Origin of the sequence: Enterobacter cloacae complex sp. FDA-CDC-AR_0164 (genome assembly GCF_003071645.1) — a bacterium.
Taxonomy (GTDB): domain Bacteria; phylum Pseudomonadota; class Gammaproteobacteria; order Enterobacterales; family Enterobacteriaceae; genus Enterobacter; species Enterobacter ludwigii.
In genome coordinates this window covers 3,391,518-3,506,860 of sequence record NZ_CP028950.1, presented here as the reverse complement: position 1 = coordinate 3,506,860, position 115,343 = coordinate 3,391,518, and the positions used below count along the sequence as shown (strand labels likewise).

Annotated in this window: 107 protein-coding genes and 1 riboswitch (2 of these 108 cut by a window edge); of the genes, 38 read left to right on the top strand and 69 right to left on the bottom strand. The window is 55.0% G+C overall.

The window, feature by feature from the left end; genetic code table 11:
* The 27 genes from AM410_RS17305 to AM410_RS17175 all read right to left on the bottom strand — a co-directional run.
* A protein-coding gene (locus AM410_RS17305; RefSeq protein WP_108648174.1) for a type VI secretion system Vgr family protein crosses the window boundary here: on the bottom strand, window positions 1–1,393 show its 5' portion. 536 nt of this gene lie to the left of the window's left edge; 1,393 of the gene's 1,929 nt are visible here — the first part of the coding sequence; the start codon lies at window positions 1,391–1,393; its stop codon lies off the left edge, out of view.
* Window positions 1,394–1,475: 82 nt separating this feature from the next.
* The gene (locus tag AM410_RS17300; protein ID WP_108648606.1) at window positions 1,476–1,922 is read right to left on the bottom strand and encodes a hypothetical protein; all 447 of its coding nucleotides are present in this window, start codon (window positions 1,920–1,922) and stop codon (window positions 1,476–1,478) included.
* A 14-nt stretch (window positions 1,923–1,936) separates the two neighbouring features.
* Window positions 1,937–2,659, bottom strand: a complete 723-nt coding sequence (locus AM410_RS17295) for an ankyrin repeat domain-containing protein (protein WP_198922454.1) — start codon at window positions 2,657–2,659, stop codon at window positions 1,937–1,939.
* A 35-nt stretch (window positions 2,660–2,694) separates the two neighbouring features.
* Complete coding sequence (locus tag AM410_RS17290) at window positions 2,695–4,113, bottom strand: phospholipase (RefSeq protein ID WP_108648173.1); 1,419 nt, start codon at window positions 4,111–4,113, stop codon at window positions 2,695–2,697.
* A gap of 36 nt (window positions 4,114–4,149) precedes the next feature.
* A complete protein-coding gene (locus AM410_RS17285) occupies window positions 4,150–5,586 on the bottom strand; it encodes a serine/threonine protein kinase (RefSeq protein WP_025203896.1) in 1,437 nt (478 codons plus the stop codon).
* A gap of 24 nt (window positions 5,587–5,610) precedes the next feature.
* Window positions 5,611–8,226, bottom strand: coding sequence for a type VI secretion system ATPase TssH (gene tssH / locus AM410_RS17280; RefSeq protein ID WP_047356830.1), 2,616 nt, complete (start codon window positions 8,224–8,226; stop codon window positions 5,611–5,613).
* 34 nt (window positions 8,227–8,260) lie between these two features.
* Window positions 8,261–9,304 (bottom strand): type VI secretion system baseplate subunit TssG, encoded by a 1,044-nt coding sequence (tssG, locus tag AM410_RS17275; RefSeq protein ID WP_108648172.1) that lies wholly within the window; start codon window positions 9,302–9,304, stop codon window positions 8,261–8,263.
* Entirely contained in the window at window positions 9,301–11,172 is a 1,872-nt protein-coding gene (gene tssF / locus AM410_RS17270) for a type VI secretion system baseplate subunit TssF (RefSeq protein ID WP_047744816.1), read from the bottom strand. The genes tssG and tssF overlap by 4 nt, the downstream gene beginning before the upstream one ends.
* 2 nt (window positions 11,173–11,174) lie before the next feature.
* On the bottom strand, window positions 11,175–11,738 hold the full coding sequence (gene tssE / locus AM410_RS17265; protein ID WP_010432861.1) for a type VI secretion system baseplate subunit TssE: 564 nt from the start codon (window positions 11,736–11,738) through the stop codon (window positions 11,175–11,177).
* Window positions 11,731–12,543, bottom strand: coding sequence for a type VI secretion system accessory protein TagJ (locus AM410_RS17260; protein WP_108648171.1), 813 nt, complete (start codon window positions 12,541–12,543; stop codon window positions 11,731–11,733). Before AM410_RS17260 ends, tssE begins: the two co-directional genes overlap by 8 nt.
* Window positions 12,544–12,552: 9 nt before the next feature.
* Window positions 12,553–13,539: a hypothetical protein gene (locus tag AM410_RS17255; protein ID WP_020883465.1), complete on the bottom strand. Its 987-nt coding sequence runs from the start codon at window positions 13,537–13,539 to the stop codon at window positions 12,553–12,555.
* 16 nt (window positions 13,540–13,555) lie between these two features.
* Window positions 13,556–14,353 carry a PP2C family protein-serine/threonine phosphatase gene (locus tag AM410_RS17250; protein WP_014170545.1) on the bottom strand — a complete coding sequence of 266 codons (798 nt, stop codon included), beginning with the start codon at window positions 14,351–14,353 and terminating at the stop codon, window positions 13,556–13,558.
* On the bottom strand, window positions 14,350–16,134 hold the full coding sequence (gene tagH, locus AM410_RS17245) for a type VI secretion system-associated FHA domain protein TagH (protein WP_108648170.1): 1,785 nt from the start codon (window positions 16,132–16,134) through the stop codon (window positions 14,350–14,352). The genes AM410_RS17250 and tagH overlap by 4 nt, the downstream gene beginning before the upstream one ends.
* 89 nt (window positions 16,135–16,223) lie before the next feature.
* Complete coding sequence (locus tag AM410_RS17240; protein WP_032680802.1) at window positions 16,224–16,640, bottom strand: hypothetical protein; 417 nt, start codon at window positions 16,638–16,640, stop codon at window positions 16,224–16,226.
* Complete coding sequence (locus AM410_RS17235; protein WP_108648169.1) at window positions 16,634–17,623, bottom strand: hypothetical protein; 990 nt, start codon at window positions 17,621–17,623, stop codon at window positions 16,634–16,636. The genes AM410_RS17240 and AM410_RS17235 overlap by 7 nt, the downstream gene beginning before the upstream one ends.
* Window positions 17,624–17,694: 71 nt before the next feature.
* Entirely contained in the window at window positions 17,695–18,177 is a 483-nt protein-coding gene (locus tag AM410_RS17230) for an Hcp family type VI secretion system effector (RefSeq protein WP_014884229.1), read from the bottom strand.
* Between the two features lie 180 nt (window positions 18,178–18,357).
* The gene (locus AM410_RS17225) at window positions 18,358–18,783 is read right to left on the bottom strand and encodes a T6SS amidase immunity protein Tai4 family protein (RefSeq protein WP_044868590.1); all 426 of its coding nucleotides are present in this window, start codon (window positions 18,781–18,783) and stop codon (window positions 18,358–18,360) included.
* Window positions 18,780–19,286, bottom strand: a complete 507-nt coding sequence (locus AM410_RS17220; protein WP_063858476.1) for a type VI secretion system amidase effector protein Tae4 — start codon at window positions 19,284–19,286, stop codon at window positions 18,780–18,782. The genes AM410_RS17225 and AM410_RS17220 overlap by 4 nt, the downstream gene beginning before the upstream one ends.
* Before the next feature lie 65 nt (window positions 19,287–19,351).
* Window positions 19,352–20,851 (bottom strand): type VI secretion system contractile sheath large subunit, encoded by a 1,500-nt coding sequence (gene tssC / locus AM410_RS17215; protein ID WP_014170549.1) that lies wholly within the window; start codon window positions 20,849–20,851, stop codon window positions 19,352–19,354.
* A 3-nt stretch (window positions 20,852–20,854) separates the two neighbouring features.
* Complete coding sequence (gene tssB / locus AM410_RS17210; protein ID WP_008502644.1) at window positions 20,855–21,379, bottom strand: type VI secretion system contractile sheath small subunit; 525 nt, start codon at window positions 21,377–21,379, stop codon at window positions 20,855–20,857.
* Window positions 21,380–21,454: 75 nt separating this feature from the next.
* Entirely contained in the window at window positions 21,455–22,471 is a 1,017-nt protein-coding gene (gene tssA, locus AM410_RS17205) for a type VI secretion system protein TssA (protein ID WP_020883458.1), read from the bottom strand.
* Between the two features lie 11 nt (window positions 22,472–22,482).
* Entirely contained in the window at window positions 22,483–23,199 is a 717-nt protein-coding gene (tagF, locus tag AM410_RS17200; protein ID WP_020883457.1) for a type VI secretion system-associated protein TagF, read from the bottom strand.
* Window positions 23,200–23,215: 16 nt separating this feature from the next.
* Entirely contained in the window at window positions 23,216–26,836 is a 3,621-nt protein-coding gene (tssM, locus tag AM410_RS17195; protein WP_108648168.1) for a type VI secretion system membrane subunit TssM, read from the bottom strand.
* 2 nt (window positions 26,837–26,838) lie between these two features.
* On the bottom strand, window positions 26,839–28,077 hold the full coding sequence (locus AM410_RS17190) for a DotU family type VI secretion system protein (RefSeq protein ID WP_020883455.1): 1,239 nt from the start codon (window positions 28,075–28,077) through the stop codon (window positions 26,839–26,841).
* A 17-nt stretch (window positions 28,078–28,094) separates the two neighbouring features.
* The gene (gene tssK / locus AM410_RS17185) at window positions 28,095–29,438 is read right to left on the bottom strand and encodes a type VI secretion system baseplate subunit TssK (protein ID WP_020883454.1); all 1,344 of its coding nucleotides are present in this window, start codon (window positions 29,436–29,438) and stop codon (window positions 28,095–28,097) included.
* A 28-nt stretch (window positions 29,439–29,466) separates the two neighbouring features.
* Window positions 29,467–29,970 carry a type VI secretion system lipoprotein TssJ gene (gene tssJ, locus AM410_RS17180; protein ID WP_014170556.1) on the bottom strand — a complete coding sequence of 168 codons (504 nt, stop codon included), beginning with the start codon at window positions 29,968–29,970 and terminating at the stop codon, window positions 29,467–29,469.
* Between the two features lie 23 nt (window positions 29,971–29,993).
* Window positions 29,994–30,488, bottom strand: a complete 495-nt coding sequence (locus AM410_RS17175) for a hypothetical protein (RefSeq protein WP_014170557.1) — start codon at window positions 30,486–30,488, stop codon at window positions 29,994–29,996.
* 1,002 nt (window positions 30,489–31,490) lie between these two features.
* On the opposite strand from AM410_RS17175, the gene AM410_RS17170 reads away from it, so the two are divergent.
* Window positions 31,491–33,779 carry an FdhF/YdeP family oxidoreductase gene (locus AM410_RS17170; RefSeq protein WP_079230865.1) on the top strand — a complete coding sequence of 763 codons (2,289 nt, stop codon included), beginning with the start codon at window positions 31,491–31,493 and terminating at the stop codon, window positions 33,777–33,779.
* A gap of 23 nt (window positions 33,780–33,802) precedes the next feature.
* A complete protein-coding gene (locus tag AM410_RS17165) occupies window positions 33,803–34,705 on the top strand; it encodes a LysR family transcriptional regulator (protein ID WP_044857110.1) in 903 nt (300 codons plus the stop codon).
* A 17-nt stretch (window positions 34,706–34,722) separates the two neighbouring features.
* Here the strand turns inward: AM410_RS17165 and AM410_RS17160 are convergent, their stop codons facing one another.
* Together AM410_RS17160 and AM410_RS17155 are read right to left on the bottom strand one after the other, a co-directional pair.
* Entirely contained in the window at window positions 34,723–35,475 is a 753-nt protein-coding gene (locus tag AM410_RS17160; protein ID WP_108648167.1) for a phosphate/phosphite/phosphonate ABC transporter substrate-binding protein, read from the bottom strand.
* Window positions 35,468–36,439, bottom strand: coding sequence for a fatty acid desaturase (locus AM410_RS17155; RefSeq protein WP_108648166.1), 972 nt, complete (start codon window positions 36,437–36,439; stop codon window positions 35,468–35,470). Before AM410_RS17155 ends, AM410_RS17160 begins: the two co-directional genes overlap by 8 nt.
* Window positions 36,440–36,604: 165 nt before the next feature.
* On the opposite strand from AM410_RS17155, the gene AM410_RS17150 reads away from it, so the two are divergent.
* Together AM410_RS17150 and gap are read left to right on the top strand one after the other, a co-directional pair.
* Window positions 36,605–37,585, top strand: coding sequence for a GlxA family transcriptional regulator (locus tag AM410_RS17150; RefSeq protein ID WP_047356840.1), 981 nt, complete (start codon window positions 36,605–36,607; stop codon window positions 37,583–37,585).
* Window positions 37,586–37,663: 78 nt separating this feature from the next.
* Window positions 37,664–38,674, top strand: a complete 1,011-nt coding sequence (gene gap / locus AM410_RS17145) for a type I glyceraldehyde-3-phosphate dehydrogenase (protein ID WP_040017756.1) — start codon at window positions 37,664–37,666, stop codon at window positions 38,672–38,674.
* 70 nt (window positions 38,675–38,744) lie between these two features.
* On the opposite strand, the gene AM410_RS17140 is transcribed toward gap, so the two are convergent.
* Complete coding sequence (locus AM410_RS17140; RefSeq protein WP_108648165.1) at window positions 38,745–39,932, bottom strand: MFS transporter; 1,188 nt, start codon at window positions 39,930–39,932, stop codon at window positions 38,745–38,747.
* A gap of 115 nt (window positions 39,933–40,047) precedes the next feature.
* Between AM410_RS17140 and AM410_RS17135 the strand changes: the two genes are divergently transcribed.
* The gene (locus AM410_RS17135) at window positions 40,048–41,004 is read left to right on the top strand and encodes an AraC family transcriptional regulator (protein ID WP_108648164.1); all 957 of its coding nucleotides are present in this window, start codon (window positions 40,048–40,050) and stop codon (window positions 41,002–41,004) included.
* 362 nt (window positions 41,005–41,366) lie between these two features.
* Window positions 41,367–43,052, top strand: a complete 1,686-nt coding sequence (locus AM410_RS17130) for an alpha,alpha-trehalase (protein WP_108648163.1) — start codon at window positions 41,367–41,369, stop codon at window positions 43,050–43,052.
* Window positions 43,053–43,124: 72 nt separating this feature from the next.
* Here the strand turns inward: AM410_RS17130 and AM410_RS17125 are convergent, their stop codons facing one another.
* Both AM410_RS17125 and AM410_RS17120 read right to left on the bottom strand, forming a co-directional pair.
* Entirely contained in the window at window positions 43,125–45,227 is a 2,103-nt protein-coding gene (locus tag AM410_RS17125; protein ID WP_108648162.1) for a TonB-dependent siderophore receptor, read from the bottom strand.
* Window positions 45,228–45,338: 111 nt separating this feature from the next.
* Window positions 45,339–45,593: a GlsB/YeaQ/YmgE family stress response membrane protein gene (locus tag AM410_RS17120; protein ID WP_010432765.1), complete on the bottom strand. Its 255-nt coding sequence runs from the start codon at window positions 45,591–45,593 to the stop codon at window positions 45,339–45,341.
* A 207-nt stretch (window positions 45,594–45,800) separates the two neighbouring features.
* Here AM410_RS17120 and ycgR point away from each other — a divergent pair, with 207 nt between their 5' ends.
* Window positions 45,801–46,532: a flagellar brake protein YcgR gene (gene ycgR, locus AM410_RS17115; protein WP_020883443.1), complete on the top strand. Its 732-nt coding sequence runs from the start codon at window positions 45,801–45,803 to the stop codon at window positions 46,530–46,532.
* Window positions 46,533–46,569: 37 nt separating this feature from the next.
* On the opposite strand, the gene emtA is transcribed toward ycgR, so the two are convergent.
* Window positions 46,570–47,181, bottom strand: a complete 612-nt coding sequence (gene emtA / locus AM410_RS17110) for a membrane-bound lytic murein transglycosylase EmtA (RefSeq protein ID WP_014170571.1) — start codon at window positions 47,179–47,181, stop codon at window positions 46,570–46,572.
* Window positions 47,182–47,288: 107 nt separating this feature from the next.
* Here emtA and ldcA point away from each other — a divergent pair, with 107 nt between their 5' ends.
* Together ldcA and AM410_RS17100 are read left to right on the top strand one after the other, a co-directional pair.
* Entirely contained in the window at window positions 47,289–48,203 is a 915-nt protein-coding gene (gene ldcA / locus AM410_RS17105) for a muramoyltetrapeptide carboxypeptidase (RefSeq protein ID WP_014170572.1), read from the top strand.
* Between the two features lie 96 nt (window positions 48,204–48,299).
* Window positions 48,300–50,033 (top strand): potassium/proton antiporter, encoded by a 1,734-nt coding sequence (locus AM410_RS17100; RefSeq protein ID WP_014170573.1) that lies wholly within the window; start codon window positions 48,300–48,302, stop codon window positions 50,031–50,033.
* Window positions 50,034–50,093: 60 nt separating this feature from the next.
* On the opposite strand, the gene dadX is transcribed toward AM410_RS17100, so the two are convergent.
* On the bottom strand, window positions 50,094–51,164 hold the full coding sequence (gene dadX, locus AM410_RS17095) for a catabolic alanine racemase DadX (RefSeq protein ID WP_040017760.1): 1,071 nt from the start codon (window positions 51,162–51,164) through the stop codon (window positions 50,094–50,096).
* 9 nt (window positions 51,165–51,173) lie between these two features.
* On the bottom strand, window positions 51,174–52,472 hold the full coding sequence (locus AM410_RS17090) for a D-amino acid dehydrogenase (protein ID WP_020883441.1): 1,299 nt from the start codon (window positions 52,470–52,472) through the stop codon (window positions 51,174–51,176).
* 321 nt (window positions 52,473–52,793) lie between these two features.
* Here AM410_RS17090 and AM410_RS17085 point away from each other — a divergent pair, with 321 nt between their 5' ends.
* On the top strand, window positions 52,794–54,326 hold the full coding sequence (locus tag AM410_RS17085) for a SpoVR family protein (RefSeq protein WP_020883440.1): 1,533 nt from the start codon (window positions 52,794–52,796) through the stop codon (window positions 54,324–54,326).
* Between the two features lie 67 nt (window positions 54,327–54,393).
* Here the strand turns inward: AM410_RS17085 and fadR are convergent, their stop codons facing one another.
* Window positions 54,394–55,113 (bottom strand): fatty acid metabolism transcriptional regulator FadR, encoded by a 720-nt coding sequence (gene fadR, locus AM410_RS17080; RefSeq protein WP_025203875.1) that lies wholly within the window; start codon window positions 55,111–55,113, stop codon window positions 54,394–54,396.
* A 201-nt stretch (window positions 55,114–55,314) separates the two neighbouring features.
* Between fadR and nhaB the strand changes: the two genes are divergently transcribed.
* Both nhaB and dsbB read left to right on the top strand, forming a co-directional pair.
* Window positions 55,315–56,853 carry a Na(+)/H(+) antiporter NhaB gene (gene nhaB, locus AM410_RS17075; protein WP_108648161.1) on the top strand — a complete coding sequence of 513 codons (1,539 nt, stop codon included), beginning with the start codon at window positions 55,315–55,317 and terminating at the stop codon, window positions 56,851–56,853.
* A gap of 143 nt (window positions 56,854–56,996) precedes the next feature.
* Entirely contained in the window at window positions 56,997–57,527 is a 531-nt protein-coding gene (dsbB, locus tag AM410_RS17070) for a disulfide bond formation protein DsbB (protein ID WP_020883437.1), read from the top strand.
* A gap of 28 nt (window positions 57,528–57,555) precedes the next feature.
* Here dsbB and AM410_RS17065 read toward each other — a convergent pair whose 3' ends face one another.
* The 3 genes from AM410_RS17065 to AM410_RS17055 all read right to left on the bottom strand — a co-directional run bounded on the left by AM410_RS17065 (window position 57,556) and on the right by AM410_RS17055 (window position 59,075).
* Complete coding sequence (locus AM410_RS17065) at window positions 57,556–57,999, bottom strand: YcgN family cysteine cluster protein (RefSeq protein ID WP_020883436.1); 444 nt, start codon at window positions 57,997–57,999, stop codon at window positions 57,556–57,558.
* Between the two features lie 93 nt (window positions 58,000–58,092).
* Complete coding sequence (locus AM410_RS17060) at window positions 58,093–58,752, bottom strand: fumarylacetoacetate hydrolase family protein (protein ID WP_108648160.1); 660 nt, start codon at window positions 58,750–58,752, stop codon at window positions 58,093–58,095.
* A gap of 47 nt (window positions 58,753–58,799) precedes the next feature.
* Window positions 58,800–59,075, bottom strand: a complete 276-nt coding sequence (locus tag AM410_RS17055) for a YcgL domain-containing protein (protein WP_020883434.1) — start codon at window positions 59,073–59,075, stop codon at window positions 58,800–58,802.
* Between the two features lie 124 nt (window positions 59,076–59,199).
* Between AM410_RS17055 and minC the strand changes: the two genes are divergently transcribed.
* Genes minC through minE form a run of 3 tightly spaced genes read left to right on the top strand, consistent with a single transcriptional unit; the run spans window position 59,200 to window position 61,016 of the window.
* Window positions 59,200–59,907, top strand: coding sequence for a septum site-determining protein MinC (gene minC / locus AM410_RS17050; protein ID WP_020883433.1), 708 nt, complete (start codon window positions 59,200–59,202; stop codon window positions 59,905–59,907).
* A gap of 23 nt (window positions 59,908–59,930) precedes the next feature.
* The gene (gene minD, locus AM410_RS17045) at window positions 59,931–60,743 is read left to right on the top strand and encodes a septum site-determining protein MinD (protein WP_014170584.1); all 813 of its coding nucleotides are present in this window, start codon (window positions 59,931–59,933) and stop codon (window positions 60,741–60,743) included.
* A gap of 3 nt (window positions 60,744–60,746) precedes the next feature.
* Window positions 60,747–61,016, top strand: coding sequence for a cell division topological specificity factor MinE (minE, locus tag AM410_RS17040; RefSeq protein ID WP_008500504.1), 270 nt, complete (start codon window positions 60,747–60,749; stop codon window positions 61,014–61,016).
* A gap of 78 nt (window positions 61,017–61,094) precedes the next feature.
* Here minE and rnd read toward each other — a convergent pair whose 3' ends face one another.
* The 5 genes from rnd to AM410_RS17015 form a co-directional block, all read right to left on the bottom strand.
* The gene (gene rnd, locus AM410_RS17035) at window positions 61,095–62,210 is read right to left on the bottom strand and encodes a ribonuclease D (protein WP_123266851.1); all 1,116 of its coding nucleotides are present in this window, start codon (window positions 62,208–62,210) and stop codon (window positions 61,095–61,097) included.
* A gap of 83 nt (window positions 62,211–62,293) precedes the next feature.
* Window positions 62,294–63,979, bottom strand: a complete 1,686-nt coding sequence (gene fadD, locus AM410_RS17030; protein ID WP_025203871.1) for a long-chain-fatty-acid--CoA ligase FadD — start codon at window positions 63,977–63,979, stop codon at window positions 62,294–62,296.
* A 202-nt stretch (window positions 63,980–64,181) separates the two neighbouring features.
* Window positions 64,182–64,763 (bottom strand): Slp family lipoprotein, encoded by a 582-nt coding sequence (locus AM410_RS17025; RefSeq protein WP_014170588.1) that lies wholly within the window; start codon window positions 64,761–64,763, stop codon window positions 64,182–64,184.
* 37 nt (window positions 64,764–64,800) lie between these two features.
* Window positions 64,801–65,496 (bottom strand): tRNA (adenosine(37)-N6)-threonylcarbamoyltransferase complex dimerization subunit type 1 TsaB, encoded by a 696-nt coding sequence (gene tsaB, locus AM410_RS17020; RefSeq protein ID WP_014170589.1) that lies wholly within the window; start codon window positions 65,494–65,496, stop codon window positions 64,801–64,803.
* A gap of 66 nt (window positions 65,497–65,562) precedes the next feature.
* On the bottom strand, window positions 65,563–67,473 hold the full coding sequence (locus AM410_RS17015; RefSeq protein ID WP_014170590.1) for an ATP-dependent DNA helicase: 1,911 nt from the start codon (window positions 67,471–67,473) through the stop codon (window positions 65,563–65,565).
* 131 nt (window positions 67,474–67,604) lie between these two features.
* On the opposite strand from AM410_RS17015, the gene AM410_RS17010 reads away from it, so the two are divergent.
* The gene (locus AM410_RS17010) at window positions 67,605–67,949 is read left to right on the top strand and encodes a RidA family protein (RefSeq protein WP_014170591.1); all 345 of its coding nucleotides are present in this window, start codon (window positions 67,605–67,607) and stop codon (window positions 67,947–67,949) included.
* A 6-nt stretch (window positions 67,950–67,955) separates the two neighbouring features.
* Here the strand turns inward: AM410_RS17010 and AM410_RS17005 are convergent, their stop codons facing one another.
* Entirely contained in the window at window positions 67,956–68,138 is a 183-nt protein-coding gene (locus AM410_RS17005; protein ID WP_020883426.1) for a YoaH family protein, read from the bottom strand.
* A gap of 61 nt (window positions 68,139–68,199) precedes the next feature.
* Here AM410_RS17005 and pabB point away from each other — a divergent pair, with 61 nt between their 5' ends.
* The 4 genes from pabB (at window position 68,200) to AM410_RS16985 (ending at window position 73,420) form a co-directional block, all read left to right on the top strand.
* Window positions 68,200–69,546 carry an aminodeoxychorismate synthase component 1 gene (pabB, locus tag AM410_RS17000; protein ID WP_032680790.1) on the top strand — a complete coding sequence of 449 codons (1,347 nt, stop codon included), beginning with the start codon at window positions 68,200–68,202 and terminating at the stop codon, window positions 69,544–69,546.
* A 6-nt stretch (window positions 69,547–69,552) separates the two neighbouring features.
* Window positions 69,553–70,131, top strand: a complete 579-nt coding sequence (locus tag AM410_RS16995; protein WP_014170594.1) for a CoA pyrophosphatase — start codon at window positions 69,553–69,555, stop codon at window positions 70,129–70,131.
* 184 nt (window positions 70,132–70,315) lie between these two features.
* Window positions 70,316–71,680 (top strand): L-serine ammonia-lyase, encoded by a 1,365-nt coding sequence (sdaA, locus tag AM410_RS16990; protein ID WP_032680789.1) that lies wholly within the window; start codon window positions 70,316–70,318, stop codon window positions 71,678–71,680.
* Window positions 71,681–71,821: 141 nt separating this feature from the next.
* Entirely contained in the window at window positions 71,822–73,420 is a 1,599-nt protein-coding gene (locus tag AM410_RS16985; RefSeq protein WP_020883423.1) for an EAL domain-containing protein, read from the top strand.
* A 6-nt stretch (window positions 73,421–73,426) separates the two neighbouring features.
* Here the strand turns inward: AM410_RS16985 and yoaE are convergent, their stop codons facing one another.
* Complete coding sequence (gene yoaE / locus AM410_RS16980) at window positions 73,427–74,986, bottom strand: CNNM family cation transport protein YoaE (RefSeq protein ID WP_014170597.1); 1,560 nt, start codon at window positions 74,984–74,986, stop codon at window positions 73,427–73,429.
* On the bottom strand, window positions 74,974–75,132 hold the full coding sequence (locus AM410_RS24375; protein ID WP_370874538.1) for a protein YoaL: 159 nt from the start codon (window positions 75,130–75,132) through the stop codon (window positions 74,974–74,976). The genes yoaE and AM410_RS24375 overlap by 13 nt, the downstream gene beginning before the upstream one ends.
* 317 nt (window positions 75,133–75,449) lie before the next feature.
* On the opposite strand from AM410_RS24375, the gene manX reads away from it, so the two are divergent.
* From manX to mntP, 5 genes are all read left to right on the top strand, one after another.
* Entirely contained in the window at window positions 75,450–76,412 is a 963-nt protein-coding gene (gene manX, locus AM410_RS16970) for a PTS mannose transporter subunit IIAB (RefSeq protein ID WP_108648159.1), read from the top strand.
* Between the two features lie 47 nt (window positions 76,413–76,459).
* Entirely contained in the window at window positions 76,460–77,260 is an 801-nt protein-coding gene (gene manY / locus AM410_RS16965; protein ID WP_014170599.1) for a PTS mannose transporter subunit IIC, read from the top strand.
* 12 nt (window positions 77,261–77,272) lie between these two features.
* On the top strand, window positions 77,273–78,124 hold the full coding sequence (locus AM410_RS16960; RefSeq protein ID WP_006810994.1) for a PTS mannose transporter subunit IID: 852 nt from the start codon (window positions 77,273–77,275) through the stop codon (window positions 78,122–78,124).
* Window positions 78,125–78,178: 54 nt separating this feature from the next.
* Window positions 78,179–78,637, top strand: coding sequence for a DUF986 family protein (locus AM410_RS16955; RefSeq protein WP_108648158.1), 459 nt, complete (start codon window positions 78,179–78,181; stop codon window positions 78,635–78,637).
* Window positions 78,638–78,835: 198 nt separating this feature from the next.
* Window positions 78,836–79,025, top strand: a riboswitch (yybP-ykoY riboswitch).
* Window positions 79,026–79,035: 10 nt separating this feature from the next.
* Window positions 79,036–79,602: a manganese efflux pump MntP gene (gene mntP / locus AM410_RS16945; RefSeq protein WP_014170601.1), complete on the top strand. Its 567-nt coding sequence runs from the start codon at window positions 79,036–79,038 to the stop codon at window positions 79,600–79,602.
* Here the strand turns inward: mntP and rlmA are convergent.
* The 7 genes from rlmA to mgrB form a co-directional block, all read right to left on the bottom strand.
* Window positions 79,599–80,414, bottom strand: a complete 816-nt coding sequence (gene rlmA, locus AM410_RS16940) for a 23S rRNA (guanine(745)-N(1))-methyltransferase (protein WP_049023018.1) — start codon at window positions 80,412–80,414, stop codon at window positions 79,599–79,601. The genes mntP and rlmA overlap by 4 nt on opposite strands.
* Before the next feature lie 67 nt (window positions 80,415–80,481).
* The gene (gene ftsI, locus AM410_RS16935; RefSeq protein ID WP_074172492.1) at window positions 80,482–82,188 is read right to left on the bottom strand and encodes a peptidoglycan glycosyltransferase FtsI; all 1,707 of its coding nucleotides are present in this window, start codon (window positions 82,186–82,188) and stop codon (window positions 80,482–80,484) included.
* 231 nt (window positions 82,189–82,419) lie between these two features.
* Window positions 82,420–82,629, bottom strand: coding sequence for a transcription antiterminator/RNA stability regulator CspE (gene cspE / locus AM410_RS16930; protein ID WP_001062678.1), 210 nt, complete (start codon window positions 82,627–82,629; stop codon window positions 82,420–82,422).
* A gap of 39 nt (window positions 82,630–82,668) precedes the next feature.
* Window positions 82,669–82,785: a DUF2627 domain-containing protein gene (locus AM410_RS16925; RefSeq protein ID WP_032611517.1), complete on the bottom strand. Its 117-nt coding sequence runs from the start codon at window positions 82,783–82,785 to the stop codon at window positions 82,669–82,671.
* A gap of 525 nt (window positions 82,786–83,310) precedes the next feature.
* Entirely contained in the window at window positions 83,311–84,300 is a 990-nt protein-coding gene (locus AM410_RS16920; protein ID WP_025203863.1) for an MBL fold metallo-hydrolase, read from the bottom strand.
* A gap of 23 nt (window positions 84,301–84,323) precedes the next feature.
* On the bottom strand, window positions 84,324–84,614 hold the full coding sequence (locus tag AM410_RS16915) for a YebO family protein (RefSeq protein WP_020883419.1): 291 nt from the start codon (window positions 84,612–84,614) through the stop codon (window positions 84,324–84,326).
* 74 nt (window positions 84,615–84,688) lie between these two features.
* A complete protein-coding gene (gene mgrB, locus AM410_RS16910) occupies window positions 84,689–84,832 on the bottom strand; it encodes a PhoP/PhoQ regulator MgrB (RefSeq protein ID WP_014170606.1) in 144 nt (47 codons plus the stop codon).
* Window positions 84,833–84,991: 159 nt separating this feature from the next.
* Between mgrB and AM410_RS16905 the strand changes: the two genes are divergently transcribed.
* Window positions 84,992–85,231, top strand: a complete 240-nt coding sequence (locus tag AM410_RS16905) for a YobH family protein (RefSeq protein ID WP_020883418.1) — start codon at window positions 84,992–84,994, stop codon at window positions 85,229–85,231.
* A gap of 64 nt (window positions 85,232–85,295) precedes the next feature.
* Here AM410_RS16905 and kdgR read toward each other — a convergent pair whose 3' ends face one another.
* A complete protein-coding gene (gene kdgR / locus AM410_RS16900; protein ID WP_014170608.1) occupies window positions 85,296–86,087 on the bottom strand; it encodes a DNA-binding transcriptional regulator KdgR in 792 nt (263 codons plus the stop codon).
* Window positions 86,088–86,265: 178 nt separating this feature from the next.
* On the opposite strand from kdgR, the gene AM410_RS16895 reads away from it, so the two are divergent.
* Window positions 86,266–87,639, top strand: coding sequence for an MFS transporter (locus AM410_RS16895; RefSeq protein WP_063858486.1), 1,374 nt, complete (start codon window positions 86,266–86,268; stop codon window positions 87,637–87,639).
* 48 nt (window positions 87,640–87,687) lie between these two features.
* Here AM410_RS16895 and htpX read toward each other — a convergent pair whose 3' ends face one another.
* The 4 genes from htpX to AM410_RS16875 all read right to left on the bottom strand — a co-directional run bounded on the left by htpX (window position 87,688) and on the right by AM410_RS16875 (window position 92,111).
* Entirely contained in the window at window positions 87,688–88,569 is an 882-nt protein-coding gene (gene htpX / locus AM410_RS16890) for a protease HtpX (RefSeq protein ID WP_014170610.1), read from the bottom strand.
* 193 nt (window positions 88,570–88,762) lie between these two features.
* On the bottom strand, window positions 88,763–90,811 hold the full coding sequence (gene prc / locus AM410_RS16885; protein WP_020883416.1) for a carboxy terminal-processing peptidase: 2,049 nt from the start codon (window positions 90,809–90,811) through the stop codon (window positions 88,763–88,765).
* A gap of 19 nt (window positions 90,812–90,830) precedes the next feature.
* Entirely contained in the window at window positions 90,831–91,517 is a 687-nt protein-coding gene (proQ, locus tag AM410_RS16880; protein ID WP_014170612.1) for an RNA chaperone ProQ, read from the bottom strand.
* 96 nt (window positions 91,518–91,613) lie between these two features.
* A complete protein-coding gene (locus AM410_RS16875) occupies window positions 91,614–92,111 on the bottom strand; it encodes a GAF domain-containing protein (protein WP_014170613.1) in 498 nt (165 codons plus the stop codon).
* A 132-nt stretch (window positions 92,112–92,243) separates the two neighbouring features.
* Here AM410_RS16875 and yebS point away from each other — a divergent pair, with 132 nt between their 5' ends.
* The 4 genes from yebS to AM410_RS16855 all read left to right on the top strand — a co-directional run bounded on the left by yebS (window position 92,244) and on the right by AM410_RS16855 (window position 97,993).
* Complete coding sequence (yebS, locus tag AM410_RS16870; RefSeq protein WP_020883415.1) at window positions 92,244–93,527, top strand: membrane integrity lipid transport subunit YebS; 1,284 nt, start codon at window positions 92,244–92,246, stop codon at window positions 93,525–93,527.
* The gene (locus AM410_RS16865) at window positions 93,496–96,129 is read left to right on the top strand and encodes a PqiB family protein (protein ID WP_159082272.1); all 2,634 of its coding nucleotides are present in this window, start codon (window positions 93,496–93,498) and stop codon (window positions 96,127–96,129) included. The genes yebS and AM410_RS16865 overlap by 32 nt, the downstream gene beginning before the upstream one ends.
* Window positions 96,130–96,205: 76 nt before the next feature.
* On the top strand, window positions 96,206–97,648 hold the full coding sequence (gene rsmF, locus AM410_RS16860) for a 16S rRNA (cytosine(1407)-C(5))-methyltransferase RsmF (RefSeq protein WP_108648156.1): 1,443 nt from the start codon (window positions 96,206–96,208) through the stop codon (window positions 97,646–97,648).
* Window positions 97,649–97,753: 105 nt separating this feature from the next.
* Window positions 97,754–97,993: a YebV family protein gene (locus AM410_RS16855; protein WP_020883412.1), complete on the top strand. Its 240-nt coding sequence runs from the start codon at window positions 97,754–97,756 to the stop codon at window positions 97,991–97,993.
* A gap of 34 nt (window positions 97,994–98,027) precedes the next feature.
* On the opposite strand, the gene pphA is transcribed toward AM410_RS16855, so the two are convergent.
* Complete coding sequence (pphA, locus tag AM410_RS16850; RefSeq protein WP_108648155.1) at window positions 98,028–98,672, bottom strand: protein-serine/threonine phosphatase; 645 nt, start codon at window positions 98,670–98,672, stop codon at window positions 98,028–98,030.
* 167 nt (window positions 98,673–98,839) lie between these two features.
* Here pphA and AM410_RS16845 point away from each other — a divergent pair, with 167 nt between their 5' ends.
* Entirely contained in the window at window positions 98,840–99,781 is a 942-nt protein-coding gene (locus AM410_RS16845) for a VirK/YbjX family protein (RefSeq protein WP_014170619.1), read from the top strand.
* A gap of 406 nt (window positions 99,782–100,187) precedes the next feature.
* Here the strand turns inward: AM410_RS16845 and AM410_RS16840 are convergent, their stop codons facing one another.
* From AM410_RS16840 to yobA, 3 genes are read right to left on the bottom strand one after another with little or no spacing between them, the layout of a single operon-like run.
* Complete coding sequence (locus tag AM410_RS16840) at window positions 100,188–100,526, bottom strand: YebY family protein (protein WP_014170622.1); 339 nt, start codon at window positions 100,524–100,526, stop codon at window positions 100,188–100,190.
* Between the two features lie 16 nt (window positions 100,527–100,542).
* Window positions 100,543–101,412, bottom strand: a complete 870-nt coding sequence (copD, locus tag AM410_RS16835; RefSeq protein ID WP_108648154.1) for a copper homeostasis membrane protein CopD — start codon at window positions 101,410–101,412, stop codon at window positions 100,543–100,545.
* 1 nt (window position 101,413) lies between these two features.
* Window positions 101,414–101,785: a CopC domain-containing protein YobA gene (gene yobA, locus AM410_RS16830; RefSeq protein ID WP_108648153.1), complete on the bottom strand. Its 372-nt coding sequence runs from the start codon at window positions 101,783–101,785 to the stop codon at window positions 101,414–101,416.
* Window positions 101,786–101,922: 137 nt separating this feature from the next.
* On the opposite strand from yobA, the gene AM410_RS16825 reads away from it, so the two are divergent.
* From AM410_RS16825 to exoX, 3 genes are all read left to right on the top strand, one after another.
* The gene (locus AM410_RS16825) at window positions 101,923–102,153 is read left to right on the top strand and encodes a DNA polymerase III subunit theta (RefSeq protein ID WP_013096102.1); all 231 of its coding nucleotides are present in this window, start codon (window positions 101,923–101,925) and stop codon (window positions 102,151–102,153) included.
* 109 nt (window positions 102,154–102,262) lie between these two features.
* On the top strand, window positions 102,263–102,913 hold the full coding sequence (locus AM410_RS16820; RefSeq protein WP_108648152.1) for a carbon-nitrogen hydrolase family protein: 651 nt from the start codon (window positions 102,263–102,265) through the stop codon (window positions 102,911–102,913).
* Window positions 102,914–102,937: 24 nt separating this feature from the next.
* Complete coding sequence (gene exoX / locus AM410_RS16815; RefSeq protein ID WP_014170626.1) at window positions 102,938–103,600, top strand: exodeoxyribonuclease X; 663 nt, start codon at window positions 102,938–102,940, stop codon at window positions 103,598–103,600.
* Here the strand turns inward: exoX and ptrB are convergent.
* Window positions 103,597–105,657, bottom strand: coding sequence for an oligopeptidase B (ptrB, locus tag AM410_RS16810; protein ID WP_108648151.1), 2,061 nt, complete (start codon window positions 105,655–105,657; stop codon window positions 103,597–103,599). The two genes, exoX and ptrB, sit on opposite strands and share 4 nt — an antisense overlap.
* 85 nt (window positions 105,658–105,742) lie before the next feature.
* On the bottom strand, window positions 105,743–106,393 hold the full coding sequence (locus tag AM410_RS16805) for a tellurite resistance TerB family protein (RefSeq protein WP_014170628.1): 651 nt from the start codon (window positions 106,391–106,393) through the stop codon (window positions 105,743–105,745).
* A gap of 170 nt (window positions 106,394–106,563) precedes the next feature.
* Between AM410_RS16805 and purT the strand changes: the two genes are divergently transcribed.
* Complete coding sequence (purT, locus tag AM410_RS16800) at window positions 106,564–107,742, top strand: formate-dependent phosphoribosylglycinamide formyltransferase (RefSeq protein ID WP_108648150.1); 1,179 nt, start codon at window positions 106,564–106,566, stop codon at window positions 107,740–107,742.
* Between the two features lie 40 nt (window positions 107,743–107,782).
* Here the strand turns inward: purT and kdgA are convergent, their stop codons facing one another.
* From kdgA to zwf, 3 genes are all read right to left on the bottom strand, one after another.
* On the bottom strand, window positions 107,783–108,424 hold the full coding sequence (kdgA, locus tag AM410_RS16795) for a bifunctional 4-hydroxy-2-oxoglutarate aldolase/2-dehydro-3-deoxy-phosphogluconate aldolase (protein WP_108648149.1): 642 nt from the start codon (window positions 108,422–108,424) through the stop codon (window positions 107,783–107,785).
* A 39-nt stretch (window positions 108,425–108,463) separates the two neighbouring features.
* Window positions 108,464–110,275 carry a phosphogluconate dehydratase gene (edd, locus tag AM410_RS16790; protein ID WP_014170631.1) on the bottom strand — a complete coding sequence of 604 codons (1,812 nt, stop codon included), beginning with the start codon at window positions 110,273–110,275 and terminating at the stop codon, window positions 108,464–108,466.
* A 234-nt stretch (window positions 110,276–110,509) separates the two neighbouring features.
* Window positions 110,510–111,985: a glucose-6-phosphate dehydrogenase gene (zwf, locus tag AM410_RS16785; RefSeq protein ID WP_020883401.1), complete on the bottom strand. Its 1,476-nt coding sequence runs from the start codon at window positions 111,983–111,985 to the stop codon at window positions 110,510–110,512.
* A 357-nt stretch (window positions 111,986–112,342) separates the two neighbouring features.
* On the opposite strand from zwf, the gene AM410_RS16780 reads away from it, so the two are divergent.
* Entirely contained in the window at window positions 112,343–113,212 is an 870-nt protein-coding gene (locus AM410_RS16780; protein ID WP_025203851.1) for a MurR/RpiR family transcriptional regulator, read from the top strand.
* A gap of 124 nt (window positions 113,213–113,336) precedes the next feature.
* Window positions 113,337–114,779: a pyruvate kinase gene (gene pyk / locus AM410_RS16775; RefSeq protein WP_020883399.1), complete on the top strand. Its 1,443-nt coding sequence runs from the start codon at window positions 113,337–113,339 to the stop codon at window positions 114,777–114,779.
* A 55-nt stretch (window positions 114,780–114,834) separates the two neighbouring features.
* Here the strand turns inward: pyk and lpxM are convergent, their stop codons facing one another.
* Window positions 114,835–115,343, bottom strand: the 3' portion of a protein-coding gene (lpxM, locus tag AM410_RS16770; protein WP_079230847.1) for a lauroyl-Kdo(2)-lipid IV(A) myristoyltransferase. The gene runs 463 nt beyond the window's last position; 509 of the gene's 972 nt are visible here — the last part of the coding sequence; its start codon lies off the right edge, out of view; it ends in the stop codon at window positions 114,835–114,837.

Below are 115,343 nucleotides of genomic sequence, written 5' to 3'. Positions count from 1 at the left end.
TCTGCGTGGCCGCCGCCGGCAGCGCCCACGGCGGCATGCTCGCCTCGTTGTACACGCGACCAGTAATAATCGGACGGTCCGGATCGCCGTTGATAAAGTCCACCACCACCTCATCGCCGACCCGCGGAATTTGCACCCCGCCGTACCCCTGACCCGCCCAGGCGCTCGACACACGCACCCAGCAGGAGCTGGTGTCATCCCCCTTCGCCAGACGGTCCCAGTGGAATTTCACCTTCACGCGGCCATATTTGTCCGTCCAGATACTCTCCCCATTTGGCCCCACAACTTTTGCCGTCTGCGGGCCGTAGGTGCGCGGCCACGCCGTGCTCTGCGCCGGACGGTATGACACCGACGCCGGGATGACCGCGAAATCAGTGCGGTGAAGGGTTTCCCCCTCGCCGCTCGCGTAGCGGTTCTCCTCGAAATGGTAACCCGCCGCCGTGACCAGATAGTCACCGTTATCACTGAAGAACGGGGCGTTAGTCAGGGTGAAGGTGTGTCCCGGTGCAATACCCGCGGCCGTGGCCGTCGCCTGAATCTGCTGGTGCTCCACCTGCCAGCGCTCCTGACGGATACGGGCGTAGAACTCCGCATGCCCGGTCTCAACAAACCGTCCCGGCCAGTCGTACACGTCGATGCTGCCCGGCTTCGGTGACGCCGGGTTCTGCTGCGCCTGGAACAGCCACGCGTTCGGCTTGCGGAAGTCGTAGTCATCGAGGCTGTAAATCCCCGGGGTGACGCTGTCCTCCAGCGCCCACTGGCTGATACCTTCTTCATCCGTACTGCCGCCGGACGGCGTCTGGTGGTAAGGAATGACTTCGTAGCCGCTGAACGGCTGATGCTGCGTCGCGGCGTTGGTGAGCACCAGGGTGTGCTTGTCCGCCTCGTGGCTGAAGTGATACGCAATCCCCTCCAGCTCCATCAGGCGGCTGATAAAGTCCAGGCTTGACTCCTGATACTGCACGCAGTAGTCCCACACCCGGTAGCTCCCGGTGAGCTTATCCTCCACGTTAACCTGATGTTCACCCAGCAGGGTTTTCACAATCTGCGGCACCGTCTGACCCTGGAAGATACGCAGATTACGGTCGCGCTTCATCGGCCACAGGTCCGGCTCCACCGTCAGCTGGTACACCGCATAGCGGGTGCCCGTCAGCTCGACGGCACTCACCGCCACGCGGGTGATTTTTCCATTGATATAGCGGGGCGTCAGCAGGCTCTGCGTCGGGATGGTCACCGTGACCGGCTGACCCAGCAGTTTGCTGCGGTCAATGCGCGCATCCGTGCCAAGCAGGGTCAGCGTCAGGGCGAACGACTCGGACATCGCCTCGCGGCCCGTCAGTTTCCAGAACAGAAGCCCCTCCACCGGGAGCTGAACGGTAATTCGGTTGAGCATAACTTTATTCCATATGGCTTATGCGATGCAAAGACTCACGGCACTAAATGTGTCATGGTAATACTATGCAGTGTCAGATTGGTTATTTAGCGCGAAGTGTTTTGATTATATATATGAGAGAGCCAATCTTTAATATTTCCGATAATATAAATAAAGCAATATTAATGGAAATAACGCTCAATCCTAAACCAGCGATCGCCATAGGGAAAAGTGTCACTGAGCAACTGAAGATGATAACGCGCAGCACTTCTTGTATAAGAGCAAAACCGACCGCATATCGATGTTTTGTGAAAAAAAACCAGGCAGAAAAAAGCAAGGAAACTGGCATGAGGAGATAAACAAGATAAAAAGCACCTGTCACTATTCCGTTTACGCCACCTGCTATCAGCATAAAGATAATTACACCCGGATTTCCTCCGGTGGAAACCCACCATGACTCAAGTAAATGGTATGGACCAATCGAATAAAACACAATCCCGATGACATCCATAACACCCCAGAAATAGAAAATTTTATTTTTCGCGGTCATGTTCGCCCTAACCTTTACTTGACTGGTGCTGGCGGCCATTTACCACCATGTTGAATAAGCGTCTCTTTGATTTCAGTTAGTTTTTTATATTCTTCACTGCCTTCTTCTGTTCTGTTCAGATAACGTTGCAGTTGATTACCCATCGTCCAGCCATTGATAGTCTTAATTTCAGGGTCAGTACCGCGTTTCAGCAAAAGGAGCACGTGATCGTAAGCGTGGTAATCCAGCGCGGCTACTAACAATGTACTACCCAGTGAGTCGGTAATATTAATATCCGCTCCGCCGTCAAGCATCGCCTTGAGTGTCTCGGTATTTTTCGCTTCGATACTTTCGAATATTATAGGCTCACCAAACGTTTTGTCTTTTGCATCTGGAGATAATCCGCCGTCCAGCATCGCCTTTATCCACACGTCGCTGTCCGCTTTTAATACTAATTCTGCAGGCGAACTTTTTCCCTGCGGCCTCGGCTGCAGCGGATCTGCGCCAGCCTTAATCAGAGTAGTGATAATTTTTAAATGTTCAGGCGTTTTTTTATCGTTAAGTGAATTCATCACCGCCCAAAACAACAGGGTCATGTCCTCTTTACCAGGTTTGTTTAAATCAGTTTTCGAAGCTAACTTTTTCACCTCATCGCCGTCACCATTCTCAATTGCGCGCGCTAATGTGAGCTGGTCACCATTAAAGTAATTATCTGGTTGTAAATCCATATTTTGCTTGCACCCCTGAACCATAAACATTAAACAAAGCGCTACCCAGCCAATAATTAGTGATTTCACGCGCGGCTCCTGATAATAGAGATATCCTCATCCTTCTGTTGTTCAATACAGTTTATCGCTTGATCTATTCCATGTCGGTCAAATGCACTCCCCATTCCACCAGGAAGGTCGTGAGCTATTCCGGCAGCATTGGGCATAATGGCAGAAATCTCTTCTTTCGCTATAAGTGCTGGCACGTGCCCTTTTACCATTTTAAAATCTTCCCAAACATTTACTTCCTGAGCCCTGGTCAGCAGTTCACCCTCGACGCGGTAAGCCTGAATGTTATCCGTGCTGCCCAATATGCTTCCGCCATATTTCTCGACGGTACCGGAATTTAGGCCAGAAGCATTAAACGTCCATCCCGCCATACCGCTTGCCATAGAGGTGGCTGATGCTAAACCTCCCCCAAGAGAGTGCCCCGCAATGTCTATTTTTTGACCTGATTTGGCGAGCTGCTCGCCCATACTTACGGCTCTTCGGTAATAATCCGACTCCAACCCAAGCCCCTGCGCACCGTTATTTTTCCAGTCAGTCATGTTCTTCATGGGGAAAAACTCTGGTTGCCTCGACCCTCTGAACACCAGCGTAGGATTCATATCGCCACCAAAAACGTCAGGGTCAGGCTGATAGACGCGTGCCAGAAAATCAGGATCCTCACTCTTGTCATAAAGTGTTTTACTTTTAAGACCTAACTTCTTTAGCACCGATGCATCGTTGCTTATATCCTTCCAGCCCTCTGGCACCCCCGGCGTTGTCTCCAGCGGATTCACTGTCTTATAAACATTCTCAGCAAGCTTCGCTTTCTCCACAGCAATATTATTCGCCGCCAGTCGTTTAGCGGCGATCTGCGCATCCGGGTAAAGGCTGTTGCTGCCCTTCGCGATCAGATCCTTACGCGCCTGCCAGCGTTCCGCCTTGGTCATCTGCTGTAGCTGAGAAGCATAGGTTTTACCGTCTTTGCCCGGCGTGGCCTCATCCGGCACCTGTGCCGCTTTGGATTTCACCACCTGCTTCGGCAGTACCGTCGGCGCAGGACGGGCACCGTAGGTTCGCACCATGGTTTCGTAGCGATCGACGATTGTGCTTACCGGGTACCAGCCCAGACCGGTAAGCGAGGCCGCCTGCAGTCGGCCATCGGCATTGATATAAAATATCTCCGTTACCGATGACCAGTTACGGAAACTCTCGTCGATGGCAACGATCCTGCCGATATCGAGATCCTGCACGATCAGCTTACGGGTATCGCGTCCTGACTGATAGGGATTCGCCCCGGTGATGGAATGCAGCAAATCGTAACGCGTAAACAGCGAGCGCAGCGAATTGTCGGGAACTGACATTATCCACTGCCCGGCTACGGACGGGCGGATAATTTTCGCGAAAAGCGCTGGCGAGACATTCTCGCTGAAAAGATAGACAAACTTGAGGTTATACATTCGCTCCGTCCTGTTACCAGTCCCTGCTTACCTTACTTACGGATTCACCAGCCAGGTGCCAGGCTTCGCGATATCCAGCGTCTGGGTACGCGTTTTCCCGTTGCCCTGCAGTTCAATTCTGGCCTCGCCCGCAGGTAGCTTAAGCGATGCATAACCGTTATTTGCCGGACGCAGTGTTTTTGGCTCACCGTTCACTTTCAGGGTCTCACCGTCAAGAATACGGATATAGACCAGTGCAACCGGGCTGGCATCCACCGGCGGGGTGGCCGGTTGCGCTGTCGCAGTCGGTGCAGCCTGTTCACTGGCTTTCGCCGTTTCCGGTTTCACTTCCGGCGCGTTCGATGCGGTTTCAACGGGGCGCGTCTCAGCGGGGGCCTGCGCCGCCTGCTCTGGCGCATCATGGTCGCCACCGCTAAACAGCATCGCTCCGGCGACGACGCCAACCAGCACGCCCGCAGCAACCATTGCCGGGATTTTGTACCGGTGCCAGTCCAGTGCAGAAGCCGGTGCCTCTTCCTCTACCGGTACCAGCATCGTGCCCGGTTTTTTCGCGCTCAGTACATCGTCGATACCCGCTACCGGCATCTCAATCAGCGCCGCGAATTCATCGATGGACTGCGGTCGGTCTTCCATGTGCAACGCCAGCGCCCGGTCGATGGCCTGCAGCAGCGAGAGGGAATAGCCCTGTGGCTGCAGTTCCACCAGCGGTTTGCAGGTGTCCTGGATTGAGCGCACCACGCTGACCGGCGGCGGTGAGCCGACAATCAGGGTACGCAGCACGGCACCGAGAGCGTAAATATCCGTCCACGGGCCCTGCTCGCTTTCGTTGTCGTCAGTGTACTGCTCGATCGGCGCAAAGCCCGGGCGCAGCATGGTTTCCGTCTCGTCAGAGAGATTACCAATGGTGCGGCGCGCTGAGCCGAAATCGAGCAGAACCGGCAGGCCGTTGTCCTGAATCTGGATGTTATCCAGAGAGATGTCGCGGTGCAGATAGCCTTCGTCATGAATTGTCTTAATGGCACCGAACAGCATGGGCAGCATACGACGGATCCAGGCTTCGTTAATCAGCTCCGGTTTTTGTTCTCGCAGGCGGGAGAGCGTGGTACCGCTATAGAACAGCGTTCCCATATAGGCCGTATCGTTTTGCACCCAGAAACGCAGCACGTGAAGCAGGTTTGGGTGGTTGAAGCGCGCCAGCAGGCGGGCTTCCTGAATGAAGCTGTTCAGGCCGGCGGAAAACGCTTTGCCAAAACGTTCGCTGCGCAGTACCAGCGTCATATCGTCGCCGCGCACGGCGAGCGAGGCAGGCATGAATTCTTTGATAGCGATAGTGCGTTCGAGCTGATGATCCCACGCGCGATAGACGATGCCGAACCCGCCGCCACCGATCACCTCTTTAATTTCAAACTCGTTGAAGCGATACCCGACCGGGAGCGCGTTTGGGACAGTCCGATTGTTATCATTATCCGTCATCTTTTACAGTTCTCTTGATGATTATTACGCGGCAAACTGACAGTGAAACTCGCCCTGCTCACAGGTGACGTGCAGACGTCGGTACTGCTCATCGCTGCGGCTGGCGGTAAGTAATATCTGGCTCATCTGAGGCAGCAAGGTGTTTGTCAGAATAGCGTCCACCATGCGGCCGCCAGACTCCACCTCGGTACAGCGCTGAACAATTTGTTCCACCACGCTGTCATCAAACTCGGAAATAATATTGTGATTCTCTTGCAGACGACGCTGAATGCGTTTGAGCTGCAGGCGGACAATCTGCCCCAGCATCTCGTCGCTCAGTGGATAATACGGCACCACCAGCAGACGGCCCAGCAGCGCCGGCGGGAAGACCTCCAACAGCGGCTGACGCAACGCGCCGCTTAACGCCTCAGGCTCAGGCATCAGTTCCGGATCGGCACACATGGCGCTGATCAGATCGGTGCCGACGTTGGACGTCAGAATAATGATGGTGTTACGGAAATCAATATGGCGGCCCTCGCCATCTTCCATCCAGCCTTTATCGAAGACCTGGAAGAAGATTTCATGTACATCCGGGTGCGCTTTTTCAATTTCGTCCAGCAAGACCACGCTGTACGGGCGACGGCGAACGGCCTCGGTTAACACCCCGCCTTCACCATAACCCACGTATCCTGGAGGCGCACCTTTTAAGGTCGAAACGGTGTGGGCTTCCTGGAATTCACTCATGTTGATGGTGATAACGTTCTGCTCACCACCATAAAGCGACTCCGCCAGCGCCAGTGCGGTTTCCGTTTTCCCCACGCCGGACGGGCCACAGAGCATAAATACGCCAACAGGTTTGTTCGGATCGTCGAGTTTTGCCCGCGAGGTTTTCACGCGACGGGCAATCAGATCCAGGCCGTGACGCTGGCCGATGACGCGCTGGTTGAGGGTATCAGCCAGGTTGAGCACCGCATCAATCTCGTTTTTCACCATCCGGCCCAGCGGGATACCGGTCCAGTCAGAGACCACCGCCGCCACCACGTTTTCATCCACCGCCGCAAACAGCAGCGGCTCGTCGCCCTGTAAAGCGTTGAGCGCCTGCTGCTGCGCGTTAAGCGCGCTGCGCAGTTCGCCGGTCTCGTCATCACCCGCGGCAAACAGCGCGGCACGCAGGCGGATGATTTCAGTCACAAGAGCACGTTCCTCTTCCCAGCGCTGGGTCAGGGCTTCGCGCTTTGTTTCGTATGTATCGCGCTCGGCGGTCAAGGCTGCGACGCGCTCCGGATCGCCGGCGCCCACGCGCGCTTCGCGTCCGGCAATCTCGATCTCCACATCCAGGGCCGCGAGATGGCGCAGGCAATCTTCCAGCTGTGCCGGTGGCGCGCTCTGGCTGACCGCCACGCGGGCACAGGCAGTATCAAGCAGCGCAACGGCTTTATCCGGCAACTGGCGTGCCGGAATATAACGATGTGAAAGCTTGACCGCCGCGCTGACCGCTTCGTCGAGAAGCAGTACCTGGTGATGCGTCTCCAGCGGTGACACGGTGCTGCGCAGCATCAGAATGGCTTTGGCTTCGTCCGGCTCGTGAACCTGTACCGTCTGGAAACGACGGGTCAGCGCCGGGTCTTTCTCGATGTATTTTTTGTATTCCGCCCACGTGGTGGCACCGATGGTGCGCAGTTGCCCGCGCGCCAGAGCCGGCTTGAGCAGGTTAGCGGCATCACCGGTACCCTGCTGGCCGCCTGCGCCAATCAGGGTGTGGATCTCATCGATAAACAGAATGACTGGCGTAGCGCTGGACTGCACTTCATTAATCAGGGCCTGTAGACGCGCCTCGAACTCGCCTTTCATGCCTGCGCCGGCCTGCAGCATGCCGATATCCAGCAGCCAAAGCTGAATATTCTGCAGCGGTGCCGGCACGTCGCCTTCGGCGATACGCAGCGCCAGCCCTTCCACCACCGCCGTTTTGCCAACGCCAGCTTCCCCGGTCAGCAGCGGGTTATTCTGGCGACGGCGCATCAGAATATCGACCATCTGGCGGATCTCTTCATCGCGCCCGACAACCGGGTCAATCTTCCCTTCACGGGCGCGCGCGGTCAGGTCCTGACCATACTGGGCCAACGTACCCTGTGCGGCAGGCACCGTACCGGCTGGCGTATCCGCGGCAGCGGCCGCCTGCTGCGTCTCTTTGCTCTGAGCGCAAATCGCATCAAACTGCTCGATCAGCACGTCGACGTTTAGGCGGGTGAACTGCGCCGAGATGCTTTTCAGCACGTTAGCCAGATTCCAGGTTTTCAGGATGCCAATCAGCAAATGTCCGCCGCGAATACGGCTGACGCCATACTTCAGCGAGCCAAACACCCACGCGCGCTCCACGGCGCTGTCGATATGTTCTGACAGATCGGAAACAGAACTCGCGCCACGTGGCAGCGCATCCAGTGCGGCCACGATATCGCGCGTCAGCTGCTGTTCATCGAGGGCAAAATGACGAATCACCTGTTGCAGATCGCCATCCTGCTGCTGCATCAGCTGATGCAGCCAGTGCACCAGCTCAACATAGGGGTTGCCGCGCAGCTTGCAGAACGCGGTGGCGCTTTCCAGTGAGGTAAATAACAGCGTATCCAGTTTGCCGAAAAGCACGGCACGGCTGATTTCTGACATGTTCGGTTCCGTTGATAACAATGCGTTAGAAAAATTATCGCTCTGCGCGATACACCAGATCGCCACGTGGGACAGGCTGAGGCTGAAGGCCCAGCCAGGTGTTGTAACCTAACCGCCCGGCGCTACCGAGCGAGGCACCCTGCACCGCGTCGGCGCGCAGAATAACCCGAGTTTCCCATTCAAATTCCACCCCTGCGTACTGGCGTACCCAGTCGCGCAGTTCAGTGACCCACGCTTCGCCTGGCAGGAAGCGGTTGTACTCTTCCGCGCTCAGTGGGCCGATTTCGATACGAAACTTGTGCTGGACGTCGCGCACCGCAACGCCGAGAAAAGCGGATTCTCCCATCCGCGGCAGTCGACGCCCTTCACCCAACTGCGCCTGTTCCCGCGGCGAAAGCGGCATCCACTGCGCCACGTTCGCGACCAGTTTTACCGGGGCGTTAAAATAGTTGCGCAGGATCTTCTCCAGCCCTTCCGGATCCCGGGCGTGACGGGTCAGGTGTCCGGCATGAGTAAAACGGGCATGTGCGCTCAGGCTGCCTTTGGTCATCTGCCCCGGCTGGCCCATGCCGATCAAGGATGCCAGATACCCCTCAAAGCGTTTATTGTCCGCGCGGTCAAGAGAGACGGCGGGCTGCGCATCAGCCCAGGCACGGTAAAACAACAGCGTCAGGCGATGATGGAACAGGTCGGCAAACGCGCTCAGGCTGGTATCCTGATGATGATGAATACGCTCGCGGGCGTACTCTGTCATATGGACGGGCAGCGGGCCATTTGGACCAAACAGACCAAAGCTGAGGATAGACACCTCGTGCAGCCCGTTCTCTTCACGCTGGCGCACCTGCGCGAGGGTTGACGGCGCAAAGCTCATCGATGGCTGCTGACCGATACGTAACGGTTCAAATTTCGGCAGCGGCGCGCGCCCCAGCGGATAACGTTCACCGCCCTGGGCATCAATGCGTCTTAATAGCTGGAACAGATCGTAGCGCCACGGCGTCTCACGAACGCCGCGCCAGAAAGCGTCCGGCAACGGCGTCAGGCGATGGACACGCAGCGGCGCGGAGGCGACTTCGCTCATAGTAGTGCCCTTTTCCCCATGCGCGGTGCCCAATAGCCAATCTCACCGCGCTGCTGACTCTTCAGCGTGAATTCAGTAAAGCTGTTGATGGACACCAGACGGGCAAACAGGCGTTCCAGCACGCTGCCGAAAAGCCAGGGGCTGGCGCCGGAAAACGCACGCTCATCCACCGTCAGAGTAATGCCGATCCCGCGCGCAAAGACCACCGGACCCGGCTCCGGGACGCGACGGTGAACTGGCACCAGCACGCAGTGGCGAACGCCCTCAACCTGACGCGCAACCGGCGTCTCCGCCAGGTTAGCATACAGCCCTAACAGCTGACGCAGGGCGGCGGCACCCTCTTCGTTTTCGCTGTCCATCAGGCTGAGATAGTTCATCTGCAGCTGGCTGATCAATCGCCAGGTGCTAAACCCTTCGGCCAGAGCCGGGCGTGGCGGCGTTGGGCCTTTTCGCAGGGTCAGGGATTTCACCGGCATGGAATCGGCCATGATGAACTGTCCGAGCTCCTGCTGAAGCATCAGCGGCAGGTCGCGGCTGGTGCACAATACTTCCGCGGAGATATAGCGCAGATTTTCCTGCCAGGGTGCATGCTGTTCATCCACCAGCGAAACAAAGACTTCGGAGCCGATATAACCGGTGCGGGTGCCGTAGCGCAGGGCATGTTCAGACAGCACTCGCTGCTCGCGGCGCAGGGAAAAATAGGCGCCGTAGTTGCCCGCATCACCGCTCCAGGTGCTCCAGAAAGGACGGAATGTCTGGTCATCACGCTGGCCGTCGGCACTGCCGAAGATTTTGTTTACCGCATAAATTTCATAATCCAGGGGACGGATGTTATCCACCACCAGATGATATTCATGCTGGCTCTCGCTCAGCTTCTGCCGCGCCGCCACTTTCGGGAAAAGGTTGATCACCGGCGTGCAATGCATCGCCAGATGGCTGGCATCAACCACCCGCTCCAGCTGCTCATCGCTTTTATCCAGCAGGATGAAAATATCGAACGCTTTTTCATTTTCACAGCGCTGGATAAGCTTGCCCAGACCGCTGAGGCTGATAAAGCGGAACCGTGCCGGAAACGCAAAGTATTCCTGCAGCAGACGATAGCCGTCAAAGTTGCGCAGGTCGTCCGGAAGCAGCGCCTGGTCCGGCTCAAACCCTTCCTGTCGCAAGGCATCCGCAGAGAGCAGCTGTCGCTGCGGGTGCTTGCTGACGGTCTGGCAGACAATCCCGGCGTGGTGCTCCATGACCAGCTCAAGCAGCTTGAGCGCTTCAATATCCGGGCCGCTAAGGAAAAACTCCAGACGGTCAAAATCCAGATGCCCAAGATGCTGCGGGCCATCACAGGCAATGCGGATCCGTAACGCGCTGTTGATCCCCCGCTGGCTCAGGCCCAGCTGCGCCAGCGGCAGATCGGCAGGCACACCGCCCAGCTCGACCTTATCGATTTTCAGCGGCAGCAGATTAACTTCATGCGCCGTGGTGTAGCTGCAGGTGACCCCGGTTTTTTTCAGCGCCAGGCTGTCCATCATGGTGCCGCGCGGCACCTTAAAACCGTTGCTCAGATCGCCACGCGTGCTGTCGGGCTGGATTTCAGCAATCGCCATTGAGGGGGTTGGCGCGAGATAGTTTGGCGCAATCATTTCCAGCAAACGCTGGGAGAAGCGCGGGAACTCCGCATCCATTTTCATTTGCACGCGGGAGGTCAGGAACGCGAACCCCTCCATCAGGCGTTCTGTATACGGATCCGCCACTTCGATGCCGCGCATGCCCAGTCGACCCGCAACTTTGGGATAGCGCTCGGCAAATTCAGCGCCCATTTCACGCAGATAGGCCAGTTCACGGTTGTAATATTCGAGCAGTTTACTTTCCATGATCACCCCGCATCTTTCAGTTCAAAATGGCCGTTTTCCAGATCGACATCGGTGCGAAACAGAAACTCCAGCGGGTACGGCACACACCACAGACGCCCTTTTATCTCAATGGACAACACGTTGTGCAGATCCAGTGACGAGGTGTCTGACACGCAGCGGACCTGCAGTCCCTGCGGCAAAATACGCGGTTCGAAGTTAATGATGGCCTCGGTAAGCTTGCGCTGAATGTCGTGCCATTCAATGTCTGACATTCTTTTCCCGGCCAGCGGCGCGACGCCAAAATTAACCACCGAGCGGTTCACATGCGGCAACGCGCTCAGGTCACCGGATGCGTCATGGTTGATGGTGTTAAACAACCACTGCAGATCCCGCAGGACGTTGCGGCGCAGGGCGGCGTGGGTAATCAGATTACTGTTGGCGGACTCGCGTTTTTTTTCCGGATCGTTATCGGTGAGGCGATCCAGCAGCGAGGGCTGCATTTTATCGCGCGCCCCCACCTTCTCCTGCTTGCTGCGGGCTTGCCAGCCGCTGCGCAGCAGATCGCCTTCGCCAGCGGGATTACTCATGGGCTCCATCCGCAGCAAACGTCACCAGGTTCAACGACAGCAATGGGCTTTCGCTTTGCTCGCTAAGCCAGGCTTTCTGCCCCATACCTTCATACAGCGTGCCGTCATTGTCGAGCGGCAGCCATTCGGTGGTGCGCGCGAGCTTAACCGCGTCAGACGCATCCGCTGCGAAAGGATAGCGCGCCGGGATCTGGCAAACCTGTTCGGTACCGTCCGTCAGGCGCACCAGCGCATGACGCCACACCAGGTCAGTCACGCTGGCAGGCGCCTGGAAACGGATCTCGGCGATGGCGTTAAACGGCAGCCAGAAATAACGGCCGTTGACGATGGTTTCACACACGGGCCCCAGACGAGCATCGCCGTCCATCAGCCATGCGAATGCCTGCGTCTCGTCATTCTCAAGCGTGATTTGACCCGCCGTTGCCTGCGCCTGCTCAAGGGCTTCCAGACGCAGCGCCTGAGCACGCTCTCCCGCGTCATTAAGCGCGGCGGCAAGCGTGGTAAGCCATGGCCACTGCGTTTCAGGCATGGCAGGACGAGTCTGCCCCGCCATCACCTGCGCGCGCTGCAGCTCCCCCTGGATGGACTGCTCCAGCAGGGTAACGGTTGGTTTAGCCTGGGGCTTAAGTGCCAGCCAGCTCTTCAGCTGAGTCAGGGCACGCGTCCAGTTACCACTGAGGGTCAAAAACTGCACAAACGCGGCGCGGAGATCGGCATCGGCCGGACGGACTTTGATCTCAGCTTCAAGACGCACCAGCGCGTCACTCAGCGATTCACCCGCCAGGTGTTGATAGAGCGTATTCATAGCCATTCCTTAGTTTGCCGCGCGCCAGGCGCCGACTGCCGGATCGCGCAGCTGAGGGCGCAGGGTGTCAATCAGAACGATATTGAGCGTTGTGCCAGGGGTAACCCAGGCGCCCCAGATTTTTTTCACCGCGGCGATACGCGCCTGCAGTTTTGCATCGTCGCTGGCGGTCTCACGTGAAATCTCCACGGCCACCGTGCCGTTGCTTTTCCAGCCGTTGAGGCTGCTGTCGTAAGGCAGGATCATCCAGCTCTGGTCGCTGTTGGAGGTGCTGAAAACCATGCGCTCTTTGTTGACGGAGGTGATCAGCGCGTTTTCCGGGTCGGCACTTTGATTCAGTCCCATGACCGGGAAGCCGTGAATGTAGGTCACCGGTATCTCTTTTTGTCCACCATTACGGGACTGGGAGATAACCGTGTGACCACTCAGCCAGCTCCCGTTTCCGCAGCGGGTGGTGTCTGAATCCGGAATAAAGAGCGCCGGAGCAGACGAGCCCCCTTCCCAGAAGGTACGCAGATGGCAGCCGTCCTGAAGGGTAAATTCCTGCCACGGCGTGCGATCGGCAGCAACCGTGTGAGTTTCCGCGTTCTGGTCCGGCGGCAGCAACGCACCGCTGGCCGGAGTACTCACTGGCGCAGTCTGCTGCTGTTTTACCACCAGCGCCCAGTCCTGCGCTTTGCCTGCTGTCCCCTGCGCCAGCGTCGTCCCGGACGGATCGTTCAGCGTCCAGCTCAGTTTACTGACTTTGCTGCACTGGTGTTCCAGCAGCGAGCCCAGACGCGGGACAAAGTTCTCCAGAACCGAGACGTCTTTGTTGCCGTTCGCCACGATACGCAGCGCAATCTCTGACTTACACCAGCTCTGTGGGGTGTTGTCTTTGATGTTATCAATCCAGATATCCAGCTTCTGCGCAGGAGACTGCACGATGCGGAAATTCTCAGCCTGCGCGGTGGACGCCACCGCCAGAAGTGCTAAACCCGATAGCCAAAGTTTCATATCGTTCCTTGTGTGTCTAATCAGTTCCGCAGGGAAGAAATTGTGCTGCGTCAGAAAGCGTATGCAGCAAAGTGGTGTCCTGAGGGTTGCCCATCCATACCGCCAGGGCGGTATAGTTATCCTGAGCATTCCCCTCCTGTTCGCCATTCTTTTGGATGATTTGGTTCATTAAGGTCAGCCACTCTTGTGGCGTGTTAACCATGTGCAGCGACTGTTTCATCTGTTCTTCGCTGACGCCGTGCCAGAAACCGTCTGTACAGAGTAGAAATGCATCTCCGTCTTCGACCTGCACCACATCGCTGTAGCTCGCTTCTGGCCCACCGTTTTCAATACCCAGCGCCAGATAGAGCAGATTGCTGTTGAGGTTATCGGTGTCGTGCCCTGCATCTTTCATCTGCTGAACCAGGCTGTGATCGGTGGTGACATGCCACAGCCAGCCCCGGCGAAACAGATACAGGCGGCTGTCCCCGGCATGTGCCCAGTAGGCCAGCCGGTAATCTCTGTCGATAAACAGACTGACCAGCGTGGTGCCCATTCGACGATAATCCTGAACCGCCTGCTGTTCGCTGAGAATGGTGCGATTCGCCGTTTGCACATAGTCGCGAATATGCTGCGCGTTCAGGTGCTTGTCGCCATCGAAGCGGGAGATAATACTGTTGCGGGCCAGTTCAGCGGCCACCTCACCGCCCGGCAGACCAGCGATACCATCACAGACGACAAAGCAGGCTGAACGTTCCCCTATGGTTTCTCCCGTCTGATCCTGGTTGCTGGCGCGCGTCCCCTGGCGGGAGAGAGAAGCCGTTGCGATATTCATTTTTCTTCCGATCCGCTCTGTGAGTCTTTGTACTGATTTACCTCCATGTCATAAGCATGAAGGAAGGCTTCGCCAAACAGGGTGTGGAAGTCATCCTCAATCTCGCCTGCCGTTTCACCATAGCTGCGGACAAAGTAGTCCCACAGTGCGGCTTTGCGACTGCCCGGTAGCGCCAGTCGGGAGGTCATCCCGTTCTGCTTCGCCTGCTCTTCCAGCTGTTCCGGGTTGAAGGATTGCAGCATGGCGGCAATGATGGCGCGGATACCGGAGATCATACCCAGCTGATGCGCCTGCAGATCGATCAGCGCGTCACGCACGGATTTTGTCGGCGGCATAAAGCCCGGCATTGGCGTACCGAACATCTGGATCAGAACGGTTTTCCCGGTCGGCAACAGTTTGAACGGGTTGTTGGCATCATCAAGTACCATGGTCATATCGGCTTTTACGCCGCGCTTGAGAATGGAGCGCGAAGAAAGCAGCGCCACGGTGCCCTGAGAGAACATGCCCAGAATTTGCCCCAGCTGACGCATATTTTCACGGTCAAACTGCGGGACGGGCTGCATTTCGCTGAGCCCCATCCCTTCCAGCAGTGCCTCAAGTAATTCGCCCTGCAGTACTTCACCCTTTTCGCCATTATGGGCTGCTGGCGACGCCGCGTTTTTGACCGGGTCAATACGCAAACGCCCTTTAGGTGCCAGGGCATTACTGCGCGCCACGGCCTGCGGGGTTGGCATGGTGAAGCCGGCATAATCCGGTCGCGCCGGCTCTTCTTCTTCCGCGCGCGGCGGCACCTGCGGCTCAGGAGCAAACAGCGGAGAAGCGGCAAGGACGTCCTCTTCCTGTTCTGCTTGCGGCTCTGGCGTCAGTTCTGGCTCAACGACGGTCTCTGGCTTATCGCCGACAATCTCATCCGGATGGGTTAACGGTGCCCCGCCCATCAACCCGAGGGGGTCATCATTTCGTGCGGCAGGTGCGCTGGCACTACCGCCAAACAGTGCCAGCGGATCGAGTTCATCCGTCTGCTCTTCTTGTGGCTGCGCAGGTTTAGCTTCATTGGGCGGCACCAGCGTAGACGGGGTGACGTCGTCAAAAATGCTCTCTTTTTTGAACAACGCTTCGTCACTGAACAGCGTATCCGGATCCACGTTCTTACGCTCAAGCTTCGGATCGCTGTCATTGAACATCGCCAGCGGATCTTCAGCGTTACGCTCAGGTGCGACAGGCTGGGAGAACGGATCGTGCGACGCTGCCGGCTGCGGCTTCGCCCGAGAACTGGAAATGCTGTCGGAGATAGAGAACTCCTGCATCAGGCTATCCCAGATTTCCGACGGCACAGCAGTCGGTTCCGCCTTCCCGCGCGGGGCGGCGCTCGCAGGCTTCGGCTGCGGGGCTGCCGCTGGGGCCGCGGCTGGACGCGCCTGCTGCTGCATGGTCGCCGCCATGCGGCTGACTGGCTGCGTATCATGAATCAGTTCGGTCACTTCGATACGGTAATCATCAATACCGAGAATGTCCCCATCCTGCAGCTCAACCTGACGCCCGCGCTCAAGCGGAATGTCATTCAATACCACGCGGGTGACGCTGCCACGGTTAGTGACGCGGCATTCGCCCTGGGCGTCAACGTGAACAATGGCCTGCAAACGCGAGATGGTGCGGTCATTGTCCGGCAATACCAGATTGTTATCCGTACCGCGCCCAATGGTGCCGCCCGGGGCATAAAAATCACAGCTGCTCTGCGGCGGCTGATGACCGGGTTTTGTAGAAATAATCGTGAATCGCATGGCGTATTCCTGCTGGTATGATTAGCGCTCAAACGCTGCCGCTCTCGGGGCGAGAACGGCGGCGTTTGAGGAAGAGAATATCAACAAAACTATTTAATGAAATTTACAAAAAATAATCCAACAATGAGCCATAGAGTAAATATTAATGCCTGCACTTTATAACGACGATGCAGTTTTAGCATCCAGGCAATTTTTTCATCTGGTAATGATTGAATATATTTATAAGCTTCTTCCTGCACCAGCCTGTCGCGAGTAAACTTCATCTTCACGCCCTTATGAAGACGAATAAACCAGATTATTTTTTGATAATTTGCCAGTGATCCAAAAAAAGAAGCGTAATTTGTTACCAGATCGAGATCATAACCTTTGCGTCTGTAGTCAGAAAGGAGCTGATTATAGTCAGCCTCGTGTTTTTTAAAATAACGAGAACTAAACAGATCCATAATTACAACAACGAGAAACAAACCCACAGTAAGCAATAAAAGTAAATTCTCGAGATTTACCATAATTTATCCATCATATACTCTGTTGCTCCACCTGCTATTTCGCTACCAGCGTATCCACCCGCAGCCGCACCGACAATAGAGCATGCGAGCAAACCTACACCGCCAGTTGCAACTCCCAGCGCAACGCAAACTCCCGCCCCGGCTATGGCACCATATTTGCCACCGTAAATGCCACCAGCAAGACCTGCACCAAAGCTACTGTATTTTTTTACAGCAACTTTTGAGCAACTCTGCTCTCGTCCAACGGTACACGCATTGTAAACTTCATTGGTCGTATTTGCACCTGCAAAGCCTATTGCAAGCCATCCCCCCATTTTAAGATAACGAGCGGCCTTTGAAGCATTATCAATGTATGTTGAATAACCCCGAATAGAACCAACACCGGCAGTGCTCCATTCATGCACAATTGATCTGCTCGATAAACCTAATGCATGTCTGAGTTCATTATAAGGTTTCATTTTAAGAGTTAATCTGGAAAGTTTATTTAATAAAACATCTAACTCAGAGAACAATCGTTGACGCTCAACAAAAAACTGTTGCCCTATTAATGTCCCTTGCGTTCTGTACTGATTTTGATAGGCCAACTCAATGGATTTTAATTTTTTTTCGATTTCACTGAAGTATTTGTCACCCGCATCAGAAACCACACCAAGGGACTTATCCATAAAGTTTGTGACTGCGGCAATTGTGCCATAGTGCTGAGAGAGGAAATTAGCCTCACCTGTATTAAGATCCGCCAGAGAACTATTAACCTTCTGTTTTGCGATTTGCAGTTGTTTAAGTTGCACTGCATTATTGTTTCCTGGATCATTGACAATTAACATTTGACCAGGTTTGGACCATTGAGTATCGCTATTAATTTGCATAAAATGACGCGCTGCATCGCTATTAGGATTATTAAACAGAAGCCTCGCCTGAAAATCCAACGTCCCGGGCTGCTGAACAATACAATACCCAGGTGCAACCATTGATTTTACGCTCATTACTCGATCTCTTTGCAAAGTTTTGACTAATACGTAGGGCCAGGGAAAAACTCCCCTGGCCACGTACGCAATTACGCTTCTTTGTTTTCTTTGATGTTCCAGCCAGCGCTGCTTTCAGCACCTTTACCACCAGCAGTGGTCTGCTCCCAGTACTGCTGTTTCACTTTCGCAGCCTGGAATGCATAGGTCACACCAACGGTGTCGCCGTTGTCTGCACCGGTGTACTGAACAGAAGTTACCAGCACATCTTCGAGCGTGATGCGGGTATATTCAACTTGCTGACCACCCGCTTTGCACACGGACAGTTCAACTTTAGTCAGGTGCTTACCGCTTGCGCAGTGTTTGAGAATTGCTGTAGTGGATTTGTCGATCAGAGCGTTAACGTGCAGATCGTTAAAGTTAACTTTACCGGCACCGCCGCCGCCACCAACACTCATATTACCTGGCTGGGAAGCGCCCCAGGAGAAGGAGGTAATATCAGTCCAGCCGGTGTGGTTAGAATCTTTAGATTCGCCCGTAACACCCTCGACCTTCAGAAACATATCAATAGCCATAATATCTACTCTTCGTGGATGAACAATATTGCTTTCGAAAAAGCACTTATATGGCAAACAGGAAAGCATGGGGCTGAATAAAACCGTCCATATTTTACCTCTGCCTCATATCAAATGACCCGTGTCATTTGACAGTCTTGACATTCCCCCTGAATGAAAGGAAAGAATGTGAAGTCTTTACTACTGCGGATTATCCTGAAGCCAGGTACGGTCAGGATTACCGATAATTAATTGAGGTACAAGTTTATTAAGTTCGTCACTATGATAAAGACGTAGACAGTTTAACGTTACGCCTTTGACATCGGGTTTTATCTCAGAATGAAAGGCATTGGTTGCGCCTTTATATTTATCAATAAGGGCATTAATTTTATCATTGCCATTTTCAATATCGAAAGGCACCCATTCCAGTAATGCACTACTGCTACGGGCTGCATCCAGAGAAAACTGGCTTTTATCATCTGAAACTTGAGCCAGACAGCGAGAAAAAACAACGTCTTTAACAACTTGCTTATAAGGCATTTTTTTGACAAACATCACCGGATCGTCAGTTGCATAAACAGAGGCGGAACTGGTGAGCAACAGTAGACTGGCAATTATTTTTTTCATGGCAACTCCCAAAAATTGGCTTTGGTCGTCGTGTAATTCGTCTCCGGTGCATTGAAATAACAATGATCCGAACAGGTTAAACCATTCCAGAATGTGGCATGACCTGCGGCGTCACTCCAGCCCTGTACCTCAAACAGAATTACGCCCTTTTTGTTGGCTAATTGTTGAACGGGTAAGGAAGGAAAACTCACGACCATGTCAGGTTTACCCCACTGACGCGTCAACCAGGCAATAACATCCTTTACCCGATAGAAGTACCATTTATTATCAGCACCGGATACCGTGAGATTTGCAATACGCGGGACGGGATGCCCGGTATAGTTCAGAACATAACTCATGCGTACGGCACAACTATTTGACCACCCACCCTGATCTTGCGGTATTTCGAAGTTGTGCTTAACCTTGCCGCCGATAATTTGCTTAACTTTGCCGATAGAATCATTTGCATCGTAAATACGTGTTGCCGCCGCCCAGGCAGCAACAAACGAAGGTCTCGCGGTCATATTTCCTCTCACATTTCCATGCTATAAAGCAGGCGCCGGGTAAGGCCTCCCGGCGGCAATCATCATCACGCATCTTTCGTCTTCAGTGACGGAAGTTTAGAAACCAGACGCAGAGAAACGGTCAGACCTTCCAGCTGGTAGTGTGGACGCAGGAAGAATTTCGCGGCGTAGTAGCCCGGGTTATCTTCAATTTCCTGCACCTGCACTTCGGCAGCCGCCAGCGGTTTACGGGACTTGGTCTCCTGTGAGGAGTTAGCCGGGTCGCCGTCCACATAGTTCATCACCCAGTCGTTCAGCCAGCGTTCCATCTCTTCACGTTCACGGAAGGAGCCAATTTTGTCGCGCACGATGCACTTCAGGTAGTGGGCAAAGCGGCAGCAGGCGAACAGGTACGGCAGACGGGATGCCAGACGCGCGTTAGCGGTCGCATCCGGGTCGTGGTACTCGGCCGGTTTCTGCAGAGACTGCGCGCCGATGAAGGCGGCAAAGTCAGAGTTTTTGCGGTGAACCAGCGGCATAAAGCCGTTCTTCGCCAGCTCGGCTTCACGACGATCGCTGATGGCGATCTCGGTCGGGCATTTCATGTCCACGCCGCCGTCGTCGCTCGGGAAGGTATGACACGGCAGGTTTTCAACCGCCCCGCCGGACTCCACGCCGCGGATTGAAGTGCACCAGCCGTACTCTTTAAAGGAGCGGTTGATGTTGGCAGCCATGGCATACGCGGCGTTCGCCCAGGAGTAGCTGTTGTGGTTCGCGCCATCGGTCTGCTCTTCGAAATCGAAGCTGTCGACCGGGTTAGTGCGAATACCGTACGGCAGGCGCGACAGGAAGCGCGGCATCACCAGGCCAAGGTAGCGTGCATCTTCGGATTCACGCAGTGAACGCCACGCGGCATACTCGGTGTTCTGGAAGATTTTGGTCAGGTCGCGCGGGTTCGCGAGTTCCTGCCAGGACTCCATCTGCATCACGCCCGGTGCGGTACCGGTGATAAACGGACAGTGTGCCGCCGAGCCGATACGCGCCATCTCGCCCAGCAGTTCAACGTCCTGCGGACTGTGGTCGAAGTAGTAGTCGCCGACGATGCAGCCAAACGGCTCGCCACCAAACTGACCGTACTCCTGCTCGTAGATTTTCTTGAAGATTGGGCTCTGGTCCCAGCCCACGCCCTTAAAGCGTTTCAGGGTACGACCCAGCTCCTGCTTGGAGATGCTCATAAAGCGGATCTTCAGCATCTCGTCGGTTTCAGTGTTGTTCACCAGGTAGCTCAAACCGCGCCAGGCGCTCTCCAGCTTCTGGAACTCTTCATGGTGAATAATCTGGTTCACCTGCTGAGACAGCTGCTCGTCGATACCGGCAATCAGGTTCTGAATGGTGCGGTAGGTGTCACTGGAGAAGGTAACGGTATTTTCCAGCGCCTGCTGCGCCAGCGTTTTTACCGCACTTTCCACCGCGGAGCGCGCCTGATCGGTTTTCGGGCGGAACTCTTTGTTCAGCAGCGCGCTGAATTCATCCTGGCTGAACGCCTGACCACTCTGCTGCTCGTGTTGTTGAGTCTGGTTGCTCATCGATTATTCCTCGCTACCTTTCGCGCTTTCGTCATTTTTCGGCAACTGGCTCAGAGATTTGAGCAGCGTCGGATCCTGCAGAATTTTAGCGATCAGCTCTTCCGCGCCGTTTTTGCCATCCATATAGGTCAGCAGGTTGGAGAGTTGAGTACGTGCTTCCAGCAGCTTGTTCAACGGTTCAACCTTGCGGGCTACCGCGTCCGGCAGGAAGTCGTCCATGCTGTCGAAGGTGAGATCAACGTTGAGCTTACCTTCGCCGGTCAGCGTGTTATCCACCTGGAACGCCACGCGAGGTTTCAGCGCTTTCATGCGCTCGTCAAAGTTATCAATGTCGATTTCGAGGAATTTACGCTCGTCGACTGCCGGCAGGTTTTCCACCGGTTTACCGACCAGATCGGCCATGACGCCCATCACAAACGGCAGCTGAATTTTACGTTCTGCACCGTAGATCTCTACGTCGTACTCGATCTGCACGCGGGGGGCACGGTTACGTGCGATGAATTTCTGCCCACTGTTACTCATTGCCATGATGTTCTCCATCAAAGATGCGCGGTGAAGGTGAAACGGCAGGCTCCATGCCTGTCGTCATAATGCCAGGACGCGTTATTCGCGGCGTCCAAAGATGTTTTCCAGTTGGTTAACGCCGTCTGGCGCCAGGTCGCGAATAATGTCCATAAAGTTAAGTTCTGACAGCCGCTGCACCCGTTCAATCATCAACGGTGCGGGGTGGCTCGGTTCGTACTGCGCAAAATACTGTTTGGCTTTCTCCAGCATCAGCTGTGCATCGGCGCGGCTGGTGACCTGCACGCTGCGCCAGTCTGTAACCTGCTGAACGGGTTGTGCGACCGCCGGTTGAGGTTCAGCGCTGAGCTCAGCCTGTGCCTCCCGGTTGGGCAGCAGCTTGCTGATGTCGGTCACCTGACAGGCGCTGGCGACCAGCCCGACGGTTTTCAGCAGCTGTTCCATCTCCGGAACGCCGCTTTCACCAAGATGGCCGGTGAGCAACTCGCGAATGGCCAGCAGCCGTTCGTTAATCACTATCACCGCCGACGTGCCCGGCTGATCGCCGCGGGCCAGCTCGTCAATCAGTCTTGGACGGCCACCGGGGTAATCCGGACATTCGGTTTTACTGCCATCCAGCAGTGCCTGAGCGTCGCGAAGTGAAATTTCATCGCCATTTGATCGCAGCAGTGAGGCGTTACGCACGGCGACGGTCAGGTCAGACTTATCACTCAGCCCGGCCAGGGCGTTAATGCGGTAAAACGGGTCGGTTTCGCCATACTCTTCCAGCAGCGGATAGAGCGGCTCCCAGTAACGCGTGATCGCTTCCTGCACCAGTAACAGCCCGTCGGCATAGCCCGCAAGGCCGCGGCGACGTGTCCATGCATGCGTTAACGCCAGCATGACGCGCAGATCTTTGGTGCGGCTCAGCAGGCTGGTGGCGAATTTTTCCACCGTATTCCAGTCAGCAGGTTCTGCCGGAATGATGGTGTCGCCAAACTGCTGCTCTGCTTTGCCCTGGCTGGCCTGATTCATGAGCTGGAAATCAGCGTCATACTCCAGGTTTTCGCCACAGGGCTTGTCGGGGCTTATTGGCGCGAGAAATTCTTCGATATTCATAAGATCCCTGCTTATTCAAACATGGGCGGATAGAGACCGTGACGGCCCGGGCGGGCGCCACCTGCCGGGTCGAACAGCAGCGTAAAGAGCTGCCCGGTGAAGTTGCCACTGTGAACATGGGTGTAGAGCGGGTAGCCGTCGCAGCGGTTGGTCCACCAGTAGCTGGTCTGGCGAAGCGGGTCAAAGCACTCTGCTGCCTGAGGCCAGCCCAGCGTGCTCTGGCCGTCTTCGTCATAACCAATCACATCGAGAATATCTGAGCGCTTTTGCGGCTCGACGGGCTGCGGTGCCGGAATGGACATCAGCATGTCATCGAGCTGTGAGGCCGAAAAACTGTTACGTACCGCATGCAGGCCCAGACGGCCAATCTGCTGATACCAGCTTTCAGCCTGACTGAGCAGACGTGATGACCAGTCCGCGGGGGCAAAGCTGAGCTGAATGCAGACCGGATATTGTCGACCAACGCTGTCACGTCCCGGCAGCAGGCAGCCCATCTGAATCATCTGGCTGCCCAGCATCGGCGGTACGACAAAATTCCAGACCGGCGCTTTGTTAAACGGGCGCTCACCGCTGCGCTGCTCTTCCTGCTGCCAGGCCAGCAGGCCGACCTGGAACCAGTGCGACCACTGGCGTTGCAGGGTGTCAGGAAAGCGACGCTGCAAAAAATCTCCGGCGCTGGGCAGTTTGCCATACCAGCTGTAGCGGTTCATCGCAGGGGTATTCGTCATACGGCTGTCCTTGCGGTTATGGGCATGAGAAACGGGGAAGCTGGAACGGGTTACGAATACTGTTTGGCGCAAATTCCAGCGTAACCTGATGTCCGTCTACGTTGAAGGTCGCCTGGCGACTCAGACTTCCCGCCCCCGGGCTGGTACGCGCTTTATCGAAAAAGCGGTTCAGCGCCCAGGAACCGTTAGTCACCAGCGTAGCCGTGCTGCCGTTAGCCAGACCCAGCTGCATACGCACCTGGTTAGTCCCGCCCGGCCCCGGCCAGTTCATGATCTGCACAGCCTGTGGACCGTGGCTGTAGCGCAGCAGTTGACCGTCAACATCCAGCGTCAGGTTAAGGATTGTGTTATCCATTCTGACGGTGCGCACCGTCACTTTGTAAGATGGCGTGGTGGCACCGTTAGCAAAGAAAGCATCGCGAATGGACTGCGCCTGCTGGAACGGTCTCAGGAGCCCTTCACTTCCGGGCAGCGTTTTTCCATCAATGCCCGGCATAAAGCGCCAGTTCGCCTGCGTGGTATCGACTTTATTGGTCAGGTTGTCACGAAAGAAGGTGTCCATCAGCCCGGTGCCTGGCGCAAACATGCGCGCGAGATCGTCCGGCGTGGCCTCCGTACTGGCGCTGCGCACCAGCGGGTAACGGCCAGCGATTGCCTGACGGCAGAAACCGCCGACTTCGACGTTGATCCGCTTACGCACGTTTTCGAGGTCGCGACGCTGGGTATCACTGCTGGCCCCCACCGCCATATTGCTGAACATGGTTTGCAGACCGCCCGGCAGACGACCGGCACTGGCCTGCAGACGGCTAATCGCCTCGCCTCCCGGAGCAGGCATGCCGCTGTTGGCCGCGTCCTGAACGGCAGTCAGGTAGCGGTAAAGTTCATCGACCTGCTTGAGAAAATCATCAAAGACGATGGTCTTCCCGCCCTTCTCCAGCGGCTGCGCCAGCTCAATCATTGGAGCATAGTGATCGGTTACCAGCTGTTCAGGTGCCTGAGTGACCACCGCGGCCTGCGTCGGGGCATTGTCATTATTACTGAATAACGCTTCGAGCGTGCGGGTGGCACGGTTGCTTTGCGCTTGCGCTTTACCGGCATCATCCGGGGCTGGCGCATTGCGTGAAAGCGTCAGGACCTGGCTCAGGTTCAGCACCAGACGGCGCAGCGGCGAGTTTGCCCCGGAGAGCAGACGCGCGGTATTGATACGCTGGGAGAGATCGGCGCTGTTATTAAGCTGAATGTCGGCGAGGAAGCGATCCCAGTTGGCGATAAAGTCGCGCATGTAGAGCTGACGCACGGCGTTATCGATCTGCTGTTTATCTTCCTGGGCTGAGGTCGCCCCCAGCACCCACGCATCGTCTTCATGCAGAGCAGTGGTGACGCTGTCAATCTGGCCATTGAAGCTTTTCCAGTAACCGTCCGGAGTATAAAGACCCGGTACGCCTTCACTCACCGGCTTGCCGCTTTTGCGTGAAAACACCAGCTCGCTCTGCGGACCGCCCAGGTCGGAGAGCGATACCGGTTTCAGGTTTTCATCATGCTCCAGCAGACGCTTCAGACGACCATACACCCGGGTGGAAAGCGGCTGCTGGTTGATTAGCGCCCTTTCACGCGCGACCAGGGATTCATCCTGCGCGTACGGCGAGGCCTGAATTTTCGGCTCAAGCAGCTGTGTCAGGTGCCACTCAAGCTGCTGAAGCTGCGCCTGAGTCACGTTCTGCGGCAGGTTACGCTGCAGATTAAGCATTACCCAGGAGTGCAGGAATTTGCCGTCGTAGTGCTTCGGCTGATAGAGCATCTGGTAGGCCTTCAGCGCTTCATAGCTGTATTCCACATCGCTGCCGTTATCGTTGCGCAGCCAGGTGGTGATGTGCATCGCCACGGCAGGGAGCAGCATCTGGTCCAGCGCTTTCTGGTACAGAGACTGCGATGCATCGCTGACGTCATCGCCACGATAGAGCCCCACACGGCGTGAGACAGGCGGATCGTTAACATCAAACGCGTCACTTTTCGGCAGATCGACCAGGCCATTCAGCAAGGGCAGAAGGTCAAACAGATCGCGCTGAGGCTGATTCTGCAGCGCCTTGCTCTGCTGATCCAGCAGCGGCACCTTTGCGTCCACCTCTTCCAGATAAGCCTTGTTTCTGGCATAGCTGGTCAGCCACAGTCCACCGAGGATCACCAGTAGGGCCAGCAGCGCCGCATAGCCGGACCAAATGACGGCGCGGTTACGCAGTTCCCACCAGCGGTTTTCCCCGGCGATGCCGGCTTCCTGGAAAATGACGTTTTGCAGCAGGTTCTTGATGAAGAAGCTCTGCCCTTTCGCCCCCGGGATCGGAGCCTCTTTGCTGACGGAATCCCAGCGATTTCCCTCTTCACCTTCCGGCAAGGAGAGCGCACGGTTAAGTTCGCCCATCACCCGGTCAAACGGCATGCCTTCCTGGGTACCACTGGCGAAATAGATCCCGCGCGGGGAGAATTCGGTTTCAAAGTTAGAGCGGGCAAAGACCGTGCTCAGGTAGTCAGCCAGCAGCGGACGCAGTGCGGCAAACTCCTGCGGGAAGAGATACGCTTCCGCGCGCGCTTTTGCGTCATGCTCCTGCAGCAGAGTTTCCGGCAGTCCGGCATCCAGGCGCTGCTGTAAGAGGGAAAATTCCTGCTGGAAGTTACCCATCAGGTCGTAATCAGCGTGTTTGGTTTGCTCCCACGGCAGCGTGAAGCCCCAGATCTGGTCGCGCTGCGCTTTGTCGTAATCGGCAAACCAGGCACGGAAGCCTTTAAGCAGGTCAGCTTTGGTCACCATGACATACACCGGGAAGCGAATACCCAGTTGCTCATGCAGCTCAGAGAGACGCTGGCGCAGGTTGACCGCCTGCTGGCGTGACTCTTCAGGCGAGAGCGTCAGCAGGTCAGAAATGCTGATGGTAATAATCACACCGTTGATCGGCTGGCGACGGCGATACTTACGCAGTAACCCCATAAACTCAAGCCATTCACCGGCGTCCTGAACCTGTTCGCTCTCCTGGGTGGTATAGCGACCCGCGGTGTCCAGCAGTACGGCTTCGTTGGTGAACCACCAGTCGCAGTTACGCGTGCCGCCGATCCCGCGCAGCGCGGTCTTACCGAAACGGTCGGCCAGCGGGAATTGCAGTCCGGAATTGACCAGCGCCGTGGTTTTACCGCTGCCCGGCGCGCCGATGATGACGTACCACGGCAGTTGATACAAATATTGCGTGCTAAAGCGCTGCGTCCACTGGGCACCCTGTCCCGCTTTGCTGAAGTGCGCTTTTTTCAGCATCTGTGCGGCTTCGTCAAAACGGCTGGCGAGGATCTGCTCCTCGCTGTTCAGTCGCTTCTGCGGATCCGCTGCTTCCGGGCTGGTGGTGTTCTCATTGAGTTTGTCCATCAGCTTGCGGTTCAGCCAGGCATTGTACAGCCGCGGCAGAATGTGGCCCTGCGCCCAGAGCAGATAAACCACCGCAATACTGATGATGCGGTTCTGTTCAGATTCGAGCGGTCGGGTGTCCACGATGGACAACAATGGGCCAATCATCCAGATAACCGCCGCAAGCGCAGTGACGCCCAGGAAGCTCCACAGAATGCGATTGGTCAAAATGGAAAGAAGAGTAGTCAGCATCCTTAGTTTCCTTGCGGCAATCCGTTCAGCTCAGCCTGGGTATTTTCAGGCGACACCAGCAGAGTAATTTCCACCCGGCGGTTACGGGCACGGTTTTCCGGCGTATTGTTAGGTGCCACTGGATTAATCTCGCCGCGGCCTTCCGCTTTCACACGTTCAGGTTGAGAGAGGCTTCCCTGCAGCATTTTCTGAACTGACCGGGCACGTTCCAGCGACAGTTCATAGTTAGAGGCAAAGCGCGCGCTGCGAATTGGCACGTTGTCGCTGTAGCCCACCACCAGAATTTTACCGCTGACGTTATTCATGGCCTGTGCAATACGGTTTATTACAGGCTCATAACGGTCACGTACCACGGTTGAGGCGGAAGCAAACAGGCCGTCCCCTTTCAGGATCACCACGCTACGGTCCGCTTCATCTTTTACCGCAACCAGACCGGCTTCTATTTCCGGCTTCAGGAAACCACGCAGGTTCAGCACCGCAGGCAGCTGGCGGGCAGGTTGCTGGATAGTCGTTTCGGGAAGCTGTGACTGATAAATTTTTGCTAATACCGGGTTGGTGTTATCGCCAAGCCGCCAGTTAAGCACGATATAGAACAGGCAGGCGATAAACCCGGCCAGCGCCACGCAGGCCCACAGAGGTACCATGGGTCGCCATAGCTTGCGCAGTACCGGACGATCTTCCGGATGCGGAGAGAGCTGTGGCGGGTAACTGCCACGCACGCCGCGAATCATCTGCCACAGCCGTTGCTTGATGGTTTCAAGCTGGGTGCGGCCATTATCCAGCACCCGATAGCGCCCCTCGAAGCCGAGCAGCAGGCAGTAGTTGATCATCTCCAGCAGCAGAATATGTTCGCGCGGGTTTTGCGACAGACGCGCCAGCAGCTGGAAGAACTTTTCGCCGCCCCAGGTTTCATTATGAAACGTCACCAGCAGACCATTGCTGGACCAGACGCCGCTGCTGCCCCAGGGGGTAAGCGCGGCGGCCTCATCAAGTGCCGTACAGAGGCAGTAACGTGCCCCGACGATCACCTCATAGGCCAGACCGGCCTGCTGACAGCGCACTTCGAACCGGCGGATCTCATCGATCAGGCGCTGGCGCAACGCCACCTGATCGTCATGTGATACCGAATGACGGATTTGCGGAATCGCATTGAGCAGCGGATTGGCGGCCGCCACCAGCTGATTGTTGCTACTGGCTCCGGTAAACGCGGCATCACTGCCGGTATCCTGTCGTTCCTGCATATTAAGCGCTCGCTTTATTATTCAGTCGGGCTACGGATGGCCCAAAACTCCATATCAAGTCCCGGGAACTCGCCTGCGAGATGCAGGGCGAAAGCGCCGGACTTATCCATCTCGTGCCACAGCTCGCTCCCCTTCTCCAGCTCGAAGTAACTGTAGCCTGCATGCCAGGGGATCTGCGGCGGTGCGACCGGCATGGCGCGCAGCATAATGCCAGGCAGTTGCAGCTGAACCAGATCGCGAATTTTCGAGACCGGCGCCACTTTCATCTGGGCAGGGAAATGGGTTTGCAGGTGTTCGCCCGGCACGTTGGCTTTGACCGCCAGCACGAAACCGAACTCACGCACCATGCTGGTTTCCGGCACGGTCGCGATGTTCAGACCGTGGGAACGCTCGTTAAGCGGCAGCTGAATGGCATGGTCTTCCATCACCAGAGACAGCCCCTGACGCAGCAGCATCATCAGTTTGCTGAAGCAACCCGCGAGGTCGTCGTGATCGTAAATCGGCAGCACGCTTTCAGCGGTACGCTGAGACGCCCAGGTAGCGAGCTCGGTCGCAAACGGCAGCCAGCTGCGCCAGAGTGTTTCCGGATGCAGCAGCGGAAGCGTTTTTAAATGTGAAACCTCGCCCAGATGGCGGTTCACCAGTGAGAGCAGCGTGAATTCAATCAGTTCCGAGGTATTAAAGCGGCCAGGCTGGCGCAGACGACCGCCAATTTGCTGGCTGCGCTGCACCAGTAAGCCGTGCAGATCGTTAATCATGCTGTAGATCTGCGGGCTGTTATTGGCGTTCAGCATCGGCGGAATGTAGCTGCTATCGAGACGCACGTGGTTATCGTTGCGTTTCTCGGTCACAAACGCCACACCGATAGCGGTCCACTCTGCCGTTACATCTTTTTCCAGCATCAGGGTCAGACGCAGACGGCCAAACTGCACGGTGGCATCGCCTACCGACATGGCGTTGTCGTCTTCCACCTCTTGCTCAAAGGCGATGAAGCGCGCCAGCGAGGCCGGCTCTTCACTGAAGATCACCTCTTCTCTCTCTCCACGGCGAACCGGCAGTGCGAGCACCACCTTTTCATTGGTGAGATTGTCAGGGATTTTCAGCGGCACCGGACCATTGCGGCCGTTGCGCACCTGGAAAAAGGTTCCGTCAGGCAGCAGTCCACTGCAGTAGCTCAGGGCAATGCATCCCTGGCGCAGCATCGCTTCGTCCAGCTCAACGTCGAGAAAGCCCCAAAGGTATGAACGCTGCAGCGCACCCCATTCACGAACGTGGTTGAGCAGATAGCTTTCAGTCCGCTGAAAATGGTGTGGGCGCAGGAACATGCCTTCGGTCCAGACGACCTTTTCTGCTTTCGTCATGATGATGTAATTCCTGTTATGAAGCGCGTTACTGGCTGATGACCCGGATGCCATTCACGTCGAGAAAAACGTTGGCCTGGAGTTCATCCGCTGACCATTTCCAGAACTGGTAGATATGGTTTTCGCCTGGCACAGGCAGAGGGAGTGAAACGCGCCATTTTTTGCCATCCAGCATCTGATATTCCGCCATCACACCAATGTAGCGGGCGTCGGGAGAGCTCTGTCCACTCAGGGTTTTCGAGAGCTGACCCGGCATCAGGAAGAAAACATCGCTGTTCAGCAGATTCGCGCCAAGCGTGGCTGACGCGTTGTTCTGTAGGGAATAGAAGTCGCTGGACATGAAATCCGCATCGGATTTCAGCAACAGCACTCTGACTTTTAGCGGCGCAGATTCATTGATTTGTGGATGAGCCTGAAACTGCAGATTGTAGCGGGAAGGGTCGCTGTGTGAAGACGACGTACAACCACTGACAAGGGCGAAAATCGCCGCGTAAAAGACGGACCACAACCAATGAAAATTTTTATTATTCATAAAAATACGCTCAGGGACGCGGTTTAGTTCAGGATCCAGGTACCGTTAGCGCTGTCTTTGCAGGCTTTGCTGTTACCGTCCACATCAACACAGGTTGCCTTCTTACGCACTTTCGCACGCTGGGCCTGCTTACGGACGGTCGCTTCGTACTGATCGGCTTTGATCACTGCGCGCATCGGGACGTAGCCAATCAGCTGATCATTTCCCTCATCGGCAAGCGCCATCCAGTAGTGCTCAACCTGACCCAGGACCACATACGTTTTACCGGTTTCCAGGGTACGGATAACCTTTCCGCCGAAGTCAGGACGGCTCATCAGCGAGGCCGGATACATGGCACGATACGGCTCATTGAGCTGAGTAAACTCTGCTGGAGGTAAAACAGCATGACGGTGGGTTAACGTGACGCCATTGACCTGGCTGGTCACGATCGTGTCGTCGTTGATCACAGGTTTCTGCGGCGCTTTACAGCCCGCCACCGCCATTACAAACAGAAGTGAAAACAGTACGCGCATTTTCATATGCTTTTCCGTAGCGATATTTCGATGATGGAGATAAAGGGGATGAAGTTTGACTTAGGTGCTATTGTTAAAATAGTCAGTATATTTTCGGGGCGTTACTATTTAAGGGCATAGCTACCGCACGAGCCCTTCAGAATAAGGCCCAGCGTCTTCCTGACATATTTTGACAAACGGTAAGCAAGTTTACATGAGCTTGCCACCAATTCAATATTTACCGCTTCATAACTGATGGTTAATGAAGCACTTGAGACATTATAGGATTAATCTGAGAAAAAAATACGATTTAGCTAAAATCGTCTATTCCCCTCAAGACAAAATCACATATCCATCTGATTTAAAATGAAATTCCACAAAAGAGAATCACTTTCATTAACGCAATAACCCTATTACTGCTACTACCATAATTAGTAGAATCTGGCTTTATGGGGGGCGAAGAAAATATATCCAATATGAATTATTTGTTGCATTATCGAGGTAACTTTCAATTTCAGCCAGACCTGTCTCAATATATGAAATTGTTTCAGGGAACCTGAGAAAAGTTAATTTTACACCTCAAAATAAGTTTGTCTTTTAATCTCCTTTTCGGATTTAATCTGGTAATTTTCCGATATTAACAATTAAGCACAGCTACATATTCCTGGTTAAAGCGACGATTAATTTGCACCGATTCCTCCTGTCTGCAGGGGTCTTCGTCGCCCTGCCCTTCAGCCACCTTCATCTGAAATTTAACGCTGACTTCATCATCGCTTCGCTTTCGCCATAGCGCAGAGTGAACAGGTGATAGATAAGATTTATTATAAAAATGATAAAATTTCGTTATAATTTCTTTAAATGTTTACGCCGATTAGCTTGTAAGCCACTGTAAAATATAGCCATTCAATTCAATGCATTTAACTTTGCTCTGGCCTCTGGTAACAGACGCCATCATTGTTTTCGCTTATTGGCAAACCCGGTGGTTTATAGGCGCAGGTGATGTCATGACCGCACAAGTCAGGAGTTGGTATGAATAAGAAAAGACGCTCAGTTCCCGGTATCAGGCACTATGACGGCCCAGCCGGTGGCTGGGGGGCGTTAAAGGCGACGGCCATTGCGGTACGTACCCAAATGGATACGCTGGATGCCCCCGCAACTCTGCTGCGCACAAACCAGCCTGACGGTTTTGACTGCCCTGGCTGTGCGTGGCCCGATAAAGAACACAAATCCACGTTCCAGTTCTGTGAGAACGGGGCGAAAGCCGTCACCTGGGAAGCCACCAATAAACGCGTCACCACGGATTTTCTCGCCAAAAACAGCGTGTCCTCGCTGCTGGCTAAATCTGATTTTGAGCTGGAAGGTTACGGTCGTCTCACCCATCCCCTGCGCTATGACCGGGCAAGTGATACCTTCCAGCCAGTGGAATGGGACGACGCTTTCCAGCGTATCGGTGAGGTGCTGCGCGGGCTTGAGCCTGACCAGGTCGAATTTTATACCTCCGGCAGAGCCTCGAACGAAGCAGCGTATCTGTTCCAGCTGTTCGCCCGCGAGTACGGTACCAATAACTTCCCCGACTGCTCGAATATGTGCCATGAAGCCACCAGCGTCGGTTTACCCCGTTCCATTGGTATCGGGAAAGGGACCGTCTCACTTGATGACTTCGATAAAACGGAGCTGGTTATCTCCATTGGTCATAACCCTGGGACCAACCATCCGCGGATGATGGGCACGCTGCATGAGCTGGCTCGCCGCAACGTACCGATTATCGTCTTTAATCCCCTGCGCGAGCGCGCGCTGGAACGTTTCGCGGATCCGCAAAGCGTTATTGAGATGGCAACCTACAGCTCTACCGATATCGCCTCCACCTATTTCCAGGTGAAAGCCGGGGGCGATGCCGCTGCGTTAAAAGGGATCGCAAAACACCTGCTGGAGATGGAGAACGAACGCGGAAACGTGCTCGATCGCGCCTTTATTGCTGAACACACCCTGGGCGTTGAGGCGTTTACTGCGGATATTGCGCAAACCGACTGGGAGGCCATTGAGCGTGAATCCGGGTTGAGCCGGGCAGCGCTCAAATCCGTGGCCGAGGCCTACGCAAAATCGAATGCCACCATCATCACCTACGGGATGGGCATCACCCAGCATAATAAAGGCACCGCGAATGTCCGCCTGATCGCTGATCTGCTGCTGCTGCGCGGTAACATTGGCAAACCCGGCGCGGGGATATGCCCACTGCGCGGCCACTCGAACGTTCAGGGTAACCGCACCGTGGGTATAAGCGAGAAACCGACACCGGCATTTCTCAACCGCCTGAAGGAGGTATTCGGTTTTGAGCCCCCTGCCCACCACGGCCATGATGCGGTGCAGGCAACGCAGGCCATGATCGACGGACGTGCAAAAGCGCTGATCTGTCTGGGGGGAAATTTTGCGGTGGCGATGCCCGATCACGAGAACGGTTTTCCGGCAATGAATACGCTGGATTTGAGCGTGCACATCGGTACCAAGCTCAACCGCACCCATTTGCTGGTGGGGAAAGAGACCTTTATTTTGCCGTGCCTCGGTCGTACCGAGCTGGATGTCCAGGCCACCGGACGCCAGTCCATTACCGTGGAGGACTCTATGTCGATGGTGCATGCCTCTTCCGGTAAGCTGAAACCCGCCTCTCCGCGCCTGCGCGCTGAGCCGGCCATTGTCGCCGGAATGGCGCAAGCCACCCTGCGGGAGACCCGCGTGGACTGGATGACGCTGGTTGAGGATTATGACCGTATCCGCAACCTGATTGAGCAGACCATTCCAGGCTTCGAGAATTACAATGAACGGATCCGCATTCCTGGTGGTTTTCGCATGCCGCTGCCGCCCACAGAACGTATCTGGCCAACGGCGACGGGCAAAGCGATGTTTTCGGTTTTCGACGGCGTCAATGAGAACGCCAGTGGTGAAGGCGATAATGTGCTGCGCCTGATCACGCTGCGCAGCCACGACCAGTACAACACCACCATTTACGCCCTTGATGACCGCTACCGCGGCGTCTTTGGCCGTCGCGATGTGCTGTTTATGAATGAAGACGATATGGCGCAGTCAGGCCTGGAGCATGGCGATCGCGTGGATATCGAAACCGCCCTGCCGGGGAGCGTTCAGCGTCTGGAAGACATTACCGTTGTGGCCTACAGCATTGCGCCGGGTTCCGTCGGAGCTTACTACCCGGAGGCCAACGTACTGGTTCCGCTTGATTATCTGGATAAGGACAGCGGTACGCCGTCTTATAAATCGGTTCCGGTCCGCCTCATCCTGCGTTCGAAAGAGATCCGCGTGCTGTAAGGCTTTCCGCGCAGAGAAATACGATGGATATAAAACAGCTAAAGTACTTAATCGCACTCGATCAGACCCGGCATTTTGGTAAAGCAGCCTCGCAGTGCAACATCACCCAGCCGACCCTCTCCATGCGTATTCGCAGCCTAGAAGAGGAGCTGGGGCTGGTGCTGATTACTCGCGGGCAACGTTTTGAAGGCTTTACGCCCGAAGGCGAACGCATTCTGGCATGGGCGCGCGCGGTGCTGGCCGCTCACGACGGCCTGCAGGCCGAAGCCTCGCTGTGCAAAGGGCAAGTGGTGGGTGAATTGCGTCTGGGAATGGTGCCGCTGGCCAGCGTGGATCCGATGATCTTTATCCGCCAGCTGACGCAAAAATACCCGGAGCTGACCTACAGCCTCTACTCAATGTCCTCGCAACAAATTGCCGACGGCGTCAGCCGGAATCAGCTTGAACTGGGGATTTGCTACCTGAACAGCATCGACACCCGTCCGTTTGATATTATCCAGCTGCCAAAAACCGAAATGGGTTTGCTGCACGATATCCGCCACTTCCAGCTGGATCAGGAGACGCTGACCTGGCAGGAACTGATGGCATTTCCGCTGGGGTTTCTGACCAAGGGGATGCATTATCGCGAGCATATGGAGGTGAGCTTTAAATCTGCCGGCATTAATCCCGAGTCTGTCTTCGAAAGCGATTCCACTTTCCAGATCATTCAGGCGGTACAAAGCGGCGTCTGCTGTGCCGTGATGCCGCTGAACAACGGGCTTGAGAACCTGAACAACCACTTCCGGATAACCCCCATAACCGACTCGAACATCGAAGCCCCGATCGGCCTGATCATGCGTCGACAGGCCCCCGTCTCCTCACTGGCACTGCGCTGTTTCACCGACGCGCAGGCGCTTTATCTTGCAGAGAACAACGGCATTGAGTGAGGTCATGTGATAACGCGTCAGTCGAGCAACACCGAATAAGACTGACGCGTCACCACACTGAACCCGCCAATCAGCACCGCCTTGCAAACGTCGCGGTATTGCGGGGCATTCACCAGCGTGTTCAGCGCATCACGGAGAGCGTTAAGCGTTTCAGGGGATGTGTTGTGCGCGGTAATCAGCGGTAACCCGGGTGTCAGGGGAGTACTGTCGATCGCCGCCAGCCCGTCGAGCAACGCCGGTTCATGACGCTGCAGTAACGCGTACGTCACGCAGTCGATAGCGGCGATATCGCCCATACCCTCTTTTAGATCAATCAGCGACTGGCGATGGCTGCCGCTAAAGGTCGTCCGGGCAAAATAATGGCCATCGGGTGCAAGTGGCGCCACTTTTTTTCGCAGGGCGTGATAACCGGACTGCGAATCCGCAGAATTGCATACCGCCCATCGGCCGCGAAAATCAGCCAGTGTCCGGGTGCGCTTCTGGGCGCGCGTCACCAGAAGGCTACGGTAATAAAACGCTTCGCAGCCCGGCACCTGGTAGTGAAAACAGCCCACGACCTGTACGTCCGGCAATTGCGTCATCAGCGGGTAGCCGCAGGTCTGGCTGAGGACAAGCCCGGGCTGCTGCCAGTGGGCCAGCAGAGAATCATCGGGTACGCCCTCGCTCACCGGCACGCCGCGTTCAGCAAGCAGGTGCTGTACCGCTCGCCAGAGGGCATCGGTGTCGGCGCGATTGATGGCATACATCGGAAACGCCAGCGGGTTACTCATGACTTCCCTCGTGTTGACGCCCTGGGTGAGCGGTGACGTTGACCGCCCGCCTCCAGAACTGTCGCATCCATTCACTATAACCCCTGACCACAAAACCATGGTTACGCCGCTGGTACGCCGCCCGGTTTTGCAGATAGACGCTTTTTAGCCCATACCACGGAACACCCGGTAAATCGTGATGGACTGAATGGTAGTTAAGATTTAAAAACAGCACCCGCCAGAACAGCCCTGCTTCGTTGATGACAGAACGCGCCAGCGGATCATCCGCCGCGCGATGTTCATAGAAGGAGCGCACTTTGGTCAGCGCCAGCGCCGGATAACTTACCGCCAGCACAAACCAGACGGGCGAGAAACCGTTGTGCATCATCCAGGCAAACAGCGCTGCCAGCAGCGACGCGTGGACAAGCCACATTGCCATTGCGCGCAGGTGAAGATGGCGAAACGCCGTCACGGCGCTGGCCAGCGTCTGCAGGATATCCAGCAGCGGTGCCAGCAACAGCCGGCCGCAGAAGGTATTCCGTGCATGGATCACGCGCTTGTGCCAGGGCGAAAAGCGTGCCCAGCTCTCCTCGGTAAAATAGTACGACTCCGGGTCATCCACCGGGATCGTCAGGCTATCGTGGCGATGATGGGCAAGATGAGAGTCCCGGTACAGACCATACGGATACCACACCGCCAGCGGGAGCGTGCCAAACAGCGCGTTAAGCCAGGCAAACCGAGTGGGATGGCCGTGGATCAGTTCATGCTGGAGTGACATATACCAGGTGGTAAATCCGATGAGCAGCAGCGTAGCGGGCAGCAATCCCAGCGTTTTCCAGTACGCCAGCGTCGCAAACCAGCCACTGTAAAGGGTGATGATGACGATCCACGTGGGCAGTTCGCTTCGCCACAAAAACCCCGAGGCGAGGTGGTGAATTTGATCGCGTTGTTGCGGATGTAAATAGAGGGAGCTTCGTTTACCCATGCCTTCAGACGCCGTTTCGCCAGAGAGAATGCCCTGACGATCGGGGAAAACGCCTGAAATAACAAAGAACTTATATCGCTTTGCTTTGCCAGAAACGCGGGCAGCGCGAGATCTCCCTCTCGTTCGTAGCTTGACTTATTTTGCAATAAAGGTACTTTTCAGGACATGAAGAAGATCCTGATTATCGTCCCTGACGGCGGCATGCTGTTTGAAGCCGCCGGTATCGCAGACATTCTGATGCAGGCGAACCGGCTGCATCCGGAAGGCCTTGCCCATCCCTGTTACCGCATTATCATCGCCACTACCCAGCCTCACCAGGTGATCCACGGCCAGTCCGGCCTCAATCTGCTGGCGGATTATCGCCTGCCGGAGCTGGATCCGCGTGAACCGCTTGATACGATTATTATCACCGGCCGCGGAATGAATGAGCAGGAGAGCACGGCGGTGGTGGACTGGCTGCACCTGGCTGCGCCACACGCGCGGCGGATAGCCTCCATCTGCGGCGGCGCGATGCTGCTGGCCCAGACCGGCCTGCTTGATGGACGCCGGGCAACCACCCACTGGCGGCTGCTGGAGACCCTGCACACCCAGTACCCGGCCATCCATGTGGAAGGTGGCCCGCTGTATATTCAGGACGGTCCCATCTGGACCTCCGGTGGGGTTAGCTCCGGGTTTGATTTGACCCTGGCGCTGGTGGAAGACGATTACGGTTTTACTCTCGCTCGCGAGGTGGCGCAGGATATGGTGATGTATCTGCGCCGCCCCGGCGGGCAGCTCCAGTTCAGTCGCTATAATCTTCAGCAGCCAGGCACCTCCGGCCCGATAAGCGACCTGCAAACCTGGATCCTGGAGAACCTGACCGCTGACCTGTGCGTGGAAAATCTGGCGCAAAAAGCGGCGATGAGCCCACGCAATTTCACCCGCGTGTTCACCCGTGAAACAGGCGCCTCTCCGGCGCGTTATGTCACCGAAGCACGCCTTGCCGCCGCCCGGCAACTGCTTGAACAGACCAGCGACCCTCTCGAACGCATTGCTGAGCAGAGCGGGTTTGGCAGCAGCATCAATTTGCGTCGCGTCTTTGAGAAACAACTCCACCTCACGCCTGGCGAGTATCGTCAGCGCTTCCACTGTCGCAAAATGGCATAATGTGATCCTTTTTTGTCGTTTACGCCATCCGGCCTGACGCCTACAGTGACGCCAGACAACAGAGATAAGGAGTGCACTATGGTTAAGGTCGGCATTAACGGTTTCGGCCGTATCGGACGTAATTTCCTGCGCGCGGCGCTGGGTAACCCGGATGTGCAGATTGTGGCAATTAACGATCTGACGGACAGCAAAACCCTCGCCCATCTGCTCAAACATGATTCCCTTCTCGGCACGCTGCCGGCTCCCGTTGAAGCCGCGGACGGGGCACTGCAGGTCGATGGCCAGCGGATCGTCGTCTTTAGCGAACGCGATCCGGCGAATATCGCGTGGCGTGACGCCGGCGTTGACGTGGTTATTGAAGCCACTGGCTTCTTTACGGAGCGGGAAAAAGCAGCCGTGCATATCACGCACGGTGGGGCTAAGCGCGTCATCATCTCCGCCCCCGGCAAAAACGATGACCTGACGGTGGTCATGGGTGTCAACCATGAACAGTACGATCCGGCTCAGCATTACGTAGTGAGTAACGGCAGTTGTACGACCAATGGCCTGGCCCCCGCCGCTCAGGTTTTGCATCAGCAGTTCGGGATTGAGCATGGCCTGATGAACACCACGCACGCTTATACCAACAGTCAGGCACTGCACGATCAGCCAGAGAAGGATCTGCGCGGTGCACGTGCGGCAGCCCTGTCGATTGTGCCTTACTCCAGCGGTGCGGCGAAAGCGCTGGGGAAAGTGATCCCCTCACTTGACGGTAAACTGACCGGGTATTCCCTGCGCGTGCCGGTTCCGGTGGTGTCGATTGTGGATTTGACGGTAACCCTGAGCCGTGACGTTACCGCCGAGGAGGTGAATGACGCCTTCCGGAAAGCCGCTGCCAGTGGCCCCCTGAAAGGCATTCTGGGTTACAGCGATGAACCGCTGGTTTCCAGTGATTATCAGGGCGACCCGCGCTCGTCAATTATCGACGGGCTCTCCACCCTCGTGATTGGCGGCAAAATGGTGAAGATCCTGGCGTGGTATGACAACGAATGGGGATTCTCAAACCGTCTGGTGGATCTGGCGGTGCTGATGGATAAGAAAGGGTTGTAACCTTCCCCCCGTTCCCACTCTGAGTGGGTATCGCTGCCCGGTAGCCTTTCGCTGACCGGGCACGCGTTCGTCACTCTGCTTTGACTTTCACGCCCATAAACACAATTACCATGGCTGTCACCAGCAGGAAACCGCTGCCCGCGAAGACGCCGCTGGCACCGTTGAGGTCGAATACAGCACCACCCACTGCCGCACCGGCGCTTATCGCCAGCTGGATAGAGGCCACCAGCAGACCACCCGCACTTTCGGCTTCATCCGGCACGGTGGTGGCAAGCCACGTTGACCAGCCCACCGGTACCAGACCAAACGCAAAGCCCCACAGCGCGACCAGTAACCCGTCCAGCATCGCCAGATGACCAAACGCCACCATGGTGAGAGCAAGCACGCCCATCGCGAACGGTACCAGTGCCAGCGTCAGGCGCAGGTTACGCGCCAGCAGATGCCCGGCGACGGAGGTGCCGATGAAGTTGGCAATCCCAAAGCCCAGCAGGATCAGCGAGATGCTCTCCACGCTCGCCTGCCCCACCGTTTCAAGGAATGGACGCAGGTAGGTAAAGAAGGCAAAGTGGCCGCTGAAGATAAGAATGGTCGCCAGCATACCGCCAATCATCCCCGGACGACGCAGCACGCGGAACAGCGTACTCAGGCTACCGCTGCTTTCCGGCTTCATGGACGGCAGTACCCAGAGCTGCCACAGCAGCGCCAGCATGCTCGGCAGAATGCAGAGAATAAAGACGTTACGCCAGCCAATCAGGCTACCCAGATAGCTTCCCAGCGGCGCCGCCACCACCGTCGCAATCGAGACGCTGGAGAAGATCACCGCCAGCGCTTTCGGCACTTTATCGGCGGGCACCAGGCGCATCGCCGTGGCGGTCGACATCGCCCAGAATCCCCCGATCGCCACACCCAGCAACAGCCGGCCCATCAGCAGGACGTGCAGCGTGGGCGCAAAAGCCACCAGCAGGCTGGAGATGATCTGCAGCACCGAGAAGAACATCAATACCCAGCGACGGTCGATATTTTTGGTGGCCGGCGTGATGAGCAACCCGGTGACCAGCGCCACCAGCGCAGTGGCCGTCACCGCCTGTCCGGCCATCCCCTCGGACACCCCCAGGCTCGCGGCCATCGGCGTCAGCAAACTGGCGGGCAGGAATTCTGCTGTGATCAGGCCGAATACGCCAAGCCCCAGTGAGTAGACGGCTCGCCAGGCGGGTTTTGCAGGCGTGACCGCCTCTCTCGCCACGATACATGAATTCATCTGTTGTTCTCCCGTTATAAAAATGTGACAACTGTCGCAAAAGCATAGTGGGTTCACCCTGGACGATCTATGACATATAATCTCCACTTATTGATTATTCGTCCGGAGTTGCGTCATGACCGCTCAGTCACCCGATTTGATCAGCGAACTTTTGCACGGCATGCGCCTGTCGGGCGTGAAATACCGTCGGATTGAGGCCAGCGCGCCGTTTGGCGTGGCGTTTCACCAGGCGCCCGGCAAAGCCCAGTTCCATTTTGTCAGCCACGGTAGCGCCCTGTTGCGTGTGGAGAGTGGCGCCACCTTCACGCTGAATGGCGGCGACGCCCTTTTTATCCCAAACGGCAACGCCCATGCCCTGCTCTCTGACGAGCACGCCAGCATTACCCCGGTCAGTGCATTCCCCAGCGAGCCTATCTGCGGTTCGGTCTGTGCGATCACCTGTGAGCCGTGTCCGGAAAGCGAGAACACCATCATCTTCAGTGGATGCATGGATTTTGAACTGGGCGGGATGCAGCCGCTGATCAAGGCGATGCCGGAAGTGATGATGGTGAGCCGGCTGATGTCCACATGGCCGGAAATTCATCCGCTGCTGGCAGCGATGGAGCGGGAATCAATGACCCGCCAGGCCGGATTCGCCGGGATCCTCGCGCGACTTGCCGACGTGGTGGCCGCGTTGATCGTGCGTGGCTGGGTTGAAGGAGGCTGCGGCAAAGCTACCGGCTGGGTGCAGGTATTGCGCGACCCGCGTTTGAGCCGGGCCATTTACGCCATGCATCAGCAGCCAGGCCTGAACTGGAGCGTGGCGGATCTGGCGAAAGAAGCGGGCACTTCCCGCTCCGTGTTTGCTGAACGTTTTCTGGCGGCCACGGGAACCACACCGGCAAAATATCTCAGCGAACTGAGGATGCGGCTGGCCATTCAGTACATCCGCCACGAAAATCAGCCCATTGAAACCGTCGCGTTGCGTCTGGGGTACGGTTCACTGGCCGCGTTCAGTCGGGCATTTAAGCGCATTATTGGGCATGCACCGGGCACGTTGCGCGAGACCAGCCAGACCCCGGAAGAGGTCTGAGCCAGGCGTTAGCGATACGTATTTTTTGCCAGTCGCCTTTCGCGATTTAATTATGGGGCGTGCTAAGGGAGCACCTTGCGCTATTACGGAATAAAAGAGCATTCCGCGTATATTATTATCGCGCCATGATTTGCGCCCGTTGATTAAATTAAAAGCAATATAATTATTTATCATAAAAAAGAATTACCTTTCATCGAGATAGCAAATTCTCCCAATCCCTTCCGGCGCATAACCAGACGGTAAATTGTCTGGTTATGCGCAAAATGGGATATTCGACACGCGAAGCGGCCAATATTCGTCTAAGGTTTTCAGGTGATTGATAACAGCGGCAACGCTGCTCAGCGAATACAGGAGATGAACCGATGATAAGACCTCGTACACTACGCCCTGCTCTTTTGCACCTGGCTTTGGGCGGCGCGTTACTCGGTGTGACAACATGGGGTTATGCGGAAGAACAACTCACCACCCAGACAAGCTCCCCCGATATTTTACTTGGTCCTCTCTTTAATGATGTGCAAAGTGCCAAACTGTTTCCCGATCAAAAGACCTTTGCTGACGCCGTGCCGAAAAGCGATCCGCTGATGATTCTGGCGGATTATCGGATGCAGCGCACCCAGTCTGGCTTCGATCTGAAGCACTTTGTGGAAATGAACTTTACGCTGCCAGCGGAGGGTGAAAAATACGTCCCGCCTGCCGGGCAAACTTTACGTGCACACATTGATGACCTCTGGCCCGTGCTGACCCGCACCACCGATAAAGCGAGTAATAAGTGGGATTCCCTTCTGCCGCTGCCTAAACCCTATGTCGTGCCTGGCGGACGTTTTCGCGAGGTCTACTACTGGGACAGTTATTTCACCATGTTAGGGCTGGCTGAGAGTGGCCACTGGGACAAAATCAGCGATATGGTGGACAACTTCGCTTACGAGCTGGACAGCTGGGGACATATCCCGAACGGCAACCGCAGCTACTACCTGAGCCGCTCCCAGCCTCCGTTCTTCGCGCTGATGGTCGAGTTGCTGGCGACCCATGACAGCGATGCGCTGAAGAAATACCGTCCGCAAATGGAGAAAGAGTACGCCTACTGGATGGAGGGGGCCGACAGGCTGCAGGCCGGACAAGCCAACAAACGTGTGGTGAAGCTGGACGATGGCTCAGTGCTCAACCGCTACTGGGATGACCGCGATACGCCGCGTCCTGAATCCTGGCTCGACGATATGACCACCGCTAAAAGCAATCCTAACCGACCTGCCACGGAGATCTACCGCGATTTACGCTCAGCGGCCGCCTCGGGGTGGGACTTTAGCTCCCGCTGGATGGACGATCCGCAAAAACTGGGCACGATCCGCACCACCAGCATTGTGCCTGTCGATCTTAACGCCCTGATGTTTAAGATGGAAAAATTGCTGGCCAGGGCAAGCCAGGCATCCGGCGATACCTCCGCTGCCAGCAAGTATGACGCGCTGGCGACCGCGCGTCAGAAAGCGATCGAGAGCCATCTGTGGAATGATAAAGAGGGCTGGTACGCGGATTACGATCTTAAGAGTAAAAAGGTGCGTAATCAGCTTACGGCAGCCGCACTTTATCCGCTCTATGTGAAGGCGGCTTCGCAGGATCGCGCTGATAAGGTCGCTGCAGCGGCATCGTCACGCCTGCTCAAACCGGGCGGCATTTCCACCACCACCATCAACAGCGGCCAGCAGTGGGATGCACCTAACGGCTGGGCACCGCTGCAATGGGTGGCGACGGAAGGGTTGCAGAATTACGGACAGGATAAGGTGGCAATGGATGTGACCTGGCGCTTCCTGAAAAATGTTCAGCATACCTATGACCGCGAACAGAAGCTGGTAGAGAAGTATGACGTTTCGAGTACCGGTACAGGGGGCGGTGGCGGTGAATATCCGCTGCAGGATGGCTTCGGCTGGAGCAACGGCGTGACGCTGAAAATGCTGGATCTGGTCTGTCCGAAAGAGAAACCGTGCGACAGCGTGCCGGAGAATCAGCCGGCGGCAAACGATGCTGTCGCACCGGCGAAAAGTACGGCGCAATAAAGCGGCCGCATTCCCTCACCCTCTCCCACCTGGAGAGGGTGAATGGGCCGTCTTACGGGGTTTAACAGGGCGTCAGAAGCTGTAGCTCGCGCCTAACTGATAGGTTCGGTCACGTCCAATCCAGCAGTTGGTCGCATCGTAACAGGTCAACGTCTCTTTATTGGTGATGTTCTGCGCGCTCGCTTTGAGAGTCAGCCCTTCAAGCGAAGGCAGAATTTCGCCCATCCGATAGGATGCCGCCAGATCGTACTGCGTGGTGCCACCGAGTTTACCCGCGTCGTTCGCCGGTGAAATCTCCATCGGCCCGGTGTAGCGCGCCCCGGCCCCCAGCATCAATCCTTTCAGTGGCGTATTCTCAAAGGTGTAATCCCCCCACAGGTTGAATGCATTTTCCGGCACCTGCGTAGGGCGTTTGCCCTGATACTTATCGTCCTGCGTATTGATGGCGTGGGTGTATGCGTAGTTGGCAATCAGGTTCAGATTGTCTGTCGGACGGCCAATCACAGACAACTCCGCCCCTTTAGACTCCACTTCGCCGGTCTGACGATAGTTCAGGAAGCCGGGATCGGAGGTGACGACATTCTTCTGGCGAATATTAAACACTGAGGCGGTAAAGGTGGTGGCGTACTCTGCCAGCAGATATTTCACCCCGCCCTCCACCTGCTTGCTGGTGGTCGGCTTGACTTCTTTCGCCGTCAGGGTTCCCTGCGGCGAGACCGGGGCAAACCCTTCTGAATAGCTGATAAACGGAGAGAGACCGTTGTCGAAGGCGTAGAGCGCGCCCAGTCGTTTGGTAACGCGATCCTGCGATACCCACGCCTTGTCGCCGTTATGCAGATAATCGGTGGTGACGGAGCGATAATCATCATAGCGCAGGCTGCCCAACAGATTTAAGCCGCCAAACTCCACCTGATCCTGCAGGTAATACCCATTCTGCTGATAGCTCAGACGGTTTTTCTGCGCGGTATACAGCCCCAGCGCATCCTCATGGACCTGTGAATAGTCCGGATTGCGCATATCAATCCCCGGTGTTGTCGAGGCATAGCGGTAGTGGAAGTGGGAATTCAGCTTCTGGTAATCAAACCCGGCCAGCAGATGGTGTTTCCACTCACCCAGCGCAACGGTTTTGGTCACCTGATTATCAATGTTGACGCTCCGGAGATCTTCATCCGTGGTGTAGGCAAAGCGGTTAAGCTGATTGACTTCACTGCCCGGCCCGGTTGCATAAATACTGCGCTGGTGGGTATCGATGTCAAAATAGCGCGCCTTCTGGTTAAAGCCCCAGCCGCTGTCAAATTCATGTTCAAAGCTGTAACCCAGCATCCACTGGCGCTGTTTAAACCCGCTCCATTCGTCGCCGGCATAATCCCGCTTGCCCGCATATTTCGAACGCAGCCAGGCGAGCGGCAGCGGGTTAGACGGCGTCAGGCTTGGGGAGTTTTGCGCCAGCGCATCAAGGGTGAGGCGCGTTTTGTTGTCCGGTTGCCAGGTGACAGACGGCGCAACCAGGTAGTTTTCATACCGGGAGGTGTGCGGCTGATCGGCACTCTCCGTCGCTTTCCCCAGCAGACGGTAGTTCCAGGCGCCATCGGCAATTTGCCCGGTCGAATCCAGATACCCCTCTTTCAGGTTACGGTTGCCGGTGTTAAAGCCCAGTTCGGTCCGGGCGGTTTGTTGCGGTTTTTTACTCTGAATATTCACCAGCCCACCCGGCGAGGCACCGCCGTACAGTACCGATGAGGGACCTTTGAGAATATCAACGCTTTCAACCAACAGCGGATCGATGCGGGCTTTGGTATTGCCGGTGACATTATAGGGTAACTGCAGGCCGTTGTAGAACTCCTGATCGACGGTAAATCCGCGAATTTTATATTCGCTCATGTAGGAGGTGTTTCCGCGCACCTCGGTCGACACACCCGGTGCATAGCGCAGGATCTCATTCACGGAGTTCGCGTGACGTTTATCGATTTCCTGTGCCGACAGGGTATTGATCACCTGCGGGGTTTTACTCTCGGCAACGGCTGATTTGGTTGCGCTGTTCGTCCAGCCGGGCAGCATGCTGCCCTGCTCTGAGCCCGTGACTACGATTGTTGATTCTTCGGCAAACGCCTGTACCTGCAATGCCAGCGTCACGGCTCCTGCCAACGCGCATAACGTGAAACGAGAGGGGTTCATAAAGTCGTCTTGTGATTAAGTGTAATCAGGAACGACAATTATTATCATTTCGATTAGCAAATCAATATGCACGTAAAAAAACGGCCCTCCTTGAGAGCCGTTTTAGTGAAGTTATGCCCGTCGCAGTAACCTGAAAATGCCCAGCACCACAATGGCACCCACGACAGCCACCAGGAAACTGTGCAGGTCAAAACCGCTGATGCTGCCACCAAAGCCAAACATCGTCGCCAGCCAGCCGCCTACAACCGCCCCCACGACACCGAGCACACACGTCAGTATGAAGCCGCCGCCATCATTTCCCGGCATGATAAGTTTAGCGATAGCGCCAGCAATTAGACCAAAGATAATCCAGGCGATAATACCCATAGCGATGCCCTCTTGCAGGTTTAATGCATGCGCAGAAAACCTTCTGCGCAGGTAACTTAAGTATAGGTCATCCCTGGAAAACTAATTTCATCTCACCGACTTATCTTCTCTGCAATCTGAAAAAAAACTCATCGGTTTGTATTAAGTTTCATTGTGCAGTGCCGATAACGCAAAGACAGTCTGTCATCTATCAAGGAGCCATCCGGCGTGAGTAATTACAGTGAGCAGTTCCTCAAGCAAAATCCGCTGGCTGTATTAGGGGTATTGCGTGACCTGCAAAAAGGTGAAGTGCCGCTGCGCATCAGCTGGTCAAACAATCAGTTCATCAGCAAGATCCTCGACGTCTCGCAGGAGCGACTGGTTATCGATCTGGGCAGTCAGGAGTATGAAAACCGCGCCGCACTGAAAGCAGAGAAACTCGCGGTGATGGCAGAGACCCACGGTGCAAAAGTGGAATTTGTGCTTCCGCGCCTTGAGATGAGCGAATACCAGGGTCTTCCCGCGTTTGTCACACCGCTGCCTGCCAACCTGTGGTTTGTGCAGCGCCGGGAATATTTCCGCATCAGCGCCCCCCTTCACCCTGCCTATTTTTGTAAGGCTAAAATGCCGGACAAAAAAGAGCTCCGTTTCCGCCTCTTCGACCTGTCGCTGGGCGGTATGGGCGCGCTGATGGATACGCCGAAACCTGACGGACTGGTCGAAGGCATGCGATTCTCGCAAATTGAACTGGATATGGCCGGCTGGGGACGGTTTTATTTTGATGCCCAGTTGATTGCCATCAGCGAGCGTAAGGTGGTGGACAGCAAAAACGAAACGATTACCACGCCACGTTTGAGTTTCCGCTTCCTGAACGTCGGACCCGGTTCAGAGCGCGAACTGCAGCGCATTATCTTTGCACTGGAGCGCGAAGCACGGGAACGTGCGAATAAAGTTCTGTGAGGAAAACGGGCAGCGTGACCGCCGCCCGCCTGCGGCATTACATGGCATCCATCGCTTTCTGTACTTTCCAGATGTAACGCGGAGCCTGTGGTGCCGGATGATTTTTCGCCACATGTTCAACGAATTCATCTTTGTCCATGCCGTTAATCTCTTCTATCGCCTCTTTACGGTCAGAGGAGAAGGTTCGCAACAGCGCCCCGGCCCCGTTGACGTAAGAGACCACCAGCGCGTATTGCATCACTTCCGGGTCGTCGATGCCCTTCAGTACGCCATGCTCCAGAATGCTGAGATAGGCTGTCCCCATGGAGATATTACGCTCCGGGTTCTTCAGCTCGCTGGTCGACGGCTGACCGCTCCAGCCCATGTAGCGGTAGACCTCTTTACCTGCGGTAGACGCTTTAAGCTGCATCAGCCCCACTGCGTTTGATTTGCTGACAAGCGTGGGATTACCGCCGGATTCAACGGCAATGATCGCGGTGATAAGACGCGGACTGACGCCCCACGCCTTCCCGGCTTGCTCGCTGATCGGCATCCACTGCATGGCCCGTTTCACCGGCACTTCCGGGTTCCAGGGCGGATTTTGATAGTCATGTCTGGAACTACAGCCCGCAAGCAACACAATCAAAAAAGCAAACCATCTCAATTTCACGTCATCTATCCTTATAGCCGGTCATCGCAGTGCGCCGCCCCTTGAAGCGGGCAGCGTATAAGCGGCATGATATAGACAATTAGTTTCTCATTCAGCAAGGAATTGCCATGTCTCAGTTTCATCTTATCGCACCGTCGGGCTACTGCATCAATCAGGACGCGGCACAACGGGGCGTTCAGCGCTTACTGGGCTTCGGCCACCAGGTAGAAAATCAGACGATTATCCCTCGCCGCCAGCAGCGTTTTGCCGGAACCGAGGCCCAGAGACTGAATGATATCAACAGCCTGGTGAACCTGAAGGGTGAGGATCGGATCGTGCTTGCGGTGCGGGGGGGCTATGGCGCGAGCCGGTTACTGGAGAGCATTGACTGGCAAGGTCTGGCACAGCGTCAACAGCAGGACCCGCTGCTGATATGCGGCCACAGCGATTTCACGGTCATCCAGCTTGGGCTGCTGGCGCTGCATAACGTCATTACCTTCAGCGGCCCGATGCTGGCCGGAAATTTTGGTGCACCGGCGCTCGATGCGTTTACCCTTGAGCATTTCTGGCGCGCCCTGCGAAACCCAACCTACAGCATAACGTGGCAAGGCCAGGGGCCGCACTGGGCCTGTGAAGGCCAACTCTGGGGTGGTAACCTGGCAATGCTGGTCTCGCTCATCGGTACGCCGTGGCTGCCGGACATCGAAGACGGCATTCTGGTGCTGGAAGATATTAACGAACATCCGTTCCGCGTCGAGCGCATGTTATTGCAGCTTTATCATGCCGGGATCCTTGAACGTCAGTCAGCAATCGTGCTGGGCAGTTTTAGCGGTGCGGCACCCAATGATTACGACGCCGGTTACTCCCTTGAAACGATGGTTGATTTCATCCGTTCCCGTCTCGATATCCCGGTTATCACCGGTCTGGATTTTGGCCATGAGCAACAAACCGTAACCCTTGCGCTGGGGGCACATGCGTCCCTGATACATGATGATTCAGGCAGTCGGTTAACAATAAGCGGTCATCCGGTCATAAAGGCATAAAAAAGCCGTTAAACCCCTTAATAAAACGCTGTTGCCGTGGTTAATATGTTAGGGTTTTAGTAACAGCGTTAACATTGAGGTGGGAGTAAGACAACATTGGATGCCGCAGCGATAATCAGCCTTTTCATTCTGGGTTCTGTGCTTGTAACCTGTAGTATATTATTAAGTTCATTTTCATCGCGTCTCGGCATACCTATTCTCGTTATTTTCCTTGCTATCGGCATGCTGGCTGGCATCGATGGCATCGGCGGTATTCCTTTCGATAACTACCCTTTCGCCTACATGGTGAGTAACCTCGCGCTGGCAGTGATCCTGCTGGACGGCGGGATGCGCACTCAGGCGAGCTCGTTCCGCGTCGCCCTAGGGCCGGCGCTGTCGCTCGCGACCGTAGGCGTATTAATCACATCCGGCCTGACCGGGATGATGGCCGCCTGGCTGTTCCATCTCAATATTATGGAAGGCTTGCTGATTGGCGCTATTGTCGGTTCAACCGATGCGGCGGCGGTCTTTTCCCTGCTTGGCGGTAAAGGGCTTAACGAACGTGTTGGCTCCACGCTTGAGATTGAATCCGGCAGTAACGATCCCATGGCGGTGTTTCTCACCATCACGCTGATTGAGATGATCCAGCAGCACGAAAGCGGGCTGAGCTGGATGTTTGCCTGGCATATCCTGCAGCAGTTTGGTCTGGGGATTATTCTTGGCCTCGGCGGCGGCTATCTGCTGCAGCAGATGATCAACCGGATTTCACTTCCCGCCGGGCTTTACCCTCTGCTGGCGCTGAGCGGGGGCATTCTGATTTTTGCCGTCACCACCGCGCTGGATGGCAGCGGTATTCTTGCCGTCTACCTCTGTGGCTTCCTGATGGGTAACCGCCCTATTCGCAACCGTCACGCCATTTTGCAGAACTTCGACGGACTGGCCTGGCTGGCGCAGATTGGCATGTTCCTGGTGCTTGGCCTGCTGGTTACCCCTTCAGACCTGCTGCCTATCGCCGTGCCGGCGCTGATGCTGTCGGCGTGGATGATCTTCTTCGCCCGTCCACTGTCGGTGTTTGCAGGCCTGCTGCCGTTTCGCGGCTTTAACCTGCGCGAGCGTATCTTTATCAGTTGGGTGGGTTTGCGCGGCGCGGTGCCGATTATCCTTGCCGTGTTCCCGATGATGGCGGGTCTGGATAACGCCCGACTGTTCTTCAACGTCGCATTCTTCGTTGTTTTGATTTCACTCCTCTTCCAGGGCACGTCACTCGGCTGGGCGGCGAAAAAGGCAAAAGTGGTGATCCCCCCCGTTGGCTGGCCCGTCTCCCGGGTGGGGCTGGATATTCATCCGGAAAATCCGTGGGAACAGTTTGTATATCAGCTTAGCGAAGACAAATGGTGCGTGGGCGCGTCGCTGCGCGATCTGCATATGCCCGCCGAAACGCGGATTGCCGCGTTGTTCCGCGACAATGTTCTGCTTCACCCTACCGGCAGCACCCGTCTGCGTGAAGGGGATATTTTGTGCGTGATTGGCCGCGAGCGCGACCTGCCCGCGCTGGGTAAATTGTTCAGCCAGTCGCCACCGGTGGCGCTGGATCAGCGTTTCTTCGGCGATTTTATTCTGGAAGCGAGCGCCAAATTTGCAGATGTTGCCTTGATTTACGGTCTGGATGAAGGGCTGGAGTATCGCGATAAGCAGCAAACGCTGGGGGAAATTATCCAGCAACTGCTTGGCGCAGCACCCGTTGTCGGTGACCAGGTCGAGTTTGCCGGGATGATCTGGACGGTGGCCGAGAAAGAAGATAACGCGGTACGCAAAGTTGGCGTAAGGCCGATGGAAGAAGAGTCAGAGTAGTTTAGGTTTCATGTCTTACTGGCCGGGGAAGGCGTTATCGCCCCCCGGCACATCGCATAGTTACACCGTCACAACCGGTACGCGCGGCGCCAGAGCGCACATCAGCTCATAGCCAACGGTCCCTGCCGCAGCGGCCACATCGTCAATTTTAATTTCATTTCCCCACAGCTCAACCGGTGAACCAATCCCCGCCTGCGGGCACGGCGTGAGGTCTACCGCCAGCATATCCATTGAGACCGTCCCCACGGTACCCGTGCGAACGCCATCCACCCATACCGGCGTGCCGGTCGGAGCGATACGCGGGTAGCCGTCGGCATAGCCTCCCGCCACAATGCCAATTCGCTGTTCGCCTGTCGCCCGGTAACGGCTGCCGTAGCCCACCGTGGAACCGGCCTTCAGCGTTTGTACGCCGATGATTTCGCTGCGCAGGGTCATCACCGGTTTCAGGCCGCTGTTGGCAATATCCTGCCACTGCCCTGACGGTGACGCGCCGTACAGAATGATCCCCGGGCGTACCCAGCTGTAGTGCGCCTCCGGGTGCCACAGCGTGGCCGCCGAGTTAGAGAGCGAGCGCGAACACGCCAGACCTTCAGCCGCCTGCTCAATCCGCACCATCGCCTCGGCGATGCCATCGGGTTTTTCCGCGTCGGCAAAGTGCGCCATCAGCGTCATTTCGCCCACATTCCTGATGCCGCGCAGCTGTTGCCATACCGTATGTACCCGCTCAGGCTGGAAGCCCAGGCGGTTCATGCCGCTGTTCACCTTGAGATAAATGTCGAGCGGGGCATGCAGTCTGGCGTCCTGCAGGGCTTTAACCTGCCAGTTGCTGTGAATGCTGGTGGTCAGCCGGTACTTATCCAGCAACGGCAGATCGTCGGCATGGAAGAACCCTTCCAGCAATAAGATAGGGCCTTTCCAGCCGCGCTCGCGCAGCAAAATGGCCTCTTCCAGATTCAGTAACGCAAAACCGTCGGTCGCGCTGAGCGCGCTCCAGATGCGGTCAATACCGTGGCCGTAGGCGTTCGCTTTCACCACCGACCAGACGCGTGAACCTGGCGCAGCACGGCGAACAATCTGCAGGTTATCCTTCAGGGCCTGCAAGTCCAGCTGAGCCAGAACAGGACGGGACATGACAACTCCTTAGTTATGCGCGCCGTGCAGGTGCTGTGGACGCGAGGGGGTGAACCCAGATTGATAGCGCGCGGCACTTAAATCGTCAAACGGAATTGCCGGGGTGCGCCCGGAAATCAAGTCGCTCAACAGCTGACCTGAGCCACAGGCCATTGTCCAGCCGAGGGTGCCGTGTCCGGTATTCGTCCACAGGTTTTTGAACGGAGTGCGGCCCACAATCGGCGTGCCGTCTGGCGTCATTGGACGCAGACCGGTCCAGAACGTGGCCTGCTCGACAAAACCGCCGCGTGGGAAGAGATCGCCCACGACCATCTCCAGCGTTTCACGACGCGGCTGCAGCAGCTCGGTGTTGAAGCCGACAATCTCCGCCATGCCGCCTACGCGGATACGGTTGTCGAAACGGGTAATGGCGATTTTATAGGTTTCATCCAGAATGGTGGAGACGGGTGCACCGCTGTCCTCTTTCACCGGGATGGTCAGGGAGTAACCCTTCAGCGGATAGACCGGAATGTCCAGAATGCCCTTCAGCATGGCGGTGGAGTAAGAGCCAAAGGCCATGACGTAGGCATCTGCTTTGATCACCTCTTCGCCGCACTTCACGCCGTAAATATTACCGCCTTCCGACAGCAATTTATCGACGGGCGTGTTAAAGCGGAATGTTACCCCTGCCTGCTCGCACATCTGCGCCAGACGCTGGGTAAAGAGCTGACAGTCGCCGGTTTCATCGTTGGGTAAACGCAGGCCGCCCGTCAGTTTGTGGGACACCTCCGCCAGCGCCGGTTCAACCTGTCCCAGCTGACTGGCCTCGAGGAGTTGATACGGAACACCGGCATCTTCCAGCACGGCGATATCGCGGGTGGCGTTTTCGTACTGTTGCGCCGTGCGGAACAGCTGCAGCGTACCGCCCTGACGGCCTTCGTACTCAATGCCGGTGGTGGCGCGCAAGGTTTTCAGGCAGTCACGGCTGTATTCCGCCAGACGCACCATACGCCCTTTGTTTTCCATGTAATGGCGGGTGTCGCAGTTGCGCAGCATCTGCCACATCCACTTAAGCTGGAACTGCGTGCCGTCGAGGCTAATGGCCAGCGGCGCATGGCGCTGGAACATCCATTTAATCGCCTTCAGTGGCACGCCGGGAGCCGCCCACGGTGCCGCATAGCCCGGAGAGATTTGCCCGGCATTCGCCGCGCTGGTTTCCAGCGCAGGACCTGGCTCACGATCGATAACGGTTACGTCATGCCCCGCCTGACTTAAATACCAGGCGCTGGTTACGCCAACCACACCACTTCCCAGTATGACAACACGCATAGCCACTCCATAATGTGCAAAAGAACAATCTTCTAATTACAGATTGATAACCTAGTTGAAAATATTATTCAACATACGACTTTTTTATGGTGACTTATCTCACATCTTCCCCTACTGGCGGGGAAAGGACTTATTTGGGATCTCCTGCTGCGCGTTATTTTTAACCAGCATAAAACTCTGCGTGAACCGCTTTTTTTACCGTATTGAAAACGGGAAATCGTAAAGAAAAAATTTCTGCTCCAGCACGCTTTTTAACACGTTGATCTATGCTTGAAAGGAGGCTCTCCAGACAGAGAGAGCACCCACAACGAGGGCGCGCTAATGGCTACTATTGATTCCCTGAACAAGGACAACACACGTCTCAGCGATGGACCCGACTGGACCTTTGAGTTGCTGGATGTCTACCTCGCTGAAATCGACCGGGTAGCAAAACTCTATCGCCTGGATACCTATCCTCACCAGATTGAAGTCATAACCTCCGAACAGATGATGGATGCCTATTCCAGCGTCGGGATGCCGATCAATTATCCGCACTGGTCGTTTGGTAAAAAATTTATTGAAACGGAACGGCTGTATAAACACGGCCAGCAGGGGCTGGCGTATGAAATCGTCATCAACTCCAACCCGTGTATCGCTTACCTGATGGAAGAGAACACCATTACCATGCAGGCGCTGGTGATGGCGCATGCCTGCTACGGGCACAACTCTTTCTTCAAGAATAACTATCTTTTCCGCAGCTGGACGGACGCCAGCTCGATCGTCGATTACCTGATCTTCGCCCGTAAATACATTACCGACTGCGAAGAGCGCTACGGCGTCGATGAAGTGGAGAAACTGCTCGACTCCTGCCATGCGCTGATGAACTACGGCGTAGACCGCTACAAACGACCGCAGAAAATTTCCCTGCAGGAGGAGAAAGCCCGGCAGAAAAGCCGCGAGGAGTATCTGCAAAGCCAGGTGAATATGCTGTGGCGCACCTTGCCTAAGCGTGAAGAAGAGAAAGCTGTCGCTGAGGCGCGCCGCTACCCGTCTGAGCCACAGGAAAACCTGCTCTACTTTATGGAGAAGAACGCGCCGCTGCTGGAGTCATGGCAGCGTGAGATCCTGCGCATTGTGCGTAAGGTCAGCCAGTACTTCTATCCGCAAAAACAGACGCAGGTGATGAACGAAGGCTGGGCGACATTCTGGCATTACACCATCCTCAACCATCTGTATGACGAGGGGAAAGTCACCGAACGGTTTATGATGGAATTCCTCCACAGCCATACCAACGTGGTGTTCCAGCCACCTTACAACAGCCCGTGGTACAGCGGCATTAACCCGTATGCCCTCGGCTTTGCGATGTTCCAGGACATCAAACGTATCTGTCAGTCGCCAACGGAAGAGGACAAATACTGGTTCCCTGATATTGCCGGTTCGGACTGGCTGGAAACGCTGCATTTTGCGATGCGCGATTTCAAGGATGAGAGCTTTATTAGCCAGTTTATGTCGCCGAAGATCATGCGCGATTTCCGCTTCTTCACCGTGCTGGATGATGACCGTAACAATTTCCTGGAAATTTCAGCGATTCATAACGAAGAGGGATACCGGGAGATCCGCTCTCGCCTCTCTTCCCAGTACAACCTGAGTAATCTTGAACCCAATATTCAGGTATGGAACGTGGATCTCCGCGGTGACCGCTCTCTGACGCTGCGCTACATCCCGCACAACCGTGCCCCGCTGGATAAAGGGCGCAAAGAGGTGCTGAAGCATGTGCACCGCCTGTGGGGCTTTGACGTGCTGCTGGAGCAGCAGAATGAAGACGGTAGCGTGGAGCTGCTGGAGCGCTGCCCGACGCGGATGAATACGCTGTAGTGCCTGCCTGAACCGAAACGCCCGCGTCAGGGCGAAAAAAAACCTCTCAGCTGAGAGGTTTTTTCTTTTAGCGGGTCTGGATGGCCAGGTCACCCGGCAGCGTTTTTTGCATCCGGTGCCAGATTTCACCGGAGTCGCGGCCGTAGCGGCGCACGGTTTCATACACCTGATCGTGCTGACCGGTGGAACAGAGCTCGCTCAACTTGTGGTAAAAGCCCAGCGCCAGACTGCGGGCTTCCGGATTGGCAAAGTAGTGACGACCGATACGGGTATAGAGCCCTTTCATGCCGTTAAGGATGAGGCCGTAAATCGGGTTACCGGAGGCAAACGCCAGGCCGCGGAAGATGTTGTAATCAAGGGTGGCAAACGCATCCGCATGGTCTTCCACCTGGTTGGCACTGGCCAGAACCTGGAGCGCATCTTCCGGGTGCTGACGGAAAGCCGTACGAATAAAGATGGTAGCGATATTGGTACGCACGGAGAGCAGATTATCAATCAGCTGCGGCACGCTTTCATGATCGAGGCGCGCCAGCGTTTCAAGAATATTCAGCCCGGAGGTTTCCCAGAAATTGTTTACTTTTGTTGGCTTGCCATGCTGAATCGTCAACCACCCATCACGCGCCAGTCGCTGGAGCACTTCCCGAAGCGTGGTGCGAGTGACGCCAATCAGTTCAGAGAGTTCGCGTTCAGCCGGAAGAATGGACCCTGCAGGGAAACGATTATTCCAGATGCTTTCAATGATGTACTCTTCCGCGAAACCCGCCGGGCTCTGCGCCTTAATGACCATAGTGAGATTTCCATTACACAGCTTTAGCAAATTGCACTCATCATACCAGAGGCTCGCAGAGGCAGATAGCGCAGCAGTGAGAGAAAAGAGGGATCGCCGTTTCATTTTTATGAAATTTACATTGCAGCCGAATCCCCCTCCAGACCGTGATTTTTGCGTATACTGATGTTTTGTTTTACTTCACGGGGAAGAACGTCTGTCGTGGAAATTTCTTTTGGGCGCGCGTTATGGCGCAATTTTTTAGGCCAGTCTCCCGACTGGTACAAGCTGATACTTCTGGTGTTCCTGGTTGTTAATCCTCTCATCTTTATTGTGCACCCGTTTATTGCCGGGTGGCTGCTGGTCGCGGAGATTATCTTCACCCTGGCCATGGCGCTGAAGTGCTATCCCCTGCTGCCTGGCGGTTTGCTGGCCATTGAAGCGGTTGTCATTGGCATGACCAGCGCCGAGCATGTAAAAGCAGAACTGGCCTCAAACCTTGAAGTGCTTCTGCTGCTGATGTTTATGGTGGCCGGCATCTACTTTATGAAACAGCTGCTGCTGTTTATTTTTACCCGCCTGCTGCTGAGCATCCCTTCAAAAACGCTTTTGTCGCTGGCTTTCTGCGTGGCTGCGGCATTTCTTTCAGCCTTCCTGGATGCGCTGACGGTGGTCGCCGTGGTGATAAGCGTCGCGGTCGGGTTTTATGGTATTTATCATCGGGTGGCCTCTTCACGTCCCGGCGATGACCTGCTTGATGACAGCCAGGTCGATAATGACCACCGCGAGGTACTGGAACAGTTCCGCGCCTTCCTGCGCAGCCTGATGATGCATGCCGGCGTCGGGACCGCCCTGGGCGGCGTGATGACGATGGTGGGTGAACCGCAAAACCTGATTATTGCTAAAGCTGCGGGCTGGCATTTTGGTGATTTCTTCCTGCGAATGGCACCGGTGAGCATACCGGTTCTGGTGTGCGGTCTGGCGACCTGTGTGGTAGTGGAGAAATTCAGCCTCTTTGGCTATGGCGCGCATATTCCGGCGCCCGTACGTCAGGAGCTGCAGAAATTCGACCAGCAAAGCCGTAGCCAGCGGACGCGTCAGGAGACGCTGCGTCTTATTGCACAGGGCGTCATTGGCGTCTGGCTTATCGCCGCGCTGGCGTTTCATCTTGCCGAAGTCGGTTTAATTGGCCTGTCGGTGATTATTCTCGCCACCAGTTTTACCGGCGTGACGGATGAGCATGCGATTGGCAAAGCCTTTACGGAAGCCCTGCCCTTTACCGCCCTGCTGGCCGTCTTTTTTGCGGTCGTCGCGGTGATCATCGACCAGAAGCTTTTCGCGCCGATCATTACCTTTGTCTTGCAGGCGGCACCGGATGCTCAGCTTTCGCTGTTTTATCTGTTTAACGGGCTACTGTCGTCTATCTCGGATAACGTGTTTGTTGGCACGGTCTATATCAACGAGGCCAAAACGGCCATGGAGCAAGGCGTCATCAGCGCCGGACAGTTCGAACTGCTGGCGGTGGCAATTAACACCGGGACCAACCTGCCGTCGGTGGCGACACCCAACGGTCAGGCAGCGTTCCTGTTCCTGCTGACCTCTGCGCTGGCTCCACTCATACGTCTTTCTTATGGGCGAATGGTTTGGATGGCGCTTCCCTATACGCTGGTGCTCACGCTTGTAGGATTGCTTTGCGTCAAAATTACCCTTATTCCCTGTACGCAATGGTTGATACAAGCGGGTATACTTGCCGCGCAGTAAACCTGATATATCGGGCAGCTTGCTGCCCGTTTACCTTTTCGCACGATAAACATCCAATTACGTTTTATTTCGTCAGGTACAGGTGGCGCGAAAAACGAATTCGTTTACACTGCGCTTTCTAAGCATGTTCCAGGGAAATGATTATGTTGAGATTTTTAAACCAGTGCTCTCGCGGTCGCGGAGCGTGGTTGTTAATGGCCCTGACCGCCTTTGCGCTGGAAATGGTCGCGCTGTGGTTCCAGCATGTGATGGGACTTCAGCCTTGCGTACTCTGTATTTACGAACGCTGTGCATTGTTCGGCATTATGGGTGCGGGTCTGGTGGGTGCGATTGCCCCTAAATCGCCGTTACGCTATGCCGCAATTGCCATCTGGCTGTACAGCGCCTGGAAAGGTATTGAGCTCTCCTGGCAGCACACCATGATGCAACTGCATCCGTCACCTTTTATGACCTGTGATTTCGCCGCCCGCTTCCCGAGCTGGCTGCCGCTTGATAAATGGCTGCCGCAGGTGTTTGTTGCTTCCGGTGACTGCTCTGTGCGCCAGTGGGAATTCCTGAGCCTTGAGATGCCGCAGTGGCTGGTGGGGATTTTTGTGGCCTACTTCATTGTGGCGCTGCTGGTGCTCATCGCACAGCCGTTCAAACCCAAGAAACGCGACCTATTTGGCAGGTAAAAAAAAACCCGCCTCGGCGGGTTTTTTCTTATCCACGGTTGGGATGATTCATGATGTGATCTTCCCAGTCCTGTACCTCTGACTCTTTCACCGCAATATGACGCACAGAGATGCGTTCACCGTGCATCGCCGCTTTGGAGCCCGTCAGCAGCGGGTGCCATTTTGGCAGGTCTTTGCCTTCCGCCAGCAGACGATAGGCGCAGGTATGCGGCAGCCATTCGAAGGTGGGCAGGTTCTCACGGGTTAGCTTGATGCAATCCGGCTCGTACTCGAAGCGACGCTCATAGTTGCGACACTGGCAGGTTTTGATGTTCAGCTGCTTGCAGGCAACGTTGGTGAAATAGATTTCGTCCGAATCTTCATCCATCAGTTTATGCAGGCAGCACTGCCCGCAACCGTCACACAACGATTCCCACTCCACGTCTGTCATTTGGTCGAGAGTTTTGCTTTGCCAGAAAGGAATGTTGTTCATCAGGATGTCCACACGTCAAAAGAGAGCGCACCTTATAACGAGTCTGGCACGTTGTTGCAAGTTTTGCCGCCCTCTTCAGGCGGCAAGATGCTTTTACAGCACGCGAGTTTTCAGTGACAGGCCGTTAAAACTGACGTCCAGTTCGTCACCGGCCTGCAGCGGGCCGACACCTTCTGGCGTACCGGTGAGGATCACATCGCCCGGTTTCAGGGTAAAGAAGCGGCTCATGTAGGCAATCAGCGGCACAATTTTATGGATCATATCTGCCGTGGTGCCCTGCTGGCGGATCTCGCCGTTAACCTTCAGGCTAAGCACGGTGTTCTGCGGATCGTCGGTAAATTCACTTACCGGAATAAAACCGGAGATCGGGCAAGCGTTATCAAACCCTTTAGCCTTTTCCCACGGCTGCCCCGCTTTCTTCATTTTGCCCTGAACATCACGCAGGGTCAGGTCGAGCGCGACACCGTATCCGGCAATCGCCTTTTGCACATGCTCTTCGGAGGCCTGACGCAGCGTCGCGCCAATCAGCACGGCCAGCTCCACTTCATGATGCACCGACCCCAACCCCTGCGGCAGCGCCAGCGGCTGGCGAATATCGCACAGCGCGGTTTCTGGTTTGATGAACAGAACCGGCTCGTCTGGCGTCGCGCTGCCCATCTCCTGAATATGTTTGGCATAGTTACTGCCTACGCAGACCACTTTGCTGACGGGATAATCCAGTAATGCACCTTGCCAGTTATGATGTTGATACATGTACGACCCCTAAACGGTTGATGTGTTAACCCCGAAAACAGCCGGGACTATTTTTTCCCGTTCACCTCAAGATGCTGTTTTAATAAATTCTCGGGTGGTGGCGGGAGCTGTAAATAATAGCCTTGCTCCGCTAATGCGGTTTTCACTTTTTCCAGATCGGCGTTGACCAGTTTCTTACGGCCATCCAGCGGCAGCAGCATCGCCAGCTGAGGTCGGCCAAAGTTCTTCATTAATTCTTCAGGTACGCGCGAAAAATCGTCTTTCTTTTCGACATAAAGATAGGTCTGGTCACGACTTGTACTTCTGTAGATCACACAAAACATGTTTTTACTCTGAATTAATGGGTGGTTGCTTGCCTCAATATACTCCTGACTATAACATGCCTGATACTCTTCGGAATATCGCAACGGCGGTGTTGCGGTTAATAGCAAATTGAGTAAGGCCAGGATGTCAAACACGCCAATCGAGCTTAAAGGCAGTAGCTTCACCTTATCAGTGGTACATTTGCATGATGCAAAACCCGAGGTTATTCGTCAGGCGTTAGAAGACAAAATTGCGCAGGCTCCCGCTTTTCTGAAACATGCCCCCGTCGTCGTGAATGTCAGTGGTCTGGATGCACCGGTTAACTGGAAACTTCTCCAGCAAGCCGTGGCCGCGACCGGGTTGCGTATCGTCGGTATCAGCGGCTGCAAAGATGCTGAGCTAAAAGCAGAAATTGACCGGGCGGGTCTGCCCATTCTGACCGAAGGCAAAGAAAAAGCCGCGCGTCCTGCCCCTGCGGCAGTCCAAACGCCCCCTCCTCCGGTGCAAAACGTTACACCTGTCACAAAAACGCGATTGATTGATGTGCCGGTTCGTTCCGGTCAGCGCATTTATGCACCAAACTGTGATCTGATTGTTACAAGCCACGTCAGCGCTGGCGCAGAGCTGATTGCAGATGGCAATATTCACGTATACGGTATGATGCGTGGGCGTGCGCTCGCGGGTGCAAGTGGTGACAGGGATGCGCAAATATTTTGTACTCATCTGACGGCGGAACTGGTGTCCATCGCAGGTGAATATTGGCTGAGCGACAAGATCCCAGCCGAATTTTATGGCAAAGCGGCTCGTCTGCGACTGGCAGACGACGCGTTGACCGTTCAACCGTTGAATTGATCCCTTTTTAACAAGGAATTTCTATGGCACGCATTATTGTTGTTACTTCGGGTAAAGGAGGCGTTGGCAAGACCACCTCCAGCGCGGCCATCGCTACTGGTTTGGCCCAGAAGGGAAAGAAAACCGTCGTTATCGATTTCGATATCGGTCTGCGTAACCTCGACCTGATCATGGGATGTGAACGTCGCGTGGTATATGACTTCGTGAACGTCATTCAGGGTGACGCCACACTGAACCAGGCGCTGATTAAAGACAAGCGCACCGAAAACCTCTACATCCTTCCGGCTTCTCAGACGCGTGATAAAGACGCCCTGACCCGCGAAGGCGTGGAAAAGGTGCTCGACGAGCTGAAAAAAATGGAGTTTGACTTCGTTGTCTGTGACTCCCCTGCCGGCATCGAAACGGGCGCCCTGATGGCACTCTACTTCGCTGATGAAGCCATCATCACCACCAACCCTGAAGTCTCATCCGTGCGTGACTCGGACCGTATTCTGGGGATCCTCGCCTCCAAATCGCGTCGTGCGGAAAATGGCGAAGAACCCATTAAAGAGCACCTGCTGCTGACCCGCTATAACCCGGGTCGCGTGAACAAAGGTGACATGCTTAGCATGGAAGACGTGCTGGAGATCCTGCGCATCAAACTGGTCGGCGTGATCCCGGAAGATCAATCCGTATTGCGCGCCTCTAACCAGGGCGAGCCAGTGATCCTGGATACAATGGCAGATGCAGGTAAAGCGTACGCGGATACCGTTGACCGTCTGCTGGGAGAAGAACGTCCTTTCCGCTTCATTGAAGAAGAGAAGAAAGGTTTCCTCAAACGCCTGTTCGGAGGATAAGTTATGGCATTACTGGACTTTTTTCTCTCGCGGAAAAAGAACACCGCCAACATCGCAAAAGAACGACTGCAAATCATCGTTGCGGAGCGTCGTCGTAGTGACGCCGAGCCACACTACCTGCCGCAGTTGCGTAAGGACATCCTGGAAGTGATCTGTAAGTATGTGCAGATTGACCCGGAGATGGTCACGGTGCAGCTGGAGCAAAAAGACGGGGATATTTCGATTCTGGAGCTGAACGTTACGCTCCCGGAAGCCGAAGAGTCACGTCCGTAGTTCGGGATTGTGTATCCCCGGTAAGCGTATGCCGCCGGGGAAATGTGCCGGGCATGTCAGCATGACCCGGCATTTTCATTATCGCGGATAACCTTCCAGCACCGTATTCAGGCGATCGGCCATCAATTCCCCGCGCCAGCCCGCCATCATTTCCGGCAAACCATTCTGAGGTTTCAGCTTCCAGTGCCAGTTCAGCAGCTGGTTAATCTGACGGCGTGACGCCAGCAGTTCCGCGCCCAGTTTGCTTTGCGTCGCGACGTCCTGCACCAGCGCTTTGATATCCTTGAACGCCTTGCGATAGCCCGGCATATCCATCAGATTCAGCAGTGGCTCCGGCAGTGCTTCGTCCGGCATTTCCTGCGCTTTTGCCACCAGCGCAAGCAGGGTTTTACCGTGGAAACGGATCTCGCTGCCGGAAAGCCCGATGCTGTCCAGTTCGCCCATGCTGCCCGGCATATACCGCGCGACCGCCCAGAGGTGTTCTTCGCGTACCACAAAGTTAACGGCCAGATCGCGCTCGCGTGCTTTACGCAAACGCCAGTCCGCTAACAACTGCAGACACGCCAGCTGACGCGTACGCAGCTGCCAGGCGTTACTGATATCGCGCCAGGCCTCTTTCGGATCCACCACTTCCTGACGACGCTGCTGCGTCATTCGGCACTCATCCAGCGCGGCGGGCAACCAGCCTGACGCTTCCGCCTCTTTCATCAGCTGGCCGGCAATCGGCAGGAGGTAAAACACGTCTGCCGCCGCGTATTCCAGTTGACGCTCGGTTAATGGGCGTGCCAGCCAGTCGGTGCGGGATTCGCTTTTATCCAGCGTCAGGCCAGTATACTCCTCAACCATGGCGGCAAAGCCCCATGAGAGCGGTCGATTACTGAAGGCCGCGAGGATCTGTGTATCAATCAACGGTTGTGGCATGACGCCAAAAGTATTCAGAAAGACTTCCAGATCTTCACTGCCTGCGTGCAGATATTTCGTTACCGCAGTATCGAGCAGCAGGTCACGCATCGGCGTCCAGTCGGTAATGCCGAGCGGGTCGATCAGCGACACGTGTTTACCGTCGTACATCTGAATCAACCCCAGCTGCGGATAGTAGGTCCGGGTGCGGACAAACTCGGTATCCAGGGCAATGGCAGGAAAGTCGCGCGTCACTTCGCACAGCGAAGCCAGCTCGTCGTTGGTCGTGATTATCTGGTAATTCAAAACGGATTCTCTTTTGTTTGCGCCCATAAAAAACGCCGGCTTAACCGGCGTCTGGGCGATTAGCGTGAAGCTCAGGCCTTATTGTCTACTTTGCCACGGGCTTCGTCACGTAATTCTCGTCGTAATATCTTTCCGACATTCGATTTCGGCAGTTCCTCGCGAAACTCAACCAGCTTCGGCACCTTGTAGCCGGTCAGCTGACGACGACAGAAGGTGATCAGCGCCTCCTCCGTAAGAGAAGGATCTTTTTTGACCACAAAAATCTTCACCGCCTCGCCGCTGCTCCCGGAAGGGACGCCTACGGCAGCCACTTCGAGCACGCCGCTGTGCTGCATCACCACATCTTCGATTTCATTCGGGTAGACGTTGAAACCGGAAACCAGAATCATGTCTTTCTTACGATCGACGATACGCAGGAAGCCCTCTTCATCCATCACGGCGATATCACCTGTGTGCAGCCAACCGTCTTTGATAATTTCATCGGTCGCGTCAGGACGTTGCCAGTAGCCCAGCATCACCTGCGGCCCTTTGACACAGAGTTCGCCCGGTTCACCTGGCGCCACGTCGTTATCGTCATCATCAACCAGTTTGGCTTCCGTCGACGGAACCGGCAGGCCAATGCTTCCGCTGTGATAGTCGATATCGTGCGGGTTCACACTGACCAGCGGGGCGCACTCCGTCAGGCCATAGCCTTCCAGTAAATACTGACCCGTCAGTTTCATCCAGCGTTCGGCAACGGCCTGTTGAACCGGCATACCGCCACCCGCAGAGAGGTGCAGTGTGGAGAAATCGAGCTTCTGGAACTCTTTGTTGTTGAGCAGCGCGTTAAACAGCGTATTCACCCCGGTCATGGCGGTGAACGGATATTTCGCCAGCTCTTTCACCAGCCCCGGAATATCGCGCGGGTTCGTGATCAATACGTTTTGACCGCCCAGCTCAATAAACAGCAGACAGTTCATGGTCAGCGCGAAGATGTGATAAAGCGGAAGCGCGGTGATCACCAGCTCTTTTCCGTGGTGCAGCAACGGTCCGTAGGTGGCATTCACCTGCTCAAGGTTTGCCAGCATGTTACGGTGGGTCAGCATGGCGCCTTTAGCCACACCCGTTGTGCCGCCGGTGTACTGCAGAAACGCGAGGTCTTCTGATACCACTTCCGGTTTAACGTATTGCATGCGGTAGCCCGCCTGCAGCGCACTGCGGAAGGAGATCGCGTCCGGCAGGTGGTATTTCGGCACCAGACGTTTGATGTATTTGACGACAAAGTTAACCAGTGTGCCTTTGGCGGTTGAGAGTTGATCCCCCATACGCGTCAGGATGACGTGTTTGACCTGGGTTTTGTCGACTACTTTTTCCAGCGTGTGGGCAAAGTTAGAGACAATCACAATGGCGGCGGCACCGCTGTCGTTGAGCTGATGCTCCAGCTCCCGCGGCGTATACAGCGGGTTAACGTTGACAACAATCATCCCGGCACGCAGGACACCGAACAGCGCCACCGGGTATTGCAGCAGGTTCGGCATCATCAGCGCGACGCGGTCCCCTTTTTGCAGCCCCAGCCCTTCCTGCAGATAGGCGGCGAACGCCCGACTACGCTCCTCAAGTTTACGGAACGTCATGACCTCGCCCATATTCACAAAAGCAGGCTGGTCTGCGTAACGCCTCACCGAGTGTTCAAACAATTCAACCAGGGATTGATAACGGTCAGGATTGATCTCGGCAGGAACATCTGCGGGATAACGGTTAAGCCAAACCTTCTTCAATGCATCACCTCTGAAATGAGTGTTCGTCGTCATCACAACCCCGATAATAAACAGTTTGTTAACATTATATTAACTCAGCGTACCAGTTTATTAATTGTTCAGATTTAAGGTTGCGAAGCGCGTCACTCTTTTTTTTCGTTTTATTCGTAAAAAACAGAGACAGCGGCTGAGCCGCTGTCTCTTTTCTAACAATTACAGGGAGTTACTCAGTAACGATTGTCTGAACCTGTGCAGGTCCCGGGTTATACCAGCCCCAGCCCGGGTAGCCATACCGATAAGGATGTGGACCCCACATCCACGGATCCATCGGCTGAGGTGGCATGATGACCTGTTGTGTCAGCCGCCAGCGCTTATACCCGTTGACCTGCATGGTCATAAATTTATACGGCGTGTTGCCGACTTTGCCCTCTACCGAACCGGTAATCGGGCCGACGACGGTGACCAGCTGTCCGCGAAAATCGACCGGGTCGAGAAAACCGCCAACGTCGGCATAAATACGCCCGCGGGAAGGTTCGCCAAGGATCGGCCGCGCACCGCTATCCAGCGGAACGGTGGCAATCTCCAGACGGGTTTTCCCCTGCTGGTTTTGCACCTCGATAACCTTGCCGCCAAAGCGCGCTTCCTGGCCGACGTAAAGCTCAGGCGCATTCATCACGCGAACCAGATCCTGCTGTGGCGTGGGGCTGCTGCCCTTAATCGCATCAGGAACGGAAACGCATCCGCTCAGTGCTATGGCCACTGCGCCTGCCATAAAAAGGCGTACAACGTTAGTCTGAACCGCCATGATGCGACTCCTTTTTCTCAGTTCCTGTTACTGAGATTCATTCCCGGCCTGGAAGTTTCTTCCACGCGACGGTGTTTCGCAAATAAACCGGCTCCGCATGTTCAACGGCCACGGTTTTGCCCGCCTCAAGCAGTTGACAGGCGATGGGAAGCATATCCTCTGCGGCGGGCAGAAGCATGTTTCCGTCTGTCAGCGTGATCCCGGTGCCGTTAGCCATCTCTGGCCATGCCGGCCAGCCGGTGCCTACTGTCGCCCACTCGCCGGACAGCTGTTTCAGCCGCTCGGTCACCGCTTCCGGCTTGAGGACAGCCTCGGTCTCTTCACCGTGCCAGATGCCGTTTTCATCGCGGGTGTATTCTGCCCAGTAAACTTCTCCCATTCGGGCGTCAATGGCCGCCAGAACGCGCGTTGCACCGGTCATGCGCCATGCGCCCTGCGCCATGGTTGCCAGCGTGGAAACACCGATCATCGGCAGTTCTGCGCCCAGCGCCAGCCCCTGCGCAATGCCAATTCCAATGCGTACGCCCGTAAAGCTGCCGGGGCCACGGCCAAAGGCCAGTGCGTCGAGGTCGGTTAAGGTGGTGTTGCCCCGGGTTAAAATCTCTTTAACCAGAGGCAGAATGCGTTGGGTGTGTTCTCGTGGGCACTCTTCGAAATGAGCAGAGATAGCACCGTCGTTCAACAGAGCAACAGAACAGGCCTCTGTCGCGGTATCAATAGCCAGAATTCGCATCAGTCGTCGCGCTCTCGCAATGGTCAGTCACAAAATGGCGCGCATCTTAGCATACTCACGGGCAAATTACTCCGCCGTTGGGTTTGCCAGGAAGCGAACCGCGCGTTTAATGTCCCGCGTGCGCGGCGCGGGCGGCAAGCTGGCAAGGAAGGTCGCACCGTAAGGGCGCATCACCAGCCGGTTATCGCATATGACCAGCACGCCGCGGTCGTCTGTGTCGCGAATCAGGCGCCCTACCCCTTGTTTAAGGGTGATCACCGCGTCCGGTAGCTGGACCTCATCAAAAGGATCGCCGCCGCGCAAACGGCAGTCTTCCATACGTGCCTTCAGCAGCGGATCGTCCGGCGAAGTAAACGGCAGTTTATCGATGATCACCAGCGACAGGGTATCTCCCCGCACGTCCACCCCTTCCCAGAAGCTGCTGGTGGCTACCAGCAGGGCGTTACCGGCACTGACAAACTGCTGTAACAGTTGCCCTTTGCTGGTCTCACCCTGAAGCAGAACCGGCAAAGTCATGGTGGCGCGGAACTGTTCCGCCAGATCGCGCATCATCGCGTGGGAGGTGCAGAGCATAAAACAGCGGCCGTTGTTGGCCTCGATCATCGGCCTGAGCATTGCCGCCAGCAGGCGCGCCGCACCGGGCTGGTTAGGCAGAGGCAGATTACGCGGAACGCAGAGCAACGCCTGTTTTTCATAATCAAACGGGCTGGGCAGCAGCAGCGACTCCGCCTCCTCAATCCCCAGACGCCCGGTAAAGTGGTGTAGATCGTCATTCACCGAAAGGGTTGCCGACGTGAAGATCCAGCTTCCCGGTTTTTGCGCCATCACCTCTTTGAATTTATCCGCCACCGTCAGCGGCGTCAGGGCCAGCGTGAAATGGCGGGAGGTGCATTCATACCAGTAGCTGAACCCCGGCTGATTTATCTCTTTCAGCCGTTTGAGACGTGCCCGATAGAGCGTGGCGCGCTCGAAGGCGGCATCCAGCAGTGCGGAACGGCCGAGCGATAGTTTCGCCACGTCGTAACAAAGCTCAAGGGCATCATCGAGCAGCAACAGCGCGCGCTGGATATTTTTGTCTGCCAGCAGCTCACGCAGATTACCGCGATAGCCCGGCTCACCCAGTTGCAGGCGAAAATCCTGCGCACTTTGCGCCAGGCGGTCAGCACACTTCTGCAGCTGTTGGGTATCTTTTAACTCAGTGCGGTAGGCAATGGTGAAATCTTTCGCTAAGTCCTGCAGCTGGCGGCTGGAGAGCGACTGGCCAAAATACTGGCTGGCGATGTCAGGAAGCTGGTGGGCTTCATCGAAGATCATCACGTCCGCTTCCGGGATCAGTTCGCCAAAGCCGCTATCTTTAACCACCATATCGGCAAGGAAGAGATGGTGGTTGACCACCACGACATCCGCATCCATGGCGGTTTTACGCGCTTTCACCACAAAACAATCTTTATACAGCGGGCAGTCGCTCCCCAGGCAGTTGTCGTTAGTACTGGTGACCAGCGGCCAGGCGGGAGAGTCTTCCGGCACGCTCGCGCAGGTGCTGATATCCCCCTCCTCCGTCTGATTGGCCCAGGCGCGAAGAATAATGACATCGCTGAGCGTCTGCACCGGCAGATCACCGCCCGCCAGCGCCTGCTGCTCAAGCCGTTCCAGGCAGAGGTAGTTGGAGCGGCCTTTCAGCAACGCCAGGCGGCCTTTATACTTCAGGGCGTTGGCGACCGTGGGCAGATCGCGGCTGTAAAGCTGGTCCTGCAGCGCTTTAGACCCGGTGGAGATGATCACTTTCTTTTTAGCCCGCAGCGCTGGCGCCAGGTAGGCATAGGTTTTGCCCGTGCCGGTACCGGCTTCCACCACCAGCGGCTGCGCGGTGTCGATTGCGCGGGCCACGGCATGCGCCATCTGCCGCTGGGGTTCACGCGGTTTAAAACCGGGAATCGCCTGTGCTAACTGACCTTCTGGGGAAAAATCGTCTGCCACGTTGCTCTCTCACTGTATTTTTGCACAGGGATTATGTCAGCCCATCCTCTCCAGTGCCACCCCAAATAGTGACGAGGGGAACACAATATGGCAGTCTTGGCGACTGACATGAAAATAACGAGGAAACGTTTATGACAATTGTGCGCATTGATGCCGAAGCACGCTGGTCTGATGTGGTCATCCATAACCAGACGCTCTACTACACCGGTGTACCGGAAAATCTCGACGCAGATGCCTTCGAACAGACGGCGAATACGCTGGCGCAGATTGACGCCGTGCTGGAAAAGCAAGGCAGCGACAAATCACGCATTCTGGATGCGACCATTTTTCTTGCCAGTAAAGACGATTTTGCGGCGATGAATAAAGCCTGGGATGCCTGGGTTGTGGCGGGACATGCGCCCGTACGGTGTACCGTACAGGCGACGCTGATGAAGCCGGAATACAAAGTCGAAATTAAGATTATCGCGGCGGTTTAAGCCGGATTACTCCTCTTCATCATCCTCAAAACGCGCCACGATCCGCTCGCCGGTGTGGGTGGCGCGAAGTTCATTAGCAACTTGCGTGATCGCCTGTCCGCTGCTCATCCCCTGGGACATCAGTTCCTGAATACGCTCAACCGCTTTCTGCTGCTGGTCATGGCTCAGAGAAGGTAAACCTGCAAACATTGTCAACTCCTGCTAAATTATCCGCGCTAATTATTTCACGCTGCCCGGTAGTATGCCACACATGAACCCGTTACCCCCTACAGTCATTTCATTACCCTGGCGTTCAGACGCCGCGGAATTCTGGTTTGCCCGCCTCAGCCATCTTCCTTTTGCGATGTTGCTGCACTCCGGTTATGCGGATCATCCCTATAGCCGCTTTGATATTCTGGTTGCCGACCCTCTGCAGACCCTGATAACACAAGGGAATGTGACTACGACGGGCGAAACGCAGTCAACGGACGATCCGCTGTCATTACTTCAGCAGGCGCTGGACGCGCTGGGCTTAACCGTTCCGCAAAATCCCGACCTTCCCTTCCAGGGGGGTGCGCTGGGCTTGTTCGGCTATGATTTAGGTCGCCGTTTCGAAACCTTGCCGGAGACTGCGCAGGACGACATTCCGCTGCCGGATATGGCGGTGGGGCTTTACGACTGGGCAATAATCGTCGATCACCACAAGCAGGCGGTCTCTCTGCTCAGCCATCAGGATGTGTCCGCCCGGCTTGCCTGGCTTGAGGCACAGGTCCCCGTCGCAACAGCGGATTTCCACCTGACCTCTGCGTGGCGCGCCAACATGACCGCGCGGGAGTACGCCGCGAAGTTTGAGCGGGTTCAGGGGTATCTGCAGAGCGGTGATTGCTATCAGGTCAACCTTGCCCAGCGTTTTCAGGCAACCTGTGAAGGCGATGAGTGGCAGGCATTTACCCGCCTCAACGCCAGTAACCGGGCACCGTTCAGTGCATTTCTGCGCCTGGAACAGGGCGCTATCCTGAGCCTCTCGCCCGAGCGTTTTATTCATCTTGCCGATGGCACTATTCAGACGCGACCGATTAAAGGCACGCTTCCCCGCCTGGCCGATCCTGTTGCCGACCGCCAGCAGGCGGAAAAACTGGCGGCCTCGTTAAAAGATCGCGCTGAAAACCTGATGATTGTCGACCTCATGCGTAACGACATTGGCCGGGTCGCCGTACCGGGAAGCGTGCGTGTCCCTGAACTGTTTGTCGTCGAGCCGTTCCCCGCGGTACATCACCTGGTCAGCACCATTACCGCGCAACTGCCCGCCTCGCGCACGGCCTGCGATCTGCTTCGCGCCGCGTTCCCGGGGGGCTCGATAACCGGCGCGCCTAAAGTGCGGGCAATGCAAATAATCGATGAGCTGGAACCGCATCGTCGAAACGCCTGGTGCGGCAGCATTGGCTATATCAGTCTCTGCGGTACGCTGGATACCAGCATCACCATTCGAACGCTGACCGCCTGTAATGGGAATCTGTACTGTTCCGCAGGGGGCGGAATTGTTGCGGATAGCCAGGTCGATGCGGAATATCAGGAAACCTTTGATAAAGTTAACCGTATCCTGAAACAACTGGAGTAATGACGGGTGGAAAAAGAGAACCTGACGCTGGATGATTTTCTGTCGCGCTTTCAGCTTTTGCGGCCCAACGTGAGCCGCGAAGCCCTCAATCAACGTCAGGCAGCGGTGTTGATCCCGGTGGTCCGTCGTGAGCAGCCGGGCCTGCTGCTCACCCAGCGTTCGCCACATTTACGTAAGCACGCCGGTCAGGTCGCCTTTCCGGGCGGCGCCGTGGACAGTTCTGACGCCTCGCTGATTGCTGCCGCGCTGCGCGAAGCCCAGGAAGAGGTCGCCATTCCGCCTGAAGCGGTTGAGATCATTGGCGTGCTGCCGCCGGTCGACAGCGTGACCGGTTTTCAGGTCACACCGGTGGTCGGCATTATCCCGCCGGATCTGCAATATCACGCCAGCGTCGATGAAGTGTCTGCGGTGTTTGAGATGCCGCTGGAAGAGGCTCTTCGGCTCGGGCGTTATCATCCGCTGGATATCCAGCGTCGGGGTCATGCGCACCGGGTGTGGTTGTCCTGGTATCAGCATTATTTTGTCTGGGGCATGACGGCGGGCATCATTCGTGAACTGGCGCTGCAAATCGGCCTGAAGCCTTGACTATACTTTACATTCCACCCTCTTCTGCCAGGTTTGCGATCGGCGTCGCGCTATTAGCAAAACCATCGTTAACCATTAGTTTAATTCATGTGAATAGTTAAGCCGAGGTCGGTCTTCCCTCTTACACTATGCGCAGTTATAACATCGTTACTGGAACCCCGGTAACCCTGTCAGGAGTGTGAAAGTGATTAGTATATTCGACATGTTCAAAGTGGGAATTGGCCCTTCGTCTTCCCATACTGTTGGCCCGATGAAGGCCGGTAAACAGTTCGTCGATGATCTGGTCGAAAAAGGATTACTGGAAAGCGTTACCCGTGTTGCCGTAGATGTTTACGGCTCACTGTCATTAACGGGTAAAGGCCACCACACCGATATCGCCATTATTATGGGTCTGGCGGGCAATATGCCGGATACCGTAGATATTGATGCCATTCCGGCATTTATCCGCGACGTGGAAACGCGCGGCCGCCTGCTGCTGGCAAACGGTCAACATGAAGTGGATTTCCCGCATGATGACGGCATGCGTTTTCGTAGCGATAACCTCTCCCTGCATGAAAACGGTATGCAGATCCACGCCTTTAGCGGCGACAAAGTGATCTACAGCAAAACCTATTACTCCATTGGCGGTGGTTTTATCGTTGATGAGGAACACTTCGGCAAAGATACAACGGGTGATGTGAACGTACCTTACCCGTTCAAGTCCGCCAAAGAGATGCTGGACTACTGCCATGAAACCGGTCTGTCACTTTCCGGCATGGTGATGCAGAACGAACTGGCGCTGCACAGCAAAAAAGAAATTGAAGACTATTTTGCGAACGTGTGGCAAACCATGCAGGCCTGTATCGATCGCGGCATGAACACCGAAGGCGTACTGCCTGGGCCACTGCGCGTACCGCGTCGCGCCTCTGCGCTGCGCCGTATGCTGGTCACCACAGACAAATTCTCTAACGACCCGATGAACGTGGTCGACTGGGTGAACATGTTTGCGCTGGCGGTGAACGAAGAAAACGCCGCGGGTGGCCGGGTGGTGACTGCACCAACGAACGGAGCGTGCGGTATCGTTCCGGCGGTACTGGCCTACTACGATCACTTTATTGAACCCGTAACGCCTGATATCTACATTCGCTACTTCCTGGCAGCAGGGGCGATTGGTGCGCTGTACAAGATGAATGCGTCTATCTCTGGCGCTGAAGTGGGCTGTCAGGGTGAAGTGGGCGTGGCCTGTTCTATGGCCGCGGCCGGTCTTGCAGAGCTGCTGGGCGCCAGCCCGGAGCAGGTCTGTGTGGCGGCTGAAATCGGTATGGAACATAACCTCGGTCTCACCTGTGATCCGGTTGCGGGTCAGGTGCAAGTACCATGCATTGAACGTAACGCTATCGCGTCGGTAAAAGCGATCAACGCCACGCGTATGGCCATGCGCCGTACCAGCGAGCCACGCGTTTCGCTGGACAAGGTTATCGAGACCATGTACGAAACCGGTAAAGACATGAACGCCAAATATCGTGAGACCTCCCGCGGCGGTCTGGCGATAAAGGTGCAGTGCGACTAACCGTTTCACCTCAACGCCTCTCTCGCCCATCTTCCACGGATGGGCGAATTTTTATCCCTTTCTCGTCGACTTAATATTTCCCCACTACACTTGCTGTGTTGCCTCGGCTTTTGGTGCTGAAGGCGTATTGGGCGGCCTCCCATGCAAACAGCACAGAGGATCATAAAAAAGTATCGCCGAAAACGCGTCATCGTCTGCGTGATGGTTGCGCTTCTCACGCTCATCATTACGCTGGGTATACGCTTTATTTCACAGCGTAACGTAAATCAGCAAAACACCCTGAACTTTGCGGCGCACTCCGTCAACGTGCTGGATAACGTCTTATTGCCGCTGGAAAAAGGGCGCAACCCGCTGCTGGCACTGGTCGGAGCGCCCTGCTCTCAGGCGCATTTAGTGTTACGAAAACAGGCGGCCTCACTGCAAACGGTGCGCTCAATTGCACTGGTCAAAGACGGTATCCTTTACTGTTCAAGTATTTTCGGCAATCGCGACGTCCCGTTGCGAGAGATTCAGCCTGCCCTGCCGTCCGCCGAAACAAAGCTGGTGCTCTCCACCGACAAATCCTTGCTTAAGGGAAGCCCGATCCTGATCCAGTGGTATCCGGTTTCTGATAGCGGAGAAGATGGGGTGATGCAGATTGTGAATATCGATCTCATCACTCGCCTGATGCTGGAGCCACAGCGCCCACTTATCACCGACGTGGCCCTGACCGTGGGGGATAAATACCTGCGCTACGGTGAAAATGTCTCCGACTCGCTGACAATAAACGATGATGAGAGGGTTCTGCGCCAGCAATCCAGCCATTTCCCGTTCACCATTACCGTCAGTGGCCCGGGAGCCAGCGAACTGGCGTTGATATATTTGCCCTCTCAGCTGCCGCTGGCGCTGATGCTCAGTCTGCTGATGGGTTACGTCGCCTGGCTTGCGACCGCGAACCGCATGAGCTTTACCTGGGAAATTAACCTTGGCCTGGCCGCACGTGAATTCGAGCTGTTTTGCCAGCCGCTGCTGAATGCCCGCACGCAGAAATGCGTGGGGGTGGAGATCCTGCTGCGCTGGAACAACCCCCGTCAGGGATGGATTTCCCCGGACGTTTTTATTCCGCTCGCCGAAGAGCACAACCTGATTATCCCTCTCACACGTTACGTCATTAACGAGACGGTGAGTCAGATTGGCTATTTTCCGGCAACGCCCGGCTTCCACATTGGCATTAACGCCGCCGCCAGCCATTTCCGGCATGGAACGCTCATTCAGGACCTGAACCGCTACTGGTTCAGCGCGCATCCCACCCAGCAGCTGATTGTGGAGCTGACGGAGCGTGACGCGCTGCAGGACGTGGATTATCGCATTGTAAGAGAGTTACACCGTCAGGGCGTGAAGCTGGCCATAGATGATTTTGGCACCGGCAATAGCTCTCTCTCGTGGCTGGAAAAGCTGCATCCGGACGTGCTGAAAATTGATAAGTCCTTTACCAGCGCTATCGGCACTGATGCCGTGAACTCCACGGTGACGGACATCATCATTGCGCTCGGACAACGGCTTAGCATTGAGCTGGTGGCTGAAGGGGTAGAAACGCCCGAGCAGGCGCGGTATTTGCGTCATCACGGGGTAGAGGTACTGCAGGGATTTTTGTTTGCGCAGCCTATGCCGCTGAGGGAATTTCCGCAATGGCTGGCGGAGAGTTCGTCTCCGCCAGCACCGCGTAACGGGCATATCGTTCCGCTGATGCCGTTACGCTAGGCTCAGTTACTCTTCTTCGTCGTGGGCCGACTGCTCTTTAACAATGCGCACCATATCGACGCGATAGTCATTCGCTTCGATTATCGTGATCTGCAGCGGAGGCAGTTCGATGATATCGCCGGTCCGCGGGATTTGTCCGTTGACGGCAATAACCAGCCCAGCCACGGTCGCAATGTCCTCTTCATCGTTGATGATGTTTTCCAGACCCAGCGTGTGCTGTAGCGCGTGCAGATCGGTGGTGCCTTTCACCAGCCAGCCGTCACCGTCGGAGACAATTTCCGGGGTTTCATCCGCATCCGGGAATTCACCGGCAATGGCTTCAAGCACGTCGAGCGGCGTCACCAGACCCTGCACCACACCAAATTCATTGGTGACGATAACAAAGCTACCGCGTGCGCGGCGCAGGACGCCAAGCAGGTTGATAGGATCCAGTGTTTCCGGCACCACAATCGCCGGTGATGCGGCGGCGACGGCTTCGACGTTAATCCCCTCTTCCAGCGCCACCAGCATCTCTTTCGCACGCACCACGCCGATGATCTCGTCCAGTTCACCCCGGCATACCGGGAACAGGCTATGCGGTGAAGAGAGCAACTGCTGGCGAATCTCATCAACGCTCAGACGGGAATCGACCCAGCTGATTTCACCGCGCGGGGTCATGATGCCGCGCAGCGAGCGGGAGGCCAGGGAGAGCACGCCGTTAATCATATAGCGCTCTTCTTCCACAAATGCCCCTTCCGGGACGGGAACCGGGTTACGGCTTTCATTGTCATTCTGCACGTTGACCTGACGGCGACCGCCCATCAGACGCAGAATCGCATCAGCCGTACGCGCACGCAGCGGCTGGGTAGACTGCTGCTTGATAAAGTTATGTCGTGCAATCTGGTTAAACAGCTCGATGAGGATCGAGAAGCCAATGGCGGCGTACAGGTAGCCTTTTGGTATATGGAAGCCAAAACCTTCCGCCACCAGGCTCAGACCAATCATCAACAGGAAGCTAAGGCAGAGCACCACGACCGTCGGATGCTGATTCACAAAGCGCGTCAGTGGCTTAGACGCCAGCAGCATCACCGCCATCGCGATAACCACCGCAGCCATCATCACCGGGAGGTGGTTCACCATGCCAACAGCCGTGATCACCGCATCCAGCGAGAAGACCGCATCAAGCACCACGATCTGCAGTACCACGACCCAAAAGCTGGCATAGCCTTTACCGTGTCCATCATCGTGCTGGCGATTTTCCAGCCGCTCGTGAAGCTCTGTCGTTGCTTTGAAAAGCAGGAATATCCCCCCGAGCAGCATGATCAAATCACGGCCGGAGAAGGTGAAATCCATGACGGAAAAAAGCGGCTTCGTCAGCGTAACCATCCACGAGATCACGGACAGCAGTGCCAGACGCATGACCAGTGCCAGAGAGAGGCCGATCAGACGCGCTTTATCACGTTGTTTTGGCGGCAGTTTGTCCGCAAGGATGGCAATAAACACCAGGTTATCAATGCCGAGAACAATCTCAAGCACGACCAGCGTGAGCAATCCCACCCAGATTGACGGGTCCATTAAGAATTCCATGAAACGCTCCTGCTAACGGAATGACCAAACGGTGCCCCACTCAACGTGGGCAAAACAGAGGCAGACAGAGTCGATACGTGGCGAGGATCGCCGGTGAAACAGGCGCGGAATGGCCTGGAGGATGACTGACGTCGGTGACGGTCCATATAGTGGGCTGTAGCCCTATACTCCTGAACAATTAAACGGAGGCTAAACATATCAGAGACAATGCGTTTTTAGCAAAGATTTACGTTCCTTTGCAAAGATCTGTAACACAGCTGCTTTACCTTACAGATAATTCTGTAACCCATAGCTAAATTACGGATCTTCATCACATAAATTATTTTTTCACTATCTAAAATAATTCGCGGAAGTCTTAGTTTTTTTAACTCTAACCCTTTTCTGAATCGATTCGGTTGGCCAGATACGATTCACAGTGCGACTGCCTGGCAGGCGTATTAATGATAATAAAAGGAGGTAGCAAGTGACCATTGCTATTGTCATAGGCACACATGGTTGGGCTGCAGAGCAGTTACTCAAAACAGCAGAGATGCTGTTGGGTGAGCAGGAAAACGTCGGCAGGATCGATTTCGTTCCCGGTGAAAACGCTGAAACGCTGATTGAGAAGTACACTGCTCAACTGCAGAAACTGGATACCAGCAAAGGCGTGCTGTTTCTCGTTGATACATGGGGAGGCAGTCCGTTCAATGCTGCCAGCCGCATTGTCGTCGATAAAGAGCATTATGAAGTTGTCGCCGGGGTGAATATCCCCATGTTGGTGGAAACCTTCATGGCACGCGACGACAATCCGAGTTTTGATGAACTGGTCGCTCTGGCAGTTGAAACCGGTCGCGAAGGCGTGAAAGCGCTGAAAGCACAACCGGTTGAGAAGCCTGCTCCAGTGGCCGCGGCGCCAAAAGCCGCAGCCCCGGCGAAGCCCATGGGCCCGAATGATTACATGGTGATCGGCCTTGCCCGTATCGATGACCGTTTAATCCACGGCCAGGTGGCAACGCGCTGGACCAAAGAGACCAACGTTCGACGCATTATTGTCGTCAGCGATGAAGTTGCTGCTGATACCGTACGTAAAACCCTTCTGACACAGGTTGCTCCTCCTGGCGTTACCGCGCACGTGGTGGATGTCGCCAAAATGATCCGCGTTTATAACAACCCGAAATATGCGGGCGAGCGCGTGATGCTGCTGTTCACAAACCCGACAGACGTTGAACGCCTGGTTGAAGGCGGCGTGAAAATTACCTCCGTAAACATTGGTGGTATGGCATTCCGTCAGGGCAAAACGCAGGTCAACAACGCCATTTCAGTCGATGCGAAAGATATTGAGGCATTCAACAAGCTGAATGCACGCGGTATCGAACTGGAAGCCCGTAAGGTTTCCACGGATCAGAAACTGAAAATGATGGATCTGATCGGTAAAGTTGGGAAATAAGCCCGCGCCGGTTTTTCACATAAAGCTTATGTAATAGGAGAAGTACAATGGAGATTACCACTCTTCAGATTGTGCTGGTGTTCATCGTCGCGTGTATTGCGGGTATGGAATCCGTACTTGATGAATTTCAGTTCCACCGCCCTCTGGTGGCCTGTACGTTGATTGGTGCCGTTCTGGGTGATATGAAAACCGGGATCATCATCGGTGGTACCCTGGAAATGATTGCCCTGGGCTGGATGAACATCGGTGCGGCAGTTGCGCCTGATGCCGCGCTGGCGTCCATCATTTCTACGGTTCTGGTTATTGCCGGTCACCAGAGTATCGGTGCAGGTATTGCCCTGGCCATCCCGCTGGCAGCAGCAGGTCAGGTACTGACCATCATCGTGCGTACTATCACCGTGGCCTTCCAGCACGCGGCGGATAAGGCGGCCGAAAATGGCAACCTGACGGCGCTCTCCTGGATCCACGTCTCGTCCCTGTTCCTGCAGGCGATGCGTATCGCGATCCCGGCCGTTATCGTTGCGATCTCCGTCGGTACCAGCGAAGTACAGAGCATGCTGAACGCCATTCCAGAAGTGGTCACCGGCGGTCTGAACATCGCAGGCGGTATGATTGTGGTGGTTGGTTATGCGATGGTTATCAATATGATGCGCGCAGGCTACCTGATGCCGTTCTTCTACCTCGGCTTCGTTACTGCTGCGTTCACCAACTTCAACCTGGTTGCGCTGGGTGTGATTGGTGCAGTGATGGCGATTCTCTACATCCAGCTCAGCCCGAAATATAACCGCGTTGCGGGTGCCCCAGCGCAGGCTGCTGGTAATAACGATCTCGATAACGAACTGGACTAGCAGGTGAGCGAAATGGTTGATATGACAAAAACTACCACTGAGAAAAAACTCACTCCGGGTGATATTCGTGGCGTGTTCATCCGTTCTAACCTGTTTCAGGGTTCATGGAACTTCGAACGTATGCAGGCGCTGGGCTTCTGTTTCTCCATGGTACCGGCTATCAAACGCCTGTATCCGGAAAACAACGAAGCGCGCCGTCAGGCGATTAAGCGTCACCTGGAATTCTTTAACACCCATCCTTATGTGGCGGCTCCGGTTCTGGGCGTGACGTTGGCGATGGAAGAGCAGCGTGCAAACGGCGCAGAGATTGACGATGGTGCCATCAACGGTATCAAAGTCGGTCTGATGGGTCCGCTGGCAGGCGTCGGTGACCCGATCTTCTGGGGTACCGTGCGTCCGGTCTTCGCGGCGCTGGGTGCCGGTATCGCCATGAGCGGAAGCCTGCTTGGGCCACTGCTGTTCTTCATCCTGTTCAATGCGGTACGTCTGCTGACCCGTTACTACGGTGTGGCTTACGGTTACCGTAAAGGGGTGGACATCGTTAAGGATATGGGCGGCGGCTTCCTGCAGAAACTGACTGAGGGGGCGTCAATCCTCGGCCTGTTTGTCATGGGGGCACTGGTTAACAAGTGGACGCACGTGAACATCCCGCTGGTGGTGTCCACCATCACCGGTCAGGATGGTCAGACCCGTGTTACCACCGTGCAGACGATTCTGGACCAGCTGATGCCGGGTCTGGTACCGCTGCTGCTGACCTTCGCCTGTATGTGGCTGCTGCGTAAGAAAGTTAACCCGCTGTGGATCATTGTTGGCTTCTTCGTCATCGGTATCGCGGGCTACGCTGTCGGTCTGCTGGGCCTGTAAGACATCACGTAATACGCCGGGGGCTTGCCCCCGGTTTTTTTATCTGGAGGATGAATGACTGTCACGGACATCGTACTGGTTTTGTTTATTGTGGCCCTTCTGGCATATGCGATCTATGACGAGTTCATCATGCCCCGCCGCCACGGCGAAACGCTGCTCTCCCTGCCCCTTCTGCGACGCAGCCGCGTGGATGCGTTTATCTTCGCCGGTCTCATCGTCATTCTTATATACAACAACGTGACCGGTCATGGTGCAATATTAACCACATGGTTATTATGTGCGCTGGCATTAATGGCGATTTATCTGTTCTGGATCCGTGTTCCGAAAATCATTTTTAAAAGCCGCGGGTTTTTCTTTGCCAATGTATGGATAGAATATAACCGTATTAAAGAGATGAATTTATCGGAAGACGGTGTACTGGTGATGCAATTAGAGCAACGCCGGCTGCTTATTCGGGTAAAGAATATTGACGATCTGGAAAGAATATACAAACTAATGCTTAAAACTCAGTAAGTTAACTACATAGCCTTGGCTGTATTCTGCGTTTATTTTGCGCACCTGATATAGCCAAAGCTATATTCCATTCTGCCATTTCTCTTATATTTATTAACGTTATTTTCACGCATAAATCTAAATGAAAATCGTTATCAACACATTGGCGAAATAATGCCGTTTCATTGTTGTTTTATATTCTCAAAATATGTTAAGGTTGCGCCCGTCGTTGGGGAGTAGCTGATTTCCTGTTCGCAGGAAATGTACGTGTCAACATACTCGTTGAAAAACGTGGCACGTACGGACCGTTTGCCGCACAGATTTGTGCAAGGCGGTCAGGCGAGACCATAGATACATCAACTGCTGTTTACTGGGGGCAGTGATGTGTCATATGGATATCTCCCGGTCTGGACGCTTTAATGAATATCTCCGCAACCCTTCTTCTTGCTTTCGGTATGTCCATGGACGCTTTTGCCGCTTCCATCGGTAAAGGTGCCTCGCTGCACAAACCCAAATTCTCTGAAGCGCTTCGCACAGGCCTTATCTTTGGTGCTATCGAAACGCTGACACCGCTCATCGGCTGGGGTCTTGGTATGCTGGCAAGCCAGTTCATACTGGAGTGGAACCACTGGATCGCTTTCGTGCTGCTCGTATTTCTGGGGGGGCGAATGGTGATTGAAGGTTTTCGTGGCAATGGCGATGAGGAAGACGAGCCGCAGCACCGCCACGGTTTCTGGCTGCTGGTGACCACTGCCATCGCCACCAGTCTCGACGCCATGGCCGTCGGTGTGGGCCTGGCATTCCTGCAGGTCAATATTATTGCGACCGCGCTGGCCATTGGTTGTGCCACGCTGATTATGTCGACGCTGGGAATGATGGTTGGCCGGTTTATTGGCCCCCTGCTGGGCAAACGCGCCGAGATCCTGGGCGGTATCGTGCTGATTGGCATTGGTGCCCAGATCCTCTGGGCACATTTCGCCGGTTAATCTTCGCGCTGCCAGCAGTGGATACTGAAATCCGTCTGGCAGCGAAACGTTGTTTGCTCCGCTAAGGTTTCCCACACGTTCGGTTTCGCCCGCCATGCAAATGGCGTCATCTGCAACAACGCTACAGCTTCTTCCCCTGCCAGGTTCATCTCGTAGGCCAGCGTCTGCTCCTGCTTCAGCGTAAAGCCCGCCAGTTGCTCAGAATGTGGCGCATGCAGCCGAACCTCATCATAGATAAGCCCTTTAAGCTCCATCAGATGTCGGGGACCTGGCGTGACGGTAATGACCCATCCGCCCGGTTTGATAACGCGTGCCAGCTCCTGCGCCTTACAGGGCGCATAGATGCGGATAACCGCATCCATGCTGGCATCGTCAAACGGCAGCCGGTGGCTCGATGCCACGCAGAACGTCACGCCGGAGTAGCGTTTTGCCGCCGCGCGGATAGCCACTTTGGAAACATCCAGACCAAATGTCTGCGCGCCCTTCTCTTGTGCAACCTCAGCAAACCGCGCGGTGTAATACCCTTCCCCGCAGCCAATATCCAGCACGCCTGCTGCACTGTCAGTCAGATTATCTTCCAGCAATTGCGCGACGGCCTCTCTGAGTGGCTGATAGTGCCCGGCGTCGAGAAATGCCCGGCGTGCCTGCATCATCTCAGCACTGTCACCCGGATCGCGCGAGCGCTTATGCTGCACCGGCAGAAGATTCACGTAGCCTTCTTTCGCCATATCAAACTGATGTCCCTGCGGACAGGCATAACTTTTTTCTGATCGCGTCAGACGCGCGTGGCAAAGGGGACAACTGAAGGACATGGCAGCTCCGGGGCGTAAATCAAAGGGCGAAGTGTACCGCTATTCGCCCCGGTATAAAACGCCTGGGTTAACGCATGACGATAAGGTGCGAGGAATCAGGCGCCAGACCATCGGGTTTGACGTTCTCAAGACGCAATACGTTACCCATAATCTCGCTGAATACCGGTGCGGAGACGGCGCCGCCATAGTACGCTCCGTTTTGAGGATCGTTAATCACGACCACCAGCGCAAAACGCGGATCGCTGGCAGGCGCGACGCCCGCGGTATAGGCAACGTATTTATCGACATATTTGCCGCTATCATCGATTTTCTTCGCCGTACCGGTTTTCACCGCCACACGGTAATCACGTACCGCAGCCTTAACGCCGCCCCCGCCCGGCAGCGCAACGCTCTCCATCATATGCTCGACCTGATGAGCAATCTCTTCCGGCATGACTCTGTGCCCAATAACGGGTGGATCGATACGGGTAATTGAGAGGGGCCGTTCCAGCCCGAAGCCGCCGATGGTGGCATAGACGTGCGCCAGCTGGAGGGGGGTAACCATCAGACCATAGCCAAAGGCGAAGGTCGCTCTGTCGAGCTGGCTCCAGTATTTACGCTGGGGTAACAGACCGGCGCTCTCGCCGGTTAAGCCAAGCCCGGTGTTTGTACCAAAACCAAAGTTCCGGTAGGTATCAATCAGGTGCTGAACAGGCATCGCCAGCGAGAGGCGAGATACGCCGGTGTCGCTCGATTTTTGCAGGATCCCGGTCATCGAGAGTTCAGGGTAGTAACCCACATCCCGAATGCGGTGCCCGTCAAGCATATACGGATGGGTGTCAATGACGCTGTCAGGCTGCACCAGCCCCTGTTGCAATGCCGTCATCAGCACAAGCGGCTTCACGGTTGAACCTGGCTCGAACGTATCGCTGATGGCACGGTTACGAAAATCGTCTATTGTCGCGCCCTGGCGGTTATTGGGGTTGAAATCCGGATAGCTCGCCATCGCGAGGATTTCACCGGTGGGGATATTAATGAGCACTGATGCCCCCGACTCCGCCTTGTTCCAGGCCACTGCGTTATCTAGCGCATCTTCGGTGATGGTTTGCAGGCGCTCATCAATACTGAGCTGAATATTGTGCGCAGGCACCGGCGCGACTTCCGTCAGATTCTCCACCACGCGACCGTAACGGTCTTCTCTGACCTGGCGGACGCCCGGCTTGCCTGTTAGCTGGTTGTTGAAACTTTTCTCCACCCCCTCAATACCCTGACCGTCAATATTGGTGAAACCAATCAGGTTTGCCGCCACATGCCCGGCAGGATAAAAACGGCGTGATTCATCGCGTAAATTGATACCCGGCAAATTCAGCTTATCGATCCATTTTGCCTGAGCAGGATCCACCTGCCGGGCAAGGTAGATGAACCTCCCCTGTGGATTCGCGTTTATCCGTGATGACAGGGTGTTCAGGGAGAGATGTAACGCATTCGCCAGTGCCTGCCAGCGATCGTCAAAGCCCACGCCCCCTTTTGCCAGCACCGTTTTTGGGTCGGCCCACACGGCCCTGACCGGGACACTGACCGCCAGCGGCCGGCCCTCACGATCCATGATCATTCCGCGGGGAGCATCAATCGGCAGTTCGCGCAGCGATCGCATATCCTCCTGCTTGACCAGGTTGTCAGGTTTAATAATTTGCAGCCAGGCAACGCGGCCCAGCAAAAACGCCAGACTGCAAAAAATGGCTAAACAGAGCAGCGCAAAACGCGCCGGCGTGAAATTGCCGGCGGTCGTTATCATTTTCTTCTTCACCTGAACCCCAGGACTGTTAAACAACGCCCTGATTTAACGGGAAAAGACGGCCGGAGGGAGGGAAAACAGTGCTACTAACCTCGTAGCTTTGCAACAAGTTACTAACAAGAGCGGGGATGGTAATATTTTGAAAGATAAGGCACATAAAAAAGCCCCGCTATATGCGAGGCTTTATGTCTGAGAGTGAAGTACTACGTGCTTCAGTCAGCAGTGGTTCGATCAGATAGCAGTTACGTTAACTGCAGCTGGGCCTTTCTGGCCGTCCTGAATTTCGAACTCAACGTTCTGGCCTTCAGCCAGAGTTTTGAAGCCGTTACCCTGGATTGCAGAGAAGTGTACGAACACGTCTTTGCTGCCGTCAGCAGGAGTAATGAAACCAAAACCTTTAGACTCGTTGAACCACTTAACTTGACCTTTAATCTTTGCCATTTGCAAAATTCCTTAGAGTGTTTTCTTAGCCCGCAGGCATTACTGAGATAAAACTGAGACATTACTGCATGAGGCACTAATATAAGGTTCGGCAGAGAAGCGGTATTCAACGACAACGTGTTTACTCAGGACTTCTTTACTGAAAATGCCACACATAAACAGAACTGTACCTCGTTTGACCCAAAACGTGTTATCACACACTATGTTTAATATGGCAAGCCATTTTTAAACATGTCTCGATCCGCCGCACAAATTCGAACTGTGCCGGTATGCTTTTGCACAATTATGCGCATGACATATGGACAGCCCTGCTCACTTACACAGACTCGCCGTTGCTTTCACAACCGCTGTTATCTAAGACTTTTTTAACATAGCTCAATCATTCCAGTGCGTCCAGCAACCCGCTAAGAAAAACCCTTACATTGATTGAGTTAGAACAATTTGTGAAAACTTATGCTTAAATCATTGTAACGCCCCTGTATTGTTACAGTGGAAATACAATGTTAATCCTTCACGCTAAACTGTATTAAAAAGCACCAGCTAATAAAGAATGTTATGCACCAAAATAATGAAATTTTTATGACTCTGCATCAAAACAAGGCAAGCAAAACGTTTCGATAAAAATAAAACATTCTTTAGACCTTAGACATACAGAATATATGCAACAATCCAGCGCTTCGTTTATAAGGATAAATATTCACCAATTTTCAGTATCCTGAAGGAATTATTAACCGGTGCTAAATTATCGAGGACTGCAGTTAACTCTCGCACGGGGTCATCAAGCGATTCATCAGCCAGTTCAAACACACCCCAGTGAATGGGAAACGCCAGTGGGCATCCCAACTGTTGCCACAACGCAACAGCAGATTGCGGATCCATATGATGTACGGCCATGAACCACCGTGGTGCATAAGCGCCAACGGGCAACGCCGCGGCGTCAATTTTACCCAGCCTTTCCGGTATTCGCAGCAGTTCAGGTGAATAGCCCGTGTCGCCGCTAAACCAGAAACGATGATGCCGCCCTTCAAACACCCAGCCACACCACAGGGAGCGATTGCGGTTCCAGAGCGTGCGCATACTCCAGTGCTGCGCCGGTACGGCGGACAGCGTTATCCCCTGCCAGGTGAAACTCTGCCACCAGTCGAGCTCAACAATGCGTCTTGCCCCCCGGCGGCGAAACCAGTCTGCCAGACCTAAGGGAACAAACAGAGTGACGTCGGGAAAGCGTTTAAGGATCCGGCGAATGGTCGCGTCATCCAGATGATCGTAATGATTATGGGAGATAACCACTGCATCGAGCTGCTGGAGCTGTTCGACAGACAGAGCGGGAGGCGTTTTACGTTGTGGTCCGAGGAAAGGTAAGGGAGAGGCGCGGCGAGAAAAAACGGGGTCGGTCAGCAGGGTGTTGCCATCAATGTGCAACAACAGGCTTGCGTGTCCGAGCCACCATACCCCATTTTCCTGCGGCTGCTTAAGCGTTGCCGGCTGCCACCACTGGCGGATAAAGTCCTCATATCCGTTTGCCGGGGGGCGGGGTAAGCCAGCTTCTTTGCGCGCTTTTCGCCAGCGATCAACGTCACCGGGCTGATGCCCGACGGGGTCAGTATTACGAAAACCGTTAGGTGTGTGATGTTTCAGGGAGGGGTCATACCAGGGATTTTTCCAGACCACAGCCACCTCCCGGATAAGACAAATTAACGCTCAGCCACCAGGCGGATAAAGTCATCCTGCTCAGTGTTGTCTTCAGCAACCGCGTCTTTCGCCGACGCTTTCTCTTCTGGTTCGTTAGCCTCACACAGACGACGTAACAGCGCATTCTGACGTTTTTGTTGGTCAAGCAGCGCTTCCAGCAGTTCGATCTGCTCGTTTGTACGGGAACTGGCACGGTTTACGAAAAACCAAATGACAAGCCCCACCAGCAGAACAACCAACGAGATCATCAGGGATGCCATATTTAGCAGCCCTGAATTCAGTAACTCACCCATTTCACCACCTCAATAAAAACGTCTATCTTACCACTGGTGCGAAGGAAGGAAATCACCTTGAGAAAAAATGCGTGTTACCACGGAATAAACTTATTGATTGCGCAGACGCCGCTAAAAAACTGTACATCCTGATCGCACATCACATTGATAGTCTGCGTCCACAACACCACACAGGCTACCAGCACAATAATCAGAATCACCCAGCGTATTTTTTTCACTCCACACTCCGTCTAAAGGCCCGATATAACCAGGTTATCACGGCTATCTTAAACAAGGACTAACTGTACCGCCATCTGGTCGTTTTCAGAATCATGCACTTGTTTCATAGAGTAAACCGTTTAGGCTTACTGCATGACAACAAAGATAAAGAGGCAATGATGCATTTAATCATTCGTACAATTATTGCACTGGCCGTAGTATGGGTTGGCCTTCTGTTAACCGGCTATGGCGTGCTTGTGGGAAGCACCGAAAACGCCGCTGGATTAGGTATTCAATGCAAATACATGACCGCGCAGGGCATGAGCACGGCACAATATATTCATTCAGACAGCGGGATCATTGGTTTAACCAACTGCCCGGTTCTGCGTAAAACATCCGTCGTCATTGATAACGGCTAATCACCCCGATTGATACTGATAAAAAACGCCGCACTGTGTGCGGCGTTTTTTGTGCCCGTAAGGATCAGAACGGGTAGTCGTTATAACCCATTTGTTCAGAAATCTTGCGTGCGGCTGTATGGAGAATCGCCACATACTCATGCAGACGTTCTTCAGAAAAGCGCAGGGTCGGGAAAGAGATACTCAACCCGGCAATGACAACGCCAAAGCGGTCAAATACCGGCACACCGATACAGCGCAGCCCTTCCTCCTGCTCTTCGTTATCTTCGCCATACCCCTGCTCACGTACTTTGTCGAGCACGGCCAATAACTCGTCAGTGCTGGTAATGGTGCGTTCAGTACTGCGCTTATATTCCACGCCTTCGAGGATCTGCTTCACTTCTTCGCGATCGCGCCACGCCAGCAGCACTTTGCCAATCGCGGTACTGTAAAGCGGATTACGACGACCGATGCGTGAATACATGCGCAGGTTGTACATGGAGTCGATTTTATGGATGTAGACAATGCTGTCTTCATCCAGTGCCCCCAGGTGGATAGTCTCTTTGGTCAGGCGAGAGATCTCACGCATCTGGATATCTGCGCTGCGGATCAAATCCACGTTTTGCAGCGCACGGGCTCCGAGCTCGAACAGTTTCAGCGTCAGAGAATACTTTTCAGACTCGCCTTCCTGTGCGACGTAACCCAGTGACTTCATGGTTTGCAAAAAGCGATAAACGGTGCTTTTCGACATCATCACACGCTGCGACAACTCTGTAATACCAATTTCACGCTCTTCTCCGAGCGCCTGTAAGATGCCAAACACCTTCAGCACGGAAGAAACAGAATCTGGCTGTTTATCCAAATCTGCAATTGCCATTTACCACCTCATAGAGAGTGTTTTATAAAAATCAGAACCGGTTTTTATTATAAATTCCCGTCATGTTACCTGCAATCGATCCTCGTTTACTTCGTTACAAATCTGCGACATAAAACTGAAATAACGATGCTAAAATAGTTACCCTGAGAATAATTTCACACTGAGCTTTTCATCCCTAATGGAAAAAAACCTGTCCGATGGCCTGCCTTTGCCCCAGCGGTATGGCGCTATCGCCACAATTGTTATCGGTATTTCAATGGCCGTCCTTGACGGTGCAATCGCTAACGTTGCCCTGCCAACCATTGCCAGCGACCTGCATGCCTCCCCTGCCAGTTCTATATGGATAGTCAATGCCTACCAGATAGCGATCGTGGTTTCACTGCTCTCGTTCTCTTTCCTGGGCGATATGTTCGGTTACCGACGGGTGTATCAATGCGGCCTGCTGGTGTTCACCTTTACTTCCCTTTTCTGTGCCCTTTCTGATTCGCTGCATACTCTGACGCTTGCGCGCATAGCACAGGGTTTTGGGGGCGCGGCACTGATGAGCGTCAACACGGCGTTGATCCGCTTAATCTATCCGCAGCGTCATCTGGGACGCGGTATGGGGATAAACTCGTTTATTGTCGCCGTCTCGTCTGCGGCCGGGCCAACCCTTGCGGCGGCCATACTCTCTGTCGCGTCCTGGCAGTGGTTATTCGCCATTAACGTACCGCTGGGTATTGTGGCCCTCTTCTTTGCTCTGCGCTATCTTCCCGCGAACGGTCCCAAAAGCACGATGCCACGCTTTGACCTTATCAGCGCAGTGATGAATGCCCTGACCTTTGGCCTGCTGATTACTGCCCTGAGCGGCTTTGCACAAGGTCAGTCCCTTATACTTACCGCCGCGGAGCTCATTGCGCTGCTGGTGATTGGCTTCTTCTTTGTACGCCGCCAGCTCGCGCTCCCTGTCCCTTTACTGCCTGTCGACCTGCTGCGTATTCCTCTTTTTTCTCTCTCGATTTGTACTTCTGTTTGCTCATTCTGCGCCCAGATGCTGGCCCTGGTCTCTCTGCCCTTCTTCCTGCAAAGTGTGGTGGGACGTACTGAAGTCGAGACCGGACTGCTGTTAACGCCGTGGCCACTGGCGACGATGGTAATGGCGCCGCTGGCAGGGTATTTGATTGAGCGCGTCCACGCCGGATTGCTTGGCGCGCTGGGGCTTGCCGTCATGGCCACGGGACTGTTCGCACTCGCACTACTCCCCTCATCACCCACCGATCTGGATATCATCTGGCGCATGATCCTGTGCGGTGCAGGGTTCGGTCTGTTCCAGTCGCCTAACAACCACACCATCATCACCTCAGCGCCGCGCCATCGCAGCGGTGGTGCCAGCGGTATGTTAGGCACCGCACGTCTGCTGGGACAAAGCACCGGCGCGGCCCTGGTCGCGCTGATGTTTAATCTTGCCGGGCAAAATGGCAACCACGTTGCACTTTTCACCGCGGGCGCCCTTGCCACCCTCGCCGCCATCATCAGCGGGCTGCGCATTACCCAGCCCAGAGTACAGGCATAAAAAAAGCCGGGCGGATATCACCAGCCCGGCTCATTGCTCTTCTTAGCGTTACTTCAGGTATTCACCACTGCGCAGCGCTTCGATACGTTTATCCAGCGGCGGGTGACTCATAAACAGTTCGCTCAGCGATTTTGATTTACCGTTAATGCAGAATGCCATAATGCTGGTCGCTTCCTGCGGTTCATAGCTGGTTTTCAGACGCTGCAGCGCGGCAATCATCTTCTCACGACCAACCAGTTTCGCCGAGCCGGCATCCGCGTGGAACTCACGGTGACGGGAGAACCACATGGTGATGATGCTGGCCAGAATACCGAATACCAGCTCCAGTACCGTCGCAACCGCGAAGTAGATCAGCGGGTTGCCGTTGCTCTCTTCACCTTCATCGCGGTTCCCGCCCATAAAGCCTGCCGCGATCTGCGCCAGAATACGGGAGATGAAGATAACAAAGGTGTTCACTACGCCCTGGATCAGGGTCATGGTGACCATGTCGCCGTTCGCGATATGGCTGATTTCGTGAGCGATAACCGCTTCGGCTTCGTCACGGCTCATGTTCTGCAACAACCCGGTGCTGACGGCAACCAGCGACGCATCACGACGGGCACCTGTAGCAAAGGCGTTAATATCTGGCGCGTGGTAAATGGCCACCTGCGGCATGGCGATACCCGCCTGCTGCGATTGCTGAGCCACGGTATTCATCAGCCACTGTTCCATATCGTTACGCGGTTGCTCAATGACTTCACCACCTACCGATTTCAGTGCCATCCATTTCGACATCAGGAGTGAAACGAATGAGCCACCAAAACCAAACAGCAGCGCCATAATCAACAGACCCTGAACGCTGCTCGACTGAATTCCTGTCAGGCTTAGCACGAGCCCGAAAACCACCATCACCGCAAGGTTGGTGAGCAGGAAGAGCGCGATTCGCATCATAATTTTCTTTTAACCTCAGTTTAACAAAGCGCACTATGCGATTACCCACATCGTATGGGTATTACGGCTATTTTCAAGCATCAATCGGGCGTAAGTCACCAGAAAGACACAACTTTACACAATTGGAAATTTGCCTGACGGGAGAATGCGGAACAAAAAGAAACAGGCACAATTTCTTGTGCCTGTTGGGGGATTATTTTGCCGGTGCGGGTTGTACGGCGGGCTTCGCCTTTTCCTGATTCGCCAGGTCAAGAGCGATATGCACCGTCTCGTCGAGGTAAGGATCCGGCTCCTGGTAATCTTTTGGCAGATCGTCCAGTTTCTTGAGCAGAGGCTTACCTTCACGCTTGAAGCGATCGTTGATACGCGCCAGACGCGTTGCATCATCTTCGTTGTTCTCTTTCTCACGCTGAGCGTAGTTGAGAGAAACAATATTCCGCTTATCTTTCAGGGCATTGAAACGAGCAATGTCCTTCATGATGTACTGGAATTCCGGATCTTTGGCGATGCGATCGTTGTGCGCTTTCAGCAGTTCAGGACCAAACTGCGTCATATCACCCGCTTTCACGTACGTCGCGGCGTTAATGCTATCCCACGGCAATGCGTTATCTTCAAACTTCTCGCCGGTTTCAGTCTCTTCCGTGCCTGTCGGCATCATGATATCCGGCGTCACGCCTTTACGCTGCGTACTGCCACCGTTCACACGATAGAATTTCTGAATGGTGTACTGAACCGAACCCAGTGCAGGCCATTCCGGACGCAGCATCTGATCGTAGATACGATTCAGAGAACGATACTGCTGTACGGTACCTTTACCAAATGTCGGCTCACCGACAATCAGCGCACGGCCATAGTCCTGCATAGCGGCGGCAAAGATTTCAGACGCGGAAGCACTGAAGCGATCGACTAAGACCACCAGCGGGCCTTTGTAATAGACCACACCATCGTTGTCGGCATCTTCACGTACTTTACCGTTGTTATCGCGCACCTGAACCACCGGACCAGACGGGATAAACAGCCCGGACAGTGAAACCGCTTCGGTCAGCGCCCCACCACCGTTGCTGCGCAAGTCGATGATGACGCTGCTCACGTTCTGCTTTTCAAGCTTCTGCAGCTGGACTTTTACATCATCAGTCAGCCCGACGTAGAAGCCCGGGATATCCAGAACACCCACCTTCTCTTTACCCACGGTCTTCACCGACATTTTCACCGCGCGGTCTTCCAGGCGGATACGCTCACGCGTCAGGGTAACGATACGGGTTTTGGTGCCTTTACCGGCTGGCAGAATTTCAAGGCGAACTTTGCTGCCTTTCGGGCCTTTGATCAGCGCAACCACATCATCCAGACGCCAGCCGATCACATCGACCATGTTCTGTCCGGTTTGACCCACACCAACAATGCGATCGCCTACGCTTATCGCTTTGCTTTTCGACGCCGGGCCACCGGCGACCATTGAGTTGATCACGGTGTAATCATCGTCCATCTGCAGCACCGCACCGATACCTTCCAGAGACAGGCTCATTTCGGTATTAAACTGTTCGGTATTGCGAGGCGAGAGATAATTGGTATGCGGATCGATTTCGTGAGCGAAAGCGGTCATCGCCAGTGAGAAAACATCTTCACTGTTGGTCTGAGCCAGACGACGAATAGCGAATTTGTAACGACGCGTCAGCGTGTCACGGATCTCTTTTTCATCTTTGCCGGTCAGCTTAAGGCTCAGCTCGTCGTATTTTACTTTTCCATCCCACAGCGCATTCAGCTCGGCTTCGTCTTTCGGCCAGGGCGCTTTGCTGCGGTCCAGATTAAAGGTGTCGTTGCCGGTGAAGTCCATCGGACGTTCCAGCACTTTCAGCGCATACTGATAGCGTTCAAAGCGGCGCTTTTGCGACAGGTTATAGAGATCGTAGAACAGATCCAGCTTGCCTGAACGCAACTCGTCACCCACCCCGGATTTACGCTTAGCGAACTGCTCGACATCGCTGGCGAGCAATACGTTATGGCTGTAATCCAGCAAGTTCAGATAGCGGTCAAAGATTTTGGCCGAAAAGGCCTGATCGAGATCGAACTGACGATAGTGCGAACGGGTAAAGCGTGAGGTCACACGCTCGCTCACCGTCGCGTGCTGCGTCTCTTCCTTGAGGACCGGAATTTGATCAACACGCGTGATATCGTCCACTGCGAAAGCATGGCCTGTTATAGCAAACAGGCCCGCCAACGCGGTGAGCTTAAAAAAAGTGTTCATGCCAGGCTTGGCCTCCGTTTCAGAACAACAAGTGTTCTGCGCGTACAATCATTGACATACCAGAAGTCAGCTGTACACGAACGCCATCTTTGGTGATTTCCAGTACGGTGGCGTCCATTGCGTTGTTACCCGCTTTCACCTTCAGTGCCTGACCCACGCTCAGGGCGTTAATGTCAGAAACCGGCGTATGGCGCGGCTCTTCACGAGGGGCGCGCGGGGCTTTAGCTGCTGGTTTGTCAGCACGCGGTTTGCGATCATTATTATCGTTACGACGCGGCGCTGGGCGTGGTTTACGCTCACGACGAGGCGCTTCTTCCTGGCCGTTTGCCGCTGCGGCTTCGCGTTTTTTCGCTTGCTGTTCTGCACGTTGTGCCTGAACGCGTGCTTTGGCTTCTTCCAGCTGTTTACGTGCGTGCTCAACGTGCTGCTCGTCCAGCTCACCACAAGGGTTGCCGTCAAGATCAACACGCGTCGCGCCCGCTTTGATACCGTACAGGTAACGCCAGCTCGAAGTATAAAGACGTAAGGCGGAACGAAGCTGAGTTTTGCTGAGGTTCATTTCCCCCTCAACGCGTGCCACCAGATCCTGAAAAATACCGACTTTCAGGGGACGAGCTTCACCTTCAGCACTGAAGCACTGTGGGAAACGCTCGGCCAGAAATGCGATAACTTCTTTACTGCTATTCAACTTAGGTTGATTTTCCATGAAATTTCCTGATTACAACGGACGTTGCCAACAAGCGCAGGCATGAACAGGCGTCATTATAATGACGCTATCAGTAAATGCTACGTTATCCGTTGATTATCCTGCTACGCTCGCAAAGAATTTTTGATAATCGGTTGCGGCGAGAACGTTTTCGAGGTTCGCCACCAGCTCGCGTAGCCCTTGTTCGTCCTCGGTTGTGAAGCGACTGAAGACCGTGCTGTCGATATCCAGAACGCCAATAATCTGATTTTTTACCACCAGAGGCAGAACGATTTCAGAATTACTGGCTGCGTCACAGGCAATGTGTCCGTCAAACGCATGGACGTCTTCGACGCGCTGTACCTGATTAGTCGCGACCGCTGTACCACAAACGCCGCGTCCTACGGGAATACGCACGCAGGCAATTTTCCCCTGGAACGGGCCAAGCACCAGCGTTTCACCTTCCAGAAGGTAAAAACCGGCCCAGTTAACGTCTGATAGCCGCTCAAACAGCAATGCGCTAGTATTTGCCAGAGTGGCTAAGAAGCTGGTCTCACCCGCCATCAATGCCTTAAAATCGCGGTTAAGATCCGCGTAGAATTCTGTTTTGTTCATTATTCAATCACTTAGTTGTCTTACAAAATTACCGCATAGCCTATTAAAATAAGCATTAAATGCGCTCATGCTCAAGATGAATCCGTTCATGAGTTAATATAACGTTCAACAATACTTATTTGTGCGCAGCTGATGGCCTTAAAAACAACCAAAATTACGCCGACAAAAAAGATAACTGTCCATACGGTAAGCGAAGCTTTGCCTCGTGCACATTATCAGCGTTGCCCGCAGTGCGATACGCTTTTTATGTTGCCGAAGATGAAATCGCATGAAAGTGCTTTTTGCCCCCGCTGCGACGCTAAAATTCGCGACGGCCGCGACTGGTCGCTGACCCGCCTCGCCGCGATGGCCATCACCATGCTGCTTCTTATGCCGTTTGCCTGGGGTGAACCGCTGCTGAAGCTGTACCTGCTTGGTGTGCGTATTGATGCCAACGTACTGCAGGGGATCTGGCAGATGACGCGCCAGGGCGACCCGCTCACTGCCGCCATGGTGCTGTTCTGTACGGTCGGCGCGCCGCTGGTGCTGGTCGCCGCCATTGCCTATCTTTGGTTTGGTAACATTCTGGGGATGAATCTCCGCCCCGTGTTGCTGATGCTGGACAAACTGAAAGAGTGGGTCATGCTGGATATCTACCTGGTGGGCGTCGGCGTGGCGTCCATAAAAGTCCAGGACTATGCATTCTTGCAGCCCGGGGTCGGACTCTTTGCATTTATTTGCCTGGTCTTGCTCAGCATCCTCACACTCATTCATCTGAACGTCGAACAGCTCTGGGAGCGCTTTTACCCTCAGCGCCCGGCCACGCGACCGGATGAAAGTCTCCGGGTCTGTCTGGGGTGTCACTATACTGGCTTGCCCGACCCACGTGGCCGTTGCCCGCGGTGTCATATTCCCCTGAGACTGCGGCGCAACAACAGTCTGCAAAAATGCTGGGCCGCGCTGATTGCCTCGCTGGTCTTTTTGATCCCGGCCAATATGCTGCCGATTTCCATCATTTACGTGAATGGTGGGCGCCAGGAGGATACCATCCTCTCCGGGATCATCTCCCTCGCCCACAGCAACGTGGGTGTGGCGGCAATTGTGTTTATCGCCAGTATTCTGGTGCCGTTTACCAAAGTGGTGGTGATGTTTACCCTGCTCCTGAGTATTCACTTCAAATGTGAGCAAGGTTTACGTACCCGAATTCTGCTTTTGCGATTCGTCACCTGGATTGGCCGCTGGTCGATGTTGGATCTGTTCGTGATTTCGTTGATGATGTCGCTGATCAATCGCGACCAGTTATTGGCTTTTACAATGGGACCCGCAGCTTTTTATTTCGGCTCCGCGGTGATATTGACTATTCTTGCTGTGGAATGGCTGGATAGCCGCTTACTTTGGGATGCACATGAGTCAGGAAACGCCCGCTTCGCCGACTGAAGCGAGAATTAAAACAAAACGCCGCATTTCTCCATTCTGGTTGCTGCCTGTCATCGCCCTGATGATTGCAGGCTGGCTTATCTGGACGAGCTATGAAGATCGCGGAAGCACCATCACCATTGACTTCCAGTCTGCCGACGGCATTGTGGCCGGGCGAACCCCTGTCCGCTTCCAGGGGGTTGAGGTGGGTACCGTTCAGGACATCAGCCTGGGAAAAGGGCTGAATAAAATTCAGGTCCGCGCCAGCATTAAGTCCGATATGCAGGATGCGCTGCGCAGCGAAACGCAGTTCTGGCTGGTAACGCCTAAGGCCTCTCTGGCGGGTGTTTCAGGGCTGGATGCACTGGTTGGCGGTAACTACATCGGCATGATGCCGGGTAAAGGTGAACCGCAGGATCACTTTGTTGCGCTGGATACCCAACCCAAATACCGACTGAATAACGGCGATCTGATGATCCATCTGCAGGCACCAGATTTGGGTTCCCTCAACAGTGGCTCACTGGTTTATTACCGTAAAATTCCGGTAGGTCGCGTTTATGATTACGCCATCAACCCGAATAAACAGGGCGTGACGATTGATGTGTTAATCGATCGCCGCTTCACTAACCTGGTGAAAAAAGGCAGCCGTTTCTGGAACGTCTCCGGCGTGGATGCCGATCTCAGCCTGAGCGGTGCCAAAGTGAAGCTCGAGAGCCTGGCCGCACTGGTCAACGGTGCCGTTGCCTTCGACTCTCCGGAAAACTCCAGCCCGGCCACGGCAGATGACACCTTCGGATTGTATGCTGACCTGGCGCACAGCCAGCGCGGCGTGATCGTCAAACTCGCCCTGCCCGATGCTAAAGGGCTGAAAGCGGGTTCCACACCGCTTATGTATCAGGGATTGCAGGTTGGGCAGCTCACCAAAATGACGCTCAATCCAGGCGGTTCCGTGACCGGTGAGATGACCGTCGACCCGAGCGTGGTTGATCTCCTGCGTGAAAAAACGCGCATCGAGATGCGCAGCCCAAAACTGTCTCTGAACGATACCAGCCTGAGCAATCTTCTGACCGGCAATACGTTTGAACTGATCCCCGGTGAAGGTCAACCCAGCAACAGTTTCGTTGTTGCGCCGGCAGATAAAGCGCTGCTGCAAAAACCGGGCGTCGTAACGGTAAAACTGACCGCGCCTGAAAGTTACGGTATCGAAGCCGGCCAGCCGCTGATTCTGCATGGCGTCCAGGTGGGCCAGGTGCTGGAGCGTACGCTCTCTGAAAACGGTGTGAGCTTCTCGGTGGCTATCGATCCGCAATACAGCGACCTTATCCATGGCGACAGTAAATTTGTGGTGAACAGCCGCGTCGACGTGAAGGTTGGCCTCGACGGCGTTGAGTTCCTCGGTGCCAGCGCCAGCGAATGGGTTAACGGCGGGATCCGCATTTTACCGGGCAATAAAGGCCCGGTGCGCGACAGTTATCCGCTGTATGCCAACCTGGACAAAGCGATTGAAAACAGCATGAGCGATCTCCCAACCACGACACTGACGCTAAGCGCCGAGACGCTTCCTGATGTCCAGGCTGGCTCCGTCGTGCTGTACCGGAAGTTTGAGGTCGGGGAAGTGATTGCCGTACGCCCTCATGCGGACGCGTTTGATATCGAACTGCATATCAAACCGGAGTATCGCAAGTTGCTGACCCCGAATAGCGTTTTCTGGGCCGAAGGTGGTGCGAAAGTGCAGCTTAACGGTAACGGGCTGACCGTGCAGGCCTCCCCGCTTTCACGTGCGCTGCGCGGAGCGATCAGCTTCGATAACCTCAGCGGTGCGGGTGCAAACCTGCGTAAAGGCGATAAGCGTATTCTCTTCCCGTCTGAAACCGCTGCCCGTGCCGTTGGCGGACAGATTACCCTGCATGCTTTTGATGCAGGGAAGCTGGCGGAAGGGATGCCTATCCGTTATCTGGGTATTGATATCGGGCAGATCCAGAAGCTGACGCTTATCACCGCGCGTAACGAGGTGCAGGCCACCGCCGTGCTCTACCCGGAATATGTTCAAACCTTCGCCCGCTCAGGCTCCCGCTTCTCGGTGGTGACGCCACAGATTTCGGCCGCTGGCGTTGAGCACCTCGACACTATCCTGCAGCCTTATATCAACGTCGAACCCGGTAAGGGGAATGCTCGCCGTGACTTTGAACTGCAGGAAGCCACGATCACTGACTCTCGCTATCTGGATGGCCTGAGCATTGTGGTGGAAGTGCCGGAAGCGGGCTCGCTGAACATCGGCACACCGGTGCTGTTCCGCGGGATTGAGGTGGGTACAGTGACGGGCCTGACGCTCGGTACGCTCTCTGACCGCGTGATGGTGGCATTACGCATCAGCGATCGTTACCAGCACCTGGTGCGTAATAACTCGGTGTTCTGGCTGGCCTCCGGCTATTCACTGGACTTCGGTCTGACGGGCGGGGTGGTGAAAACCGGCACCTTCAACCAGTTCATTCGTGGCGGTATTGCTTTCGCTACACCACCGGGGACGCCGCTGGCGCCGAAAGCGCAACCGGGCAAACACTTCCTGCTGCTCGAAAGCGAGCCGAAAGAGTGGCGTGAATGGGGCACTGCCCTGCCGCGTTAATCTCAGGGCTCCGGTGTCAACGCACCGGAGCCTTTATGTTACACTGCGCCCCTGAACTTTTCCCTGTGGTGTGCACGTGGCTCAAAACTCCGTATTTCTTCCTGAACAATTCCTGGCGCAGATGCGCGAGGCGCTTCCTTCTCACCTCTCGTTGGACGATTTTATCGCCGCCTGTCAGCGGCCGTTGCGCCGGAGTATTCGCGTCAACACGCTGAAAATAAGCGTCGTCGATTTTCTGACGCTGGTCTCGCCGTATAACTGGCAACTGACGCCAGTACCGTGGTGTGCAGAGGGTTTTTGGATTGAACGGGATGACGAAGCGTCGTTGCCATTGGGCAGTACCGCAGAACATCTGAGTGGTCTGTTTTATATCCAGGAAGCCAGCTCGATGCTGCCGGTTGCCGCCCTGTTTGCGGATGATAATGCGCCAGAACGCGTCATGGATGTCGCTGCCGCGCCGGGCTCCAAAACCACGCAGATTGCCGCCAGGATGGGAAATCGCGGGGCCATTCTCGCCAACGAGTTTTCAGCCAGTCGCGTTAAAGTTCTGCACGCTAACATCAGCCGCTGCGGGATCCATAACGTTGCCCTGACGCACTTCGATGGCCGCGTATTTGGCGCAGCCCTGCCAGAAGCGTTTGATGCCATCCTTCTGGACGCGCCCTGCTCCGGCGAAGGGGTGGTGCGTAAAGATCCTGATGCGTTAAAAAACTGGTCTGTAGAGAGTAACCTTGAGATTGCCGCCACCCAGCGCGAACTGATCGACAGCGCCTTCCATGCCCTGCGTCCCGGTGGCACATTGGTTTATTCGACCTGCACCTTAAACCGTGACGAGAACGAGGACGTCTGTCTGTGGCTCAAGGCGCAATACCCTGATGCCGTCGAGTTCCTGCCGTTAAACGGCTTGTTCGCTTCAGCCAATGAAGCCGTCACGCCTGAAGGATTTCTGCACGTTTTCCCCCAGATTTATGACTGCGAAGGTTTTTTTGTCGCACGGTTGCGTAAAACGCAGGCGGTTGAGCCACTGCCAGCCCCGACGTTTAAGGTCGGCAATTTCCCCTTCGCCCCCATGAAAAGGCGTGAGGCGGAGCAAGTCACTACCGCCGCCGCTAAGGTCGGGCTGGCCTGGGATGACACATGCCATCTTTGGATTCGCGATAAAGAGATTTGGCTTTTCCCGGCAAATATTGAGCCGCTTATCGGCAAGGTACGTTTTTCCCGCATCGGGATCCGCCTCGCGGAAGTGCACAATAAAGGCTATCGCTGGCAGCATGAGGCTGTTATCGCCCTCGCCGGCAGCGAGAATACGTTCGCCCTGACGCACCAGGAAGCCGAAGAGTGGTACCGGGGCCGTGATGTATATCCGGACAACACGCCATCGCATGATGAAGTGGTGGTGACCTATCAGGGTTATCCGTTAGGGCTGGCGAAAAAGGTGGGCTCGCGACTGAAAAACAGCTATCCGCGAGAGCTGGTTCGTGATGGGCGATTGTTTACCGGTAACGATCGCACCGGCTGAAAAAAGCGCATTTTTTTACTGGCGATTTTGCTCTCCTTGTCTACGATCAAAAATGGATGCCCATACTGGTCATACCAGATTTTGATAACACACCAGGAGAGCAATATGACGAAAACCAGCGTGCGTATTGGCGCTTTCGAAATCGACGACGCAGAATTGCGCGGCGAAGCACAGGGCGAACGAACGTTAAGTATTCCCTGCAAATCCGACCCGGATTTGTGCATGCAACTGGATGCCTGGGATGCCGATACCAGCGTACCGGCAATACTTGATGGCGAACACTCAGTCCTTTACCGTGAGCATTACGATAGTCAATCCGATGCCTGGGTCATGCGTCTTGCCTGACCTAAAGAGAACCCGCCCGAAGGCGGGTTATTTATTACTGAAGCTGCGCCAGCGTAAAGTAACCATCGAAAACGGCGCCGGTATCAATGTAGTGCAGGTTATTAAAATCATACCGCCGGTCAAGTGGCGTATGTCCGAACCAGAAATGGTCCGCACCGCCGATCCCCTGCCCTTTCCCGACCATAAACCCCATCAGCCGGTCGCGATCCCATAGTACGTGCTGGGCGCTTACGGGTTTTTGCCAGCGGTATTCCGCAGCGGGATAGTCAGCGTGAGCAATCACATTCAAACCGTTTGCACAGGTTATCTCGATAATGTGCGGCAGTTCCCGACACGCATTAAGTAACGTCAGCGCCTGCTGCTGCTGTGTATGCTCAAGGCGGGTAAACCAAATTCCGCCATTCATTGTCCAGAGTGCGAAATCATTATTATCAAGGCTGTCGATAGCCATTTGTTCATGGTTGCCCCGTACTGCACGAAACCATTTTTCATTGATGAGCTGTAAACATTTAATACTCTCAGGGCCACGGTCAATTACATCCCCTACGGAAATAAGCAAATCCTCATAAGGATTAAAATGCCGGCGTTTCAGTTCATCCATGAGCCACTGATAACAACCATGTATGTCGCTGACAACCCAGACGTGCCGCCACTTCCCACCATCGATTCGCTGATACATAAAACCTCCTTGCTTAAGTATAGACGCAGCAGAAATTGCAGCTGACACGCGCAGCATTCACAAAGCCAAACGAACGGTAAACCAAATGGAAATAAAGATCCGCGCGCTATTAATCCCTTTTTGCTGACTCTTTAGAATAAGGCATGAATTAAACGAGAGGTCTTAACGTGTCTAATATGCACCTGCACAACGATGTGTTCTATCCGCATCGCACAAATATCATTTCCGAGCTGGTGAAAGGAAAACGCGTTCCGGGTCCAATCTGGCAGAAGCGCGAGTATCGTCTGAAGTTCCTGCTGCGCTCGCTCCTGTTCTGGTCTTCCACCCATCGCGTGCTGGAAACGCTCTCAGGACGTGATGATTTTGACCGTCTGCTGGCCTCTCAAATTACCTTACCGAGTAAAACCCATCGGCAGTATCTGATGCGTGGCCTGACGGCCGGCGATCGGGCTGACGCTATCATCAGCCATTATCACTGGGTCGATAGCCTGAAAAATATCACCCTCGCCAACGCGCTGACCAGCCCGCAAGAGCAGACGATAGTGCAATTTCAGGCAAAAAACGACGCGACGTATACCGTGAGTGCCTCCTCTGCCGGCAAAGCCGAGCGGGAAGGTGAAAGCACGCTGTGGCTGCGCGACAGCGAGAATACCGTGCTCGCAAGCCTGACGTTTAGCGTCGCACGCAGCAACGGGCAGCGAGTGCTGGTGATTGGTGGGCTTCAGGGGCCACGTCGCAACGTCTCGCATGACGCCATTAAACTGGCGACCCGCGCCTGCCATGGCCTGTTTCCAAAACGCGTGCTGATGGAAGTGGTTTTCCAGTTGGCCGCACATTCATCCGTCCGGGCAATTTTTGCTGTTGGTGATGAGGGACACGTTTTCCGCGCACTGCGTTACCGCCTGAGCAAAGGCCGTCATTTCCACGCCAGCTATGACGAATTCTGGGCAAGTCTGGACGGTAAGAAAATCTCCCCCTTCTGCTGGCAACTGCCGTTACAGATGGAGCGTAAATCCCTGGAAGATATCGCCAGTAAAAAACGGGCGGAATATCGCCGTCGCTTTGAACTGCTTGACTGCATTGAGGCTGAGGTGAAATCACGCTTTTAAGCGCGCTGAGAGCTTTCTTCAACTCTGCACAAAAATTTAACAAAACCGGCAAAAAGGGCTGGACTTACGCCTGCCGTTTTGTGATATGGTTGAAGGCGGATCACTGAACGTGTCCCTTCTGAGAGAGCCGGTGAAAGGAATAAATCGTTTGCTTTCAATCAGATAAAAAGAGACCGAATACGATTCCTGTATTCGGTCCAGGGAAATGGCTCTTGGGAGAGAGCCGTGCGCTAAAAGTTGGCATTAATGCAGGCTAAGTCGCCTTGCCTTTTAAGAATAGATGACGACGCCAGGTTTTCCAGTCCTCAGTTAAAGCGGCCGGAAAAAAAGCGTATGAGCATCATTAAAAGTGAAAAACCGCAGTGCTTTCGCAAGCATCTGCGGTTTTTTATTGGAAACCCGAAGATTAACAAAGCGTGTCTGCACGCTCGATAAACGGTGCCAGACTCATCTTCTGCCCTGGATGCGCGGGATCATCAATCTGAATAACGCTGATTGGCTGTCCACTGCTTTTGCCGCTGGCGACCTGCTGCTCTGCGACATCATTTAAAGGGTATTGCACCAGCGTGCTTGGGTTAATCGCATACAAGGCGTGCCCCGGACGGCAGGTCAGCATCACCTCTTCACGATTAAACGCCCATTTGTCCTTACCCACTTCAAAACGGCTGACGGTAATGACCTGTGGTGCGGCCAGGGCGCTCCCCGTGCAGGCCAGTAAGATGAGAGAAAGTAGTGTCTTTTTCATAGGATAGTTAACCTTGTCAGAAGGGTTCCCAGGTCGCGAACAGACTGACTGTAGCCAGCACCAGCGCACCCAGCACCACTTCTGCTTGTGTCATTCTGATAAATATTTGTTGTTCTCGCCCGCTTTGCGCACGAAACCGTGGCACCAGAAAATACCGATTTGCCAGCGCAATTACCACCATCAAAGCCACCAGCGCACATTTGAACAACAAAAATTGCACATAACGGGCCTGCCAGGGAATATCGATACCCAGAATAAACAGCGCATTGAAAACGCCGGTAAGCACCACACCTGCTACGGCGTAATGCCCCACGCGTGAGAAGCGCATCATGGTGTAGATTGCGGCAGGCTGCCACTGCCCTTTCGCCAGTCGCATGCAAAACAGCAGCGGCAGTAATCCGCCAAGCCAGGTTGCGGCACATAACACATGAAGAGCGTGATTAAGACGCTGTAATGCGCCCACCGCGCCTTCGTTCATTGTTGCATGCCCCACTCCGGCCAGCAGGATAAACTGTCCCATGGCGAGCAGTAACAGCCGTGAGCCTTTATGCGGAGCCAGCCATGCTGTACCGGCAGTAAGGGCCGCGAGAATGATTTGCCACAGCCAGACGCTTCCAAAGTGCGTCCCCAGCACGCTACGCCAGATGTCGGGGTTGACGACATCGCCCCAGCCATTCCCCATTAACCCGCCCTGAAGCGTAAACATCAGGAGCGCTGTCACCAGGCTGATTAACGCCGCCATTCTCTGCTGCGACTGAAAACGCCGGGACATGAGTCGTTGCAGAGAGGAAGGAGCAAACCAGACGCTATACAGCGCATTGCCAAAAATAAGCATTAACGCGCCGAAATGGAGAAAGCGCAGCCCTACGTAGCACATCGCCAGCATGCTATTTCACGCTAAAGTGATAACTGCCTTTTGTCTTGTGGCCGTCTACCGACACCACATGCCAGTCAACCTGGTAGGTTCCGGGCGTCAACTCGCGATCCAGCGGCACATTCAGCTGCGTCTTGTCTTTCTCGTCGCGTTTAACGGCACCGGTCCTGATGGTCTGCTTTTGTGCATCCGTCACCACCACACCGCTAAAACCGGACTCAATACCTTCTGAAAACGTCAGCGTCAGCGTGCGCGGTGCCGTCACGAGGCTATCTGCTGCCGGAGTCTGTTGTTTAAGGTGAGCGTGCGCCAGCACGGAGGGTGACATCACGCAAGAGGCCAAAAAGACCAGTGCGCCTGCCGCGCGGGAAGAGGATAAACCCATCGCAATCATTCCTTTTTGTTATGCCTGTATGGCAAAGAATAACTCTGTATAATAAGCGAGTCGAGGATCATCCCACCTCTGCTTGTCATCGTCGAGCAATCGCGGTAACGTTGCCGCCGTCTAAAAAGGAGAAGGTAATGAAGATCAATCTGGCCGCCCTTCCTCAGGACGAGATGGATAAAGTGAATGTCGATCTCGCTGCCGCTGGCGTCGCATTTAAAGAGCGTTACAACATGCCCATCGTGGCTGAAGTGGTTGAACGTGAGCAACCTGCTCATCTGCGCGACTGGTTTCGCGAACGCTTAATTGCGCATCGTCTCGCCTCCGTTAACCTTTCTCGTTTACCGTACGAACCTAAAGTTAAATAAGCTTAACGAGTCGTTACACTTCCTTACGCGGAATATGGCAGGATAAGAAAACTCTGATTAAATTAGGTGTATTCTTAAATCACTGCGACTCTGTGTAAAGGAAGTCACGATGTCACAATGGAATATTGCTGCGGCCCAGTATGCCGGGCTGCACCACAGTGTAGATGAACATGTCGCGCACCATCTCCGTTTCATTGCCGAAGCGGCACGACAGCAGTGCGATTTGCTGGTATTCCCGGAGCTCTCATTAACTGGCCCAGGGACAACGACGCTCCCCGCCCCTCCCGATGATAAACAGCTGGCCCCGTTGCTAAACGCCGCGAAATTATACCGGATTACTATTATTGCCGGGCTTCCGCTCGACGTGAATGGCCATCGTCAGAAAGGCCTTGCCCTGTTTCCCCCCTCTCGCCATAGCATCCTGCGCTACCCTCAGGGTCGCGGTGCAAGCCTGATCCCGGGAGATAAACAGCTGACGATCATCGATGCACATGCTGATTCGCCAAATCTCGACCCGCAGGCGACGCTGTTTACCAGCTGCCAGTCAGTGGGAGATAGCCGCTGGCGGCAGTCCATCAGTACCCTGCAGCGGTTCGCACACAAATATGCCATTGCGGTGTTAATGGCGAACGCGCGCGGCGGCAGCGCGTTATGGGATGAAAAAGGTCAGTTGATCGTCCGCGCGGACAAAGGTGAACTGCTATTGACCGGATCTCTTGGCAGACAGGGTTGGCAAGGCGATATCATTCCTTTAGGCTAGGCGTTTTAGGCTCAGGAGAGTTCAATGCTGCGCGTCATCGATACCGAAACCTGCGATCTTCAGGGCGGAATAGTGGAAGTGGCTTCTGTCGACGTGATTGATGGAAAAATAGTCAACCCAATGAGCCATCTGGTACGTCCCGACCGCCCGATCAGCCCGCAGGCAATGGCTATTCATCGCATTACAGAATCGATGGTGGCGGACAAACCGTGGATAGAAGAGGTGATACCCCACTATTACGGTAGCCCGTGGTACGTCGCGCACAACGCCAGTTTTGACCGCCGGGTGCTCCCCGACATGCCCGGAGAATGGATTTGCACGATGAAACTGGCGCGTCGTCTCTGGCCCGGGATTAAGTACAGCAATATGGCGTTGTACAAATCCCGTAAGCTGAGCGTCAGAACGCCGGAGGGTCTGCACCATCACCGCGCCCTGTATGACTGCTACATCACCGCCGCGTTACTCATTGATATTATGAATAACTCCGGCTGGACCCCTGATGATATGGCGACCATTACCGGGCGTCCGGCATTGCTGACTACCTTCACCTTTGGCAAATACCGCGGTCGGGCGGTTTCCGATATTGCGGATAAAGATCCGGGCTATCTGCGCTGGCTCTATAACAACCTCGATAAGATGAGCCCGGAACTGCGTTTAACGCTTAAGCACTATCTTGGCGAAGCTTAACGCTCCGCACGGCCTGGCAGCGTCTCCTGTGCCAGGCCAATTAAAAACGCATACTCCAGTGCCACGCCTTCGTAAGATTTAAATCGTCCCGATTTCCCGCCGTGACCGGAGTCCATATCCGTGCACAGCAGCAGCAGGTTGTCGTCGGTTTTCAATTCCCGCAGTTTCGCCACCCATTTTGCAGGCTCCCAGTATTGCACCTGTGAATCGTGCAATCCGGTGGTCACCAGCATGTGCGGATACGCTTTCGCTTCTACATTGTCGTACGGGCTGTACTCTTTCATGTAGCGATAGTAGATCTCATCCTGCGGGTTGCCCCACTCTTCAAACTCTCCGGTCGTCAGCGGGATGGATTCATCCAGCATGGTCGTTACCACATCGACAAACGGCACCTGCGCAATAATCCCTTTAAAGCGTTCGGGACGCTGATTGATGACGGCCCCCATCAATAATCCTCCCGCGCTGCCGCCCATACCAAAGCAAAGCCCAGGATCGCCATAGCCCTGCTCAATCAACGCATCGCAGACGTCGAGATAATCATTGAAGGTATTTTTCTTTTTCAGGAATTTCCCGTCTTCATACCAGTGCTGACCCAGCTCCCCGCCGCCGCGAACATGCGCAATGGCGAACACAAAACCGCGATCCAGCAGACTTAACCGGCTGCTGCTGAAATCAGCGTCCATGCTTGAGCCGTAGGAGCCGTAGCCGTAAACCAGAATCGGATTCTTACCTTTCTGGAAATACGCCCGATGATAAACAAGCGAGACCGGCACCTCGACGCCATCGCGGGCGGTAACCCACAGGTGCTCGCTTCGGTAGTTGTCGGAATCAAACCCTTTCACTTCGGACTGTTTAAGCACCTGACGTTGCCCGGTGTCCATATCCAGCTCAAAGAGCGTATCGGGCGTGGTCATAGACGAGTAGCCGTAGCGCAGACGCGACGATTCCGGCTCAGGATTAAACCCTATCCACGTAACATAGGCCGGGTCGTCAAACGCAATCCCGATCACTTCCCGCGTTTTGCGGTTAATTTGCCGCAGGCTGGTCAGCCCCCGCTGGCGCTCCTCAACCACCAGCCAGTCGGTGAACAGCGTAAACCCTTCGAGCATTACCTGCTCCCGGGCGGGGATTAATACTTCCCACTTGCGTTCATCGCGTACTTTGGTTTTGTAGAGGCCAAAGTTTTTACCCTCCCGATTAGAGCGCAGGTAAAAGCTGTGCTGGAAGTGATCGAGGCTGTATTCATGATCTTTACGCCGCGGCAGGAAGCACAGCGGCTGCGCATCAGGTAGCTCGGCGTCCAGAAGCAGAACTTCAGAGGTGGTGGCGCTGGCCAGGAAGATAATCACATAGTGGCGGGACGAGGTTTTGTGCAGGCTGACATAAAACGTTTCGTCTTTCTCTTCGTAAACCAGTTCGTCGTCAGCAGAATCCGTCCCAACGGTATGGCGCCACACCTGGTAAGGCAGCAACGTGGAGGCATGCTTTTTGACGTAGTAGACCGTTTCGGAATCATTCGCCCAGACAAAGTCCGGCGAAACGTTATCCAGCATTTCCGGATACCAGTTACCGGTTTCCAGATTGCGAAAACGCAAACCGTACTGACGACGGGAGAGGTAATCCTCCGCCAGCGCCATAATGGTGTTATCGGGGGAGATGGACATGCCGCCGAGGGTATAAAACTCGCTATGGGCGGCGCGCTGGTTGGCATCCAGCAAGATATCCCACTCATCCCATTCGGCGCATAACACCGACTGTCGCTGGTAGATGGGATACTCGTTACCAGGTTCGTAGATATGGCGATATCGATAGCCATTTTTGGTCCATGGCGCGGAAATATCGCGCTGGGGGATACGCTGCACCATTTCATTTAACAGCTGGTCCTGCAACGCCTGCTGGCTGGACATGACCTTGCGGCCATAGTCGTTTTCCTCGTGCAGGTAGTCGAGCACTTCTGGCCGGGAACGGGAGTCGTCCCGCAGCCAGTAATAGTTATCTATACGCGTATCGCCATGCGTGGTGATCGCATACGGAGTACGTCGGGCTTTCGGTGGCATGTCATCATTCTTTTGAGTTTTACACCCTATAAGGTTGGCAAAACCCACGCATGATGCAAGCGAAACATGGCTGCGACGGTGGCAGTTAGCCCTGTAACGCCCGTTTTTGCTCCTGAATATCCTTCTCGATCCCGTCCCGGACATCTTGTGGGATCTTCAGGGCATCACCCAGCGCATTGAGATAGCTGCGCTCCATAAAGTGATCGATATCGATGGCGGCACAGCTCAGAAAATAGAGCTCAAGCGCCTCTTCCTCATTTTTCACGCTTTGCGCCAGACGCTGCGGTTCGAGTGGCTGTTCGATGGCCTGCGCCACCAGCGCTCTGCCCTTTTCTTCGACACCGGCTTCGCGCAGTTGCTGCTCAATCGCCGATCGTTCCTGGTCATCAATGTGCCCGTCGCTTTTCGCCGCGAACACCAGCGCCAGGATGAGCCGTTCGGTACGCAGATCCAGCGGCGAGGTCTGCTCACCAAAGTGGGGTTCGTCGCTGTGCGCGGTCCGCACTCTGTCCTTGTATTTGTTCCACAGTACGGTACCCGCAATAGCGCCGCCGCCCGCCAGCAGCGCGCCGGTACCATACTTTGCCAGTAACTTACGCGAGGATTTATTGGCAACCAGCAGTCCAGCCAGCCCGCCAAGCGCCCCCGGTACCAGGAGTTTGCTCAGCCCCTGCTCGCCGGATGACGACGTTTTCTGTCCCAACATGGATTGCAATTGATTTAGCCAGCCTGACATGGTTTCCCTCACTTAACGGTAAATATGTCTCCCAGCGTAAGCGAGCAGGCGTCAGGAAATGTCTGCCACGGCTAAAGAAGCGCAAATTTCTTAACCGCTCTCGGGCCCTGAACAAGACAGACGCAAACGTTTACGTTTATAATGCGCGCAACTTTTTCAGGGGGATTGTTATGACTCGTTTAGGAACCGCGCTGCGACCTGCGGCGACGCGTGTGATGCTGTTAGGATCGGGCGAACTGGGTAAAGAGGTCGCCATTGAGTGCCAGCGTTTGGGCGTGGAAGTCATTGCAGTGGATCGTTACGTTGACGCACCTGCCATGCATGTCGCCCACCGTTCTTATGTGATCAATATGCTGGATGGCGATGCCCTGCGTACGCTGATTACGCAGGAGAAACCGGATTTCGTGGTACCTGAAATTGAAGCCATTGCCACCGATACGCTGATCGCCCTTGAGCAGGAAGGCCAGCGCGTGGTGCCCTGCGCAAAAGCGGCCAAACTGACCATGAACCGCGAAGGCATTCGTCGTCTGGCGGCTGAAGAGCTGGCCTTACCTACCTCAGGCTACCGTTTTGCAGGCGATAAAGCCGCTTTCCTGCAGGCTGTCGACGAAATTGGCTACCCGTGCATCATTAAGCCCGTCATGAGTTCCTCCGGTAAAGGACAGAGCTTTATCCGCGACAGCAGCACTCTGGATAAGGCGTGGGAGTATGCCCAGCAGGGAGGACGTGCCGGTGCCGGTCGCGTGATTATCGAAGGCGTCGTAAAGTTTGATTTCGAAATCACGCTGCTGACGGTCAGCGCCGTTGATGGCGTCCATTTCTGCGATCCGATTGGCCACCGCCAGGAAGATGGCGACTATCGTGAATCCTGGCAGCCGCAGCAGATGAGCGACCTGGCGCTGGCACGTGCGCAGGAAATTGCCCGTAAAGTGGTTCTGGCGCTGGGCGGTTACGGATTGTTTGGCGTGGAACTGTTTGTCTGCGGCGACGAGGTAATTTTCAGTGAAGTCTCCCCTCGCCCGCACGATACCGGGATGGTCACGCTGATTTCGCAGGACCTTTCTGAATTCGCCCTGCATGTGCGCGCCTTCCTCGGCCTGCCCGTTGGCGGCATTCGTCAGTACGGCCCGGCGGCTTCGGCGGTGATCCTGCCGCAATTAACCAGCCAGAACGTCACCTTTGATAACGTCGAAGGGGCTATGGGTGCAGGCTTGCAGGTTCGTCTGTTCGGGAAACCGGAGATTGACGGCACGCGCCGCCTTGGCGTGGCGCTAGCGACCGGTGAAAACGTGGATGAGGCTGTGGCAAGAGCCAAAACAGCCGCCGCGAACGTGAAGGTTGCAGGATAAAAAAACGGGCCAGCAGGCCCGTTTTTCATACTGTCTTCGCTTACTGCTTCGCGCCTTCAACCGCTTCGCGAGCCAGTTTAGTGATGCGATCCCAGTCGCCTGCTTCCAGCGCATCCCCAGGAACCAGCCATGAACCGCCGATGCACAGGACACTTTTCAGCGCCAGGTAGTCACGGTAGTTTGCCGGAGAGATACCGCCCGTCGGGCAGAAGCGAACCTGAGAGAATGGACCCGCAATAGCCTGCAGCGCTTTGGTGCCGCCGTTAGCTTCAGCCGGGAAGAATTTGAACTCTTTCAGGCCGTAATCCATACCCATCATCAGTTCAGATACGGTGCTGATACCCGGGATCAGAGGGATCGTGCCTTCGGTTGCAGCTTTCAGCAGCGGCTCGGTCAGGCCAGGGCTGATAGCAAACTGCGCGCCCGCTTCGGTCACGTCAGCCAGCTGCTGTGCGTTCAGTACGGTACCCGCACCGATGATCGCGTCCGGCACTTCTTTGGCGATAGCGCGAATAGCGTCCATCGCGCAGGCGGTACGCAGGGTCACTTCCAGAACACGAACACCACCCGCAACCAGGGCTTTCGCCATCGGGACAGCATGTTCCAGCTTATTCACCACGATTACCGGCACGACAGGGCCAGTGGTCAGGATTGCTTCTGCACTTGTTTTCCAGTTTTTCATCAGAGTTTTCTCTCGCCAGATCGATAAAATCAAGTCGTCTTAAAACGTAATACAGGTTGCGCCCTGCTCCGCACCGGAGAGTTTCTCACGCAGCGCGCCAAACATTTCGCGTCCGGTTCCCACGCGCGATGCGCTCAGGTCAGGAATATGTGGCTTACGTGCCGCCAGTTCAGCGTCATCCACCAGCAGGGTTAACTCACCTGTCTGACCGTTGACGCGGATCATGTCTCCATCACGAACTTTCGCCAGCAAACCGCCGTCGTAAGCTTCCGGGGTCACGTGGATGGCAGAAGGCACTTTACCTGATGCGCCAGAGAGGCGTCCATCGGTCACTAACGCAATTTTGAAACGGCGGTCCAATAATACACCAAGTGGCGGCATAAGTTTATGTAATTCTGGCATCCCGTTCGCTTTTGGCCCCTGATGGCGCACCACAACGACGCAATCTTTGTCGAGCAGACCGGCATCAAACGCAGGCAAAACGTCATGCTGGCTTTCAAACACCACGGCCGGCGCTTCGATAATCTGGTTCTCTTCCGGTACGGCGGAGGTTTTCATCACCGCACGCCCCAGGTTACCGCTGAGCACTTTGGTGCCGCCGTGACGAGAAAACGGTTGTTCAAAGGTGGCAATAACCTGTGCGTCAAGCGAGGCGGTGGCGCCTTCACGCCAGTCAAGCTCACCATTATTGAGCCACGGCTCATGGGTATAACGCTGCAGACCAAAGCCCGCCACGGTGTTCACATCTTCATGCAGCAGACCGCCTTTCAGCAGCTCGCGCATCAGCACCGGCACGCCACCGGCAGCCTGGAAGTGGTTGATGTCAGCCGGGCCGTTCGGGTACAGGCGCGCCATCAGTGGCACCACAGACGAGATATCCGAGAAATCATCCCAGTTAATCAGGATGCCCGCCGCGCGCGCCATCGCCACCAGATGCATGGTGTGGTTGGTTGAGCCGCCGGTTGCCAGCAGCGCAACGATACCGTTGACGATCACTTTCTCGTCGACCATTTTACCCAGCGGCATCCACGCGTTGCCGTTACCGGTCAGACGCGTTACCTGGCGGGCAGCTGCTTCAGTCAGGGCCTTACGCAGTGGCGCATCCGGCTGAATGAAAGAGGACCCAGGAAGCTGCATCCCCATAAATTCCACCACCATCTGGTTGGTGTTGGCCGTACCGTAGAAAGTACAGGTGCCCGGCGCATGGTAGGAGGCGGCTTCCGCTTCCAGCAGTGCCTGACGGTCTGCTTTACCTTCCGCATACAGCTGACGGATACGCACTTTTTCTTTGTTTGGCAGACCGCTTGCCATCGGACCTGATGGCACGAAGATCGCAGGCAGATGACCAAACGACAGCGCTGCCATGGCCAGCCCCGGGACGATTTTATCGCACACGCCGAGGTACAGCGCGCCATCAAACATATTGTGAGACAGGCCCACTGCGGCCGACATCGCAATCACTTCGCGGCTCAGCAGAGAGAGCTCCATCCCATCCTGACCCTGCGTCACGCCATCGCACATGGCCGGCACGCCGCCCGCGACCTGGCCTACCGCATTGACGCTGTGCAGCGCTTTACGGATGATCTCCGGATACACTTCGTACGGCTGATGCGCAGAAAGCATGTCGTTGTAGGAGGTAATGATGGCGATATTGTTACGCAGCATGCTTTTCAGCGAGGCTTTATCGTCGGGCTGGCAGGCGGCGAAACCGTGCGCCAGGTTACCGCAGGCGAGTTGTGAGCGATGAACGGTATTACTTTTGGCCTGTTCAATCCGGGCGAGGTAGGCAGAACGGGTCTCTTTCGAGCGCTCAATAATGCGTTGTGTTACGCGTAACAATGTCGGATTCATAAAAGCTCCTCTAATTTATCTGTCCGGGCTCGGGAGTTTACAAAGTCGCTGGCGATTATTAACAACGCTGAAACGCTTGCTGTCCGGAGCTCAGGGGCAAAATCACTTCCGGCAGTGTAATAAAAAAAGCTCCGCGGGTGAATCCACGCGGAGCTTAAAAGTTTATAAATTGTGCCACGAGCTGTGTTAGATCATGTTACCGGTAAAATAACACCTAAGAGGCAGCTGATTATTTTACTCAAACTCATTCCAGGAGCGTCCATCACGGGTGATCATCGCGACGGACGCGACAGGCCCCCAGGTGCCCGCCTGATACGGTTTCGGCGCATCCTGATCCGCAGCCCAGGCTTCGGTGATGGAGTCGACCCATTTCCACGCCTCTTCCACTTCATCACGACGCACGAACAGCGCCTGGATACCGCGCATGGTTTCCAGCAGCAGACGCTCGTAAGCATCGGCAAGGTGCGTCTGATTGAACGTTTCGGAGTAGCTCAGGTCCAGCTTGGTGGTCTGCAGGTTATGTTTGTGATCCAGGCCCGGCACTTTGTTCAGGATCTGGATGTCCACCCCTTCGTCTGGCTGCAGACGAATGGTCAGTTTGTTCTGTGGCAGCTCCTGCCAGGACTCTTTGAACAGGTTGAGTTCAGGGTTTTTGAAGTAAACGACCACTTCAGAGCATTTGGTCGGCAGACGTTTACCGGTACGCAGGTAGAACGGAACCCCCGCCCAGCGCCAGTCATCGATATCCACGCGGATCGCCACAAACGTCTCGGTATTGCTCGCCTTGTTGGCACCCTCTTCTTCCAGGTAGCCCGGCACTTTTTTACCCTGAGCAAACCCTGCGGTGTACTGGCCGCGTACCGTTTTCTCACGCACGTTTGAGCGATCGATGCGACGCAGCGACTTCAGCACTTTCACTTTAGCATCACGGATGCTGTCCGCCGTCAGGTCAGACGGTGGAGACATGGCAATCATGCAAAGGATTTGCAGCAGGTGGTTCTGGATCATGTCGCGCATCTGACCGGCCTGGTCAAAGTAACCCCAGCGGCCTTCAATCCCCACCTCTTCGGCCACGGTGATTTCCACATGGTCGATGGTACGGTTGTCCCAGTTATTCACAAACAGGGAGTTGGCAAAACGCAGCGCCAGCAGGTTCAGTACCGTCTCTTTACCGAGATAGTGGTCGATACGGTAGACCTGGCACTCTTCGAAGTACTCGCCGACCTGGTCGTTAATTTCGCGTGAGGTTGAAAGAGAGGTCCCCAGCGGTTTCTCCATCACCACGCGTGCCGGTTTAGCGTTCAGCTTCGCTTCGCCCAGGCCTTTGCAGATTGCACCGAAAGTGCTTGGCGGCATGGCGAAGTAGTTAATGGTGACACGGTTTTTCTGATCCAGCATCGCGCCTAAACGGTTAAACGCGCTGACGTCGTTCACGTCCAGGTTACAGAAATCAAGACGACCGCTGAGGGTATCCCACAAACTTTCATCAATCTTTTCCTTCATGAAAGTTTCGAGCGCCTCGCGTACGACCTTGGTATAAGCTTCCTTGTCCCAGTCGGCGCGCCCAACGCCCAGGATACGCGTATCCGGATGAATTTGGCCCGCTTTCTCCAGTTGATACAGGGAAGGCAGCAATTTCCGGCGTGCAAGATCGCCTTTCGCGCCGAAAATGACCAGGTCACATGCCTGGGCTGTTTGCGTTACCGCCATGTCATTCTCCTCAGTTGGATCACCTGGTACTTCTGCCAGGTATCGTTGTAATTTTATTACGTTGCACTGTACTGCTTTTACGTCATTCCCGAAACCATTAGCGCTTAACCTCGCGTGCGATACCGCGATTTTTTCGCCGTCAGACGCGTGTGGTGGCGGAATCACGCAAAAAGCGTTGATTCTTTGAACTACAGGGTCATAACAAAACCCGACACCGATCAAGTAATGAAAAAAAACAACAACATTATCTTGTCGACTGTTACCCTTTATGGAAGCCACAGGGGTAATATCGGCTAAATCGAATCATGATTTCATGTATTAATGAAATCGTTTCCACCCATGAGCGCCCTGTTAACAATGAACATGCTGGAAAAAATCCAGTTCCAACTGGAACACCTTAGCAAATCCGAGCGAAAAGTGGCCGAAGTCATTCTTGCTGCTCCTGCTCAGGCGATTCATTCAAGCATCGCCGCTCTGGCGCAGGAGGCAGGCGTCAGCGAACCGACGGTTAACCGCTTCTGCCGTAGCCTTGAAACGCGCGGCTTTCCTGATTTTAAACTGCATCTTGCACAAAGTCTGGCAAACGGCACGCCTTATGTTAATCGCAATGTGGATGAAGACGACAGTGTTGATGCCTATACGGCAAAAATATTTGAGTCGGCCATGGCTACGCTGGACCACGTTCGCCAGTCCCTGGATATGAATTCCGTGAACCGCGCGGTGGATTTACTGACCCAGGCCAAGCGCATTGCGTTCTTTGGCCTCGGCTCGTCGGCGGCCGTGGCGCATGACGCCATGAATAAATTCTTCCGCTTTAACGTCCCGGTCATTTATTCCGATGACATTGTCCTGCAACGCATGAGCTGTATGAATTGCAGTGAAGATGATGTCGTGGTACTCATTTCGCACACTGGGCGCACCAAAAGCCAGGTGGAGCTGGCGCAACTGGCGCGTGAAAACGATGCCATGGTTATTGCCCTCACGACGGCGGGCACGCCGCTGGCAAGAGAAGCGACGCTCGCCATCACCCTTGATGTCCCGGAAGACACCGACATGTATATGCCGATGGTCTCCCGTCTGGCGCAGCTCACGGTGATTGACGTGCTGGCAACCGGTTTCACCCTGCGCCGTGGCGCAAAATTCAGAGATAACTTGAAGCGTGTCAAGGAAGCGCTTAAGGAATCGCGTTTTGATAAAGAATTGCTTATGAAAAGCGATGTTCCCTAAATAGTTTAATAACTACGATGTAACGATTTACGGCATTCGGTCCTCTCTCTGTTGCCTTGCAGCAGATGAAGGCCGATTTAATGTTCACGCAACACCAAAGTTGTTTCAGTCAACGGAGTATTACATGTCCAGAAGGCTTCGCAGAACCAAGATCGTAACCACCTTAGGCCCGGCCACTGACCGCGATAACAATCTCGAGAAAATTATCGCCGCGGGTGCCAACGTGGTGCGTATGAACTTCTCTCACGGTACGCCAGAAGACCATAAATTACGTGCCGACAAAGTGCGTGAAATTGCGGCCAAACTTGGCCGTCATGTTGCTATCCTCGGGGACCTGCAGGGTCCAAAAATTCGTGTTTCAACCTTCAAAGAAGGTAAAGTCTTCCTCAATATCGGCGACAAATTCCTGCTTGATGCCAACCTGGGTAAAGGCGAAGGCGATAAAGAAAAAGTTGGGATCGACTATAAAGGTCTGCCGGCTGATGTTGTGCCTGGCGATATCCTGCTGCTCGACGACGGTCGCGTTCAGCTGAAAGTGCTGGAAGTTCAGGGGATGAAGGTATTCACCGAAGTCACCGTCGGGGGCCCGCTCTCAAACAACAAAGGCATTAACAAACTCGGCGGTGGCCTCTCAGCCGAAGCGCTGACCGATAAAGACAAAGCGGATATCGTGACCGCTGCGCTGATTGGCGTTGACTACCTGGCCGTCTCCTTCCCGCGCTGTGGCGAAGACCTGAACTACGCGCGCCGTCTGGCACGTGATGCGGGCTGTGATGCCAAAATCGTTGCTAAAGTGGAACGTGCGGAAGCCGTTTGCGATCAGGACGCGATGGATGACGTGATTCTGGCCTCTGACGTGGTGATGGTTGCCCGTGGCGATCTGGGCGTGGAAATTGGCGACCCTGAGCTGGTGGGGATCCAGAAAGCACTGATCCGCCGTGCACGTCAGCTTAACCGTGCCGTGATCACCGCAACCCAGATGATGGAATCCATGATCACCAACCCAATGCCGACCCGTGCAGAGGTGATGGACGTGGCTAACGCCGTGCTGGACGGTACCGATGCCGTAATGCTTTCTGCAGAAACCGCAGCCGGCCAGTATCCTGCTGAAACCGTAGCCGCGATGGCACGCGTTTGCCTGGGTGCTGAAAAGATCCCAAGCATCAACGTCTCTAAACACCGTCTTGACGTGCAGTTCGACAACGTGGAAGAAGCGATTGCGATGTCTGCCATGTACGCCGCTAACCACCTGAAAGGCGTAACGGCGATTATCACCATGACCGAATCTGGCCGTACCGCGCTGATGACCTCCCGTATCAGCTCCGGTCTGCCCATCTTCGCCATGTCTCGCCACGAGCGTACGCTGAACCTGACGGCGCTGTATCGCGGTGTCACGCCGGTTCACTTCGACAGCACCAACGACGGTGTCGCGGCTGCCCACGACGCCGTGAACCTGCTGCGTGACAAAGGCTATCTGGTCTCCGGTGATATCGTGATTGTGACTCAGGGTGACGTGATGAGCACCATCGGCTCGACCAATACCACTCGCGTATTGACCGTCGAGTAAGCACGCCCCTGTTAAAAAGCCCGCTCTTTTCGGAGCGGGCTTTTTTTATTTCTGCTTATTTCTTCGGGAAAAGCTCTTTGCGTTTGTATGGCTCTGTTTCACCGGGCTTACGCGTTTTGAGCAACTTCAGTATCCACGTGTATTGCTCAGCATGCGGTCCCACCAGAATCTCGACCTCTTCGTTCATTCGACGCGCAATGGTGTGATCGTCCGCCGTCAGTAAATCATCCATCGGTGGACGCACTTCAATGCTCAGGCGATGAGTTTTCCCGTCGTATACCGGAAACAGCGGAATGACGCGCGCACGGCAGACTTTCATCAGGCGGCCAATCGCCGGCAACGTGGCTTTATACGTCGCGAAGAAATCCACAAACTCACTGTGCTCGGGGCCGTGGTCCTGATCCGGCAGATAGTAACCCCAGTAGCCCTGACGCACGGACTGTATAAACGGTTTGATGCCATCATTACGCGCATGCAGACGGCCACCAAAACGGCGACGCACGGTGTTCCAGACGTAATCAAAGATCTTATTGCCCTGGTTATGGAACATTGCCGCCATTTTCT

Excerpts from the sequence above, each read along its gene's own strand:
- AM410_RS16985 (WP_020883423.1), top strand. The coding sequence starts at position 71,822 with ATGCAAACAGCACAGAGGATCATAAAAAAGTATCGCCGAAAACGCGTC.
- tssG (WP_108648172.1), bottom strand. The coding sequence starts at position 9,304 with ATGAGCGAAGTCGCCTCCGCGCCGCTGCGTGTCCATCGCCTGACGCCG.
- kdgR (WP_014170608.1), bottom strand. The coding sequence starts at position 86,087 with ATGGCAATTGCAGATTTGGATAAACAGCCAGATTCTGTTTCTTCCGTG.
- AM410_RS17010 (WP_014170591.1), top strand. The coding sequence starts at position 67,605 with ATGACAATTGTGCGCATTGATGCCGAAGCACGCTGGTCTGATGTGGTC.
- AM410_RS17290 (WP_108648173.1), bottom strand. The coding sequence starts at position 4,113 with ATGTATAACCTCAAGTTTGTCTATCTTTTCAGCGAGAATGTCTCGCCA.
- exoX (WP_014170626.1), top strand. The coding sequence starts at position 102,938 with ATGCTGCGCGTCATCGATACCGAAACCTGCGATCTTCAGGGCGGAATA.
- AM410_RS17065 (WP_020883436.1), bottom strand. The coding sequence starts at position 57,999 with ATGAACAACATTCCTTTCTGGCAAAGCAAAACTCTCGACCAAATGACA.
- AM410_RS17285 (WP_025203896.1), bottom strand. The coding sequence starts at position 5,586 with ATGACGGATAATGATAACAATCGGACTGTCCCAAACGCGCTCCCGGTC.
- AM410_RS17225 (WP_044868590.1), bottom strand. The coding sequence starts at position 18,783 with ATGAAAAAAATAATTGCCAGTCTACTGTTGCTCACCAGTTCCGCCTCT.
- tssB (WP_008502644.1), bottom strand. The coding sequence starts at position 21,379 with ATGGCAATGAGTAACAGTGGGCAGAAATTCATCGCACGTAACCGTGCC.
- tagH (WP_108648170.1), bottom strand. The coding sequence starts at position 16,134 with ATGCGATTCACGATTATTTCTACAAAACCCGGTCATCAGCCGCCGCAG.
- fadR (WP_025203875.1), bottom strand. The coding sequence starts at position 55,113 with ATGGTCATTAAGGCGCAGAGCCCGGCGGGTTTCGCGGAAGAGTACATC.
- AM410_RS16855 (WP_020883412.1), top strand. The coding sequence starts at position 97,754 with ATGACGAAAACCAGCGTGCGTATTGGCGCTTTCGAAATCGACGACGCA.
- AM410_RS17130 (WP_108648163.1), top strand. The coding sequence starts at position 41,367 with ATGATAAGACCTCGTACACTACGCCCTGCTCTTTTGCACCTGGCTTTG.
- tssE (WP_010432861.1), bottom strand. The coding sequence starts at position 11,738 with ATGAGTAATCCCGCTGGCGAAGGCGATCTGCTGCGCAGCGGCTGGCAA.
- AM410_RS16825 (WP_013096102.1), top strand. The coding sequence starts at position 101,923 with ATGAAGATCAATCTGGCCGCCCTTCCTCAGGACGAGATGGATAAAGTG.
- AM410_RS16840 (WP_014170622.1), bottom strand. The coding sequence starts at position 100,526 with ATGAAAAAGACACTACTTTCTCTCATCTTACTGGCCTGCACGGGGAGC.
- minE (WP_008500504.1), top strand. The coding sequence starts at position 60,747 with ATGGCATTACTGGACTTTTTTCTCTCGCGGAAAAAGAACACCGCCAAC.
- AM410_RS17190 (WP_020883455.1), bottom strand. The coding sequence starts at position 28,077 with ATGCAGGAACGACAGGATACCGGCAGTGATGCCGCGTTTACCGGAGCC.
- proQ (WP_014170612.1), bottom strand. The coding sequence starts at position 91,517 with ATGGAAAATCAACCTAAGTTGAATAGCAGTAAAGAAGTTATCGCATTT.
- AM410_RS16805 (WP_014170628.1), bottom strand. The coding sequence starts at position 106,393 with ATGTCAGGCTGGCTAAATCAATTGCAATCCATGTTGGGACAGAAAACG.
- tssH (WP_047356830.1), bottom strand. The coding sequence starts at position 8,226 with ATGTCAGAAATCAGCCGTGCCGTGCTTTTCGGCAAACTGGATACGCTG.
- minD (WP_014170584.1), top strand. The coding sequence starts at position 59,931 with ATGGCACGCATTATTGTTGTTACTTCGGGTAAAGGAGGCGTTGGCAAG.
- minC (WP_020883433.1), top strand. The coding sequence starts at position 59,200 with ATGTCAAACACGCCAATCGAGCTTAAAGGCAGTAGCTTCACCTTATCA.
- AM410_RS17150 (WP_047356840.1), top strand. The coding sequence starts at position 36,605 with ATGAAGAAGATCCTGATTATCGTCCCTGACGGCGGCATGCTGTTTGAA.
- tssM (WP_108648168.1), bottom strand. The coding sequence starts at position 26,836 with ATGCTGACTACTCTTCTTTCCATTTTGACCAATCGCATTCTGTGGAGC.
- AM410_RS17165 (WP_044857110.1), top strand. The coding sequence starts at position 33,803 with ATGGATATAAAACAGCTAAAGTACTTAATCGCACTCGATCAGACCCGG.
- rlmA (WP_049023018.1), bottom strand. The coding sequence starts at position 80,414 with ATGTCCTTCAGTTGTCCCCTTTGCCACGCGCGTCTGACGCGATCAGAA.
- AM410_RS17005 (WP_020883426.1), bottom strand. The coding sequence starts at position 68,138 with ATGTTTGCAGGTTTACCTTCTCTGAGCCATGACCAGCAGCAGAAAGCG.
- edd (WP_014170631.1), bottom strand. The coding sequence starts at position 110,275 with ATGAATCCGACATTGTTACGCGTAACACAACGCATTATTGAGCGCTCG.
- AM410_RS17240 (WP_032680802.1), bottom strand. The coding sequence starts at position 16,640 with ATGGTAAATCTCGAGAATTTACTTTTATTGCTTACTGTGGGTTTGTTT.
- tssF (WP_047744816.1), bottom strand. The coding sequence starts at position 11,172 with ATGGAAAGTAAACTGCTCGAATATTACAACCGTGAACTGGCCTATCTG.
- kdgA (WP_108648149.1), bottom strand. The coding sequence starts at position 108,424 with ATGAAAAACTGGAAAACAAGTGCAGAAGCAATCCTGACCACTGGCCCT.
- AM410_RS17260 (WP_108648171.1), bottom strand. The coding sequence starts at position 12,543 with ATGAATACGCTCTATCAACACCTGGCGGGTGAATCGCTGAGTGACGCG.
- AM410_RS16895 (WP_063858486.1), top strand. The coding sequence starts at position 86,266 with ATGGAAAAAAACCTGTCCGATGGCCTGCCTTTGCCCCAGCGGTATGGC.
- AM410_RS17155 (WP_108648166.1), bottom strand. The coding sequence starts at position 36,439 with ATGGGTAAACGAAGCTCCCTCTATTTACATCCGCAACAACGCGATCAA.
- AM410_RS16820 (WP_108648152.1), top strand. The coding sequence starts at position 102,263 with ATGTCACAATGGAATATTGCTGCGGCCCAGTATGCCGGGCTGCACCAC.
- AM410_RS16915 (WP_020883419.1), bottom strand. The coding sequence starts at position 84,614 with ATGGGTGAGTTACTGAATTCAGGGCTGCTAAATATGGCATCCCTGATG.
- AM410_RS17235 (WP_108648169.1), bottom strand. The coding sequence starts at position 17,623 with ATGAGCGTAAAATCAATGGTTGCACCTGGGTATTGTATTGTTCAGCAG.
- AM410_RS16875 (WP_014170613.1), bottom strand. The coding sequence starts at position 92,111 with ATGAACAAAACAGAATTCTACGCGGATCTTAACCGCGATTTTAAGGCA.
- AM410_RS17125 (WP_108648162.1), bottom strand. The coding sequence starts at position 45,227 with ATGAACCCCTCTCGTTTCACGTTATGCGCGTTGGCAGGAGCCGTGACG.
- AM410_RS17255 (WP_020883465.1), bottom strand. The coding sequence starts at position 13,539 with ATGAAACTTTGGCTATCGGGTTTAGCACTTCTGGCGGTGGCGTCCACC.
- cspE (WP_001062678.1), bottom strand. The coding sequence starts at position 82,629 with ATGGCAAAGATTAAAGGTCAAGTTAAGTGGTTCAACGAGTCTAAAGGT.
- AM410_RS17060 (WP_108648160.1), bottom strand. The coding sequence starts at position 58,752 with ATGTATCAACATCATAACTGGCAAGGTGCATTACTGGATTATCCCGTC.
- pphA (WP_108648155.1), bottom strand. The coding sequence starts at position 98,672 with ATGTATCAGCGAATCGATGGTGGGAAGTGGCGGCACGTCTGGGTTGTC.
- pabB (WP_032680790.1), top strand. The coding sequence starts at position 68,200 with ATGAACCCGTTACCCCCTACAGTCATTTCATTACCCTGGCGTTCAGAC.
- AM410_RS17120 (WP_010432765.1), bottom strand. The coding sequence starts at position 45,593 with ATGGGTATTATCGCCTGGATTATCTTTGGTCTAATTGCTGGCGCTATC.
- ptrB (WP_108648151.1), bottom strand. The coding sequence starts at position 105,657 with ATGCCACCGAAAGCCCGACGTACTCCGTATGCGATCACCACGCATGGC.
- zwf (WP_020883401.1), bottom strand. The coding sequence starts at position 111,985 with ATGGCGGTAACGCAAACAGCCCAGGCATGTGACCTGGTCATTTTCGGC.
- AM410_RS16925 (WP_032611517.1), bottom strand. The coding sequence starts at position 82,785 with ATGTGTGGCATTTTCAGTAAAGAAGTCCTGAGTAAACACGTTGTCGTT.
- AM410_RS16780 (WP_025203851.1), top strand. The coding sequence starts at position 112,343 with ATGAACATGCTGGAAAAAATCCAGTTCCAACTGGAACACCTTAGCAAA.
- mntP (WP_014170601.1), top strand. The coding sequence starts at position 79,036 with ATGAATATCTCCGCAACCCTTCTTCTTGCTTTCGGTATGTCCATGGAC.
- gap (WP_040017756.1), top strand. The coding sequence starts at position 37,664 with ATGGTTAAGGTCGGCATTAACGGTTTCGGCCGTATCGGACGTAATTTC.
- AM410_RS17300 (WP_108648606.1), bottom strand. The coding sequence starts at position 1,922 with ATGACCGCGAAAAATAAAATTTTCTATTTCTGGGGTGTTATGGATGTC.
- prc (WP_020883416.1), bottom strand. The coding sequence starts at position 90,811 with ATGAACACTTTTTTTAAGCTCACCGCGTTGGCGGGCCTGTTTGCTATA.
- AM410_RS16960 (WP_006810994.1), top strand. The coding sequence starts at position 77,273 with ATGGTTGATATGACAAAAACTACCACTGAGAAAAAACTCACTCCGGGT.
- AM410_RS17230 (WP_014884229.1), bottom strand. The coding sequence starts at position 18,177 with ATGGCTATTGATATGTTTCTGAAGGTCGAGGGTGTTACGGGCGAATCT.
- ftsI (WP_074172492.1), bottom strand. The coding sequence starts at position 82,188 with ATGATAACGACCGCCGGCAATTTCACGCCGGCGCGTTTTGCGCTGCTC.
- AM410_RS17135 (WP_108648164.1), top strand. The coding sequence starts at position 40,048 with ATGACCGCTCAGTCACCCGATTTGATCAGCGAACTTTTGCACGGCATG.
- AM410_RS17090 (WP_020883441.1), bottom strand. The coding sequence starts at position 52,472 with ATGCGTGTTGTCATACTGGGAAGTGGTGTGGTTGGCGTAACCAGCGCC.
- AM410_RS17160 (WP_108648167.1), bottom strand. The coding sequence starts at position 35,475 with ATGAGTAACCCGCTGGCGTTTCCGATGTATGCCATCAATCGCGCCGAC.
- AM410_RS17295 (WP_198922454.1), bottom strand. The coding sequence starts at position 2,659 with ATGTTTATGGTTCAGGGGTGCAAGCAAAATATGGATTTACAACCAGAT.
- pyk (WP_020883399.1), top strand. The coding sequence starts at position 113,337 with ATGTCCAGAAGGCTTCGCAGAACCAAGATCGTAACCACCTTAGGCCCG.
- AM410_RS24375 (WP_370874538.1), bottom strand. The coding sequence starts at position 75,132 with ATGGACCGTCACCGACGTCAGTCATCCTCCAGGCCATTCCGCGCCTGT.
- tssK (WP_020883454.1), bottom strand. The coding sequence starts at position 29,438 with ATGACGAAAGCAGAAAAGGTCGTCTGGACCGAAGGCATGTTCCTGCGC.
- purT (WP_108648150.1), top strand. The coding sequence starts at position 106,564 with ATGACTCGTTTAGGAACCGCGCTGCGACCTGCGGCGACGCGTGTGATG.
- tssJ (WP_014170556.1), bottom strand. The coding sequence starts at position 29,970 with ATGAATAATAAAAATTTTCATTGGTTGTGGTCCGTCTTTTACGCGGCG.
- AM410_RS16905 (WP_020883418.1), top strand. The coding sequence starts at position 84,992 with ATGCATTTAATCATTCGTACAATTATTGCACTGGCCGTAGTATGGGTT.
- AM410_RS17250 (WP_014170545.1), bottom strand. The coding sequence starts at position 14,353 with ATGAATATCGCAACGGCTTCTCTCTCCCGCCAGGGGACGCGCGCCAGC.
- dadX (WP_040017760.1), bottom strand. The coding sequence starts at position 51,164 with ATGTCCCGTCCTGTTCTGGCTCAGCTGGACTTGCAGGCCCTGAAGGAT.
- tsaB (WP_014170589.1), bottom strand. The coding sequence starts at position 65,496 with ATGCGAATTCTGGCTATTGATACCGCGACAGAGGCCTGTTCTGTTGCT.
- AM410_RS17220 (WP_063858476.1), bottom strand. The coding sequence starts at position 19,286 with ATGACCGCGAGACCTTCGTTTGTTGCTGCCTGGGCGGCGGCAACACGT.
- AM410_RS16865 (WP_159082272.1), top strand. The coding sequence starts at position 93,496 with ATGAGTCAGGAAACGCCCGCTTCGCCGACTGAAGCGAGAATTAAAACA.
- yoaE (WP_014170597.1), bottom strand. The coding sequence starts at position 74,986 with ATGGAATTCTTAATGGACCCGTCAATCTGGGTGGGATTGCTCACGCTG.
- yobA (WP_108648153.1), bottom strand. The coding sequence starts at position 101,785 with ATGGGTTTATCCTCTTCCCGCGCGGCAGGCGCACTGGTCTTTTTGGCC.
- htpX (WP_014170610.1), bottom strand. The coding sequence starts at position 88,569 with ATGATGCGAATCGCGCTCTTCCTGCTCACCAACCTTGCGGTGATGGTG.
- tagF (WP_020883457.1), bottom strand. The coding sequence starts at position 23,199 with ATGACGAATACCCCTGCGATGAACCGCTACAGCTGGTATGGCAAACTG.
- tssA (WP_020883458.1), bottom strand. The coding sequence starts at position 22,471 with ATGAATATCGAAGAATTTCTCGCGCCAATAAGCCCCGACAAGCCCTGT.
- dsbB (WP_020883437.1), top strand. The coding sequence starts at position 56,997 with ATGTTGAGATTTTTAAACCAGTGCTCTCGCGGTCGCGGAGCGTGGTTG.
- ldcA (WP_014170572.1), top strand. The coding sequence starts at position 47,289 with ATGTCTCAGTTTCATCTTATCGCACCGTCGGGCTACTGCATCAATCAG.
- AM410_RS17025 (WP_014170588.1), bottom strand. The coding sequence starts at position 64,763 with ATGGCGGTTCAGACTAACGTTGTACGCCTTTTTATGGCAGGCGCAGTG.
- AM410_RS16955 (WP_108648158.1), top strand. The coding sequence starts at position 78,179 with ATGACTGTCACGGACATCGTACTGGTTTTGTTTATTGTGGCCCTTCTG.
- manY (WP_014170599.1), top strand. The coding sequence starts at position 76,460 with ATGGAGATTACCACTCTTCAGATTGTGCTGGTGTTCATCGTCGCGTGT.
- AM410_RS17085 (WP_020883440.1), top strand. The coding sequence starts at position 52,794 with ATGGCTACTATTGATTCCCTGAACAAGGACAACACACGTCTCAGCGAT.
- copD (WP_108648154.1), bottom strand. The coding sequence starts at position 101,412 with ATGCTGGCGATGTGCTACGTAGGGCTGCGCTTTCTCCATTTCGGCGCG.
- tssC (WP_014170549.1), bottom strand. The coding sequence starts at position 20,851 with ATGAGCAACCAGACTCAACAACACGAGCAGCAGAGTGGTCAGGCGTTC.
- AM410_RS17055 (WP_020883434.1), bottom strand. The coding sequence starts at position 59,075 with ATGTTTTGTGTGATCTACAGAAGTACAAGTCGTGACCAGACCTATCTT.
- AM410_RS17170 (WP_079230865.1), top strand. The coding sequence starts at position 31,491 with ATGAATAAGAAAAGACGCTCAGTTCCCGGTATCAGGCACTATGACGGC.
- AM410_RS17140 (WP_108648165.1), bottom strand. The coding sequence starts at position 39,932 with ATGAATTCATGTATCGTGGCGAGAGAGGCGGTCACGCCTGCAAAACCC.
- AM410_RS17175 (WP_014170557.1), bottom strand. The coding sequence starts at position 30,488 with ATGAAAATGCGCGTACTGTTTTCACTTCTGTTTGTAATGGCGGTGGCG.
- yebS (WP_020883415.1), top strand. The coding sequence starts at position 92,244 with ATGGCCTTAAAAACAACCAAAATTACGCCGACAAAAAAGATAACTGTC.